The organism is Cellulomonas sp. S1-8 (assembly GCF_026184235.1).
In the GTDB taxonomy this organism is placed as follows: domain Bacteria; phylum Actinomycetota; class Actinomycetes; order Actinomycetales; family Cellulomonadaceae; genus Cellulomonas.
Window position 1 is genome coordinate 3,437,924 of the sequence record NZ_CP110806.1, and the last position, 115,343, is coordinate 3,553,266.

At 74.7% G+C, this 115,343-nt stretch carries 102 protein-coding genes, 1 tRNA gene and 1 pseudogene (2 of these 104 running past the window's edge); 56 read left to right on the forward strand and 48 right to left on the reverse strand.

Annotation, left to right across the window (positions count from 1 at the left end; all coding sequences use genetic code 11):
• The 3 genes from OKX07_RS15530 to OKX07_RS15540 all read left to right on the forward strand — a co-directional run.
• Window positions 1–761, forward strand: partial view of a molybdopterin-dependent oxidoreductase gene (locus tag OKX07_RS15530; RefSeq protein ID WP_265628894.1) — the 3' portion only. The gene continues 2,053 nt to the left of window position 1, outside the view; only the last 761 of its 2,814 coding nucleotides appear in the window; its start codon lies off the left edge, out of view; the stop codon is at window positions 759–761.
• A 197-nt stretch (window positions 762–958) separates the two neighbouring features.
• Complete coding sequence (locus tag OKX07_RS15535) at window positions 959–1,162, forward strand: ribbon-helix-helix protein, CopG family (RefSeq protein ID WP_265628895.1); 204 nt, start codon at window positions 959–961, stop codon at window positions 1,160–1,162.
• On the forward strand, window positions 1,159–1,533 hold the full coding sequence (locus OKX07_RS15540) for a type II toxin-antitoxin system death-on-curing family toxin (RefSeq protein WP_265628896.1): 375 nt from the start codon (window positions 1,159–1,161) through the stop codon (window positions 1,531–1,533). Before OKX07_RS15535 ends, OKX07_RS15540 begins: the two co-directional genes overlap by 4 nt.
• A 61-nt stretch (window positions 1,534–1,594) precedes the next feature.
• Here the strand turns inward: OKX07_RS15540 and OKX07_RS15545 are convergent, their stop codons facing one another.
• From OKX07_RS15545 to OKX07_RS15555, 3 genes are all read right to left on the reverse strand, one after another.
• Window positions 1,595–1,933, reverse strand: a complete 339-nt coding sequence (locus tag OKX07_RS15545) for a DUF86 domain-containing protein (RefSeq protein ID WP_265628897.1) — start codon at window positions 1,931–1,933, stop codon at window positions 1,595–1,597.
• A complete protein-coding gene (locus OKX07_RS15550) occupies window positions 1,923–2,219 on the reverse strand; it encodes a nucleotidyltransferase family protein (RefSeq protein WP_265628898.1) in 297 nt (98 codons plus the stop codon). The genes OKX07_RS15545 and OKX07_RS15550 overlap by 11 nt, the downstream gene beginning before the upstream one ends.
• 220 nt (window positions 2,220–2,439) lie before the next feature.
• A complete protein-coding gene (locus OKX07_RS15555) occupies window positions 2,440–3,270 on the reverse strand; it encodes an alpha/beta fold hydrolase (RefSeq protein WP_265628899.1) in 831 nt (276 codons plus the stop codon).
• A 179-nt stretch (window positions 3,271–3,449) separates the two neighbouring features.
• On the opposite strand from OKX07_RS15555, the gene OKX07_RS15560 reads away from it, so the two are divergent.
• Window positions 3,450–4,082: a GyrI-like domain-containing protein gene (locus OKX07_RS15560; RefSeq protein WP_265628900.1), complete on the forward strand. Its 633-nt coding sequence runs from the start codon at window positions 3,450–3,452 to the stop codon at window positions 4,080–4,082.
• 72 nt (window positions 4,083–4,154) lie between these two features.
• Here OKX07_RS15560 and OKX07_RS15565 read toward each other — a convergent pair whose 3' ends face one another.
• A complete protein-coding gene (locus tag OKX07_RS15565) occupies window positions 4,155–5,093 on the reverse strand; it encodes an XdhC family protein (RefSeq protein WP_265628901.1) in 939 nt (312 codons plus the stop codon).
• Window positions 5,094–5,199: 106 nt separating this feature from the next.
• Here OKX07_RS15565 and OKX07_RS15570 point away from each other — a divergent pair, with 106 nt between their 5' ends.
• The 7 genes from OKX07_RS15570 to OKX07_RS15600 all read left to right on the forward strand — a co-directional run bounded on the left by OKX07_RS15570 (window position 5,200) and on the right by OKX07_RS15600 (window position 11,160).
• Window positions 5,200–5,745 carry a nucleoside deaminase gene (locus OKX07_RS15570; RefSeq protein ID WP_265628902.1) on the forward strand — a complete coding sequence of 182 codons (546 nt, stop codon included), beginning with the start codon at window positions 5,200–5,202 and terminating at the stop codon, window positions 5,743–5,745.
• A 196-nt stretch (window positions 5,746–5,941) separates the two neighbouring features.
• A complete protein-coding gene (locus OKX07_RS15575) occupies window positions 5,942–7,036 on the forward strand; it encodes an ABC transporter substrate-binding protein (RefSeq protein WP_265628903.1) in 1,095 nt (364 codons plus the stop codon).
• Between the two features lie 10 nt (window positions 7,037–7,046).
• Complete coding sequence (locus OKX07_RS15580; protein ID WP_265628904.1) at window positions 7,047–7,898, forward strand: ABC transporter ATP-binding protein; 852 nt, start codon at window positions 7,047–7,049, stop codon at window positions 7,896–7,898.
• Window positions 7,895–8,746: an ABC transporter permease gene (locus tag OKX07_RS15585; RefSeq protein ID WP_265628905.1), complete on the forward strand. Its 852-nt coding sequence runs from the start codon at window positions 7,895–7,897 to the stop codon at window positions 8,744–8,746. Before OKX07_RS15580 ends, OKX07_RS15585 begins: the two co-directional genes overlap by 4 nt.
• Window positions 8,743–9,621 (forward strand): ABC transporter permease, encoded by an 879-nt coding sequence (locus OKX07_RS15590; protein ID WP_265628906.1) that lies wholly within the window; start codon window positions 8,743–8,745, stop codon window positions 9,619–9,621. Before OKX07_RS15585 ends, OKX07_RS15590 begins: the two co-directional genes overlap by 4 nt.
• A complete protein-coding gene (locus OKX07_RS15595; RefSeq protein ID WP_265628907.1) occupies window positions 9,614–10,180 on the forward strand; it encodes a nucleotidyltransferase family protein in 567 nt (188 codons plus the stop codon). The genes OKX07_RS15590 and OKX07_RS15595 overlap by 8 nt, the downstream gene beginning before the upstream one ends.
• 137 nt (window positions 10,181–10,317) lie before the next feature.
• Window positions 10,318–11,160: an HAD family hydrolase gene (locus tag OKX07_RS15600; protein ID WP_265628908.1), complete on the forward strand. Its 843-nt coding sequence runs from the start codon at window positions 10,318–10,320 to the stop codon at window positions 11,158–11,160.
• 230 nt (window positions 11,161–11,390) lie between these two features.
• Here the strand turns inward: OKX07_RS15600 and OKX07_RS15605 are convergent, their stop codons facing one another.
• Together OKX07_RS15605 and OKX07_RS15610 are read right to left on the reverse strand one after the other, a co-directional pair.
• A complete protein-coding gene (locus OKX07_RS15605) occupies window positions 11,391–12,269 on the reverse strand; it encodes a Fic family protein (protein ID WP_265628909.1) in 879 nt (292 codons plus the stop codon).
• A 46-nt stretch (window positions 12,270–12,315) separates the two neighbouring features.
• Window positions 12,316–12,795, reverse strand: a complete 480-nt coding sequence (locus OKX07_RS15610) for an NUDIX hydrolase (RefSeq protein ID WP_265628910.1) — start codon at window positions 12,793–12,795, stop codon at window positions 12,316–12,318.
• A 159-nt stretch (window positions 12,796–12,954) separates the two neighbouring features.
• Between OKX07_RS15610 and OKX07_RS15615 the strand changes: the two genes are divergently transcribed.
• Entirely contained in the window at window positions 12,955–14,406 is a 1,452-nt protein-coding gene (locus OKX07_RS15615) for an NAD-dependent malic enzyme (RefSeq protein WP_265628911.1), read from the forward strand.
• Between the two features lie 105 nt (window positions 14,407–14,511).
• Here OKX07_RS15615 and OKX07_RS15620 read toward each other — a convergent pair whose 3' ends face one another.
• From OKX07_RS15620 to OKX07_RS15630, 3 genes are all read right to left on the reverse strand, one after another.
• Complete coding sequence (locus tag OKX07_RS15620; RefSeq protein ID WP_265631938.1) at window positions 14,512–15,399, reverse strand: carbohydrate ABC transporter permease; 888 nt, start codon at window positions 15,397–15,399, stop codon at window positions 14,512–14,514.
• 41 nt (window positions 15,400–15,440) lie between these two features.
• On the reverse strand, window positions 15,441–16,466 hold the full coding sequence (locus OKX07_RS15625) for an ABC transporter permease (protein WP_265628912.1): 1,026 nt from the start codon (window positions 16,464–16,466) through the stop codon (window positions 15,441–15,443).
• 84 nt (window positions 16,467–16,550) lie between these two features.
• A complete protein-coding gene (locus OKX07_RS15630; protein WP_265628913.1) occupies window positions 16,551–18,230 on the reverse strand; it encodes an extracellular solute-binding protein in 1,680 nt (559 codons plus the stop codon).
• 311 nt (window positions 18,231–18,541) lie between these two features.
• Here OKX07_RS15630 and OKX07_RS15635 point away from each other — a divergent pair, with 311 nt between their 5' ends.
• The 5 genes from OKX07_RS15635 to OKX07_RS15655 all read left to right on the forward strand — a co-directional run bounded on the left by OKX07_RS15635 (window position 18,542) and on the right by OKX07_RS15655 (window position 25,231).
• Window positions 18,542–19,387: a formate/nitrite transporter family protein gene (locus OKX07_RS15635; protein ID WP_265628914.1), complete on the forward strand. Its 846-nt coding sequence runs from the start codon at window positions 18,542–18,544 to the stop codon at window positions 19,385–19,387.
• Between the two features lie 94 nt (window positions 19,388–19,481).
• Complete coding sequence (locus tag OKX07_RS15640) at window positions 19,482–20,285, forward strand: hypothetical protein (RefSeq protein WP_265628915.1); 804 nt, start codon at window positions 19,482–19,484, stop codon at window positions 20,283–20,285.
• Window positions 20,286–20,467: 182 nt separating this feature from the next.
• Entirely contained in the window at window positions 20,468–22,423 is a 1,956-nt protein-coding gene (gene acs, locus OKX07_RS15645) for an acetate--CoA ligase (protein ID WP_265631939.1), read from the forward strand.
• Between the two features lie 179 nt (window positions 22,424–22,602).
• Window positions 22,603–24,066, forward strand: a complete 1,464-nt coding sequence (locus OKX07_RS15650) for a cellulase family glycosylhydrolase (RefSeq protein WP_265628916.1) — start codon at window positions 22,603–22,605, stop codon at window positions 24,064–24,066.
• Window positions 24,067–24,316: 250 nt separating this feature from the next.
• Window positions 24,317–25,231: a hypothetical protein gene (locus OKX07_RS15655; RefSeq protein ID WP_265628917.1), complete on the forward strand. Its 915-nt coding sequence runs from the start codon at window positions 24,317–24,319 to the stop codon at window positions 25,229–25,231.
• A gap of 93 nt (window positions 25,232–25,324) precedes the next feature.
• Here the strand turns inward: OKX07_RS15655 and OKX07_RS15660 are convergent, their stop codons facing one another.
• On the reverse strand, window positions 25,325–26,536 hold the full coding sequence (locus OKX07_RS15660) for an NAD(P)-binding domain-containing protein (protein ID WP_265628918.1): 1,212 nt from the start codon (window positions 26,534–26,536) through the stop codon (window positions 25,325–25,327).
• A 128-nt stretch (window positions 26,537–26,664) separates the two neighbouring features.
• Here OKX07_RS15660 and mshD point away from each other — a divergent pair, with 128 nt between their 5' ends.
• From mshD to OKX07_RS15675, 3 genes are read left to right on the forward strand one after another with little or no spacing between them, the layout of a single operon-like run.
• Window positions 26,665–27,768: a mycothiol synthase gene (gene mshD / locus OKX07_RS15665; RefSeq protein ID WP_265628919.1), complete on the forward strand. Its 1,104-nt coding sequence runs from the start codon at window positions 26,665–26,667 to the stop codon at window positions 27,766–27,768.
• Window positions 27,765–29,999, forward strand: coding sequence for an RNA degradosome polyphosphate kinase (locus tag OKX07_RS15670; protein ID WP_265628920.1), 2,235 nt, complete (start codon window positions 27,765–27,767; stop codon window positions 29,997–29,999). The genes mshD and OKX07_RS15670 overlap by 4 nt, the downstream gene beginning before the upstream one ends.
• A 23-nt stretch (window positions 30,000–30,022) precedes the next feature.
• Window positions 30,023–30,976 carry an NUDIX hydrolase gene (locus OKX07_RS15675; RefSeq protein ID WP_265628921.1) on the forward strand — a complete coding sequence of 318 codons (954 nt, stop codon included), beginning with the start codon at window positions 30,023–30,025 and terminating at the stop codon, window positions 30,974–30,976.
• Window positions 30,977–31,014: 38 nt separating this feature from the next.
• On the opposite strand, the gene OKX07_RS15680 is transcribed toward OKX07_RS15675, so the two are convergent.
• The 3 genes from OKX07_RS15680 to OKX07_RS15690 all read right to left on the reverse strand — a co-directional run bounded on the left by OKX07_RS15680 (window position 31,015) and on the right by OKX07_RS15690 (window position 33,510).
• Complete coding sequence (locus OKX07_RS15680) at window positions 31,015–32,019, reverse strand: inorganic phosphate transporter (RefSeq protein ID WP_265628922.1); 1,005 nt, start codon at window positions 32,017–32,019, stop codon at window positions 31,015–31,017.
• Window positions 32,020–32,025: 6 nt separating this feature from the next.
• Window positions 32,026–32,646, reverse strand: coding sequence for a DUF47 domain-containing protein (locus OKX07_RS15685; RefSeq protein ID WP_265628923.1), 621 nt, complete (start codon window positions 32,644–32,646; stop codon window positions 32,026–32,028).
• 264 nt (window positions 32,647–32,910) lie between these two features.
• Window positions 32,911–33,510 carry a hypothetical protein gene (locus OKX07_RS15690; protein ID WP_265631940.1) on the reverse strand — a complete coding sequence of 200 codons (600 nt, stop codon included), beginning with the start codon at window positions 33,508–33,510 and terminating at the stop codon, window positions 32,911–32,913.
• Between the two features lie 303 nt (window positions 33,511–33,813).
• On the opposite strand from OKX07_RS15690, the gene OKX07_RS15695 reads away from it, so the two are divergent.
• On the forward strand, window positions 33,814–35,430 hold the full coding sequence (locus tag OKX07_RS15695) for an MDR family MFS transporter (protein WP_416220794.1): 1,617 nt from the start codon (window positions 33,814–33,816) through the stop codon (window positions 35,428–35,430).
• On the opposite strand, the gene OKX07_RS15700 is transcribed toward OKX07_RS15695, so the two are convergent.
• The 3 genes from OKX07_RS15700 to msrB form a co-directional block, all read right to left on the reverse strand.
• Window positions 35,407–35,877, reverse strand: coding sequence for a MarR family winged helix-turn-helix transcriptional regulator (locus tag OKX07_RS15700; RefSeq protein ID WP_265628924.1), 471 nt, complete (start codon window positions 35,875–35,877; stop codon window positions 35,407–35,409). The genes OKX07_RS15695 and OKX07_RS15700 overlap by 24 nt on opposite strands.
• Before the next feature lie 36 nt (window positions 35,878–35,913).
• Complete coding sequence (locus tag OKX07_RS15705) at window positions 35,914–36,672, reverse strand: nuclease-related domain-containing protein (protein WP_265628925.1); 759 nt, start codon at window positions 36,670–36,672, stop codon at window positions 35,914–35,916.
• A gap of 127 nt (window positions 36,673–36,799) precedes the next feature.
• Window positions 36,800–37,213, reverse strand: coding sequence for a peptide-methionine (R)-S-oxide reductase MsrB (gene msrB / locus OKX07_RS15710; RefSeq protein WP_265628926.1), 414 nt, complete (start codon window positions 37,211–37,213; stop codon window positions 36,800–36,802).
• 245 nt (window positions 37,214–37,458) lie between these two features.
• On the opposite strand from msrB, the gene OKX07_RS15715 reads away from it, so the two are divergent.
• From OKX07_RS15715 to OKX07_RS15740, 6 genes are all read left to right on the forward strand, one after another.
• Window positions 37,459–39,411 (forward strand): putative bifunctional diguanylate cyclase/phosphodiesterase, encoded by a 1,953-nt coding sequence (locus OKX07_RS15715; protein WP_265628927.1) that lies wholly within the window; start codon window positions 37,459–37,461, stop codon window positions 39,409–39,411.
• Between the two features lie 130 nt (window positions 39,412–39,541).
• Window positions 39,542–40,216, forward strand: coding sequence for a TasA family protein (locus OKX07_RS15720; RefSeq protein ID WP_265628928.1), 675 nt, complete (start codon window positions 39,542–39,544; stop codon window positions 40,214–40,216).
• A 7-nt stretch (window positions 40,217–40,223) separates the two neighbouring features.
• Window positions 40,224–40,937, forward strand: a complete 714-nt coding sequence (locus OKX07_RS15725) for a signal peptidase I (protein WP_265628929.1) — start codon at window positions 40,224–40,226, stop codon at window positions 40,935–40,937.
• Window positions 40,918–41,142 carry a hypothetical protein gene (locus tag OKX07_RS15730; RefSeq protein WP_265628930.1) on the forward strand — a complete coding sequence of 75 codons (225 nt, stop codon included), beginning with the start codon at window positions 40,918–40,920 and terminating at the stop codon, window positions 41,140–41,142. Before OKX07_RS15725 ends, OKX07_RS15730 begins: the two co-directional genes overlap by 20 nt.
• A 97-nt stretch (window positions 41,143–41,239) precedes the next feature.
• Window positions 41,240–42,424 (forward strand): LLM class flavin-dependent oxidoreductase, encoded by a 1,185-nt coding sequence (locus OKX07_RS15735; protein ID WP_265628931.1) that lies wholly within the window; start codon window positions 41,240–41,242, stop codon window positions 42,422–42,424.
• A 96-nt stretch (window positions 42,425–42,520) separates the two neighbouring features.
• Window positions 42,521–43,141 carry an FMN reductase gene (locus OKX07_RS15740; protein ID WP_265628932.1) on the forward strand — a complete coding sequence of 207 codons (621 nt, stop codon included), beginning with the start codon at window positions 42,521–42,523 and terminating at the stop codon, window positions 43,139–43,141.
• A 103-nt stretch (window positions 43,142–43,244) separates the two neighbouring features.
• On the opposite strand, the gene OKX07_RS15745 is transcribed toward OKX07_RS15740, so the two are convergent.
• On the reverse strand, window positions 43,245–43,517 hold the full coding sequence (locus OKX07_RS15745) for an adhesin (RefSeq protein WP_265628933.1): 273 nt from the start codon (window positions 43,515–43,517) through the stop codon (window positions 43,245–43,247).
• A gap of 266 nt (window positions 43,518–43,783) precedes the next feature.
• Complete coding sequence (locus OKX07_RS15750) at window positions 43,784–44,548, reverse strand: endonuclease/exonuclease/phosphatase family protein (RefSeq protein ID WP_265628934.1); 765 nt, start codon at window positions 44,546–44,548, stop codon at window positions 43,784–43,786.
• Between the two features lie 128 nt (window positions 44,549–44,676).
• On the opposite strand from OKX07_RS15750, the gene OKX07_RS15755 reads away from it, so the two are divergent.
• The gene (locus OKX07_RS15755; protein WP_265628935.1) at window positions 44,677–45,363 is read left to right on the forward strand and encodes a nucleotidyltransferase family protein; all 687 of its coding nucleotides are present in this window, start codon (window positions 44,677–44,679) and stop codon (window positions 45,361–45,363) included.
• Window positions 45,364–45,387: 24 nt separating this feature from the next.
• Here the strand turns inward: OKX07_RS15755 and OKX07_RS15760 are convergent, their stop codons facing one another.
• On the reverse strand, window positions 45,388–47,214 hold the full coding sequence (locus OKX07_RS15760; RefSeq protein WP_265628936.1) for an ABC transporter ATP-binding protein: 1,827 nt from the start codon (window positions 47,212–47,214) through the stop codon (window positions 45,388–45,390).
• 74 nt (window positions 47,215–47,288) lie between these two features.
• On the opposite strand from OKX07_RS15760, the gene OKX07_RS15765 reads away from it, so the two are divergent.
• Together OKX07_RS15765 and OKX07_RS15770 are read left to right on the forward strand one after the other, a co-directional pair.
• Window positions 47,289–47,864, forward strand: coding sequence for a TetR/AcrR family transcriptional regulator (locus tag OKX07_RS15765; protein WP_265628937.1), 576 nt, complete (start codon window positions 47,289–47,291; stop codon window positions 47,862–47,864).
• Window positions 47,865–47,935: 71 nt separating this feature from the next.
• Window positions 47,936–48,715 (forward strand): aldo/keto reductase, encoded by a 780-nt coding sequence (locus OKX07_RS15770; protein WP_265628938.1) that lies wholly within the window; start codon window positions 47,936–47,938, stop codon window positions 48,713–48,715.
• Between the two features lie 215 nt (window positions 48,716–48,930).
• Here the strand turns inward: OKX07_RS15770 and OKX07_RS15775 are convergent, their stop codons facing one another.
• Window positions 48,931–49,977 carry a hypothetical protein gene (locus OKX07_RS15775; protein ID WP_265628939.1) on the reverse strand — a complete coding sequence of 349 codons (1,047 nt, stop codon included), beginning with the start codon at window positions 49,975–49,977 and terminating at the stop codon, window positions 48,931–48,933.
• Between the two features lie 390 nt (window positions 49,978–50,367).
• Here OKX07_RS15775 and OKX07_RS15780 point away from each other — a divergent pair, with 390 nt between their 5' ends.
• The 3 genes from OKX07_RS15780 to OKX07_RS15790 all read left to right on the forward strand — a co-directional run bounded on the left by OKX07_RS15780 (window position 50,368) and on the right by OKX07_RS15790 (window position 53,518).
• Window positions 50,368–50,703 (forward strand): lactococcin 972 family bacteriocin, encoded by a 336-nt coding sequence (locus OKX07_RS15780; RefSeq protein WP_265628940.1) that lies wholly within the window; start codon window positions 50,368–50,370, stop codon window positions 50,701–50,703.
• Between the two features lie 76 nt (window positions 50,704–50,779).
• Window positions 50,780–52,825 carry a hypothetical protein gene (locus OKX07_RS15785; RefSeq protein WP_265628941.1) on the forward strand — a complete coding sequence of 682 codons (2,046 nt, stop codon included), beginning with the start codon at window positions 50,780–50,782 and terminating at the stop codon, window positions 52,823–52,825.
• Between the two features lie 51 nt (window positions 52,826–52,876).
• Window positions 52,877–53,518 carry an ABC transporter ATP-binding protein gene (locus tag OKX07_RS15790; RefSeq protein WP_265628942.1) on the forward strand — a complete coding sequence of 214 codons (642 nt, stop codon included), beginning with the start codon at window positions 52,877–52,879 and terminating at the stop codon, window positions 53,516–53,518.
• 86 nt (window positions 53,519–53,604) lie between these two features.
• On the opposite strand, the gene OKX07_RS15795 is transcribed toward OKX07_RS15790, so the two are convergent.
• From OKX07_RS15795 to OKX07_RS15815, 5 genes are all read right to left on the reverse strand, one after another.
• Window positions 53,605–55,278 carry a glycosyl hydrolase family 18 protein gene (locus tag OKX07_RS15795; protein WP_265628943.1) on the reverse strand — a complete coding sequence of 558 codons (1,674 nt, stop codon included), beginning with the start codon at window positions 55,276–55,278 and terminating at the stop codon, window positions 53,605–53,607.
• 231 nt (window positions 55,279–55,509) lie between these two features.
• Window positions 55,510–56,553, reverse strand: a complete 1,044-nt coding sequence (locus tag OKX07_RS15800) for a zinc-dependent alcohol dehydrogenase family protein (protein WP_265628944.1) — start codon at window positions 56,551–56,553, stop codon at window positions 55,510–55,512.
• 19 nt (window positions 56,554–56,572) lie between these two features.
• Window positions 56,573–57,319 (reverse strand): GNAT family N-acetyltransferase, encoded by a 747-nt coding sequence (locus tag OKX07_RS15805; RefSeq protein ID WP_265628945.1) that lies wholly within the window; start codon window positions 57,317–57,319, stop codon window positions 56,573–56,575.
• A gap of 8 nt (window positions 57,320–57,327) precedes the next feature.
• Window positions 57,328–58,761, reverse strand: a complete 1,434-nt coding sequence (locus OKX07_RS15810) for a hypothetical protein (RefSeq protein ID WP_265628946.1) — start codon at window positions 58,759–58,761, stop codon at window positions 57,328–57,330.
• Between the two features lie 288 nt (window positions 58,762–59,049).
• Window positions 59,050–59,880, reverse strand: coding sequence for an alpha/beta fold hydrolase (locus OKX07_RS15815; RefSeq protein ID WP_265628947.1), 831 nt, complete (start codon window positions 59,878–59,880; stop codon window positions 59,050–59,052).
• A gap of 127 nt (window positions 59,881–60,007) precedes the next feature.
• Here OKX07_RS15815 and OKX07_RS15820 point away from each other — a divergent pair, with 127 nt between their 5' ends.
• Window positions 60,008–60,514, forward strand: coding sequence for a MarR family winged helix-turn-helix transcriptional regulator (locus OKX07_RS15820; protein ID WP_265628948.1), 507 nt, complete (start codon window positions 60,008–60,010; stop codon window positions 60,512–60,514).
• 23 nt (window positions 60,515–60,537) lie between these two features.
• Here the strand turns inward: OKX07_RS15820 and OKX07_RS15825 are convergent, their stop codons facing one another.
• The gene (locus OKX07_RS15825) at window positions 60,538–61,950 is read right to left on the reverse strand and encodes a DUF4232 domain-containing protein (RefSeq protein WP_265628949.1); all 1,413 of its coding nucleotides are present in this window, start codon (window positions 61,948–61,950) and stop codon (window positions 60,538–60,540) included.
• A gap of 65 nt (window positions 61,951–62,015) precedes the next feature.
• Here OKX07_RS15825 and OKX07_RS15830 point away from each other — a divergent pair, with 65 nt between their 5' ends.
• Together OKX07_RS15830 and OKX07_RS15835 are read left to right on the forward strand one after the other, a co-directional pair.
• Window positions 62,016–62,915 carry an ATP-grasp domain-containing protein gene (locus tag OKX07_RS15830; RefSeq protein WP_265628950.1) on the forward strand — a complete coding sequence of 300 codons (900 nt, stop codon included), beginning with the start codon at window positions 62,016–62,018 and terminating at the stop codon, window positions 62,913–62,915.
• Window positions 62,916–62,997: 82 nt separating this feature from the next.
• Window positions 62,998–63,333: a PGPGW domain-containing protein gene (locus tag OKX07_RS15835; RefSeq protein ID WP_265628951.1), complete on the forward strand. Its 336-nt coding sequence runs from the start codon at window positions 62,998–63,000 to the stop codon at window positions 63,331–63,333.
• 18 nt (window positions 63,334–63,351) lie between these two features.
• Here OKX07_RS15835 and OKX07_RS15840 read toward each other — a convergent pair whose 3' ends face one another.
• The 5 genes and pseudogenes from OKX07_RS15840 to OKX07_RS15860 all read right to left on the reverse strand — a co-directional run.
• On the reverse strand, window positions 63,352–64,050 hold the full coding sequence (locus tag OKX07_RS15840) for a response regulator (protein WP_265628952.1): 699 nt from the start codon (window positions 64,048–64,050) through the stop codon (window positions 63,352–63,354).
• Complete coding sequence (locus OKX07_RS15845) at window positions 64,047–65,420, reverse strand: sensor histidine kinase (protein ID WP_265628953.1); 1,374 nt, start codon at window positions 65,418–65,420, stop codon at window positions 64,047–64,049. The genes OKX07_RS15840 and OKX07_RS15845 overlap by 4 nt, the downstream gene beginning before the upstream one ends.
• A gap of 124 nt (window positions 65,421–65,544) precedes the next feature.
• Window positions 65,545–66,387, reverse strand: coding sequence for a hypothetical protein (locus OKX07_RS15850; RefSeq protein ID WP_265628954.1), 843 nt, complete (start codon window positions 66,385–66,387; stop codon window positions 65,545–65,547).
• Entirely contained in the window at window positions 66,384–67,268 is an 885-nt protein-coding gene (locus OKX07_RS15855) for an ABC transporter permease subunit (protein ID WP_265628955.1), read from the reverse strand. The genes OKX07_RS15850 and OKX07_RS15855 overlap by 4 nt, the downstream gene beginning before the upstream one ends.
• Window positions 67,269–67,360: 92 nt before the next feature.
• Window positions 67,361–68,005 (reverse strand): annotated as a pseudogene (locus OKX07_RS15860) (ABC transporter ATP-binding protein); the annotation flags it as partial.
• A 277-nt stretch (window positions 68,006–68,282) separates the two neighbouring features.
• Between OKX07_RS15860 and OKX07_RS15865 the strand changes: the two are divergent.
• The 3 genes from OKX07_RS15865 to OKX07_RS15875 all read left to right on the forward strand — a co-directional run bounded on the left by OKX07_RS15865 (window position 68,283) and on the right by OKX07_RS15875 (window position 72,440).
• Entirely contained in the window at window positions 68,283–68,693 is a 411-nt protein-coding gene (locus OKX07_RS15865; RefSeq protein WP_265628957.1) for a TIGR03618 family F420-dependent PPOX class oxidoreductase, read from the forward strand.
• A gap of 108 nt (window positions 68,694–68,801) precedes the next feature.
• Window positions 68,802–70,472: a GAF domain-containing protein gene (locus OKX07_RS15870; RefSeq protein ID WP_265628958.1), complete on the forward strand. Its 1,671-nt coding sequence runs from the start codon at window positions 68,802–68,804 to the stop codon at window positions 70,470–70,472.
• A gap of 378 nt (window positions 70,473–70,850) precedes the next feature.
• On the forward strand, window positions 70,851–72,440 hold the full coding sequence (locus OKX07_RS15875; RefSeq protein ID WP_265628959.1) for a non-reducing end alpha-L-arabinofuranosidase family hydrolase: 1,590 nt from the start codon (window positions 70,851–70,853) through the stop codon (window positions 72,438–72,440).
• Window positions 72,441–72,512: 72 nt separating this feature from the next.
• On the opposite strand, the gene OKX07_RS15880 is transcribed toward OKX07_RS15875, so the two are convergent.
• Both OKX07_RS15880 and OKX07_RS15885 read right to left on the reverse strand, forming a co-directional pair.
• Entirely contained in the window at window positions 72,513–72,992 is a 480-nt protein-coding gene (locus tag OKX07_RS15880) for a hypothetical protein (protein ID WP_265628960.1), read from the reverse strand.
• A gap of 14 nt (window positions 72,993–73,006) precedes the next feature.
• Window positions 73,007–73,591, reverse strand: coding sequence for a hypothetical protein (locus OKX07_RS15885; RefSeq protein WP_265628961.1), 585 nt, complete (start codon window positions 73,589–73,591; stop codon window positions 73,007–73,009).
• Between the two features lie 363 nt (window positions 73,592–73,954).
• On the opposite strand from OKX07_RS15885, the gene OKX07_RS15890 reads away from it, so the two are divergent.
• The gene (locus OKX07_RS15890) at window positions 73,955–74,179 is read left to right on the forward strand and encodes a hypothetical protein (RefSeq protein ID WP_265628962.1); all 225 of its coding nucleotides are present in this window, start codon (window positions 73,955–73,957) and stop codon (window positions 74,177–74,179) included.
• A 117-nt stretch (window positions 74,180–74,296) separates the two neighbouring features.
• Here the strand turns inward: OKX07_RS15890 and OKX07_RS15895 are convergent, their stop codons facing one another.
• The 3 genes from OKX07_RS15895 to OKX07_RS15905 are packed head-to-tail and all read right to left on the reverse strand — an operon-like array spanning window position 74,297 to window position 75,588.
• Window positions 74,297–74,902 (reverse strand): mobile mystery protein B, encoded by a 606-nt coding sequence (locus tag OKX07_RS15895; RefSeq protein WP_265628963.1) that lies wholly within the window; start codon window positions 74,900–74,902, stop codon window positions 74,297–74,299.
• Window positions 74,895–75,353 (reverse strand): mobile mystery protein A, encoded by a 459-nt coding sequence (locus tag OKX07_RS15900; protein ID WP_265628964.1) that lies wholly within the window; start codon window positions 75,351–75,353, stop codon window positions 74,895–74,897. The genes OKX07_RS15895 and OKX07_RS15900 overlap by 8 nt, the downstream gene beginning before the upstream one ends.
• Before the next feature lie 10 nt (window positions 75,354–75,363).
• A complete protein-coding gene (locus tag OKX07_RS15905) occupies window positions 75,364–75,588 on the reverse strand; it encodes a hypothetical protein (RefSeq protein ID WP_265628965.1) in 225 nt (74 codons plus the stop codon).
• A 29-nt stretch (window positions 75,589–75,617) separates the two neighbouring features.
• Here OKX07_RS15905 and OKX07_RS15910 point away from each other — a divergent pair, with 29 nt between their 5' ends.
• Both OKX07_RS15910 and OKX07_RS15915 read left to right on the forward strand, forming a co-directional pair.
• Window positions 75,618–76,094, forward strand: coding sequence for a heme-binding protein (locus OKX07_RS15910; protein ID WP_265628966.1), 477 nt, complete (start codon window positions 75,618–75,620; stop codon window positions 76,092–76,094).
• 107 nt (window positions 76,095–76,201) lie between these two features.
• Window positions 76,202–78,166: an ATP-dependent helicase gene (locus OKX07_RS15915; protein WP_265628967.1), complete on the forward strand. Its 1,965-nt coding sequence runs from the start codon at window positions 76,202–76,204 to the stop codon at window positions 78,164–78,166.
• Window positions 78,167–78,176: 10 nt separating this feature from the next.
• Here the strand turns inward: OKX07_RS15915 and OKX07_RS15920 are convergent, their stop codons facing one another.
• Window positions 78,177–79,148 (reverse strand): RDD family protein, encoded by a 972-nt coding sequence (locus OKX07_RS15920; RefSeq protein ID WP_265628968.1) that lies wholly within the window; start codon window positions 79,146–79,148, stop codon window positions 78,177–78,179.
• Between the two features lie 212 nt (window positions 79,149–79,360).
• Here OKX07_RS15920 and OKX07_RS15925 point away from each other — a divergent pair.
• A tRNA-Lys gene (locus OKX07_RS15925) sits at window positions 79,361–79,433 on the forward strand.
• Window positions 79,434–79,490: 57 nt separating this feature from the next.
• On the opposite strand, the gene OKX07_RS15930 is transcribed toward OKX07_RS15925, so the two are convergent.
• Window positions 79,491–80,207 (reverse strand): nucleotidyl transferase AbiEii/AbiGii toxin family protein, encoded by a 717-nt coding sequence (locus OKX07_RS15930; RefSeq protein WP_265628969.1) that lies wholly within the window; start codon window positions 80,205–80,207, stop codon window positions 79,491–79,493.
• Window positions 80,208–80,265: 58 nt separating this feature from the next.
• Complete coding sequence (locus OKX07_RS15935) at window positions 80,266–80,925, reverse strand: type IV toxin-antitoxin system AbiEi family antitoxin domain-containing protein (RefSeq protein ID WP_265628970.1); 660 nt, start codon at window positions 80,923–80,925, stop codon at window positions 80,266–80,268.
• A 399-nt stretch (window positions 80,926–81,324) separates the two neighbouring features.
• On the opposite strand from OKX07_RS15935, the gene OKX07_RS15940 reads away from it, so the two are divergent.
• The 4 genes from OKX07_RS15940 (at window position 81,325) to OKX07_RS15955 (ending at window position 84,840) form a co-directional block, all read left to right on the forward strand.
• On the forward strand, window positions 81,325–82,740 hold the full coding sequence (locus OKX07_RS15940) for a sugar porter family MFS transporter (protein WP_265628971.1): 1,416 nt from the start codon (window positions 81,325–81,327) through the stop codon (window positions 82,738–82,740).
• 347 nt (window positions 82,741–83,087) lie between these two features.
• Window positions 83,088–83,285 carry a hypothetical protein gene (locus tag OKX07_RS15945; protein WP_265628972.1) on the forward strand — a complete coding sequence of 66 codons (198 nt, stop codon included), beginning with the start codon at window positions 83,088–83,090 and terminating at the stop codon, window positions 83,283–83,285.
• A 114-nt stretch (window positions 83,286–83,399) separates the two neighbouring features.
• Complete coding sequence (locus OKX07_RS15950; protein ID WP_265628973.1) at window positions 83,400–84,494, forward strand: NADH:flavin oxidoreductase/NADH oxidase; 1,095 nt, start codon at window positions 83,400–83,402, stop codon at window positions 84,492–84,494.
• Window positions 84,495–84,654: 160 nt separating this feature from the next.
• On the forward strand, window positions 84,655–84,840 hold the full coding sequence (locus OKX07_RS15955) for a helix-turn-helix domain-containing protein (protein ID WP_265628974.1): 186 nt from the start codon (window positions 84,655–84,657) through the stop codon (window positions 84,838–84,840).
• A 16-nt stretch (window positions 84,841–84,856) separates the two neighbouring features.
• Here OKX07_RS15955 and OKX07_RS15960 read toward each other — a convergent pair whose 3' ends face one another.
• The 3 genes from OKX07_RS15960 to OKX07_RS15970 form a co-directional block, all read right to left on the reverse strand.
• Window positions 84,857–85,465, reverse strand: coding sequence for a hypothetical protein (locus OKX07_RS15960; RefSeq protein WP_265628975.1), 609 nt, complete (start codon window positions 85,463–85,465; stop codon window positions 84,857–84,859).
• Between the two features lie 115 nt (window positions 85,466–85,580).
• Window positions 85,581–86,810, reverse strand: coding sequence for a hypothetical protein (locus OKX07_RS15965; protein WP_265628976.1), 1,230 nt, complete (start codon window positions 86,808–86,810; stop codon window positions 85,581–85,583).
• Window positions 86,807–87,985: a polysaccharide biosynthesis protein gene (locus tag OKX07_RS15970; RefSeq protein WP_265628977.1), complete on the reverse strand. Its 1,179-nt coding sequence runs from the start codon at window positions 87,983–87,985 to the stop codon at window positions 86,807–86,809. The genes OKX07_RS15965 and OKX07_RS15970 overlap by 4 nt, the downstream gene beginning before the upstream one ends.
• Window positions 87,986–88,109: 124 nt before the next feature.
• On the opposite strand from OKX07_RS15970, the gene OKX07_RS15975 reads away from it, so the two are divergent.
• Both OKX07_RS15975 and OKX07_RS15980 read left to right on the forward strand, forming a co-directional pair.
• A complete protein-coding gene (locus OKX07_RS15975) occupies window positions 88,110–88,658 on the forward strand; it encodes an MOSC domain-containing protein (protein WP_265628978.1) in 549 nt (182 codons plus the stop codon).
• Window positions 88,659–88,828: 170 nt separating this feature from the next.
• Window positions 88,829–89,518, forward strand: coding sequence for a YceI family protein (locus tag OKX07_RS15980; RefSeq protein ID WP_265628979.1), 690 nt, complete (start codon window positions 88,829–88,831; stop codon window positions 89,516–89,518).
• Window positions 89,519–89,548: 30 nt separating this feature from the next.
• Here OKX07_RS15980 and OKX07_RS15985 read toward each other — a convergent pair whose 3' ends face one another.
• A complete protein-coding gene (locus OKX07_RS15985; RefSeq protein ID WP_265628980.1) occupies window positions 89,549–91,045 on the reverse strand; it encodes an Hsp70 family protein in 1,497 nt (498 codons plus the stop codon).
• Entirely contained in the window at window positions 91,042–92,460 is a 1,419-nt protein-coding gene (locus OKX07_RS15990) for a hypothetical protein (protein WP_265628981.1), read from the reverse strand. Before OKX07_RS15990 ends, OKX07_RS15985 begins: the two co-directional genes overlap by 4 nt.
• A 208-nt stretch (window positions 92,461–92,668) precedes the next feature.
• On the opposite strand from OKX07_RS15990, the gene OKX07_RS15995 reads away from it, so the two are divergent.
• The 6 genes from OKX07_RS15995 (at window position 92,669) to OKX07_RS16020 (ending at window position 104,173) form a co-directional block, all read left to right on the forward strand.
• Window positions 92,669–93,658, forward strand: a complete 990-nt coding sequence (locus tag OKX07_RS15995) for an AAA family ATPase (protein WP_265628982.1) — start codon at window positions 92,669–92,671, stop codon at window positions 93,656–93,658.
• Between the two features lies 1 nt (window position 93,659).
• Window positions 93,660–94,802: a DUF58 domain-containing protein gene (locus OKX07_RS16000; protein WP_265628983.1), complete on the forward strand. Its 1,143-nt coding sequence runs from the start codon at window positions 93,660–93,662 to the stop codon at window positions 94,800–94,802.
• Between the two features lie 4 nt (window positions 94,803–94,806).
• Window positions 94,807–97,245 carry a transglutaminase-like domain-containing protein gene (locus tag OKX07_RS16005; RefSeq protein WP_265628984.1) on the forward strand — a complete coding sequence of 813 codons (2,439 nt, stop codon included), beginning with the start codon at window positions 94,807–94,809 and terminating at the stop codon, window positions 97,243–97,245.
• Complete coding sequence (locus OKX07_RS16010) at window positions 97,235–98,971, forward strand: hypothetical protein (protein ID WP_265628985.1); 1,737 nt, start codon at window positions 97,235–97,237, stop codon at window positions 98,969–98,971. Before OKX07_RS16005 ends, OKX07_RS16010 begins: the two co-directional genes overlap by 11 nt.
• Window positions 98,968–101,487, forward strand: a complete 2,520-nt coding sequence (locus OKX07_RS16015; RefSeq protein ID WP_265628986.1) for a YncE family protein — start codon at window positions 98,968–98,970, stop codon at window positions 101,485–101,487. The genes OKX07_RS16010 and OKX07_RS16015 overlap by 4 nt, the downstream gene beginning before the upstream one ends.
• A gap of 229 nt (window positions 101,488–101,716) precedes the next feature.
• Entirely contained in the window at window positions 101,717–104,173 is a 2,457-nt protein-coding gene (locus OKX07_RS16020; RefSeq protein ID WP_265628987.1) for a YncE family protein, read from the forward strand.
• A gap of 428 nt (window positions 104,174–104,601) precedes the next feature.
• Here OKX07_RS16020 and OKX07_RS16025 read toward each other — a convergent pair whose 3' ends face one another.
• Window positions 104,602–106,146 (reverse strand): dynamin family protein, encoded by a 1,545-nt coding sequence (locus OKX07_RS16025; RefSeq protein ID WP_265628988.1) that lies wholly within the window; start codon window positions 106,144–106,146, stop codon window positions 104,602–104,604.
• On the reverse strand, window positions 106,143–107,972 hold the full coding sequence (locus OKX07_RS16030) for a dynamin family protein (RefSeq protein WP_265628989.1): 1,830 nt from the start codon (window positions 107,970–107,972) through the stop codon (window positions 106,143–106,145). Before OKX07_RS16030 ends, OKX07_RS16025 begins: the two co-directional genes overlap by 4 nt.
• Window positions 107,973–108,217: 245 nt before the next feature.
• Here OKX07_RS16030 and OKX07_RS16035 point away from each other — a divergent pair, with 245 nt between their 5' ends.
• Window positions 108,218–108,925, forward strand: coding sequence for a helix-turn-helix transcriptional regulator (locus OKX07_RS16035; protein ID WP_265628990.1), 708 nt, complete (start codon window positions 108,218–108,220; stop codon window positions 108,923–108,925).
• 105 nt (window positions 108,926–109,030) lie between these two features.
• Here the strand turns inward: OKX07_RS16035 and OKX07_RS16040 are convergent, their stop codons facing one another.
• Complete coding sequence (locus OKX07_RS16040) at window positions 109,031–113,926, reverse strand: beta strand repeat-containing protein (protein WP_265628991.1); 4,896 nt, start codon at window positions 113,924–113,926, stop codon at window positions 109,031–109,033.
• A gap of 157 nt (window positions 113,927–114,083) precedes the next feature.
• On the reverse strand, window positions 114,084–115,343 hold the 3' portion of the coding sequence (locus OKX07_RS16045) for an NlpC/P60 family protein (RefSeq protein ID WP_265628992.1). 93 nt of this gene lie beyond the right edge of the window; the window shows 1,260 of its 1,353 coding nt (coding positions 94–1,353); the start codon falls outside the window, past its right edge; its stop codon occupies window positions 114,084–114,086.

The window sequence follows — 115,343 nt, forward strand, 5'->3', positions numbered from 1 at the left end:
GGTCCGGGTACGACACGGGCGCGTACGGGTCGACGGGGTCGGTGGTCGCGGGGCGCGCGGTCGCCGCGGCCGCGGCGGCGCTGCGCGATGAGCTGGTCGCGGCGGCGCGGGCGGTGGTGGGGGGTGCGTCGAACGGTGCGATGGGCGGTCCGTCGGTCGGCGCGTCGGTCGACGCGACGGTCGGCGCGTCGGTGGGCGCGGAGACGGCCGGCGACGGCCCGCCCGTCGTCGTCGGACGCGACGGCGTGCGCGTCGGCGACCGGCTCGTGACGTTCGCCGAGCTCGGCCCCCGCACGGCCGAGGGCTCGCACCACGGCAGCCCCCGGTCGGTCGCGTTCAACGTGCACGGCTTCCGCGTCGCCGTCGACACCGCGACCGGCGCCGTCCGCATCCTGCAGTCGGTGCAGGCCGCCGACGCGGGCGTCGTCCTCAACCCCGAGCAGCTGCGCGGTCAGGTCGAGGGCGGCGTCGCGCAGGGCATCGGGTCTGCGCTGCAGGAGGAGACGGTGCTGGACGGCGGCGTCGTGGTGTCACGGGCGTTCCGCAGCTACCGCGTCCCGCAGATGGCCGACGTCCCGCCGACCTGCGTCCTGCTGGCCCGCACCCGCGACGGCCTGGGCCCCCACGGCGCGAAGTCCATGAGCGAGGCCCCGTACAACCCGGTGGCCCCGGCCCTCGCCAACGCGATCCGCGACGCGCTGGGCGTCCGCCCGCACGAGCTCCCGATGACGAAGGACCGCCTCTGGCGCCTCCTCCGCTGACCCACGCACGGAGAGTGGTCACACACGTGACCACTCTCCGCTGCCAGCCCTGCGGATGTGACCACTTCCGGGCCGAGCCGGCCGGCCGAGCCCACGGCCCGCAGCCGAAGGGCCGTTGTGGGCAGGGCGACTGGTTGTCGACCCACCCCTCGATGCACGTGCCGAGGTACTGATACCGCGAGTGATACCGTGCGCCCATGGCGATGACCCTGCGACTCGACTCAGCCGAGACAGAAGCCCTGAGGCGCCGCGCGGAGGTCGAGCACCGCTCGATGCAGGACGTGGCGCGACAGGCCGTGCGGGACTACATCGAGCGCACGTCGCGCGACGACCTCATCAACGCCGTCATGGACAGCGAGCTGCCTCGCTACGCCGAGGCGCTCGAGCGCCTCGGTCGATGATCTACCTCACCGCCGAGGAGCTGCTGGTCGTCGCACGACGCGTCGTAGGTGACCTGGCGGTGCGTGACCTCGGCCTCGTCGAGTCCGCCGCCGCACGGCCGAGGACTCGAATCGGCGCGACCGACACGTACCCCGACCTGCTCACCAAGGCCGCCGCGCTCCTGCACTCGCTGACCTGCCACCACGCTCTCCTGGACGGCAACAAGCGGCTCGCGCTTGCCGGGACGATCGTGTTCCTCGGAGTCAACGGCACCCGACTCACCGCCACGAACGACGAGGCCTACGAGCTCGTCATGGACGTCGCCGCAGGCCGCGTGAACGACGTCGAGAGCATCCGTGCCCGCCTCTCGGACCTCACCGAAGCCTGGTGAGGTCCGGGCACGACCAGGTCTGCCAACGCGATCAGTTGTCGATCCACCCGAACGGACCGGCTCAACGCAGCGAGGCCTGAACCTTGTCGAGCTGCACCAGCAGGTCCGGGATCACACCGTGCGCCGTGGAGACCAGAACGTCCGTGTCGGCCGACCAGTAGCCGTGCACGATCCGGTTGCGCAGCCCGGCGGCGCGACGCCAAGGAACCTCCGGGTGCTGCGCCCGCGTCTCCTGCGACACCTGGGTCGCCGCCTCCCCGAGGACGGTGAAGTTCCACAGCAGAGCCTCACGCACAGTGGCGTCCCGCTCGACGGCGGCCGCGTCGAGGCCCGAGGTGAGCGCAGCGATCCGCCCAGCAGCATCGATCATCTCGACGACGAACAGCAGGTCAGGCCGCATAGAGCGCCCGGGCCTCCGTCTCGATGCGCTCACGCAGCAGCGGGTGCACGGCTCTGCGTGAGACCAGGTCGACCGGACGTCCGAGGATCTCCGACATCTCATCGGCAGCATCGATGATCTCCCAGGTCACGTGCCGCCCGGGGAGAAGGTCGTAGAGCACGTCGATGTCGGAGTCTGTGCGCTCCTCGCCACGCGCCACTGACCCGAAGACCTCGAGCCTGGCGAACCCGTACCTCGCGCACAGCTCGACCAGCGCGCGGTACTGGCGCTCGTCGACATGGATCATGGCGACAGGCTAGCCGTCAGCCGGCCGCGGCGGGAGGTCCATGCACGCAACCCCACCGCGCCGGGCAACGCGACTCCTGTGGCGCCGGTCGCGCCGGCCGATGTCGCCCGTCGGGCGAGCAACTCACCACCCCAGCAGTGCCAGCGGCACCACCGCGACGCCGTCGGCTTCGGCCGGCGTGGCACCGGCCGCGACGACCTCGACCTCATCCGGTCCGGCCCTAGGCGCGGACCCCGGCAAGGAACGGCAGCACCACGGCGAGGGTCTGCTCGGGGTACTGGACGTGCGGGTAGTGCCCGGCGCCGTCGATCATCCTCAGCTGGCCCAGCCCGGCCGGCAGGTCGGCGAGGACCGCCTCACCCTCGGCGCGCGGCGAGCCCCAGTCGGGGTCGAGGCTGCCTTGCACGATCAGCGTCGGGCAGGTGACGTTGCCGAGCTGCGCGCCCGCGTCGGCCGGGGTGGACGTGCCCATCTTCTGCAGCATCTTCATGCGGCCCGGCTCCTGGAGCATCGTCGTGATCTGCTCCAGGCGGACTGCCCAGTCCGCGGGCTTCACGCCCGGGTAGGCGACGTCCAGGTACTTCTCCCACTGCCGGGTGCTGCCCAGCAGGCCCATGCCGAGCAGGTGCGTGGTTCCGCGCCGGTAGGCGGCCACGCGCAGGTCGGCCAGCGAGACCGTCTGCTTGCGGGTGAAGGGTGCGATCTCGACCAGCGCGGTGACCAGCTCCGGGGCCTGGGCCGCGGCGATCGTCACCGCTCCCCCGGCGATGGAGTGCCCGACGAGCGTCGCCGCCCCGCCGAGGTGCCGGACGAGCGCGATCAGGTCGCCGGCGAGGTCGGTGCGGGTGGCGGACGGCCAGCCGACGCTGGACTCGCCGTGGCCGCGCAGGTCGACCGCCGCGACCCGGTACCCGGCCGCCACCAGCGCGGGGGCGAGGAACCGGTAGGCCGCCCGACTGTCGCCCATGCCGTGGGCGAGCACCACCAGCGGGCCGTCACCGGTGACGTCGTAGGCGAGGGTCCCGCCGTCGATCTCGAGGAACTGGGTCATGACTGCCTCCGGAGGGATTCCACGATGCTCGGCTAACTTCCTTAGCCACAAGCTAGTGTCTATAGCCTCTCCCCACAACCCCCGAACCCACTCCCACCGCCGCTCCACGGCCTGGTCCGCATCAGCGCCGATCGCTGTCGCTAGGGTGGAGACGGCCCGCAGCACAGGAGGTGATCGCCATGAAGGTGGACCTCGTCAAGCAGATCGAGAGCTACCGTGCGCCCCGCGACCGGTTCGACGTGGTCGCCGTCCCGCCCCTGCAGTACCTCATGGTCGACGGGCACGGCGACCCCAACACGTCCGAGGCGTACAGCGACGCGCTGTCGTCCCTCTTCCCCCTCGCCTACGCGCTGAAGTTCCTCAGCAAGGGTGAGCTGGGCCGCGACTACGGGGTCCCCCCGCTCGAGGCGCTGTGGTGGGCGGACGACATGGACGCGTTCACGGGCGGCCGCGACGCGTCACGGTGGCACTGGACCCTGCTCAGCCTGGTCCCGGAGTGGGTCACGGCGGACCACGTCGAGACGGCCCGTGGGACGGTCGCGCGCAAGGGCGGCGCCCCCGCCCTCGACGCGATCCGCCTCGAGCCGTTCGACGAGGGCCTTGCCGTCCAGACCCTGCACGCCGGCCCGTACGACGCCGAGGGCCCGGTGCTCGACGCGATGCACCACGACTTCATCCCCACCGAGGGGCTGCGCATGACGGGCAAGCACCACGAGGTCTACCTCAACGACGCCCGGCGCACCGCCCCCGACAAGCTCCGCACGATCCTGCGCCAGCCGGTGACCCGTCTCGACGAGCCGGCCGCGGGCTGACCCTCCGCTGCGAGACCGCGCTGCGGTGGGGCGTGCGGCCCGACGGGCGACCTGAGCCGGGCCGGTTGCGGGTCAGCGCGGGTGGAGTGGCGTCGTCGTCGTCGACATGGGCCGGCCCGTCGTGCCGTGGCGTGCCATGACGACCTCCGCCAGGATCGACAGCGCGACCTCCTGCGGTGTCGAGCCGCCCAGGTCCAGCCCGATGGGCGAGCGCAGCCGCGCGAGGGCCTCGTCCCCCACCCCGGCGGCGCGCAGCGCGTCGACGCGGCGGGCGTGCGTGGCCCGCGACCCCATCGCGCCGACGTAGCGGGCGGGTGAGGCGAGCGCGGCGGTGAGCGTCGGGACGTCGACGCGCTGGTCGTGCGTGAGGACCGCGACCGCGTGCGCGGGGGTCGGGGGGTGCGCCGCGAGCCAGCGGTCCGGCCAGTCGCGGACCACCGCGTACGCGTCGGGGAAGCGTTCCTTGGTCGCGAACAGCGGGCGCTGGTCGAGGACCGTGACCGCGAACCCGCACCCGGCGGCCAGGCGCGTCAGGGCGACCGCGTGCTCCCCGGCTCCGACGACGAGCAGCGGGTGCGCGGCGGGTGTGCGCAGCGTGACGAGCGGGTCGTCGGTGCAGGCCCGCCCGTGCGCGTCGAGCAGCAGGCACGCGTCGAGCCCCTCGGTGGCGCGCCGCACCTGGTGCAGTGCTCCCGCGGGCAGCGCCGAGACGTCGTGCACGAGCACGGTGATCGTGCCGCCGCACGTGAGCCCCGGCTCCCCGAGGTCGTCGCCGACGCCGTACGACACGACATGGGCCGGACCCCCGTCGAGCACCACCCGGCACCGCTCGACGAGGTCCGACTCGACGCACCCGCCCGACACGCTGCCCGCGACGGTGCCGTCCGAGCCGACGACGAACGACGACCCGACCGTCCGCGGTGCGCTCCCCGCCACGCGCACCACGGTCGCCGCCACGACGCGCTGACCGGCGTCGAGGCGGCGGCAGATCTCCGCGGCCTGGTCGAGCATGCCCGTGACGCTACGAAATGATTGTTTCGAGAACCGGCGCGCGGGGGTAACGGTGCCGAAACAGCACGGCCGGACGATCGACGGGAGGACAACGAGAGGACCGGCCATGTCGATCGTCGTGGACCCCGTCGGCGGCGCCGCACCGCAGAGCGCCGCGCCCGCCGGCCTGCCGACCGACGCCGACGTCGACGCCCGCTGGCTGCGGCGCGCCGTCGAGCTCGCGACGGCGAACGTCGCCGAGGGCGGCGGGCCGTTCGGCGCCGTCGTCGTCGCGGACGGCGTCGAGGTCGCCGTCGGCCAGAACCGCGTGACGCGTGACCTGGACCCGACCGCGCACGCCGAGGTGCAGGCGATCCGCGCCGCGTGCCGCGCGGCGGGCACGTTCGCGCTCGACGGCATGACGCTCTACACGTCGTGCGAGCCGTGCCCGCTGTGCCTCGCGGCGTGCCTGTGGGCACGCCTGGACCGCGTCGTGTTCAGCGCCGACCGGCACGACGCGACCCGCGGCGGGTTCGACGACTCCGCGTTCTACGAGCTGTTCGCGCGCGACCACGCGACGTGGGAGCGCACGCGCGTCGCCATGCTGCGCCTGCCGGAGTCCACCGCGCCGTTCGACGCGTGGCTCACGCACACGGCCCGCACCGACTACTGAGGGCGGCGATGGGCGTCGCGCGCGCCTCCTGGACGCATGACCGAGACCGAACCGTGACCCCTCCCGGCGGACGTTTAACGCCCGGGACACAGAGCGCGCCACGCCCCGACACGCCCCGTCCGTAGCGTCACCGCGCGCAACACCTGTTTCACGCACCGCGCGACCCGCTCGCGCCCGTCCCCCAGATGGAGTGCCGATGTCCCTCCCCCAGCACCCCCGCAGCACCCGTCGCACCCGCCTCGCGGGTCTGGCGGCCGCGGGCGTCCTCGCGCTCGTCCTGGGTGCCTGCTCCTCCGGCGCGGACGCCGAGCCGGACGACGACGCGACCGCCGGCGGGTCCGCGGGCGAGACCGCGGACCTCGGTGCGCTGACCGTCCAGCTCTCGTGGATCAAGAACGCCGAGTTCGCGGGCGAGTTCTTCGCGGACAGCAAGGGCTACTACGCCGACGCCGGCTTCAGCTCGGTGACGCTCAACGCCGGCCCGGGCGCCACCGAGTCGATCGTGCTGTCCGGCGGCGCCGACTTCGGCCTGTCGAACGCAGTCTCCGTCGGCCAGGTCGTCGCGGAGGAGGACGCACCGCTGAAGATCGTCGGCACGACGTTCCAGAAGAACCCCTTCACGATCCTCTCCCTCGCCGACGGCGGCGACATCGCGACTCCCGAGGACCTCAAGGGCAAGCGGATCGGTGTGCAGGCCGGGCCCAACGAGGCGCTGTTCGACGCCCTGCTCGCGGTCAACGAGATCGACCCGTCGGAGGTCACGAAGGTCCCCGTCGAGTACGACCCGTCGCCGCTGATCAACGGCGAGGTCGACGGCTTCCTCGCCTACGTCACGAACGAGTCGATCACGGTCGAGGCGGAGGGCCACCCGGTCACCAACCTGCTGTTCGCGGACAACGGCCTGCCGTTCGTCGCCGAGTCCGTCGTCACGACCGACGAGATGATCGCGAACGAGCCGGAGAAGGTGAAGGCGTTCCTCCAGGCGGAGATCCTGGGCTGGAAGGACGCGGTCGCCGACCCCGAGGAGGGTGCGCGCCTGGCCGTCGAGGAGTACGGCGCCGACCTGGAGCTCGAGCTGGACAAGGAGATCCAGCAGGCCACGATCCAGGCCGAGACGCTGATCGTCACCGAGGAGACGCTGGCCAACGGCCTGTTCACCATCTCCGACGACCTCATCGAGCAGAACATGGCGACGCTGGCCGCAGCGGGCATCGACATCGAGGCCGACGACCTCTTCGACCTGTCCCTGCTGACCGAGCTGCTCGAGGAGCAGCCCGAGCTGGCCGAGTGAGCCGCAACCCGTGACGCACGTGCAGCACGACGCCGGTGCCCGGCAGGCTCCCGCCTCTTCAGGAGCCTCGCTGGGCACCGGCGTGCGCCTCGACGGCCTCGGCAAGACGTTCACGACGGGCCGTCGCCACGTCACCGCCCTGCAGGACACGACCCTGTTCACCGACAAGGGCAGCTTCCTGTCGCTGCTCGGCCCGTCGGGGTGCGGCAAGTCGACGATCCTGCGCATCCTCGCGGGGCTCGAGCGGCCCACGACTGGCACGGCGCTCGTCGAGGGCCGCACCCCGGTCGAGCTGCGGGCCGAGCACGCGCTCGGCATCGCGTTCCAGGACTCCGCGCTGCTGCCGTGGCGCAGCGTCGTGGCGAACATCCGCCTGCCCTTCGAGGTCTCCGGCGCCACCCCCGACGACGCGCTCGTCGCCGACCTGGTCCGCCTGGTCGGCCTCGAGGGGTTCGAGAAGGCCAAGCCCGCGCAGCTCTCGGGCGGCATGCGCCAGCGCGTGTCGATCGCGCGCGCCCTGGTCGTCCAGCCGTCGGTGCTGCTGCTCGACGAGCCGTTCGGGGCGCTCGACGACATGACGCGCCAGCGCCTCAACCTCGAGCTGCTGCGCATCTGGACCGAGAAGCCCGCGACCACGCTGATGGTCACGCACGGCATCTCCGAGGCGATCTTCCTGTCCGACCAGGTCGCGGTCATGAGCCCGCGCCCCGGCCGGGTCAAGGAGGTCGTCACGGTCGACCTGCCGCGCCCGCGGACCCCGGAGATGATGCGCACCCCGGAGTTCCACGCGCTGCACGACCACGCCTCCGAGCTGCTGTTCGGCGGCGCGCTCGGGGACGACACCCCGGCGGCGGACGCGTGAGCACCACGACGACGGCGCCGACGACGCCCGACGCACCCCCGCGCACCGGCGGCCTGCGCGGGCTCGTCCGCCGCGGGGCGCCGGGCGCGCTCGGCGTCGTCGGCATCGTCGCCGTGTGGTGGCTCACGGCCGTCACCGTGCTCGCCGGCACGACGATGCCGACCCCGCTGGGCGTCGCCCGGGCGTTCCTCGACGACGGCCTCGCCTTCTACGTCGCGAACCTGTCGGTCACGCTCGAGGAGGCCGCGCGCGGCTTCCTCGTCGGCAACGGCCTGGCGCTGCTCGCGTCGCTGGTGCTGCTGGTGCCGGCGCTCGAGCGGCTCATCATGCAGGTCGCGGTCATCAGCTACTGCCTGCCGCTGGTGGCGATCACGCCGATCCTCTACATCGTCATCGGCCCGCCGCCGTCGGGCGAGCCGTCCGGCACGGCCGTCGTCCTCGCGGCGCTGTCGGTGTTCTTCACGACCGTCGTCGGCGCCGTCCTCGGCTTCCGGTCCGCGGACCCCGCGAGCCTCGACGTGGTCACCGTGTTCGGCGGCGGCCGCTGGCAGCAGCTCGTGCGGGTCCGGCTCGTCGCGGCGCTGCCCGGCATCATCGGCGCCCTGCAGATCGCCGCACCCGCGGCCCTGCTCGGCGCGATCCTCGGCGAGTACATCGGGGGCGTCGACCGCGGCGTGGGGCCCGCGCTGGTCAACGCCGGCCAGTCGCTGAACGCCGAGCGCGCGTGGGGCATCGCGCTGGTGTGCGCGCTGCTGGCGGGCGCCGGGTACGCGCTGTTCGCGGCGCTCGCGCGGCTCGTGACGCCGTGGGCGTCGGGCGGCGCGTCGTCCGACGGCGGTGCGTCGTGAGCGCGCCCGGCACCCCGCTCGTCGCGCCGTCCGCCGCGGTCGCCCCACCCCCGTCCGACGACGCACCGCGGGCACGCACGCACGTCGCGTGGCGGCGCGTCGGGCGGGTGCTGCTCGACGCGGTCACGACGACCGTCGTCGTCCTGGTCGCGTGGACCGTGCTGCTCGCCGCGTTCGACGTCTCCCCGTACGTCGGCAAGGGCCCGGCGCAGGTGTGGGAGTACCTCGTGACCGACGACGACGCGGGCGAGAACCGCACCGAGGTGCTCGCGCTGCTCGGCCAGACGCTCACGGACGCGTCCATCGGCTTCGTCGCGGGCATGGCGGCCGCGCTGGTCCTGGCCGCTGCGATCGTGCTGTCGCGGACCGCAGAGGGCGCGATCATGCCGGTCGCGATGCTGTTCCGCTCGGTCCCGCTGATCGCGCTCGCGCCGATCGTCATCCTGCTGGTCGGCCGGGGCGTGGCGTCGGTCGCCGTGATGAGCGGGATCGTCGTGCTGTTCCCGGCGCTCGTGACGATCGTGCTCGGGCTGCGCTCGGCGTCCGCGCCGATGCGCGACCTCGTCACCGTGCTCGGCGGCGGGCCGCGGACCGTGCTGCGCCTGGTCCAGCTCCCCGCGGCGCTGCCGTCGGTGTTCGCGGCCGTGCGCATCTCGGTGCCCGGGGCGATCACGGGCGCGCTCATCGCCGAGTGGCTCGCGACGGGCGGCGGCATCGGGTACGGGGTCGTGTCGGCCGTCGGCCGCGCGCAGAACACCAAGGTGTGGGCGCTCGTCGTGGTCGTCACGCTCGCGTCGCTCGTGCTGTACACGCTCGCGCAGCTCGTCGAGCAGTGGGTCCTCGCGCGGTTCGGCCCGGCGGCGGGGCGTGCCTGAGGACCTGCTGGGGCTCGTCCTGGCCGCCGGCGCCGGGACGCGCATGGGCCGGCCCAAGGCCCTGTGCACGACGCCCGACGGCGTGCCGTGGTTGCACCGCGCGCACGACGCGCTGCTCGGCGGTGGCTGCGCCCGGGTGCGCGTCGTGCTCGGGGCCGCCGCGGACGAGGCGCGCGCGCTGGTGCCGGACGGTGCCGAGGTCGTCGTCGCCGACGACTGGGGGCTCGGCATGGGGGCGTCGCTGGCGGCAGGGCTGGCCGACCTCGCGGGGCCGGCGCCCCTGGTCGCCGTCGTCGTCACGCTCGTCGACCTGCCGGACCTCGACGCCCGGGCGGTGTCCCGCGTGACGGCGCGGCCCGTCGGCCCCGGCGACCTGCGGCGGGCGACCTTCGGCGGGGTCCCCGGGCACCCCGTCCTGATCGGCCGCGACCACTGGGCACCGCTGCGGGCCCGGCTGCACGGCGACGCGGGGGCACGCGGCTACCTGCGCGACCACCCCCCGCTCGCGCTCGACTGCACCGAGCTGCCGGGCGGGCTCGACCGCGACACACCTGGCTGACGCCCCCCGGCTGACCACACCGGGCCGACGACGTCGCGCTGGCGACACACCGGATCGACGAGCGACCGCGCGCGTGTCGGACCGCGCCGCTACGCTCGCGCAGGTCCCGTCCTCGTCCCCGGACCCTGCGGAGCGTCATGGCCGACCAGCAGCCCGCCGCGGCGGCGCGCGGTGCGCAGCAGCACGCGCGACGCCTGCACGCGGCCGCGTTCTTCGACCTCGACAAGACCATCATCGCGACGTCGTCGGCGACGGCGTTCTCCAAGGGCTTCCTCGCCCAGGGGCTGCTCACGCGCCGCTCGGTCGTCGCGTCCGCGTACGCGCAGCTCGCCTACCTGCTGGGCGGCGCCGACGAGGCGTCCACGGAGCGGCTGCGCGCGGCCCTGGCGCGCACGGTCGTCGGCTGGGACGTCGAGACGGTGTCGACGATCGTGCGCGACACGCTCCACGAGTCGATCGACCCGACCGTGTACGCCGAGGCGGTGGAGCTCATCGCCGCGCACCAGGCGGCCGGGCGCGACGTCGTGGTGGTGTCGGCCTCCGGGTCCGAGGTCGTGGAGCCGATCGCCGCGATGCTCGGCGCCGACGCGTTCGTCGCGACGCGCATGGCCGTGGCCGACGGCCGCTACACGGGGGAGATCGACTTCTACGCGTTCGGCGAGAACAAGGCGGTCGCGATCCGTGAGCTCGCCGCGGCCCGCGGGTACGACCTGGCCGCCAGCTTCGCGTACTCCGACTCCGTGACCGACGCGCCGATGCTGACGGCCGTCGGCCATGGGCACGTCGTCAACCCCGACCGGGCGCTGCGGCGGCTGGCCGCCGAGCACGGCTGGGACGTGCTGACGTTCCGGCGGCCCGTGCCCCTGCGACAGCTCGACACGCAGGTCCGGGTCACGACGGGCGCCGTCCTGGCGGGCGTCGCGGTGGTCGTGGTGCTCGCGTGGTGGTGGCGACGGCGTCGGCGCGGCCGTCCCACCTGACGGTCGGCCGGTCTCACGATGCAGGCGGACGACCCCGCCCACCTGCAACGACGCCACGGACCATTGCCCTGTCGCAGACCCGGGTGTAAGACAGGACCACAACTGAACGACCGAGAGAGCACCCACGCGCAGGATGGCCCACCTATGGGCCGGTCGACCGGGCTGGTCCCGGAGCGACCGCGACGTTGCACGCCTGATCACTCTCCGGCCCTCGGTACGGCGACGGCGTCCTACGAGGCGCCGTCGTTCGTGTCCGGACCCGTCCGGGTCCCGTCGCCGGCCCGCCGGCCCGCCAGCACCTCGTCCGCGACCGTGCGTGCGTGCCCCGCACCCCGCACCACCGCGTCGGCGTACGCGCGGACCCAGTGCGCCACCGCCTCCGGCTCGCCGGTCGCGTACCGCGCGGCCGCCGCCAGGTAGGCCGGTGGCGCGTCCTGCCAGACGACCTCCGGCAGCACCGTCCCCGTCGGGTCGAGCCCCGCGCGGGTCGCCACCAGCCGCGCCGCCGCGCGCGCGACCACGCCGTTGGCACCCGCGAACGGTCGCGCCGTCAGCAGCTCGGCGTGCAGCACGGCCACCACGACGAGCGCAGGCGCCCGGGTCGTCGCGACGTCCCGCAGGATCCCGGCGACGCGGTCCGACGCGTCCCCGGGGGCCGGCGCCACCCCGAGGCCGCGCAGGTCGCCGGGCGGACCGGTGCGGGGGCGGCCGACCTGGTCGTCGGGCAGCACGCCCGCCGCCGCGGCCGCGTGCAGGCGCGCGAGCACCTGGGGCAGCGGCGTCACCGGACCGCCGGCGCGCGCCCCCAGGTCGGGCAGGTGCGTCGCGACCACCGACTGCGCGCGCAGCGCACCCGCGGCGACCGCCTCGGCGCCTCGCCCCGGCGCGGACGTGCCGGTCGCCCACCCGCGCAGCGCCTCGACACCGACGGGCGCTCCGTCCAGCGCCGCGGACGCCGCCACCGCGCGCAGCCCGGACTCGGCCCGCACCTCGCGCCACCGGCGCCGGAACGCCTCGTGCCAGCGCAGCTCCTCGCACGCGGCGCGGGCGGCGTCGACCGCGTCGGCCACCCCGCCCAGCGTGGCGACGGCGGCGAGCGCGTCGCTCACCTCGCGGCCCCGGTGCCCCGGCGTGGGCACGCCGCGACAGGCGGCCTCACGCCGAGAACTCCGCCTCGCCGTGCGCCGGCAGCGCCGCAGCCACCCGCGACGCCATCGACGGCGACATGGCGGGCAGCTCGTCGAGGTCGAACCACCGGGCGTCGGTGTTCTCGCCGTCCGCCGGGAACGGCTCGCCCGAGACCCACCGGCACCGGAACGTGACGTCCAGGTACTGCGACCGGTCGCCGTTCTCGTAGACGACGGGACCGACGACGCTCACCTGGGCGAGGCGTTCCGCCACCACGACGACGTCCGCCTCCTCGAGCGCCTCCCGCACGGCCGCGGCGGCGGGGTCCTCCCCCGGGTCGACGATCCCCGCGACCGGCTCCCACTCGCCGTTGCCGGCGCGGCGCACGAGCAGCAGCAGCGGGCGCGGACCGTCCTCCCGCAGCACGACCGCGGTCGCTCCGGGCAGCCAGAGCAGGTCGTTCCCGATGCGCTCGCGCAGGGCCAGGACGAAGGGCGGGGTGGGCACCCGCCGATGCTACGCGCCGCCTCACGGGCCCCTCAGCACCCCGCCGACCGCAACCTGCCTCCCCTTCCGGGCCTCCGAACGGTGAGCGAGGGTCCGGTCGCGGGAGACGTCGGGGCGTCGGAGGGCGCCCTGGGGCGCTGCAGCCGCCACAATGTCCGTATGGTCTCCGCGCCCTCCGTGTCGTCGTCCATCACCGCCCGGCTGGAGGTGCAGGCCCGGCCCACCGCCGTCTCGGACCTCACCACCGCCATCGAGCGCGCCGGGGGGATCGTCACGGCGCTCGACGTCACCGCGTCGTTCCACGAGACGATGACGGTCGACGTCACGTGCGCGACGCGCGACACCGACCACGCCGCCGACGTCGTCCGCGCCCTGGAGGAGCTCGAGGGCGTCGTCGTCCAGCGCGTCTCCGACCGCACGTTCCTCATGCACCTGGGCGGCAAGCTCTCGATCGAGTCGAAGGTGCCGCTGCGCAACCGCGACGACCTGTCGATGGCGTACACCCCGGGCGTCGCGCGCGTGTGCCAGGCCATCGCCGAGCACCCCGAGGACGCCCGCCGCCTGACCATCAAGCGCAACACGATCGCCGTGGTCACCGACGGCACGGCGGTGCTCGGCATGGGCGACATCGGGCCGCTGGCGGCGCTGCCCGTCATGGAGGGCAAGGCCGTGCTGTTCAAGCGGTTCGCCGACATCGACGCGTTCCCGATCTGCCTCGACACGACCGACGTGGACCGCATCGTCGAGACGGTCGTCGCGATCGCGCCCGTCTTCGCGGGCATCAACCTCGAGGACATCTCCGCGCCGCGGTGCTTCGAGATCGAGCGCCGGCTGCGCGAGGCGCTCGACATCCCCGTCTTCCACGACGACCAGCACGGCACCGCGATCGTCGTCGTCGCCGCGCTGCGCAACGCGCTGCAGGTCGTCGACAAGCGCATCGGTGACGTCCGCGTCGTCATGTCCGGTGCCGGCGCCGCGGGGACGGCGGTGCTCAAGCTGCTGCTCGCCGCGGGGGTGCGCGACGTCGTCGTGGCCGACGTCGCGGGCGTCATCCACCGGGACCGCCCGGGCCTGAGCCCGTCGCTGCGCTGGACGGCCGAGGCGACCAACCACCGCGGTGTCACCGGCACGCTGCGCGACGCGGTCGTCGGCGCCGACGTGTTCATCGGGCTGTCCGCGCCCGACGTGCTCACTGGGCACGACGTGTCGCGCATGGCCCGCGACTCGATCGTCTTCGCGCTCGCCAACCCGCGACCCGAGGTCGACCCGGACGAGGCCGCGCAGCACGCGGCGGTCGTCGGGACGGGCCGCTCGGACTTCGCGAACCAGATCAACAACGTGCTCGCGTTCCCCGGGGTGTTCCGCGGGCTGCTGGACGCGCAGTCGCGCTCCATCACGGAGTCGATGCTGCTGGCTGCGGCGCACGCGCTGGCGTCCGTCGTGCACCCGGACGAGCTCAACCCGACGTATATCGTCCCCAGCGTCTTCAACCCCGAGGCGACGACGGCGGTCGCGGCTGCCGTCCGCGCCGCGGCCGAGGCGGAGGCGGGGCACGTGTCGGCCCGCCCGGAGACGGGTGCGATCGCCACGGTCCGGTACCGCGGGGTCTGACCGCGCCACCCCCGACGCACGCGACCCCGGCGAGGAGTCCTCGCCGGGGTCGCGCCTCGGGTCGTGCCGTGCCGGCGGTCGCCCGCCCGCCCGCGTGCGCCGTGCTCAGCCCTTGACGGAGCCGAGCATGATGCCGGACACGAAGTACCGCTGGACGAACGGGTAGATGCACAGGACGGGGATGATCGTCAGGACCATCGTGACCGCCTGGATGTTCGCCGCGATCTCCGACGTGCTGGACCCGGAGGCCGCCGCGCCCTGGGAGGCCGTCGACGAGGCCCCCGCGATCATGTTGCGCAGGTACAGCGTCACCGGGAACAGCTCCTGCTTGTCGAGGTACAGGAACGCCGCGAACCAGTCGTTCCAGATCGCCACCGAGTAGAACAGGATCATCGTCGCGATGACCGCCTTCGACAGCGGCATGACGATGCGGCGGAAGATCCCCCACCAGCCGAGCCCGTCGATCTGCGCGGCCTCCTCGAGCTCGGAGGGCATGTTCTCGAAGAACGACTTCATGACGAGCAGGTTGAACACCGAGATCGCCCCGGGCAGCACGACCGCCCACATCGTGTTCTTCAGCCCGAGGGTCTGGATGAGCACGTAGTTGGGGATCAGGCCGCCGTTGAAGAACATCGTGAACACGGCGATGCCGATGAGGACGTTCCGACCTCGCAGGGCGCGCCTGGCGAGCACGTAGGCGAGCAGGGTCGTCAGCACCATGGCGATCGTCGTGCCGACGAGCGTGTAGACCACGGTGTTGCGGTACGACGACCAGAAGAGGTCGTTGGCGATGACCACCTGGTAGGTCGTGAGGTTGAAGCCGACGGGCCAGACGTTGACCATGCCGGCCTTCACCGCGCCGGCGCTGCTGAACGACTGCGCGAGCACCGTGACGAACGGGTACAGCATGAACCCGCAGAGCAGGACGAGGAACGTGCCGTTGAACCAGGTGAACGTCTTGTAGCTCTTGGAGTCGCGCGGACCGACGGACATCCCGCCGCCGGAGACCGGCGTCGCCGTGAGTGCGCTCTGGGTCACCACAGGCTTGCTCCTACCACTCGGCGCGACAGGAAGTTCGCGGTGAGGATCATCACGAGGCCGATGATCGCCTGGAACAGTCCGATGGCCGTCGCGTAGCTGAAGTTGTTCGAGACCAGACCCACGCGGTAGAGGTACGTCGAGACGACGTCGGCGGTCTCGTAGGTGAGCGGGTTGTACAGCAGGAGGACCTTCTCGAACCCGACGTTGAGGAACAGGCCGATGTTGAGGATGAGCAGCGTCACCATCGTCGGGCGGATGCCCGGCAGGGTGACGTGCCAGGTCTGGCGCCACCGGTTGGCGCCGTCGATGCGCGCGGCCTCGTAGAGGGACGCGTCGACCGTGGTGAGTGCGGCGAGGTAGAGGATCGTGCCCCACCCGACGGTCTGCCAGATCTCGGACCCGACGTACACCGTGCGGAACCACTCGGCGCGCTGCAGGAACGGGATCGCCTCCCCGCCCACCGCCTCGATGATCTGGTTGACCGTGCCCTGCAGGGACAGCAGCTGCATGAGCATGCCGACGACGATGACGACCGAGAGGAAGTGCGGCAGGTAGGAGATGGACTGCACGACGCGCTTGAACGTGCGGACGCGCACCTCGTTGAGCAGGAGCGCGAGGACGATCGGCAGCGGGAAGCAGAACAGCAGGGTGAGTCCGCCGAGGATCACCGTGTTGGCGAAGACGTTCCAGAAGTTGGGGTCGTTGAGGAAGAGCTCGACATAGCGCATCCCGACCCACTCGTCGCCGAAGATGCTGCCGCCCGGCCGGAAGCGTCGGAACGCGATGATGTTGCCGAACATCGGCACGTACCGGAACAACAGGAGGAAAAGCACGGGGACCAGGGCCATGGCGTAGAGCACCCAGTCGCGGCGCAACGTGTGCCGCCACCCGATCTTGCGTACCGGGGGTCGCGCCTTCTTGCCGGTGTCCTCACGGTCCGCCGCGAGGGGGACCGTTCCCGCGGGTGGCGCCTGGACCGTGGTCGCGAGTGCGTCGCCCGCCGCGTGAGCAGCGCTCATCTCTCACTCCTTCGTGAGCGGATCGGTGGCCCGGTGGGCCGGCCCTGCGAGGGGCCGGCCCACCTGGCCTCGTCGAGCGTGGACTCAGCCGTCGTTCCCTGCGGCGCGCTCAGCGGCGCCGTTGATGAGATCCATGTAGCCCGACAGACCCTGGCCCTCGAGCTGGGTCACGAAGTCGTCCCACTCGGCGAGGTCGCGCTGCCCGAGGATGAACCCGAGCGTCGCCGTGTCCACCGAGTCCTTGAGCGGGGTCCCCAGCAGCGAGGCCTGCTCGAGCTCGACCTCGTCGAGCGGGTGCGGCGGGAACGGGTCCCGCGGCGTGCGCGTCGTCTGCACCGAGTCGATGTACTCGACGAACGCCGGGACGTTGTAGGACTCCTTGAGCGCGCGCGACTCGGTCGACCCGGCGAAGACGTCGTTGGCGAAACCGAGGTCCTTCTTGAGGTCGATCGTGCCGGACGGGTTCAGGTTGAGGCCGGCGAACGTGATGTCGGGCTCCAGCGTGTAGGCGCCATCGGCGTCCTTCGTGTGGTGCTCGCCCTCGACGCCCCACTGGATCAGCTCGCGGGCCTCGGGGTTGTAGTACAGCCAGTCGGTGAACCCGAGCAGGTCGCAGAAGTTCGGGTCGTTCACCGCGTCGGCGGTGAGCATGAACCCGTTCCAGAAGTTGCGCGGCTCGACGAAGTCGCCGGCCGGTCCGGCCGGGGGCGCGATCTGGACGAGCTCGTAGTCCGTGACACCCGCGGCGTCGAGCGCCGTCGAGAACTCCTGGACCGTCCACGAGCCACCCGAGGCCGCGAAGACCTGCTCGGCCGCGAACTTCTCGGTGACCGTGCCGCCGCCGTCGTCGGCCGCCGTGAAGGACTCGGTGTCGAGCAGACCGGCCTCGGTCAGCCCGTTGAAGTACGTGACCATGTCCTTGTAGCCGTCGGTCGTCGCGGCGTAGACGAACTCGCCCGCGTCCTCGTCCCACCAGGCGCCGTCGCCGAAGCCCCAGCCACCGACCGTGCCGAAGGCGTGGGCGGCGTAGTTGATCATCGACTGGCCCTCGAAGCCGTCGGCCAGCGGCGTGCTGTCCGGGTACTTGGCCTTGATGAGCTCCATGCCCTCCTGGAGGTCTTCCCAGGTCTCGGGCGCCGGGGCGCCGACCTCGTCGAAGATGTCCTTGCGGATGATCAGCGTGAAGACGGGGACGGAGACCTCCTGGAGGCCCGGCGTCATGTAGTACTTGCCGTCCTCCTGGCGCAGGTCGTCGACCATGTCGACGAGGTCCCACTCCTCGCTGTACTTCTTGAAGTTCGGCATGTAGTCGGCGTAGTCGCTCAGCGGGACGACCGCACCGGACGCCGCGAACTGGCGCTCCTCACCCGTGTAGACGAGCGGGATGATCTGCGGCGCGTCGCCGGCGCTGATGAGCAGGCTGCGCTTCTCGGTCGCGTCGCTGAACGGGATGTTCGTGAGGTTGAGCTTGACGTTGGTGCGCTCCTCGATCTCGTCGAAGAACTCCCACGTGTCGGTGATCGGGAAGTCGGCCCAGTCCGTCCACAGCAGGGAGAACTCGCGCGGCTCCGCAGCCTTCCAGGGCTCGTCCGCGACCGCCTCGGTCGTGCACTCCAGGTCCGCGGCCTCACCGTCGGCGTTGGTCGTCCCGCCGTCGTCACCGCTGCTGCAGGCGGCGAGCGCGAGCGCACCCACCAACGTCAGCGCACCAGCGGTGCGCGCCGAGCGCATCCGCCGTCCTGCCAGATATCCCGCACGTGCCATCAGGGCTCTCCTCTTCGAGATCCGTCCCAGGCCACGACCCGGGGGGTGTTAGCAGGGCTCGAGCACCGGCGCTGCCGTCGTCGTGCAGCGCCGACTCCGGCCTCCGGAGGGCAACACTGCCACCGGGCGCCAGATTTATCGAGATGCACCAGGATTAACGATACATCTGCTGATGAGCCGGGACGCTATGCGGCCCCCTGGGTGCTGGTCAAGTGTCCTATCCGGTCGTTATCGGATCGACGCCAACCCGAGATCGGGGACGGGCACCTTCGTCCCACGTGCACCGCCTGAGCAGGGGCGACCATGGAGGCGTGCTCACCATCCCCGAGGCTGCTGCCGCGCACGCCGACGCCGCCGTGCACAAGGTCGTCCTGACCCGCACACCCGGGCTGTTCCTGGTCCGGACCATGCTCGCCGGAGCGTACATCGGCATCGGCGTGCTGGTCATGGCCACCGCCGGTGGACCGCTCACGGTCGCGGGCTCCCCCTGGGCGCCCCTGGTCAACGGTGCCGTGTTCGGCATCGCCCTGACCATCGTCCTCGTCGCCGGCGGCGAGCTGGCCACGAGCGCCATGATGATCCTCACGCAGGGCGCGATCCTCGGACGCATCGGCTGGGTCCCGGCAGGGGTCACGCTCCTCGCCTGCCTGGGCGGCAACCTGCTGGGCGCTGCGGCGTTCGCCGGGCTGCTCCACGTCTCCGGGGTGCTCGCGCCCGGGACCGCGGGCGGCGAGGCGGTGGCACGGATGATCGCGCACAAGGCCGAGGCCACCACGCTCGAGCTCGTCGTGCGCGGCGTGCTGTGCAACCTCCTGGTCTGCCTCGCCGTGTGGTGCTGGGCCCGCCTGACCAGCGAGATCGCGGGGATCATGGCGGTCTTCGGCTGCGTGCTCGTGTTCATCACCTCGGGTTTCGAGCACGTCGTCGCCAACATGACGACGCTGTCGCTCGGCCTCTACGGCGGCCTGCCGCACGCCACGGTGGCCGAGTTCGCCCGCAACATCGCCGCCGTGGGGCTCGGCAACACCCTCGGCGGTGCGCTGCTGGTCGGCGCGGCGTACGCCTACGGGGTCCGCCGCGTCGCCCCGGCACCGCTCGTCGCCCGGGTCGACGCGGGACGGTCCGCAGCGGTGCCCGCCGGGGTGCCCGTGCGCTGAGCGAGTCCGCGTGCCGAACGGCGCGCGGGCCGTGCGCGCCCTAGCGTGGCTGCCAGGCGTCGCACGACGCGCCACCGCGACCCGAGGAGCACGCGTGAGCACCACGGACCCGAAGCGTCCCGGCGACGGCCCCGGCACGCGTGACGGGACGACCGGGCCGGCCGGCCCCGACGAGCTGGACACCGGCCGCCACGCCGTGCAGCGTCCGACGCCCACACCGCCCGCCCCGGACCCGGCCCCGTACCCCGCCGCACGGGTCTCGCCGCCGTCCGCCACGGCCGCGCCCGGCACGACGCCCGGGCCGCACCCGGACCGCCCCGGGCCCGGCGCGTCCCACGGTGCCGACGCAGCGCAGGACGCGCGCAGGACCGCGTCGCCCGACGACGGCGACGAGGAGCTCTTCCCCGACCCGCACGCACCCCGCACGCCGCACGCCGGCACGCACGTCCTCGGTGCGCTCGTGGGGCTGGTCCTGGCGCCGTTCGCCGTGGGACTGCTGCTGCTCGGGCAGAGCCGGATCCTCGTGGTCCAGGTGGACGGCTGGGACGCGTCCCTGGAGCTGCTGGGCATCGTGCTCGTCAGCTCGGGCGCCGTGCTGCTCGCGGCGCTGCTCGTGCTCGGGCTGTGGAGCGCGGCGGTGCCGCTCACGGCCGGGCTGCTGGTGGCCGCGCTGGGCGGGCTGCAGCTCTACGCCCCGGGGATCGCCCGCATGACGACGCTCGACGTGGTCGGCACGAGCACGTGGGACCGGGCGGTGACCCAGGCGACCGTCGCCGGCACGTCCGGCACGACGATCGTCGCCGGCGTCATGCTGCTGACCGGCGGGGTGACCATCGCCCTCGCGCGGCGCCACGGTGTGCACCTGGGCGAGTTCCGCGAGCGCAACCGGACGACCTGACACGATCCGGTCACCTCCGCGACGGTGCGCCCGGTCGACGACCAGGACTATGGTCCGTCACGAGGACCGCACTGGTCAGCCCACCGTCGCACCGAAGCTGCTGCGTAGGAGACACCGTGACCGAACCGTCTGCCGCCCCCACGACCGACGCCCCGCAGGCCGGCACCGGCCTGGAGAACCTGATGTCCGAGGAACGCCGCTTCCCTCCGACGCCCGAGTTCGCCGCCCAGGCCAACGCCACCCCCGACGCGTACGCGTGGGCGAACGCGGACCGGCCCGGGTTCTGGGCGGACCAGGCGCGCGACCTGCTCACCTGGTCGACGCCGTTCACCCAGACGCTCGACTGGTCGGACGCCCCGTTCGCGCGGTGGTTCGCCGACGGGCGGCTCAACGCGGCGTACAACGCGGTCGACCGGCACGTCGAGGAGGGCCGCGGCGAGCGCGTCGCGCTGCACTTCGAGGGTGAGGGCGGCGACACCCGCACGCTGACGTACGCCGACCTGCTGCGCGAGGTCTCCAAGGCCGCCAACGCGATGGCGGCGCTCGGCGTCGGCACGGGTGACCGCGTCGCGATCTACCTGCCGCTGATCCCGGAGGCGGTCATCACGATGCTCGCGTGCGCCCGGATCGGCGCGCCGCACTCCGTGGTGTTCGGGGGCTTCTCCGCCGAGGCGCTGGTCTCGCGCATCCTCGACGCGGAGGCCAAGCTCGTCGTCACGGCCGACGGCGGGTTCCGGCGCGGCAAGCCGTCGGCGCTCAAGCCGGCCGTCGACGAGGCCCTGGAGAAGGGCGCGCCGAGCGTCGCGCACGTGCTCGTCGTGCGACGCACCGGGCAGCCCGTCGAGTGGACCGAGGGGCGCGACGTCTGGTGGCACGAGGCGGTGGAGGCCGCGTCGTCGCAGCACACGCCGGTCGACGTCGACGCCGAGCACCCGCTGTTCATCCTCTACACGTCCGGCACGACGGGGAAGCCCAAGGGCATCTTCCACACCACGGGCGGCTACCTGACGCAGGCGGCGTACACCCACCTCAACGTGTTCGACCTCAAGCCCGAGACCGACGTGTACTGGTGCACGGCCGACGTCGGCTGGATCACCGGGCACACGTACGTCGTCTACGGGCCGCTCATCAACGGCGCGACCCAGGTCATCTACGAGGGCACGCCGGACACGCCGCACCGCGGGCGCTGGTGGGAGATCGTCCAGAAGTACGGCGTCACGATCCTGTACACCGCCCCCACGGCCATCCGTACGTGCATGAAGTGGGGCGAGGAGATCCCGAGCAAGTTCGACCTGTCGTCGCTGCGCGTGCTCGGGTCGGTGGGTGAGCCCATCAACCCCGAGGCGTGGATGTGGTACCGCCGCGTCATCGGCGCGGACCGCACCCCCATCGTCGACACCTGGTGGCAGACCGAGACGGGCGCGATCATGATCAGCCCGCTGCCGGGCGTCACGGAGTCGAAGCCGGGGTCGGCGCAGGTCCCGCTGCCCGGCATCGCCGCGGACGTCGTGGACGACGACGCCAAGCCCGTGCCGAACGGCGGCGGCGGCTACCTCGTGCTCACCGAACCGTGGCCGTCGATGCTGCGCGGCATCTGGGGCGACCCCGAGCGGTACAAGGACACGTACTGGTCGCGGTTCCGCGGCATCTACTTCGCCGGGGACGGCGCGAAGAAGGACGACGACGGCGACATCTGGCTGCTGGGCCGGGTCGACGACGTCATGAACGTGTCCGGGCACCGGTTGTCGACCACCGAGATCGAGTCGGCCCTGGTCTCGCACCCGTGGGTCGCGGAGGCGGCCGTCGTGGGCGCCACCGACGAGATGACGGGCCAGGCGGTCGTCGCGTTCGTCATCCTGCGCGGCGACGTGGCCGAGGGCAACGCCGCCGACGCCGCGACCGTCCAGGAGACGCTGCGCACGCACGTCGCCAAGGAGATCGGTCCGATCGCCAAGCCGCGGCAGATCCTCGTGGTCGCCGAGCTGCCCAAGACGCGGTCCGGCAAGATCATGCGGCGCCTGCTGCGCGACGTCGCCGAGCACCGCCAGGTCGGCGACGCGACGACGCTCGCGGACTCCTCCGTGATGGACCTCATCGCGCAGGGACTGGCGAAGCCGACGGCTGCGGCGGAGGACTGAGCCGGGTCGGTGGCGGGCCCGGGCCGGGCCCGCCACCGACCCGCGCGATCCGACGTCGAAACGCTTCACCGATGGAGCCGTCCCAGGCCTGCTGATTGTCTGACCGCCGCCCCCCGACGACGCCGCCCCCGCGGCGACCGGGCAGGCGACCGGACAACTCTCGCGGAACGAGGACGTCGATGAAGAGCACCTCCTTGCGTGCGGCCGCTGCGTGCGGCACCGCGCTCCTGGCCCTCGGCGGGATCACCGCCGTGGCCACCGCCGCCACCGCGGCGGACCCCGTCGGCCTGCACGTCTCCGGCACGCGCCTCGTCGAGCAGGACGGCACGCCGTTCGTCGCGCGGGGCGTCAGCCACGCGCACACCTGGTACGCCACGCAGACGCCCACGGCGCTCCCGGCGATCCGCGCCGCCGGTGCCAACGCCGTACGCGTCGTGCTGTCGGGCGGGCGCTGGACCGCCAACGGCGCGTCCGACGTCGCCGCCGTCATCGCGCTGTGCAAGGCCAACCAGCTGGTCTGCATGCTCGAGAACCACGACACCACCGGCAACGGCGAGCAGGCCGGCGCCGTGACCCTCGACGCGGCCGCCCGCTACTGGGTCGGGCTCGCGCCCGTGCTCCAGGGCACCGAGGACTTCATCCAGATCAACATCGGCAACGAGCCCACGGGCAACAACGAGCCGCAGGTCACGGCCTGGACGGCGGACACCGCCGCCGCCATCGCCACGGTCCGCGCCGCCGGGCTGCGCCACAACATCGTCGTCGACGCCCCGAACTGGGGGCAGGACTGGAAGGGCGTGATGCGCGACACCGCCGCGACCGTCGCCGCCGCCGACCCCGAGCGCAACACCCTGTTCTCGGTCCACATGTACGGCGTGTACGCGCAGGCCTCGACCATCACCGCGTACCTCGACGCGTTTGCTGCCAAGGGCCTGCCGCTCGTCATCGGCGAGTTCGGCATCGACCACTCGGACGGCAACCCCGACGAGGCGACGATCATGCGCGAGGCCGTCGCGCGCGGCATCGGCTACTACGGGTGGTCGTGGTCCGGCAACAGCGGCGGCGTCGAGTACCTCGACATGGTCACCGCCTTCGACCCGACGCGGAAGACCGCGTGGGGCACGCTGATCTTCGACGGCGCGAACGGCATCCGGTCGACGGCGCGGACGGCGACGTACTTCTCGGGCGTCACCCCGACCCCGACGCCCACGCCGACGCCGACGCCGACGTCGACGGTCACGCCGACACCGACCCCGACGGTCACGCCCACGGTCACGCCGACACCGACACCGACACCGACCCCCACGGTCACGGCCACCCCGACGCCCACGCCCACGAGCAACCCGGGTGGCGCGTGCACGGCGCGGCTGACGGTCGCGAACGCGTGGCCGGGCGGGTTCCAGGGCACGGTCGACGTCACGGCCGGCGCGACCGCGCTGACCGGCTGGTCCACGTCGTTCACGCTGCCGGCCGGCGCGTCCGTGGCACAGGGCTGGAGCGCCACGTTCTCCGGCACCGGCGGCTCGGTGACGGCGACGAACGCCGCCTGGAACGGTCGCCTGGGCGCGGGTCAGAGCGTCACCTACGGCTTCATCGGCTCCGGCACGGCCCCGACGACCACGGTCCCGGTCACCTGCCGCTGACCCCCCGAGAACGGGGGCGCACAGACGCGCCCCCCCGTGCGGCCCCGCCCTCCCCCTCCGAGAGCGGGGCCGCACCCACGGTTGTGGTCACACCTGTGACCACAACCGCGGGCTGCCACACGAGAACTGCCCACTTCCGGTATGTCCGCGATCCGGAGCGAGCCGACCACAGGGTCGCCGGTCGGACAGAGGGTCCACAGGTGGGAACTCCTCCCCCCACGGGCGGGGCCGTGCCGGTGAGGCTGGCCCGGTGGAACAGCGCAGCGGGGACGACGTCGAGCGGGCAATCGTCGGGAACAGGGCCGGCCCGGGGTGGGTCCGGGTCGCGCACGGGCTCCACCGGCGGCCGGGCTGCGACGACGTCACCGCCTGGCAGACGCTGCTGCCGACGTCCGCGGCGTTCTCCCACCTCACGGCCGCGCAGCTCCACGGGTGGTGGTCACCCGAGCTGCCGCCGGGGCTGCCGGTCCTCGTCGACCAGCCGCGCGCCGACGCGCGCTCCCGCCGCGCGGGGATCCGGGTCACCAGGACGGCGCTGGCCGTCCCGTGGGTCCTGATCGGCGGTGTCCGGGTCGCGACACCCGCCCACACGCTCCTGGCGTGCGCCCGTGACCTGGCGCTGCTCGACCTCGTGGTGCTCGTCGACGCGGCCCTGCGTGCCGGCTGCACCGCCGACGAGATCGCCACCGCCGCCGCGCACGGGAGCAACGGTGCCCCTCGGCTCCGTCGTGCGCTGGCGATGGCCGACGTCCGCAGCGAGTCGCCCTGGGAGACGCTGCTCCGCGTGCTGCACGTGAGCGTGGGCGCGCCCGTCGTCCCGCAGCACGTCGTGCGCACCGCGGACGGTGCGTTCGTCGCGCGCGGCGACCTGTGGTTGCCCGGCACGCGGGTCCTGCACGAGTACGACGGGGCGGTCCACCGCACCGCGCAGACCCACGCCGCCGACCTGCGCCGCGATCGCGCGCTCACCGCCACGGGCTGGACGCGGCGGGGCTACGTCGCGTCGGACCTGTGCCAGAGCCCGGGCACGGTGCTCCGGGACATCGACGCGACCCTCGGGCGGCGGCACCGCCCCGAGCGCATCCGCCGGTGGCTGGCCCTCCTCGCCGCCTCGACGTACTCACCGTCGGGCCGAGCCCGCCTCCAGGCCCGCCTCACAGCCTGACCGCCTCACCGGCTGACCCGAAGATGGGCACTCCTCGGGTCGCTCCAGCCAGAAGTGGGCGCACATGTGACCACTCTGGGCTGCTGTTGCCGGCTACCAGCCCAGGGTGCGGCGGAGGCGGCGGGCGGCCTCCCGGCCCGCACGGGTGGCGCCGATCGTCGACGCGCTGGGCCCGTAGCCGACGAGCTGGACGCGGGGGTCGGCGACGACCTCGGTGCCGTCCATCACGATGCCGCCGCCGGGGGCGCGCAGACCGAGGGGTGCCAGGTGGTCGAGGGACGCACGGAAGCCGGTGGCCCACAGGATCGTGCGGGCCGCGACCGACGACGGCCCGTCGACCCAGCCCTCGACGCCCGGCGCTCCGCCCTCCCACACCACGCCGTCGGGGACGATGCGCGTGAACGCCGGCCGCGCGCGGAGCACGCCCGCCTCGATGCCGGCGCGGTACGCGGGAGTCAGCGGCAGCCCGGTCACGGACACCACCGAGCCCGGCGGACGCCCGGTACGCACGCGCTCCTCGACGACGGAGACGGCCTCGCGGCCCAGCTCGGGCGTGAACTCCTCGTCGATCCACACGGGTGGTCGGCGGGTCACCCAGGTGGTCGACGTGACCTGCGCGACCTGCAGCAGCAGCTGCACGGCCGACGTGCCGCCGCCGACCACCACGACGTGCCCGTCGGCGAGGTCGGCCGCGGTGCGGAAGTCGCGCGTGTGCAGCTGGCGCCCGCGGAACTGCGCGCGTCCCGGGTAGGCGGGCCAGAACGGCCGGGCCCACGTGCCCGACGCGTTGACGAGTCCCCGCGCGGACCACACGACGGCCTCGTCCGGGTGGTCCACGTGCCGGGTCGTCACGTGGAACCGCGACCCGTCGGCGGCGGCGACCCGCTCGACGCGCGTCACACGCACGGGGCGCTGCACGTTGAGCCCGAAGGCCTCCTCGTACTGCGCGAAGTAGTAGGGCACGGCGTCGGCGGCCGGCTCCGCGGGGTCCGCGATCGTCAGGGGCATGCCCGGCAGGTCGTGGACGCGGTGCGCGTCCGCCATCGTCAGCGAGCGCCACCGGTGCTGCCACGCGCCGCCCGCGCGGGGGTTGTCGTCCAGCACGACGTACGTCCCGCGCGCGGCCTCCCAGCCGGCCGACCCGACGGGCACGAGGCCCGTGCGGTGCAGGTGGTACGCGCTGGACAGCCCGGCCTGGCCGGCCCCCACCACGACCACGTCGACCTCGACCGTGCGCGGGCCGCGCGGGGTCCGCAGGGCGCGTCGACCGCTCGCGGCTGGGGTGGCGACGGGGGGGCGGTCCATGACGCGCCCACGCTACCGGCTGCCACCCGGGACGCGGGCCGGTGCGCGAGGCCCGCCCTCCCGCCCCGGCGACCCGGATCACCCGGCCGTGCGACCCCGACCCCTGGCCCACGTGATGGGATGGACGCATGTCGTCCGACATCGAGGTCCCGACGTCGCTCGCGGCGGTCACCGGGCCGTTGCCCCCCGCGCAGGCCGACGCGGTGCGCTCGCTGCACCACGCGGCCGCGCGCCACGACGGCGTCCCCCCGCTGTCGGAGCAGCCGCTGCTGTGGCTGACCGACGAGGAGGCGCCCGTCGTGCACCTCCTCGCGTACCAGGGGCCCGCCGACGAGCCCGCGGACGAGCACGACGCCACGCCCGCCGACACCCACGGCGATGCGCCGGCCGACGGGCTCGTCGGGTACGCGCAGCTCGACGTGGGCAGCTCGACGACCGTGCGTGCCGAGCTCGTCGTCGCCCCCGCGCACCGCCGTCGGGGCGTCGCGCGGGCTCTGCTGGAGCGTGCCGCGTCCGAGGCGGCGACCGTCCCGGAGCGTCGGCTGCACGTGTGGGCGCACGGCGACCTGCCGGCGGCCCGCGCGGCCGCCGCCACGACGGGCCTGGTCGTCGTGCGCGAGCTGTGGCGCATGGCCGTCGACCTGACGCAGCACCCGCCCGCCGACGCACCGCTGCCGCACGGCGTGCAGGTGCGCACGTTCGTCCCGGGGCAGGACGAGGACGCGTGGCGGCGCGTCAACGCGCGCGCCTTCGCGCACCATCCCGAGCAGGGCCGGATGACGTCGGCGGACCTGCGGGCGCGCGAGTCCGAGCCGTGGTTCGACCCGGCCGGCTTCCTGCTGGCCGAGCGGGACGGCCAGCTCCTCGGCTCGGTGTGGACCAAGGTGCACCCGGCGGGCGACGCCCCGGACGCCGGACCCGACGAGCAGGTCGGCGAGATCTACGTCGTCGGCGTCGACCCGGACGCGCAGGGCCTGGGGATGGGCCGCGCCCTGACGTCGCTCGGGCTGGCGTACCTGCGCGACCGCGGGCTGCGGACCGTGATCCTGTACACGGGCGCGGAGAACACGGTCGCGGTGCACACCTACGAGCGGGCCGGTTTCACCCGCGCCGCCGCCGACGTGATGTACGGCCCGCCGGCCCCCGGCAGCCCCGCCGGGGGCGTCCCCCTCGTCCAGGTGAACGACGACGACACGACGTGTTCATCCGACGATGCCACGATGGGCACATGACCGACGCCACCGCGATCGACCCTGCGCTCGCCGAGCGCATCGCCGAGCACGTGGAGTCCGCCGAGGACCCCACGCGCCCGGCGGACGAAGCCTTGCCGGACGACCGCTTCCTCGACCGTGAGCTCTCCTGGTTGGCCTTCAACCAACGGGTCCTCGAGCTCGCCGAGGACGCCGACCTCCCCCTGCTGGAACGCGTGCGCTTCCTCGCGATCTTCGCGTCCAACCTCGACGAGTTCTTCATGGTGCGCGTCGCGGGCCTCAAGCGGCGCATCGCGACGGGCATCGCGGTCACCGCGGCGTCGGGGCTCTCGCCCCGCAAGGTCCTCGAGGCGATCAGCGAGCGGGCGCGGGCGCTCATGGAGCGCCACGCGCAGGTCCTCGTGGAGGACATCAAGCCGGCGCTCGCGGCCGAGGGCATCACGATCGTCCGCTGGGACGACCTGGGCGACGCCGAGCAGGACCGGCTGCACAAGTACTTCCGCCGCCAGATGTTCCCCGTCCTGACCCCGCTCGCGGTGGACCCGGCGCACCCCTTCCCGTACATCTCGGGGCTGTCGCTGAACCTCGCGGTCAGCGTCGTGAACCCGGTGAGCGGCAAGGAGCACTTCGCGCGCGTCAAGGTGCCGCCGCTGCTGCCGCGGTACATCGCGGTCGACGCCGCGGGACGGCCGTCGGCCCCCGTGCCGCAGACCGCGGCGCCGGACCGCGGCCCGATGTCGTTCGTCCCCGTCGAGGACGTCATCGCCCAGCACCTCGACATGCTGTTCCCCGGCATGGAGGTCCGCGAGTTCCACACGTTCCGCATCACGCGCAACGAGGACGTGGAGGTCGAGGAGGACGACGCCGAGAACCTGCTCAAGGCGATGGAGAAGGAGCTGCTGCGTCGCCGGTTCGGCCCGCCGGTGCGCCTGGAGATCGCCGAGGGTATCAGCCCGCGGGTGCGCAAGCTGCTGATCCGCGAGCTCGGCATGTCCGAGGACGACGTCTACGAGCTCCCGGCCCCGCTGGACCACACCGGCCTGAACCTCATCGCCGACCTGGACCGCTCCGAGCTGCAGTTCCCGCGGTTCGTCCCGGCGACGCACCGGTACCTCTCGGAGGTCGAGTCCGCGACGCCGACGGACGTGTTCGCGGCGATCCGCGCGCACGACATCCTGCTGCACCACCCGTACGACTCGTTCTCGACGTCCGTGCAGACGTTCCTCGAGCAGGCCGCGTCGGACCCGCACGTGCTCGCCATCAAGCAGACGCTGTACCGCACGTCGGGCGACTCCCCCATCGTCGACGCCCTCATCGACGCCGCGCAGGCGGGCAAGCAGGTGCTCGCGCTCGTCGAGATCAAGGCGCGGTTCGACGAGCAGAACAACATCTCGTGGGCGCGCAAGCTCGAGCAGGCGGGCGTGCACGTCGTGTACGGGATCGTCGGGCTCAAGACGCACTGCAAGCTGTCCCTCGTCGTGCGGCAGGAGGCCGACGGGCTGCGCCGCTACAGCCACGTCGGCACGGGCAACTACCACCCGAAGACCGCGCGCCTGTACACCGACCTGGGGCTGCTGACGGCCGACCCGGACGTCGGCCAGGACCTCACGCGGCTGTTCAACCAGCTGTCGGGCTACGCGCCGAAGTCCCGGTTCCACCGCCTGCTCGTCGCGCCGCGGTCGGTGCGCACGGGCCTGCTGGAGCGCATCGAGCGCGAGTCCGCGGCAGCGCGGCGCGGCGAGACGGCGTGGATCCGGATCAAGGTCAACTCGATGGTCGACGAGGCGATCATCGACGCGCTGTACCGCGCGTCCCAGGCGGGCGTGCCGGTCGACATCAACGTGCGCGGCATCTGCGCGTTGCGTCCCGGTGTCCCGGGGCTCTCCGAGACGATCCGGGTGCACTCGATCCTGGGACGTTTCCTCGAGCACTCCCGGGTCTTCGCGTTCGCGCACGCGACCCCGTCCGAGGAGGACACGTTCGACGGGCCGGAGGTGTACATCGGCTCCGCGGACCTCATGCACCGCAACCTGGACCGCCGGGTCGAGGCGCTCGTCCGCGTGGCGGAGCCGGCGCAGGTCACCGAGCTCGTCGGGTACCTCGAGGAGTCGATGGACGACGGCACGTCGTCGTGGCGCCTGCGTCCCGACGGCGAGTGGGTGCGCCACCACGTCGGCCCGGACGGACCGCTCGTGGACCTGCAGGAGGTGCTGATCCACCGTCAGAGGCGTCGGCGGGGCGCCACCCGGTGAAGGCGGCGGCCGTCGAGCCCGTCGTGGCCGCGGGCGCTCTCGTCTGGCGCGTGCGCGCGACGCGCCTGCAGGTGGCGCTCGTGCACCGCCCGCGGTACCGCGACTGGTCGTGGCCCAAGGGCAAGCTCGAGCCGGGTGAGCTCGCGCCCGTCGCGGCCGTGCGGGAGGTCGAGGAGGAGACGGGGATGTCCGTCGTCCTGGGCCTGCCGCTGCCCGGCCTGGAGTACGGGCTGGCGGACGGTCGCGACAAGGTGGTGCACTACTGGGCCGCACGGCAGGCGGGGCGCGGCGACGACGCCCCGTTGCGGGCACGGCCACCGGTGCCGCACGCCGACCGCGCGGAGATCGACCACTGGGAGTGGTTCGACGTGCCGGAGGCCGGACGTCGGCTGACGCGCCGCGCGGACCGCGAACCGCTGGACGCGCTGGCCGAGGCGCACGACAAGGGTCGACTCGACACCCGCGCGGTCGTCGTCGCGCGGCACGGCCAGGCCCGCAAGCGCCACCTGTGGGGCGGCACCGAGGACGACCGGCCCCTGACGGGCCTGGGCCTGCGGCAGGCGGCCGCGATCACCCCGGTGCTGGCCGCCTTCGGCGTCGCGCGCATCGTGACGAGCCGGTGGGAGCGCTGCGCGGCGACCGTCGCGCCGTACGCGGCGGCGGCGGGGCTGGAGCCGGACGTCGCGGACGTCCTGACGGAGTCGCAGCACGAGGAGTCCCCGGGGCGTGTAGCCGCGGCGGTGCGCGCGGTGATGGACACCCGTCAGGACACCGTGCTGTGCACGCACCGTCCCGTCCTGCCGACGGTCCTGGACGTGCTGTCCGCGCACAGTCCCCGCCCGGTCGCGGACTCGCTCCCGGTCGACAACCCGTTCCTGTCGCCGGGCGAGGTGCTCGTCGCGCACGCGGGCGAGACGCCGCGGGGCGTCCGGGTGCTCGCGGTCGAGCGGCACCGGTCGTCCGTGACGGCGGACTGAGACCCACCTCGTCGGCGCGCGCCCACCGACGCGCGTCCTCAGCCCAGGATCGGGTGCAGCACCCAGAACACGACGGCGGCGACCGAGGCGGCGGCGGGGATCGTGAGGATCCACGCACCGGCGATGTTCTTGGCGACGCCCCACCGCACGGCCGACAGCCGCTTGGTCGCGCCGACGCCCATGATCGCGGACGTGATGGTGTGCGTCGTCGAGACCGGCGCGTGCAGCGCGAACGCGTTCACGTACAGGACGACGGCCGACACGGACTCGGCGACGAAGCCCCGCGCGGGGTCGAGCTCGATGATCTTGCGCCCGAGCGTGCGCATGATGCGCCACCCGCCGGCGTAGGTGCCGAGCGAGATCGCGGCGGCGGCGGCGAGCTTGACCCACAGGGGGATGCCGTCGTCCGGGCTGGCCCAGCCCGCGGTGAGCAGCGCCAGGTAGATGACGCCCATGGTCTTCTGCGCGTCCTGCAGGCCGTGGCCCAGCGCCATCGCCGCGGCGGACACGGTCTGCGCGATGCGGAAGCGGCGGTTGACCTTGCTCGGTGCGCGGTTGCGGATGATCCACAGCAGCCCCGCCATGACGAGGAACGCGAGGAGGAACCCGATGAGCGGGGAGAAGATCATCGGCAGGACGACCTTCTCGAGGATCGCCGAGCCGAAGATGCCGAACCCGGCGGCAAGCCCCGCACCGACGAGCCCGCCGATGAGGGCGTGCGTCGACGACGACGGCAGCCCGTACCACCAGGTGATCAGGTTCCAGGTGATCGCCCCGACGAGCGCGCACAGCACGACGACGAGCGCCGAGTGCGGCGGTGCGTCCTGCAGGTTGACGATGGACGTCGCGATGGTCTCGGCGACCTCCGTGCCCAGCAGGGCGCCCGTGAAGTTCATCACCGCGGCCATGATCAGCGCGGCGCGGGGCGTCAGCGCCCGTGTCGAGACGGACGTCGCGATCGCGTTCGCGGCGTCGTGGAAGCCGTTCGTGTAGTCGAACCCGAGGGCGAGCGCGACCACGAAGACGACGAGCACAGGTTCCACGGGCGCTCAGGACTCCTTGAGCGCGATCGTCTCGACCGTGTTGGCCACCTTCTCGAACGCGTCGGCCGCGTCCTCGAGCTTCTCGACGATCTCCTTGAGCTTCATGAGCAGGATCGGGTCGGCGATCTCGTCGAACATCTGCGCGAGCAGCTTGCGGTGCGACTTGTCGGCCTGGTTCTCGAGGCGGTTCACCTCGACCCAGTACTCCTGCAGCGAGTCCATGGAGCGCAGCCGGGGCATGGCCTCGGCGGTGAGCTCGGCGGCGCGCTGGAGCACCTGGATCTGGTCCGAGACCCGCGCCGGGAGCTCGTCGACCTTGTACAGGACGATGAGGTCGGACGCCTCGTCCATGTAGTCCATGCAGTCGTCCAGCGCGGAGGCGAGGTTGTAGATGTCGTCGCGGTCGAACGGGGTGACGAAGGTCTTGTTCAGACGCCGCATGATCGTGTGCGTCGCGTCGTCCGCGTCGTGCTCCGCCGCGGCCATCCGCTTGTTGAGCTCCTTGCGGGTGGCGCGGTCGGCGCCGAGCATCTCGGCCAGCAGGTTCGCGCCGGTCACGAGGTGAGCGGCGGATGCGGCGAAGAGGTCGAAGAACGAGGTGTCGCGCGGTGTGAGGCGCAGGCGCACGGAAGGCTCCGGGTCATCGACTGGTGGCAGCACCTCGGGGGACCGAGGCGCCGCCCAGCCTAACGGCCGGTGAACAGCCGATGTGCCGGACCCACGTCTCATACGCCGCGACGCGGGTCTCATGTGCCGCGACGCACACCGGGCAGCGCTGCGGGTGAGCGACGCCGGGCCGGAGCGCCTGACGGCGCGAGGCCGCTCGAGGCGGCTGATGATGGAGCCCGGGGCTACCGACCCGACGTCGCCCCTTCATTGTACGCGGCGGACCTACTCCAGCCGATCCGCCCGCCACAGCTGGGCGGCGTGCGCGAGGTCCTCGGCCGTGCGGACCAGGGACGCGGCGCCGCGCGTCTGCCGGGCGGCGGCACCGGGGTCGAGGACGTCGAGGTGGTCCGCGTCGAAGGCCGCGCCGGTGGCCAGGACCTGGCAGAACGCCGCGGCACGCTCGAGGGCCACCGCGAGGTCCCCGGTGTACACGCCCGACAGCACGGCGTCCGCGACGGCACGCACGTCGTCCGGTCCCGGGGTGTCGACGACACCGGCGACCACGTCGTGCACGGGTGCCGCCGCGACGCCCTGGCGGTACCGGTCCGCGACCGTCGTCGGGTCGCGGCGCACCCACTCCCGCAGCACGTACAGGCGCCACAGGGCCCCCGGCAACGTGTCCGGCGGGCTGTCCGCCCACATCGCCGCGACCACGTCGAGCCCCTCGGTCTCGACGAGCGCGACGAGCCGCGCGACCACCCCGGGGTCCGCGCTCGCGCGGCCGTGCTGCACGAGCGCGTTGGCGGTCGTGTGCGCGATCTCGTCGCGCACGGTCGGGTCGAGCTCGCCCGGGAGCTCGTCGGCCAGCGCCGGGTCGACCACCAGCGGCCGATGGTGCCGTCGCCTGCCCGACCCGCCGCCCGCACCGGGGTCGCCCCCGCCCGTCCCGCCCGCACCCGTCCCGTCGACGCTCACCGCGGCATGATCCCTCGCCGACGTCCGGACCACCACCCGCAGGCCCCGTCCGGCGGTGGCGGTGGGGGTGGGTGGGTGAAACACGGTTGCCCTGGGTAACGATTCAACGTAGGGTTGCCTTAAGCAACTGTTGGGTCGAGACCGACCCGCTCCGACCGCCGACGACGCCCGGTCGCCCCTTGTCCCCGCGCCCGGAAGCGAGCAGACCACGTGAGCAGCACCCGAACGACCGTCGACGACACCGTCGACGACACCGGCACCCCCAGCCCCACCGCCATGACCCACCGCCAGGTCCTCGAGGCCCTGTCCGGGATCCTGCTGGGCATGTTCGTCTCGATCCTCGCGACGAGCGTCGTCTCGACGTCCCTGCCGCGCATCATCACGGACCTCGGCGGCAGCCAGTCCGCCTTCACGTGGGTCGTCACCGCGACCCTGCTGACCATGACCGTCTCGACACCCGTCTGGGGCAAGCTCGCCGACATCACCGACCGCAAGCGGCTCGTCCAGGTCGCGCTGGTCATCTCCGTGGTGTCGTCCGCGCTGGCCGGCCTGTCGCACAGCACCGAGATGCTCATCGCGATGCGCGCGTTCCAGGGCATCGGCGCCGGCGGCCTGACGGCGCTGGGCACCGTGCTCATCGCCGACATCATCAGCCCCCGCGAGCGCGGCCGGTACATGGGCCTCATGGGCGCCGTGATGGCCGTCGGCATGGTCGGCGGCCCGCTGCTGGGCGGCGTCATCACCGACGCCGCGGGCTGGCGCTGGAACTTCTTCGTCGGCCTGCCGTTCGCCGTCGCCGCGATCGTCGTGCTGCAGCGCACGCTGCACCTGCCCGCCGTCGTGCGCCGCCGCGTGCGCATCGACTGGGCCGGCGCGCTCCTGCTCGCGGCGTCCGTCGCGACGCTGCTGCTGTGGGTGACGTTCGCCGGGACGTCGTTCGCGTGGCTGTCGTGGCAGACCGCGGCCATGGTCGGCGGCTCCGCGCTCGGCGTCGTGGCGCTCGTCCGGGTGGAGTCGCGCGCGGCCGAGCCGATGATCCCCCTGCGCCTGTTCCGCAACCGCACCGTCGTGCTCACCGTGCTCGCGTCGGTCGCCGTCGGCATCGCGCTGTTCGGCACGCAGGTCTTCCTCAGCCAGTACATGCAGCTCGCCCGGGGCAAGACGCCCACCGAGTCCGGCCTGCTGACCATCCCCATGGTCGTCGGCACGTTCCTCGCCTCGACGCTGTCGGGCCGCGCGATCTCCGCGAGCGGACGCTACAAGCGGATCATGGTCGTCGGCGCCGTCCTGCTGACGGGCGGCCTCGGCCTCATGGGCACCATCGACGAGAGCACGAGCTTCACGCTCGTCGGGCTGTACATGCTGGTCGTCGGCTGCGGTGTGGGCATGCTCATGCAGAACCTCGTCCTGGCGACGCAGAACACCCTCCCGATCGCGGACCTGGGGGCCGGCACGGCGACCGTCGCGTTCTTCCGCACGCTCGGGGGCGCCATCGGCGTCTCGGCCCTGGGCGCGCTGCTGTCGAACCGTGTCTCGCACCTGCTCGTCGACGGCCTGACGGGCATCGGCGTCGACCCGGCCGCGCTGGGCGCCGGCGGCACGACGTCCCTGCCGGACCTGGCCACGCTGCCCGCGCCCGTCCGCGGTGTCGTCGAGCACGCGTTCGGCGTCGGTGTCGCGGACCTGTTCCTCGTCGGTGCGCCGATCGCCCTGCTGGCGCTCGTGGCGGTCCTCGCGCTGCGCGAGGTGCCGCTGGGGCGCGCGTCCGGCGTCGAGCAGCGCCTCGCCGCGCAGGCCGAGCGCTCAGAGCCCGTCGCCGCCGCCTGACGTCGGGGGCGCGGCGCGCACGAGGTCCTCGTTGAGGCGCGCGAGCAGGTCGGCGAGCTGTGTCAGCTCGTCGGCCTGCCACGCGTCGAGGGACCGGCGCATGTACTCCTGCCGGCCGGTCCGGGCGTGCGCGAGCCGGCGCTCCCCCTCGCCGGTCAGCGCGAGCGGCTGGCTGCGCGAGTCGCTGGGGTCGGCCGACCGCGCGAGCAGCCCCAGCCGCTCCAGCCGGGCGACCTGCCGCGACATCGTGCCCCGGCCGACACCCAGGAGGTCCGCGAGGTCGCTCGCGCGCGTGCCCGGCGTGCGGGCCACCGTCGCGAGCAGCAGGTACGCGGACGCGTCGAGGTCCGGGTGCACCGTGCGGGCCAGACCCGCCGACGCGGCACGCGCCCGGCGCAGGAAGAGCCCCAGCTCCCGCTCGACGCGCAGCACAGGGTCGTCGCTCATGCGCCCATCCTGGCCCAGCGGCCGCCGCCTCGTCGCTCAGCGCGCCCAGGTGGCGCGGCGCCGCGCGACCTGCGCGATCGCGGAGACGCGGGCGGGGTCGAGCCGCTCGGGCAGCCGGCGGAAGATGTTGGGCACCTCGTGGCGCGCGATGACCAGGGCGTCCTGGACCGGGTGCTGCACGTCCCGCTCGAGGTCACCCGTGACCACGAGGACGGCCCGCACGCCGATGCCGGAGCACCCGGCGGACAGCAGCAGGCCCTGCACGCGCGCCGCCTCGAGGCGCGCGTCGCGCAGGTACGTCACGGCGCGGCCGTCGACGTGCATCGTGCCCGCGGCGGCGCGCACACGGCTGCCGGGATGGCGGCGCTCGGTGACCGTGTAGATGCCGCCGGGGCCGATCAGGAGGTGCTCCACGACGCTCCCCTGCCGGCCGAGCGGCACGTCGTGCACCGCCTGCCAACCCTCCTCGGCGAGGCGGTCCAGGCGCGAGCCGACCGGGCTGCCCCGCTCGCCGCGCGGCTCGTCGTCGTCGCCGAGCCACGCCTCGACGCCCGCACCCTCGAGAGCCTCGATGGACGCGAGCTCGGAGGTGACGGGCAGGACCAGCTCGGGGACGTCGGACCGCAGGTACGCCTGGGCCGCGCGCCGGACCCGGGCCTCCAGGACGGGGTCGTCGGCCACGACCTCGCCGGACTGAAGATCGACGGAACCCACGCGCGCACCCGTCTCGTGCGTCACGTAGAGGCGGTCGGCACCGTAACGCCGCCATCGCCGAACAGTCAGGACCTCGTCCACGTTCGCATTATCGGCACCCGGGGCGTCCGACTTCAGCCCCGTCCACGGCGGATTCGGAGCAATGCGGCGTGTCGCGGCGTGTCGTCACCCGCACGGCCTCCTCCCCGACGAGCGGGTGACCTGCGGATCAGGCGTCCGTCGCGGGCGTCGGCTCGAACGTGAGGCTGACGGAGTTCATGCAGAACCGGTCGCCCGTCGGCGTCTGCGGTGCGTCGTCGAAGACGTGACCCAGGTGGGACCCGCAGCGCGCGCAGCGCACCTCGGTGCGGACCATGCCCAGGGTGCGGTCCGTGATGAGCTCGACGCGGTCGCCGGCCAGCGGGGAGAAGAAGCTCGGCCACCCGCAGTGCGAGTCGAACTTGGTGTCGGAGCGGAACAGCTCGTTGTCGCACGCGCGGCAGCGGTACACGCCCGCGCGGTGCTCGTCGAGCAGCGCGCCGGTCCACGCACGCTCGGTGCCCGCGCGGCGCAGCACCGCGAACTCCTGCGGCTCGAGCTCGAGCGCCCACTGGTCGTCGCTCTTGGTCACGGGGTAGGTCACGGTGGTCCTCCTTGGAGCGCACCGCCCCGGTGGCAGCACGCACCGATCCCAACACGCGACATTCACCCGACGTTCCCGCGCGCACAGGACGGTCGTCCAGCGGGGCGTCTGTGCGTGGCGTGCGTCACGACATACCCTGAACGGGAGGATCCCGTCAGGGTCACCCGAGCCACGAGGTGCACGTGCCAGCTGGTCGCCGTCGTTCGAGCCCCACCCGCCGGTTCGCGGTCGTGAGCCTGGTCGGCATGGCACTGGTCGGTATCGCCCTGGTCCTGGTCACGTCCTCGCAGATGCAGGGCCAGGCCGTGCGCGACGGCACGGGCTCGGCCGCACGGATCGCGGAGTACGCGGCCGGGGTGGTCCCCTCGACCGCCTTCGTCACCGGGGTCCTGTCGAGCGACGAGCGCGCCGCGGTGACGGCGGCCACGGAGGGCTTCGACGACGACCTCGTCGAGCTGCGGCTCTGGAGCCTCGACGGACGCCTCATGTACTCCTCGGCGGCGGCCACGACCGGCCTGCCGCACACCGACCGGCTCGCCCAGGTCATGCAGGAGGGACAGCCCGACGCCGTCGTCCAGCCGGACGTGCGCGCGGGGGGCGACGCCGCCGCCGAGCGCACCGTCCTCGACGTGTACGTCCCGGTGCTGCTCGCGGACACCGCGACGCCCGACGCGCAGGGGGACGTCGCACCCGGTGCGGTGATCGGCGCGGCCGAGGTCATGCTCGACCACACCACGGCGCACCAGACGCTCCGCGCGACGACCCGCACGGTCACGCTCGTCGTCGTCGGCAGCCTCGTGCTGCTGTGGCTGCTGCTCTTCCAGATCGTGCACGCGACGTCACGCCGGCTGCGCGCCACGGCGCTCGACAACGCGCGCCTCGCGTTGCTCGACTCGCTGACCGGGCTGCCCAACCGGCGCCTGCTGGCCGACCAGATGCAGCGCGCCATCGAGCGGGTCGCGGACGACGACACGCGCGTCGGGCTGATCCTGCTGGACATCGACCGGTTCAAGGACATCAACGACACGCTCGGCCACGATCACGGCGACGAGCTGCTGCAGCAGGTCGCCGAGCGCCTGCGCCACGCGCTGCGCGACGACGACGTGGTCGCACGGCTCGGCGGCGACGAGTTCGCGATCCTGCTGCCCGACGTCCGCACGGTCGCGAACGCCGAGCGGCTGGCGCGCCGCGTGCGCGGCCTGTTCGCCCGCCCTTTCGAGCTGAGCGACATCGGGCTGCACGTCGAGACGTCGATCGGCGTCGCCTGCCTGCCGGACCACGCGAGCGACGCGTCCGCGCTGATGCGCACCGCCGACATCGCGATGTACGCCGCGAAGCACCACCGCGCGGGTGTCAGCGTGTACTCCCCCGACGCGGACGACTCCTCGCCGGCCCGCCTCGTGCTGCTGGGCGAGCTGCACCGGGCGCTCGAGGCGCGCAGCGACCCGGACTCGGTGCCGCAGCTCGAGATGCACTACCAGCCGAAGATCGACCTGTCGTCGCAGCGCGTCGTCGGGCTCGAGGCCCTGATCCGGTGGCGGCACCCGACGCGCGGGCTCCTGGCACCGGGCACGTTCGTGCCGCTCGCCGAGCAGTCGGGCCTGATCCACCGCGTCACGGCGTTCGCGCTCGAGGAGTCGGTGCGCCAGCTCGCGCGGTGGCGCGCGCAGGGTGCGGCCGTGCCGGTGGCGGTGAACCTGTCGGCGCACGACGTCGCGAGCCCCGCCGTCGTCGACATGATCGAGCAGCTGCTCGCCGAGCACGGCGTCGAGGCGTCCCTCCTCGAGGTCGAGATCACGGAGACCGCGCTGGTCGCGGACCGTTCCCGCGTCGTCCCGGTGCTCGAGCGCCTCGGTGCGCTGGGCATCCGCGTGGCGATCGACGACTTCGGCACCGGGACCACGTCGATCTCGCAGCTGCGCGACCTGCCGGTGGCGGAGCTGAAGATCGACCGGGTGTTCGTCGCTGACCTGGGCGAGGGCGGGCGCGCCGGGTCGGAGCTCGTCGTGCAGGCGATGGTGGACCTGGCGCACTCGTTCGGGCTGGGGGTGGTCGCCGAGGGCGTCGAGGACGAGGAGACCGCGCTGACGCTCGCGCGCCTCGGGGTCGACCGGGCGCAGGGGTTCCTGTGGGCGCGGCCCGCGCCGGCGGACGCACTTCACCCGCCGGGCAGCCAGTCGCTCCACCCGATCGGATGAACACTGACGTGACGTCTCAAGTCCGCTGGGGAACGTGCCGAGAGGTACCGAAGAGGCCGCACTGGGCCCGCGACCGCGGGCCTACGACCAGGGCACGCGCGAGCGCGCCCGACAGGAAGGACCGACGCGCATGATGGACGAGCTGCTCGAGGAGATGATCGACCCCGAGCCCTCGCGGCAGGACGCCGCTCGGCGCCGTCGCGCCTGGGCCACCGGCTCGATCCTCGTCCTCGCCGCGATCGGTGTGACCTCGCTGACGACGTCCGCGCTGTTCACCGACCAGGACTCCCTGACGGGCACCATCAGCACGGGCACGATCGTGCTCACCGCGGACGGCGCGCAGTTCACGATGCCCGTCGGCGGGCTCGCCCCCGGTGGGACCGTCGTCGCCCCGGTGACGCTGAGCAACGTCGGCTCGCTGGAGCTGCGGTACGCCGTGAGCCTGTCCGCGGCGACCACGACACCGGGTGCCGGCACGGCCGGTACCGGTGACCTGCGCGACCAGCTGCGCGCACGCGTGCTCGCCGACGCGACGTGCACGCTCACGAGCGCCGAGACGGCTCCCGTGCTGGGTGACACGCAGACGCTCGTCGGCACCGAGTTCGGCCAGCCGGCGACGATGACGCCGATCGTCGGCGACCCCGCGACGGGCAACCAGACGGGCGACCGCGTCCTGGCGGGCGTCACGGGCGCCGAGACGTTGTGCGTGCGGGTCGACATGTCCCGCGACGCGGACAACACCTACCAGAACACCGCTGCCGAGCTGACCTTCCAGTTCGACTCCGAGCAGACGGTGAACAACTGAGACGACCTTGACCACGGCGCAGCGGGCACCTGAGCCCTTCGTCGACCGCCGCGCCACTCGGCCGGCGGTCCGGCGGCGCACGCCGTGGTGGCGTCGGGCGACGAGCGCGGCGCTGTGGGGCATCGTGGTCGTCGGCGTCCTGGCGTACCTGACGTCGCTCGCGGTGCCCCTGTGGTTCCAGTCGCAGGGGCAGCGCCTGCTCATCGTGACGTCGGGGTCGATGGCGCCCCAGTTCGTCGCCGGGGACGTCGTCGTGCTGCGCGCGGTCACCGACGCGTCCGAGCTCAAGCCGGGTCTGGTCGTGACGTTCCAGCCGGTCGGCGCGACGGGGCTGGTGACGCACCGCATCGTCTCGCTGCACAGCCTGCCCGCGATGCAGGACGTCGGCGACGGCTCGGGCCGCATGGAGCCCGTGCTGGACGACGCCGGCGAGCCCGTGATGCAGCCGTACATCCGCACGCAGGGCGACGCGAACCGTCGGCCGGACGCGAACGCGACGCCGGTCGAGCGGGTGCGCGGCGTGCTGCTGAGCGAGCACCACGGCTGGGGGTCGGTGCTGACGTGGGCGACGTCCCCGCAGGGCCGCGCTGTCATGCTGGTGCCTCCGCTGCTGGCGCTGGCCGCGCTCGAGGTGGTCTCCGTGGTGGAGGCGCGCCGCCGCGCGCGGGCGTCCCGCCGACCGCTGGACGACAGGAGGGTCGATGCGCTCCTCCTCGACTGACGTGTGGTGGCGCCGCGCCCCCGAGGACCGCGGCACGTGGGTGCGGCTGGGGGTGCTGGTGCTGCTCGTCGTCCTGCTGCTGCTCGCCCCCGCGCCCGCCCGGACCGGAGCGCTGCTGACGGGCACGACGCAGGCGACGACCACCGTGTCCACGCTGCCGGACTTCTCCGCCCCGGTGGACGACGCGACGCCCGCCGCGGGCTGAGACGCGGCGCGCTCCCCCGGCGGAATACCGGCGGCGGGGCGACGGTTGAGGCGCCTGATCGATGCAAACGCATCAACATTGACGAGCGAGGTGCACCATGCAGTTCGGGATCTTCTCCGTCGGCGACGTGACGACCGACCCCACCACCGGCCGGACCCCCGACGACACCGAGCGCGTGCGCGCCATGCTGACGATCGCCGAGCACGCCGACGCCGCCGGGCTCGACGTCTTCGCCACCGGCGAGCACCACAACCCGCCGTTCGTCACCTCGTCGCCCACCACGATGCTCGGCTACCTCGCGGGCCGCACGAAGAACATCCTGCTGTCGACCGCGACCACCCTCGTCACCACCAACGACCCGGTCCGCCTGGCCGAGGAGTACGCGATGCTCCAGGTCATCGCGGACGGGCGCATGGACCTCATGATGGGCCGCGGCAACACCGGACCCGTGTACCCCTGGTTCGGCAAGGACATCCGCCAGGCCCTGCCGCTCGCGATCGAGAACTACGCGCTCGTGCGCCGGCTGTGGGACGAGGACGTCGTGGACTGGAGCGGCAAGTTCCGCACCCCGCTCCAGGGCTTCACGTCCACGCCCCGTCCGCTCGACGGCGTCGCGCCCTTCGTGTGGCACGGGTCGATCCGCACCCCCGAGATCGCCGAGCAGGCCGCGTTCTACGGCGACGGCTTCCTGCACAACGCGATCTTCTGGCCCATGGAGCACACCGCGCAGATGGTGAACTTCTACCGTCGGCGCTACGAGCACCACGGGCACGGCCGCGCCGACCAGGCCATCGTGGGGCTGGGCGGACAGGTGTTCATGCGCAAGAACAGCCAGGCCGCGTGGGACGAGTTCCGCCCCTACTTCGACGAGGCGCCCGTCTACGGGCACGGGCCGACCATGGAGGACTTCACGCGCGAGACGCCGCTGACCGTCGGCAGCCCGCAGCAGGTCATCGACCGCTACGGCGCCTTCTGGGAGCAGGTCGGCCACTACCAGCGCCAGCTGTTCCTCATCGACCACGCGGGTCTGCCTCTCAAGACCGTCCTGGAGCAGATCGACATCCTCGCGCAGGACGTCGTGCCGGTGCTCCGCAAGGAGGCCGAGGCGCGTCGTCCCGCGGACGTCCCGGCGAACCCGCCGTCGCACGCCGAGCGCGTCGCCGCGGCCCGCGCCGCAGGCCGCACGCACGCCCAGCAGGCCGCCCCGGCGGACCACTGGACGGGCAAGGCGGCCGAGGACGACCTCGAGGCCGCCCAGGCCGCGGGCGCCACCACCCGCTGAGCCGTGCCGGATCGCCCCCTCACCGCGAGAGGGCGATCCGGCCCCCGCACACCCCCGCCCGTGACCGGGCGATCCAGCCCCACCCAGGAGGACCCCGTGCCGTCCCGTTCGATCGTCGTCGTGTCCGGCGGGCTCTCGCAGCCGTCGTCGACGCGGCTGCTGGCCGACCGCCTCACCCAGGCGGTCGTCGCGGACCTCACCGCCCGCGGCGTCGACACCGTCGTCGAGGTCGTGGAGCTGCGCAGCCTCGCGCACGACGTCGTCGACATGACCCTCACCGGCTACGCCCGCCCCGACCTCGCCGCTGCGCAGAGCGCGCTGGCGGGCGCCGACGGCGTCATCGCCGTCACGCCCGTCTTCGCGGCCTCGTACGCCGGGCTCTTCAAGTCGTTCGTCGACGTGCTCGACCCCGACACCCTGCAGGGCACACCCGTGCTGCTCGGCGCGACCGGCGGCACCGCGCGCCACTCCCTCGCGCTCGAGCACGCGATGCGCCCGCTGTTCGCGTACCTGCACGCCGACGTCGTCCCGACGTCCGTGTTCGCCGCGACCGACGACTGGGCCGACGCGGGCACCGAGCACGTCCGGCCCCTGCCCGCGCGCATCACCCGCGCCGCGGCCGAGCTCGCGCAGCGCGTCGCGACGCGCGAGCGGGTCGCCCCCGCCGACCCGTACGACGCGGTGCCGTCGTTCGAGGACCTGCTCGGGGGCCAGTGAGCGCGAGGTGACGGCGGCGCGACCCGCCGCACGACGACGAGGGGCCGACCACCGGACGGTGGTCGGCCCCTCGTCACGCACGGCCGGGCTTACCGGCCTGCCGTCACTGGCGCGTCAGCGTGAACGTGGCGCCGGAGTCGGTCGCCTCGACGTCGAGCTGCTGCTCCGCGAGCGTCTGCGACGTGCGCGGGTCGACGTAGACGCGGGCGTCGCCCTGCGCCACCACGTCGTCGTCGGGATCGGGACCGGCCACGAGCGCGAGCTCGAAGCCACCGGTCTCCTGCTCGGCGATCCGCAGACCGCCGTCCTGCGGCAGGCCGGCACGGCTCGTCAGGGTCTCGACGGCGGTACGGGCGTTGTCGGTCAGGGTGAGCACGGGTGCTCCTCTCCACGGAACGGGAGACGTCGGCCGGGACGCGCGGCCCCGCTCCGGCGGGACGCGCCATGCGGGCCCGCGGGCGGGACGACGGGCCCCGGTCCGACGCCGTCGGACCACTCCACCGTCACCCGCAGGCCGCACCGAGGCAACCGCTCGTCCGCTCCGCGAGACAGGTCCGCACGGCAACCACCCCCGCCGACCGCAACACCAGTACTGGTTGGGGGCGTGATTCGGGGAGCCGGGTTCCGGTGGGCGGGTGGTGGTCAGCGGGTGATGTCGACGACGAGGGCGCGGTGGTCCGAGAGGCCCAGGTCGAGGGACTCGCCCGGGCCGGCCGCGTGCACGCCCGGGCCCGCGAGGACGTGGTCGAGCTGGCGCACCGGGTCCGTCACCGGGAACGTCGCCGCGCGGACGAGGGGGCGCAGACCCGTCAGCCGCGCGGGCTGCTCGCCCGCCAGGTTGAGGTCGCCCATGACCACGGTCGGCCCCGGCATGGTGCGGGTCACGCGCACCAGGTGCCGCAGCTGGCGCACGTTCCAGCCGGGGATGAACGTCAGGTGGGTCCCGACGACCGTGAGCGCTCCCCCGTCGTCGCCGTCGACGACCGCGGCGAGGGCCGTGCGGGGCTCGTCGCGCACGAGCGCCGGCCAGCGGGCACCGGGGAACCGGACGGGCGCGCGGCGGCGCAGGGTCGGCAGCGTCAGGACGTGCCAGGCGCGCACCGGCCGCCGCGACAGCAGCGCGATGCCGTACGCGGCCGTGTCGGGCTGCTCCTCGCCCGTGCCGGCGACCCAGAGGCCCGGCTCGCCGTGCAGCGTCGCGACGAACCGGTGGTGGGGTGCACCCATCGCCGCGGCCGCGACGGCCGTGAGGTCGGCGCCGTGCGAGCGGGTCTGCGCGCGGTCGACCTCCTGCAGGGCCAGGACGTCGGCGTCGAGGCGGCGCACCGCGGCGGCGAAGCGGTCGAGGTCGACCCGCCCGTCCACGAGCGACCGCCCGTGCAGGATGTTGAAGGTCGCGAGCCGCACCGTGCGATTCTCGCCGCACGGCCCCCACCTCGCACGGCAGCCCGTCCGCTCCCACCGACCCGCGGTCGTCCGCAAGGGCGTGGGCGGCTCGGCGCGCGGGCACGCGCGACGCGGTGTAGACACCGTGCATGCACTCGACCCCGCCCCTGACGACGACACCGCTCACCGGCGCCGCGCCGCCGCCGCTGCCCGTCCCGACCGGCGCTGCGACCCCGGACGACCGCGCGGCGCTGCAGGACGGCCTGCGGCGCACCGCCGTCGCGCTCATCGACGCGCAGATCCCGTTCGCGCTGGTCGGCGGGTACGCCGCGTGGGCGCGCGGCGCACCGGAGCCCAGCCACGACGCCGACTTCGCGGTCGCGCAGGACGACGTCGACGCCGCGCGTGCGGCGCTCGCCGCGGCGGGCCTGGACGTGCAGCAGCCCGCCGAGAACTGGCTGTTCAAGGCGTACCACCACGGGCAGCTCGTCGACGTGATCTTCCGGATGGTCGGCGAGCCGGTGACCCGCGAGCAGCTCGCCCGCGCCGACGAGCTCGAGGTGCTGGCCGTGCGGATGCCGGTGCTGCCCGCGACCGACATCATCTCGGCCAAGATGCGGGTGCTCGGCGAGCACTACTGCGACCTCACGTGGCTGCTGCCGATGGCCCGGGCGCTGCGCGAGCAGATCGACTGGGACCGCGTCCGCGCCGAGGTCGCGGACCAGCCCTACGCGCGTGCGTTCCTGTTCCTCGCCGACGAGCTGGGCCTGACGGGCCACCCGACGGACCGGATGACCTCCGCCCTCGGACGCACCGGCCCCGGCTCGGACGACTGAGGCCGGGGCCGGCGACGGCTGCGCTCAGACCTGCTCGACCGGCACGGGTGCGTCGGCGATCCGCAGCGCCTCGACGAGCTCGCGGTACAGCTCGTCGGCGGCGAGCAGCTCGGCGTGCGTGCCGCGCGCCCGGACCCCGCCGTCCTCGAGCACGAGGATCGTGTCGGCGTCGACCACCGTGGACAACCGGTGCGCGACCGTCACGACGGCGCCCGTGGTGGCCAGCACCCGGATCGCGTCGTGCACGGCCGCCTCGGTCAGGCCGTCGACCTGCGCGGTCGCCTCGTCGAGGAGCATGACCTGCGGCCGGCACAGCAGCGCGCGCGCCAGTGCGATGCGCTGGCGCTGCCCGCCGGACACCGACGTCTCCGACAGGCGGGTGTCAAGGCCCTCGGGCAGCGCGTCGAACGCGCCGTCGAGCCGGACGGCGGCGAGCGCGGCGGCCAGCTCCGCGTCGGTCGCGTCGGGGTTGCTGAAGAGCAGGTTGTCGCGGATGGAGCCGGGCACGACCGGCGTCTCCTGCTCGACGTACGCGAAGCGGGAGCGCACGTCGGCGTGGCTCCAGGTGGAGTAGGGGCGGCCGTCGAGCAGCAGCTCGCCCTCCTGCGGCTCGAGGAAGCGCAGCAGCAGGGAGAAGACCGTGGTCTTGCCGGCGCCGGACGGCCCGACCATCGCCGTGTGGCCGCGCCGCGGCACGGTCAGCGACAGGTCGCGCACCGCCGCGGGGAGCCCCGGGCCGTAGCCGGCGGTGACGCCGCGCAGCTCCAGCACGGGGACGCCGGGACCGGGGTCGGCGCCGCCGGGCGTCGTCGTGAGCGCGTCGTCGGGCTCGACGTCCATCGCCTCGACCTCGCCGATGCGCGCGGCCGCCGCGATGCCGGACTGCAGCTGCGTCAGCGCCTGCGTGAGCTCGGTGATGGGGCCGACGATGTTGAAGGCGTAGAGCAGGAACGCGACGAGGCTCGAGACCGCGAGCTCGCCCTGGCCGACGCGCCAGGCGCCGAGCCCGAGGATCACGATGATCGCGAGCTGGATGCCGCCCCACGAGACGGTCCACGCCAGCGCGGTGGTCCGCACCGCGCGCACGGCGTGGTCGCGGGCCTCGCGCGCCGCCCCGAGGACCGTGGCGCCCTGGCGCTGCTCCGCGCGGCTCGACTTGACGGTCCGCACGGCGCGCAGCGACCCCTCGAGGGTGCCGCCGAGCCGCCCGAGGGCCTCCTGGGACGCGCGTTCCGCGGCGCCGATGCCGGGCAGGAGCACGGCCATGACCGCACAGACGATCAGGAGCGCGACGACCGTGGTGCCCAGCAGCACCCGGTCGAGGACCCCCATGAGCACCAGCGTGCCGATCAGGGCGACGACGCCGTTGACGAGGCCCACGAGGCTCGAGGACGTCGCCTCCCGCAGCAGGACGGTGTCGGAGGTGACGCGCGTGACCAGCTCACCGGTGGGCCGGCCGGTGACGGCCGCGACCGTCGCGCGCAGGTACCGGCCCACGAGCGACTCGCGGGCGTCGAGCACGATCCGCTCGGCCAGGGTGCCGAGGACGATCCACTGCAGGTACCCGACGACCGACCCGACGACGAAGAGGCCGAGGAGCCAGGCGACGGGCTGCGCGAGCGACTCCCCGGTCCCCAACGTGTCGAGCACCCACTTGGTGACCATGGGGGTCGCGAGCCCCAGGGCGGTGCCGCCGAGGCCGAGCGCGAGCCCGATGCCGAGCGTGCGCCGGTGGGGCCGGACGAGGCTGAGCAGGAGGAGGAGACGCCGACGACTCTCGCCCGGTGCGGCGGGCGGGTCGGTCACGGGGTCGGTCGGGGCGGGGTCGGTCGGGGCGGACGGCGAGGCCATGCGTCCATGGAACACCTGTGTTTCATTTCGGTCAACCATGTTTCCTCAGAGCGGACGGGTGTACCGTCCAGGACGTGGCACGTACCGCAGCACCCCCGGAGACGGGCGCCCGCGCGCGCACCCGCCAGGCGATCCTCGACGCCGCGGTCCGCGCGCTGGCCGACGACCCCACCGCGTCCCTGGGCCGCGTCGCCGACCTCGCCGACGTCGGCCGGACCACCCTGCACCGCTACTTCCCCGAGCGCGAGGACCTGCTCGCCGCGGTCGGCGCGCACGCCGTCGCGGGCATCGCCGCCGCGCACGCCCGCGCCCGCACGGACGACGGCACGGCGCTGGCCGCGCTGCTGCGCGTCGCGCAGGAGTACCTGGAGCTGGGCGACCTGCTGACCGTCCTGTTCACGGGCGTCGTCGACGAGGACTGCTGGGCCGAGGACGGCGGGAACAGCGCCGTGCTGAGCGCGCTCCACGCGCGCGGGCTGCGCGACGGCACGCTCGACCCGCGGATGTCCGCCGAGTGGGCCCTGGGCATCGTCTGGTCGGGGCTCTACCTCGCGTGGTCGACGGTACGGACGGGGGCCGAGGACCGGCACGCCGTCGTCGGGCGCCTGCTGCTGACCCTGGAGAAGGCGCTGGCCGCGCCTGCGCCCTGACTCGACCAGGCCCGACCTGACCCGACGGGCCCGACCTGCGGGCGGACTCCCCCTCGGTGAGGATGGGGAGCATGCCTGACACCACCACCCCCACCCTGACCCTGCCCGGCGGCGAGATCCCGCTGCTGGGCCTCGGCACCTGGCAGTCGGAGGGCTCGGACGCCGAGCTCGCCGTGAGCGCCGCGCTGCAGCTCGGCTACCGGCACGTCGACACCGCCACCGGCTACGGCAACGAGGCGCAGGTCGGCCGCGCGCTGGCGACCCGCGGCATCGACCGCGACGACGTCTTCCTCACGACCAAGCTGCCGCCGGACCACACCGACCGCGTCCGCCAGACGCTCATGGAGTCCCTCGCGGCGCTCGGCACCGACCATCTCGACCTGTGGCTGATCCACTGGCCGCCGAACCGGCAGGCCAGCCCCGCGGTCTGGCAGGAGCTGCGGCAGGCGCGCGACGAGGGCTTCGCCCGCTCGATCGGTGTGTCCAACTACTCGATCGCCCAGATCGACGAGCTGATCGCCGCGACCGGCGAGGCGCCGGCCGTCAACCAGATCCCGTACTCGCCCGTCGACCACGACGCGGCCCTGCTCGCCGCCCACCGTGAGCGCGGCGTCGTCGTCGAGGGGTACAGCCCGCTCAAGCGCACCGACCTGGACGCCGAGCCGATCGTGGCCGCGGCGCGGGCCCACGGGGTGACACCGGCGCAGGTGGTGCTGCGCTGGCACCTCGAGCACGACGTGGTGGTGATCCCCAAGTCCGTGCGTCGCGAGCGCCTCGAGGAGAACCTCGGGGTCCTGGGCTTCTCGCTCACGGCGGACGAGGTCGCGGCCATCGACGTGCTGGGGCGCTGAGGACGGACCGCGGTCCGTCCGACGGGCGGATCCCGGGGTGTGGTTGCGCTCCCATACCGCACGTGCTCGCCGCCGTCGCGAAGCGACCGGCGAGCACGTCGGGCCTCGGCCTACCGAGGAACCGGACCCGTGTCCTGCGTTCGGCGTCACGCCGTTGTGCCGCCGCGCCAAGGTCTACCGGACAACCGACGTGACGTCAACCACACGGGCGACGGTCAGCCCGGCCGCACCACCGCGACGACGCCCGGGACGCGCCCGGGCGTCGCCCGCAGGCGCCACTCCGCACCGTCGCGCTCGAGCATGCCGACCGCGTCCACACGGGTCCCGAACGGCAGCACGTGCAGGCGCCGGCCCGCGGTCGTGCCGTCGACGACCGTCGGGTCGGCGTGCTGGCCGAGCCGGTCGACCTCGAGCGCCGCGTGCGTGTCGTCATGCCCCAGGACCTCGACCTCGCCCACGTCGACGGTCACGGGCACCCCGCCGCACACGACGACGAACGGTGCGACCTGGGACGCGACGACGTGCCGCCCGAGCAGCCGGGCCACCGCGCCGACGCGGCGCAGCTCCGCGGTCGACGGGTGCGCCGCGCCGGGGTCCCGGTGCCGGCCCGCGGGCGGGGACGGGGGCGGGCACGGCGCGGGGCCCGCGTCGGGCGCGCCGACCACGTACCAGGCGGCGACCTGCGCCCCCGTCACGGGGTGACGCACCTCGACCGCGCTGCGGTGGGGCACGACGACACCGCGGACCGACCGCAGGCCGGGCGACGTGAGCGGGCGCGCGAGGACGTCGCGCAGCAGCAGCTCACGCAGGACGCCCCGGACGAGCATCGTCAGGACGACCACGGCTGCGACACCCCACTGCGTGAGCACGACGACCGACCACGGCCCCGCCCCGCGCTCCCGGTCCTGGGGCGAGGGCTCGCCCGCCCCCGACAGGCTCGCGGCCAGGGCCGTGACGACGAGGCACGTGATGACCAGGCCGACCGCGGCCGTCGCGACCCTCCCGGACGGCTCCCCGCGCGCCGCGTCGAGCTCGCGGTGCCACTGCCGCACGACCGGCAGCGCCCGCCACACCCCGCCCGCCGCACCCAGCAGCGCGACGACCGCGGCCGCGACCCACACCGCGGGCGGGGGCGCAGGCCAGACGGTCGCCAGCGCGCGCTGCCCGTCGGTCAGCGCGGCGCGGCCCGCCAGCGAGAGCACGGCGAGCAGCACCACGGGACGCACGACGGGCACCAGGGACGAGGCGGGGCGGGGACGCATCGCGGCTCCGGGGAGTCGACGGGGAGAGCGCCGGGTGCTCGAAGGATGCCCGCCGCACACCGACATGGGCAAGGGTCCAGGTCGGATTCGTGCGCGGGCGGTTCGTCCCACCGCACGCGACGGGAGTGAACCCACCCTTTGACCGCGTGCCAGGGCTGGCCTACCTTGGCCGAGGCGGGTCCATCGGTGCGTTGTTGGTCGGATCCCGTCGCACCGTCACGGGGGGCGTGACAGGAGCCGGGGGCTGCGCATCGTGGCGCAGCGTCCTCACCTGCCGTGCGGTCCTGCGCCGGTCGGCGGTCGTCCACCGGCACCGGGCGTCCGCCGTCCGGGACCGCCTGGTCCCGGGGTCGGATGCCGGTCACGACCGGCATGTCATTGGGGGGCACCATGGCAGCACACGGCACGGCGCGCGGCCCGTCGCGCATCCGCAAGGCAGTCCTGACGACGACTCTCGCCCTGAGCATCGCGGTCACCGGAGCGACTGCGGCGTACGCGGCCGTCGTCCAGGCGGGGGGCGGCACCTGGAGCTACGGGGGACCGAGCTTCTTCCCGAGCAACAACTGGTCGAACTACCTCCACCCCACCCGCTCGCACGCCGCGTCGGTGACCGGTGACGTCGGACTCGTCCGCTCCTGGTGCCGCGCACCCGGGGTCTGGGCCAAGGCGACCGCGTGGGACAGCAACCCGTTCCGCATGGACCAGGCGCGCTGGCACCACTGCTGACCGCACGGGAGAGCACCACGTCGGGGCCGGCCACCACGGTGGCCGGCCCCGACCCGGGCGATCGGAAGGAACGGCCATGACGCACCGGGGAACGCGCCTGGCCTACGTCCTCGTGCTCCTGTACGCCGCCGCCACGGCGTTCCTCGTCGTGCGCGGCCTCGAGGAGTCGGGCGTCCTGGGCGCCGACCACCTGGTGCACGTCTCCGGAGATGCCGGCCCCGGTGCCGCACGGACCGTCGCCGTCGTCGAGGACGTCGCGCGCACGCACCGCGTCGACGTCGGCCGGCTCGTCGACGACCTGCTCGCGCCGGGCGAGCGACGCCACCTCTACCTCGCGGTGGGCCGCCCCGACGCCGGCCCGGCGGACTGGCTCGTCCACGGCTACCCGGCGTTCGGCCCGCAGGGACGCACGGACGTGCACGACATCGCGGACCTGGGCCAGGTCGACCCGCGCGGGTACTACGTCGTCTTCGGTGGCACCGACGGGCGTGACGCGCTCGACGCGGCGCTGCGCGACCTCGGGTACGACGTCGAGTCGCGCGCCTACTACGCGCCGGGGGCGATCGCCCAGTGGGTCTGGGCGCAGCCGCTGGGCACGGGGCTGCTGGTCATGACGCTGCTGGTCGTCGTGGTGGTCGCGGCCGGGGTGCTGAGCAGCGTGAAGTCGTACGCCGTGCAGCGCCTGCACGGCGCGTCCGGAGCCACGCTCGTCGCGCGCGACCTGCGCGACGTCGGCCGCGTCGTCCTGGTGGCCTGCGGGGTGCTCGCGGTACTGGTCGGAGCAGCGCTGTGGGCGTGGAACGGCCTGCACCAGTGGGTGGCGTACGCGGCGGTCGCCGGTGCGACCGCGGGCGCCCTGCTGCTCGTCGTGCTGCTCGCCCACGTCACAGCGATCTGGCTGACCGGACGTGTCCCGGTCCTCGACGCGCTCAAGGGGCGGCTGCCGGCGCACGGCACGACCGCGGCGGTCTACCTGGTCCGTGGGCCGGCGCTGGTGCTGGCCGTGGCCGCGTCGGTGACGGCGACGGTCGCGGTCGCCGACGTCGTCGAGCGGCGCGACGCGCTCGAGGCCTGGAGCACGGTGGGGGACGCCGCCTCCCTGACCTTCACGGCGGCGTTCTCGCCGGCCGAGACCGACCGCCTCGCCGGGACGACGGGCGAGTGGCTCGTCGCCGAGGAGGCGGCGGGCCGCATGGTCCTCGCCGCCCAGGACCGGCTCGAGCTCATGGCACCGGGCGCGCAGGGTGACGTGCTGCTCGTCAACAGCACCTACCTCACGCAGCAGGACGTCCGGACCGCCGACGGCGCCCGCCTGACCGGGACCCCGCCGGGGACGGTCACCGTCCTCGTGCCCCAGGACCGCGCGGCCGAGCACGACGCCATCGTCGGGACGATCACCACCTGGGCGGACAGCGGACCCGCCACGACGGCACCGGCGGTCGAGTCCGCGCTGCTCCCGGCCGGCACCGAGCTGTTCACCTACGGCGCGCAGCGCGGCACGCAGGAGCGCCCGGTGCTCACGGACGCCGTCGTGGTCGTCGTCGACGCCACGTCCGGCACCGTGCGGCCCGCCGACTACATGGCGCTGGCGAGCCAGGGCCACGTGCTCGTCCTCGACCCCGAGCGTGCGCTCCAGGGCGCGCAGGACGCCGGCCTCACCGGCTTCGTCACGAGCTTCCGACCCGCGCAGCAGGAGGCCGTCGACGTGTACGCCGACGTGCTGCGCGACCTGCGGCTGCACCTGGCCAACGTCGCCGTCGCGCTGCTGGTGCTGCTCGCCACCGCGGTCGGGCTCGGGCAGGTGTACACGCGCAGCCACGCGCAGCGGCTGTTCGTCTCCTACGTGCACGGCTGGTCGTTCGTGCGGACGCACCCGCGCCTCCTCGCGGTCGAGGCGGCGCTGCTCATCGCCGTCGCGGGCGCGTCGGTGTGGGCGACGGGGGCCCTGCTCGCCGCGCGCCCCGGCGTCGGTCCGGACGGCGGCCCCGGGTCGGCGTACGCGCTGGGCGGGCTGCAGCCCGTGCTGACGTCGTCGTGGGCGCTGCTGAACGCGGGGTTCGTCGTCGTCACGCTCGTCGTGCTCACCCGACGCCTCGTCCGCACCCGGTCCGCGGAGGCCTGAACGGTGCCCTCGTCGACCCCGCCCGACGTCCCGACCCCCGGAGGTCCGCCCGTGCTCGTCGTCGACCGGCTCACCAAGTCCTTCGGCCAGCGCACGCTGTGGCGCGACCTGTCGTTCACCGCGTCGGCGGGCGACCTGGTCGCGCTCACCGGGGCCAGCGGGTCCGGCAAGTCGACCCTGCTCAACTGCCTCGGGCTGCTCGAGGCCGCGACGTCGGGGCGCATCGAGGTGGAGGGCCGCGACATCACCCGGCTGCGCGCCGGCGGGGCTCGCAGGTTCCGCCGCGACAGCGTGGGGTACCTGTTCCAGAGCTACGCGCTGGTGGAGAACGCGTCCGTGCGCGCGAACCTCGAGATCGCCGTGGGCGGGCGGCGGCGCGCGTCGCGCCCCGCGCTGGAGGAGGCCCTGGACCAGGTGGGGCTCGGCGGGCGCGGCCGTGAGCCGGTGTACCGGCTGAGCGGTGGTGAGCAGCAGCGCGTCGCTCTGGCGCGGCTCCTCGTGCGGCAGCCGCGCGTCGTGCTCGCCGACGAGCCGACCGGGTCGCTCGACGCGGACAACGGCCGCATGGTCGTCGAGTCGCTGCGCGACCTGGCCAAGGGCGGTTGCGCGGTCGTCGTGGCGACGCACGACGCCGAGGTCGCGGCCGCGTGCACGACGGTCGTCGTGCTCGACCCGGTCCCCCTGCACGCCTGACACGGGCGACGGCGCGCCCCGACCGGTGTGGCCGGGGCGCGCCGTCGTCAGGTGCGGGTCGTCAGGTGCGGGCCGTCAGGCGCGCGTCACCACCCGTTGGCGACGGCGCGCACGAGGTCGCCGTTCGCCGTGTCGCCGGACAGCTCCCAGAAGAAGGCGCCGCCCAGGCCCTTGTCCCGTGCCCACGTCATCTTCGACGCGAGGGTCGCGGGGGTGTCGTAGCTCCACCACTGGTCACCGCAGCGCGCGTACGCCGTGCCGCCGACGGTCCCGGTGGCCGGGCAGCGCGTCGCGAGGACCTTGTAGTCCTCGATGCCCTGCTCGTACGTGCCGGGCGCGGCGCCGGTGGCCGTGCCGCCGGGTGCGGTCTGCGTGACGCCCGACCAGCCGCGGCCGTAGAAGCCCACGCCGAGCAGGATCTTGCTCGCCGGGATCCCCTTGCCGAGGAGCTTGTCCACCGCGGCCTGCGAGTTGAAGCCCTGCTGCGGGATGCCCGGGTAGGACGTCAGCGGGGAGTGCGGCGCCGTCGGTCCCTGGGGCGCGAAGGCGCCGAAGTAGTCGTACGTCATCGGCATGATCCAGTCGAGCTTGGTCGCGGCCGTCGCGTAGTCGGCGGCGTCGATCTTGCCCCCCGACGAGCCGTCGGCCGTGATGGCCGCCGTGACCAGGTTGGACGACCCGAACTTCGCGCGCAGCGCGGTGACGACGCGGTCGAACGCCTGAGGACCGGAGGAGTCGCACGTCAGGCCGCACGCGTTGGGGTACTCCCAGTCGACGTCGATGCCGTCGAAGACGTCGGCCCAGCGCGGGTCCTCGACGAGGTCGTAGCAGGACTGCGCGAACGCCTCGGGGTTCGCGGCGGCCTGCGTGAAGCCGCCGGACCAGGTCCAGCCGCCGAACGACCAGATGACCTTGAGGTCCGGGTGCATGGCCTTGAGCTTGCGCAGCTGGTTGAAGCTGCCGCGCAGCGGCTGGTCCCAGGTGTCGGCGACGCCGTCGACCGAGTCGGCGGCGGTGTAGGCCTTCTCGTGGTCGGCGTAGGAGTCGCCGATGGAGCAGCGTCCGCCGGTGGTGTTGCCGAAGGCGTAGAGGATGTGGGTCATGCGGTCCGCCGCGCCCGACGTGTGGATGTTCTTCACGTGGTAGTTGCGGGCGTAGACGCCCCACTCGGCGAAGTAGCCGACGACCTTGCCGCCGCCGGGGGGCGGGGTCGTGGGCGTGGGCGTCGGTGTGGGCGTGGCGGTGGGGGTCGGGGTGGTCGTCGGGGTGGGGGTGGTGGTGGGGGTCGGGGTGGGCGTGCTGCCGCCGCCGGTGCAGGACGCGCCGTTGACGCTGCACCCGGTGGGGGCGCCGTAGGGGCCGGAGGCGACGTAGCCCCAGCTCTGCGAGGCGCCGGGCGCGAGGGGTCCGGCCCAGCCCTTCTTGACGGCGCGGTAGTCCTGGCCGTTGCGGGTGACGTCGGCGTCCCACGCGCTGGTGACGGCGACCCCGGTGGGGAGCCGGAAGTCGATCGACCACGTCGGCACGCTGGTCGCGCCGGTGTTGGTGACGGTGACGGCGACCTGGTGGCCGGTCCCCCAGTCGCCCTGGGACGTGAAGGTCACCGTGACGCCGCCGGCGGCGCTGGCCACCGGGGCGGTCAGCAGGCCGGTCATGGCGACGGCGAGCGCGGCGACCGACGCGACGAGGGCTCGGCGGCGGGTGGGGTGGTGGGTGGGTGACGCGTGCTGCGGCGCGTCCTGCGTCCTGCTGCGTGACATCTCGACTCCCGTTCGTCGAATATGTAAGGACTATGTACTAATGCGACGAGTACGACGCTAGCCCCGGAGGATTCGGGCGGTCAATCATGTGATGACCTCCGACAACGGTCTCCATCACCCTGGAGCGGCCTCGGCGCGCCGCATCTGCCCAGGTCAGCGCACTGCGGCGACACGTTCAGGTGAATGCCGACCGCCAGGGCCCCGACCGGCGTGGGCGCGGCACTGGGCCGGTCAGGGGACGACGACCGTGATCCCCGCCGTCGTCGGCGCCGTCAGGGCGGCCAGAGCCGTGGCCGCGTCGTCGAGGCCGACGGTGCGACCCACGAGGGCCGCCGGCGCCAGCCCGCCGCTCGCGATCGCCGCGAGCATCGCCGGGTACTCGTGCGCGGCCATGCCGTGGCTGCCGTGCACCGACAGCTCCCACGCGACGACCCGGTCCATCGGCAGCGCCGTCCACGCGTCGTCACCCAGCAGCAGCCCCACCTGCACGTGCCGGCCACGACGGCGCAGCGCGAGGACCCCCGCCTGCGCGGTGGCCGGGCTGCCGAGCGCGTCGAGCGTCGCGTGCGCCCCTCCCCCGGTGGCGTCCACGAGCCGCACCGCGAGCGCCGCCGGCAGGTCGGCCCGGGGGTCCAGCGCCACGTGCGCGCCGACGTCGCGGGCCGCGGCGCGCGCGGCGGGCGACGGGTCGACGGCGACGACGTGCGCACCGGCCGCCGTCGCGACCATCACCGCGGAGAGCCCCGCGCCCCCGCAGCCCAGCACCACGACCTCGTCGCCCGCGCGCACGGCGGCGTGCACGGTGACGGCGCGGTACGCCGTCGCGAACCGGCAGCCCAGGGCCGCGGCCACGACCGGCGACATGCCCGACGGCACCCGGACGAGGTTGGTGTCGGCGCGCTCGAGGGCGACCCGCTCGGCGAACGAGCCCCACCGCGTGAAGCCCGGCTGCGACTGCTGCGGGCACACCTGCTGGTCGCCCGCCCGGCACGTCGCGCACGTCCCGCAGGCGAGGACGAACGGCACGGTCACGACGTCGCCGACCACCCAGCCGCGCACGTCCGGTCCGACCTCGACGACCGTCCCCGCGAGCTCGTGCCCGGGCACGTGCGGCAGCGTGACGTCGTCGTCGTGCCCCTGCCACGCGTGCCAGTCGCTGCGGCACACCCCGGTCGCCGCGACGCGCACGACCACGCCGTCGGCGGGGCACGCGGGGTCGGGGACCTCACGGACCTGCGGGAGGACACCGAACTCGTCGATCACCAGGGCACGCACGCGCCCATCCTCCCGCGCGTCAGTCCGCCGGCTCCAGCTGGCGGTGCGGCACCCCGACGCGGTCCGCCGCGGGCGTCATCGGCGGAGCCAGCCGGGTCAGCGCCGCGACGCGGCCGACCCCGAAGCGCAGCCGGCGCGCCGCCGCCTCGCCGAGCGCCGTGCGGACGCCACCGGCCCACAGCCGGGGCCACCCGCGCGCCGCCGCGGCCCCCTCGGCGGTGAGCAGCAGGACCGTGGCCACCCCCTGCCGGCGCTGCGCGGGTGCGACGTAGATCTCTCGCAGCTCACCGGTCGCGGCACGCCACCGCACGGCACCGACCTGCGCGACCGTCGAGAGCCCCAGCCGCGCGGCGTCGGCCTGCGTCACGACCGCCCCGGGCGCCACCGCGGACCCCAGCGCGACCGCGCGCTGCGCGACGTCCGCGTGCGCGAAGGCCACCAGCTCGGCCTCGACGGGGTCCGCGTCGCGCTGCACGCGCTCCACCAGGACCAGCGGGGGCGCGGACGCCACCGCCTCCCCCAGCGGCTCGGTCCGGACCAGCTGGAGCGTGTCGGCGCGCATCGCGACACGGGCGAGCCGACCCTCGGTCAGCGCGCGTCCGGGTGGCAGGTCCGTGACGTCGACGACCGCGCGGTCGGGCTGCTCGTCCGTGGCGATCGCGTGCACGACGACCAGGTCGACGCCCGCGTCCGCCCCGCCGGCGCCCGGGGCGCCGGCGGGGAGCACGGACCGCGCCCACCACACCGGGACGCGGCCGCGCCGCACGGACGTCCTCACACCTGACGCCCGGACCGCTGCCGGGCGACGAGGGCACCGCTGCCGAGCAGGACCAGGGCGGCGGCGACGCCGACCATGCCGGCCGGGTCCGACCCCGTCGCGGCGAGGGTGCCCGCGCGTGCGGCGCGGACGGCAGGGGCGACCGGTGCCGCGACGGGCGCGGCGGGTGCGACGGCCACCGGAGCGGCGACGGGTGCGGCGACCGGCGCGGGGACCTGGGGCGCGGGGGTCTCCGGGACGGGGGTCACCGGCGCGGGCTCGGGCTCGGGGTCCACGGGCGTGGGCGCCGGGACCGCGCGGAGCACGAGGGATCCCCCGGCCGGGACGTCGGCCTCGGCGGTCGTGCCCACCTCGGCCAGGGTCACCGGAACGAGGGCCTCCGGCTGGACGAAGCCGGTGGGGACGCCCGTGACGCGCAGCTGGTACTCGGCGGGCACGACGCGACCGAAGTCGACCCGGCCCGTCGCGTCGGACGTGGCGGTGCCGAGCAGCTCCAGCCCGTCGGGCTCCGGCGCGACGCGGAAGGCCTCCAGCTCGAGCTCCGGCTCCTCCGGCTCGGGGGCGGGGGCGGGGGTGCCCGTACCGGCCGCGCCCCACAGCTCGACGGTCACGCCGTCGACAGCGGCACCGGCCTCGTCGACGGCCGTCATCTCCAGCACTCGGTACGCGCGCACGATCTCCGGTGAGAAGTCGTAGGCGCACCAGGGCATCGGGGACTCCCCGGCCACGCACGGCCCGACGGTCGTCGAGGCGGGGCCGGCGAGCATCGTCCCGGCGGGGATCGAGACCACGCTGATCGTGGCGGAGACACCCTCGGGCAGGCTCCACGAGCCGCTCATCGACCCCGACTCGTCGAGCGTGACGGTCTCCTCCGGCTCGGGCCCGGTGCCGACGTGGTCCAGCTCGACGACGGTGCCCGCGACCGATGCGCCGTCCGGCGAGGACGCGGAGACATACACCTTGCCGGTGCCGTAGCAGCCGAAGATGTCGACGGTGCAGTCCACCTCGTCCGCGAGCGGGACGACGTCACCCTCGGGCGCGACCACGACGTCGGCCGGCGGCGCTGCGGCGGCGGCCGGCTCCGTGGCGGGGACGTCGGCGACGCGAGCCGTGACGGCGGCCTCGGCGTCGTCGACGGGGACCTCGGTCGCGTCCTCGACGACCGGGGACGCGGTCGCGTCGTCGACCACCGGAACCTCGGGTGCGGCGACCTCGGCGGCGGGCACGACCTGGTCGACCTGCTCCTGCGCTGGCAGGACGATCGGGTCGACGGTCGGCTGCTCCGCGTCGGCGGCGGGGGCGACGTCGGACGCGACGGCGAGGGCGGGCGCGCCCCCGACGAGGGCGACGGTGCCGAGCACGACGAGGGCGGTGCCACGGCGGCCGCGGGCGGACGCGCGGGCAGCAGTCAGGGGGCGGAGCGGACGCACGGGGGACCTCGATGGTTCTCGTGTGCCCCGACGGCAACGGCCGGGACAGCGCGGGGTGGCAGCGAGTCCGCCGCACGCCGATCATCGGTTCAGGTGACGCCCCTGTCCGTGCGGACGCCACGGTTCGCTCGTCCGGGGCCGTCGGTCACCCGTTCGCGCCCGCACCGTCCGGCGGGGTTGTGCAGGCCGCGCACGCCGGCGCCCGCATCCCGACGGGCTGGATCGCCCTCTCACCAGAAGGCGATCCAGCCCCACCCCTCCGCGCGAGAGAGCGATCCAGCCCTGCCGTCAGGCCGTGACGAAGTCCAGGAGCGCGGTGGTGACCTCGTCGGCGTGCGTCCACAGCAGGCCGTGGGGCGCGCCCTCGACCTCGACGTACGTCGCCGCGGGGAGCAGGGCGTGGAACGCGCGGCCCGTCGCGTCGATCGGGAGGATGCGGTCGGCCGTGCCGTGCAGGATCAGCGTGGGCACGTCGATCCTGGCGATGTCGGCGCGGAAGTCGGTGTACCACGTCGGGACGACGGCCCACGCGGACCACGGCGCGGCCCCGACCGCGACGTTCCACGACGCGCGCACCGCGGCCTCGCTGATGCGGGTGCCCAGGTTCTCGTCGAGGTTGTAGAAGTTCGTGTAGAACGCGTCGTACCAGGCGAAGCGGTCCGCGCGCGCGGCCGCCTCGATCTCGTCGAACCCGCTCTTCGGCATCCCGCCCGGGTTGTCGTCGGTCTGCAGCAGGAACGGCTCGAGCGACGCGAGGAACGCGGCCTTGGCGACGCGCCCCGAACCGCGGGTACCGAGGTAGCGGCCGACCTCGCCGGTCCCCATGGAGAACCCGACGAGCACGACGTCGCTCAGGTCGAGCGTCGTCAGGACGGCGTCGAGGTCACCCGCGAAGGCGTCGTAGTCGTAACCCTGGGTGGCCTTGGTCGAGCGGCCGAAGCCGCGACGGTCGTAGGTGATGACGCGGTAGCCGGCGTCGAGCAGCGCCACGGTCTGCTTCTCCCACGAGTGCCCGTCGAGCGGGTACCCGTGGATGAGGACGACCGGCTGCCCGGAGCCGTGGTCCTCGTAGTAGAGCTCGACGGTCTGGTCGGTCACGGTGCTGGTGATGTACGGCATGCCCCTGCCCTCTCCTCGATGCCCGGGCGGTGACCCGGTGCGCCTCGCGCCCTCGATGCTGTTCATCGGGAGCAATTGCATCGTGCACGATCTACTTGCCCACGTCAACACCGCGTACGATGAACGCATGACGACCACCGGGACGCCCCCGCCCGACGGCATCGCGCTCGAGACGATGCTGTGCTTCGACCTGTACGCGGCGTCGCGGGCGCTGACGTCGGTGTACCGGGGCCTGCTGGAGCCGCTCGACCTCACGTACCCGCAGTACCTCGTGCTGGTCGTGCTGTGGACCCGCGGCGAGCAGACCGTGCGGCAGGTCATCGACCGCCTGCAGCTCGACTACGGGACCGTGTCGCCGCTGCTCAAGCGCCTGGAGGTGCGCGGACTCCTCGAGCGTCGGCGACGCGTCGACGACGAGCGCTCCGTGACCGTGAGCCTCACCGACGCCGGCCTCGCGCTGCGGGACCGCTGCGCGCACCTGCCCGGGCACGTCGGCGCCGCCTTCGGCCTGACCCCCCAGGAGATGACGACGTTCGCCCAGCTCCTGTCGACCGTGCGCCGCACCGCCGCAGGACACGCGGGAGGGGACGCCGACGCCCGGGCGCCGCGCCCGGCGACGGCCGCTCACGCCTGACGAGGGCCGTCAGGCGCGCCGCCTCAGCCCGCCGCGCCCGGGATCCAGGGCCCGACCCGGACGGTCGCGCCCGCGAGCACGTCGAGCGGGTCCGACAGCTCCAGGTCGACCGTCGGCCCCCCGGCCACCGCCCGCACCGTGACGCCGACCGCCACGTCCGGGTCCTGCGACGTCGACATCGCGCGCCACCGGACCTGGGAGGCGACCGAGTCCCCCGGCGCCAGGACCGTCGCGGCGGGCTCGCCCGGTGCCTCGACGTCCGGGAGCTGGGTGAGGTCCGGCGTCCGCGTGCCCGACAGCCGCGTGAACGCCAGCCCCGGGACGCCTGCGACGACGCACGGCGCCGCGCCGGTGTGCGTCGCGCGCAGGAACAGGAACCGCGCGCCGAGGGCGGCGTCGGTGCCGACGACCTCGACGCGCAGCTCGTCGCCCGTGCACGCGGGGACGCCGTCGACGCCGCCGACGGGCCCCCCGGCCCCGACACCCTCCCCCGAGCCCGCCTCGGACGCGGCGGCCGTCCGCCCGACCACCCCGCTGACCGCCTCCTGCTGCGCGCTCACGTGGTACCCGACCGGCGGCCCGGTGTGCACGGTCGCCGCGAGGCGGGACGCGACGTGCGCGCGGTGGGCGTCGTCGTCCGCCTCGACCGACAGGCTCGGCGACGCGGGTGCGCCGCCGCTCAGCACGACGCGCCACACGCCCTCCCAGGCGGCCACGTCGACGGCGAGGGCGACCGCGGCGTCGTCGGGCCAGGTGCCGGTCTGCCCCTGCTGCACCTCGAGCCAGTCGGCGCGCGCCTCGACGGTCGTGACGGGCAGGTCCCGCCCCGCGGTCGCGGCCAGCAGGGGCGCGACGTCGGCGCCCGTGGCGACCGCGACCCTGCCGCTGTCGGGCCCGAACCACACCTCCGCGACGCCCGGCTCGCCGCGCAGCGCGACGGCGTCGTCGACGAGGTCCGTGCCGCCGCCGGGCGTCAGGACGACGGCGGCGGTCCGTGCGGCGTCGTGCACGTCGAGACGCCACGCGAACGGGACCGCAGGCGTCGCGGCGGCGAGCACGGCAGCGGCGGTCGCGGGCAGCGCGGCGACGTCGGCGGCCTCGGCGTCGACGCCGACGGCCCAGCCGGCGGGGTCGTCCGCCGGGTCGGGGAGGCCCGGCGCGGGCTCCGCGGTGTCGGCCAGGCTGCACGTGGTCGTCACCGACGCCTCCGCCGCGACCTCGTCGCGCACCCGGGCCGCCGCGTCGGCCACCACGGCGGGCGGACGCACGTCCCGGTCCCCCGCCAGGACCGTGCACCCCGCGGGCGCCAGGGCGTCACCGAGGGGAGTCAGGCGCAGCACCAGCGCACCGGCCACCGCGAGCGCCAGGAGGACGAGCGCGGCCACCACGCGCCCGCGCCGGGTGGCCGGGGGGACGACGGGCGGTGCGGTGCTCACGACTCGCGACCCTACCGAGGCAGCCCCGCGCGACGGGCGCCCGGGCACGGCATAGGGTCCGGCGGGTGACCTCGTCCCCCCGTGTCGGCGTCGTCGTGACCGACGACTACCCCGCCGACGACCTCGACCACGACACCGCCCCCCTCGTCGCCGCGCTGCGCGCCCGCGGGGTCGACGCCGAGCCCGTCGTCTGGCACGACCCCGCCGTCGACTGCGCCGCGTACGACCTGCTGCTGCTGCGCAGCCCGTGGGACTACCCGGAGCGGCTGGACGAGTTCCTCGCGTGGCTCACCGACGCCGAGGCGGCGACGCGTGTGCTCAACCCGCCCGCGCTGGTGCGCTGGAACCTCGACAAGCGGTACCTCGCCGAGCTCGCCGAGCGGGGCGTCGGGGTCGTCCCGACGACCTACCGCACGTCCCTCGACGACGTGCGCGCCGACCTCACGGCGGCCGGACCCGACGCGCACGTCGTGCTCAAGCCCACCGTGTCGGCCGGTGCCCGCGACACCGGCCTGTACCGCGCGGACGACCCGGCGGCGCTCGCGCTGGCGGACCGGATCCTCACCGGTGGCGGCGTCGTCATGGTGCAGCCCGAGGTGCCCGAGCTGTCGCAGGGGCGTGAGAAGGCGCTCTACGTGATCGACGGGCGGCTCACGCACGCGATCGCCAAGGGGGCGCTGCTGGCGCCGGGCGGCGGGTTCGTCGGCGGGGTGTACGTCGAGCACCCGGAGCGGGTCGACGTCACCGACGCCGAGACGGTGTTCGCGCGGCGCGTCGTCGAGGCCGTCGACGCGGCCACCGGGCTGGGCGTCCCGCTGTACGCGCGCATCGACACCGTGGACAGCGCCGCGCACGGGCTCGTGCTGCTCGAGGCGGAGCTGTTCGAGCCCGCGCTCAACCTGCACGTCGTCCCCGAGGCCGCCGACGTGGTCGCCGCGGCCGTGCAGGCGCGTGTCGCAGACTGAGGACCACGGGCACCGATCCGGGGGCCCCTTCGTTGGGCAGTCCAGCACGGGCGGGCGCACAGGCGACGGACAGAGGTGGACCATGGCGGGTTGGGCGGACCGGTGGGCCGGCGTGCGAGCGCGCATCGCGGCGCTGCCGCGACCGGTGCGGGTCGTGGCGGTGTCCGTCGTCGGCTGGACCCTGATCCTGGCGGGCGTGGCGATGCTCGTCCTGCCCGGTCAGGGCGTGCTGACGATCATCGCCGGGCTCGCGCTGCTGGCCACCGAGTTCGCGTGGGCGCACCGCATGCTCGCGCGCGTCAAGGCGGCGAGCAGGGCCGGCGTCGACCGGGGACGGGCGGCGTGGGGCCGGCGACGCGGCACCCCCGCGGTGCGCACGGTCGTCGTCGACGAGACCCCGCTGCAGGACGGGCACTGACGCCCGCGTCGGACCGGCTCACCCGCCCCTGACCGACGCTCCCCCGCCCCGCGCCACGAGCCCGCACTCGTAGGCGATGATCACGGCCTGCACGCGGTCGCGGGCGCCCAGCTTGGCGAAGACGTTGCCGACGTGCGTCTTGACCGTCGTCTCGGACACGAACAGCGCGGCAGCGATCTCGGGGTTCGTCGCGCCGTCCGCGACGAGGCGCAGGACGTCGAGCTCGCGCGGGGTCAGCCCTCGCAGCCGCGGGTCACGGTCGGGTGCCGCCGACACCGGCTCGTCGCCGTCCGGGAGGTGCGGCGCGAACAGGTCGAGCATGCGCCGCAGCACCCGGGGCGCGACGACGGCGGTGCCTGCGGCGACGGTGCGGACCGCGTCGACGAGCTCGTCGGGGCGCGCCGACTTCAGCAGGAACCCGCTGGCACCGGCCCGCAGCGCGGCGAACGCGAGGTCGTCGACGTCGAACGTGGTGAGCACGAGCACGCGGGAGGCCGGGTGCTCGGCGACCACGCGGCGCGTCGCCTCGATGCCGTCCATCCCGGGCATGCGGATGTCCATGAGGACGACGTCGGGCGCCAGCGCCGCGACCTGCTCGAGCGCGACCCTCCCGTCCGCGGCCTCGCCCACCACCTCGAGGTCCGGCTCGGACTCGAGGACGAGCCGGAACCCGACGCGCAGCAGCGTCTGGTCGTCCACCAGGAGCACCGTCGTCATCGTCGTCCCTCGTCGTCATCGGCCCACGGCAGCTCCGCGCGCACCTGCCACCCGCCGCCCGGACGGGGGCCCGCCTCGACGTGCCCGCCGAGCAGCGCCGCGCGCTCGCGCATGCCGACGATCCCGCGCCCGGTCCCGGGACCGTCACCGGCACGGGTTCCGCCGCCGTCGACGACCTCGACCTCGACGCCTCCCGGCGTGCGGCGCACCGCGACCTCGACCGACGACGCCCCGGGCGCGTGCCGCAGGACGTTGGTCAGCGCCTCGCCGAGGATGCGCGTGACGGCGAGGCGCACCGACGTGTCGTCCGGGAGCGCGGTGTCGAGGCCCGTCGCGGTCACGGGCATCCCGGCGGCCCCGAAGCGTTCGACGACGGTGGACAGGTCGACCTCCGTGGGGGTGATGCGGCGGTCGTCGTCGCCGGTGCCGAGCGCGCCGAGGACGCGCTGCATGTCGGCCAGCGCGGACCGGCCGGTACGCGCGACCTGCCGCACGGCGTCGCGCGAGCGTTCCGGGGCGCGCGCGAAGGCGGCGTCGGCGCCGTCGGCCAGCGCGACCATCACGGACAGGCTGTGCGCGACGATGTCGTGCATCTCGCGGGCGATGTGGGCGCGCTCGGCCGCGCGCGCGAGCTCGGCGCTCTGGTCCCGCTCGCGGGCGAGCGCCCGATAGCGCTCGACCAGCTCGAGCGCGTGCAGCCGGCGCGCCCGTGCTGCGGAGCCGACCGTGACGCCGAGCAGCAGCAGCGCGAGGAGCAGCAGGACCGAGCCCATGCGGCGACCAGGCGAGAAGAGCGGCTCCTCCAGGTAGGTGGGCGGTTCCCACCCCGCCCCGACGCCGGCGCTGGACCACGAGATGATCTCGATGAGCCCGAGGTCCTGCCACCACCACAGCGCGAGGGTCAGGGAAGTCAGCACGACGCCGAAGACGAGCCAGGTCGTGCGCGTGCTCCGGGTCGCCGCGACGCCGTAGAGGGCGCACGCCACGCATGCCCCGAGCACACCGAGCACACCGGCGACGAGCAGGGACACCACGGACGCGACGGTCAGGAGCGTCGTGACGGTGAGCGGCGCCTTGCGGCGCACGGCCAGCAGCGCGGCACCGACGGCCGTGCCGACCAGCCACGTGGAGGCGACCAGACCCGCCACGTCGGCGTCCCGCGGGTACAGGCCGAGGGCCTGTGCCCCCTGCGCGGTCCCCAGGCCGAACATCGCGCCGACGAGCCCGACCAGCAGCATCACGACCGCGACGGTGACGTCCATGACCCAGGGCCGGGCGGCGACGAGGCGACCCACCGGGCTCCCGCCACGGACCTGCTCCTCGGTGAGCAGGTCCACGTCGACGCGAGCGGGCGCGCCGGCTCGCTCCACGACCGCACGTCGGTTCACCACCGGGCCACTCTCGCATCCCGGGGTGTCGACGCGGCCGTGGTCCCGGGCCGCGTCCGGACCGTCGTCCCCGGCGGCAGGCACCACCGACCGGGCGCGCGCCGGCTCAGCGGACGTCATGCCGCACCAGCCGGTACGCCGCCGCAGCGAGCACCACGACGACCCACGCGCCGACCACCGCACCGCCGCCCCACGCGCCGAGCTGCGGCCCCTGCGTCGCGGCGTCGAACGCCGCCACCGCCGTGTCGTCCTGCATCAGCCGGTTGCCCGCCCCGGGCAGCAGGGCCCGCAACGTGTCGGTGACGCGCCCCGGCCGCACCGACAGCAGGTGGTCGGCGAGGACCACGAGCACGAAGCCGGTGACGATCGCGTCGGCCGGGCGGCGCAGCAGGACCCCCAGAGCCAGCCCGAGCAGCGTGACTGCCGTGGCGAGCAGCACGAACCCGAGCAGCGCGCGGGTCGTGCCGGGGACCGACAGGTCGAGGTCCGGGGCGTCGCCCGCGCGCGGACCCGCCGTCGCCAGGTACGACGCCCCGAGGGCCACGGCGGCGGTGACCGCGGCGGCGACGGTCGTGACGACGACCTGCCCGACGAGCACCGGCAGGCGGCGCGGCACCGCGGCGTACGTCGTGCGCGCCGTCCCGGTGGTGTGGTCCGACGTGCCGACGAGCGCCCCGAGGACGAGGAAGCCGATCTGGGCGAGGACCATGCCGGAGGTCACGACCCAGGCCCCCGAGCGCCCGTCCTGCGGCCGCACGAACAGCCCGAGCCCGTACGCCGTGCCCGCCGCGGCGCCGACGACGCCGAGCGCGAGCCACAGGTTCGCGGGCACGCTCACGAGCTTGGTCCACTCGGCCGCGAGCACACGCGCGTGCGTGACCCCGCGCCGGGGCGGCGCCCCGCGCGGGTCCCGCGCGGGCGCCACCTCCGTCCGGCCGAGGGTCGTCATCGCACGTCCCGCGTCCGCAGCCGCACCGCCGCAGCGCCGAGCAGCACGAGGATCCAGGCACCCAGGACGAGGCCACCGCCGCCCGGCCCGAGGTCGGGTGCGCCCGGCACCGGACCGCTCCCGGCGGTCGTCGTCATGAGCTGGCCGGCGGTGCCGGGCGTGAGGACGCCGAGGGTGCCGGCCACCGTGACCACCGGTGCCGCGTCGTCGGCCACGCCGGGTTCGGGTGCACCGCCGACCGCGGGGTCACCCACCATCATCAGCACGATCGGCAGGACCAGGACGAGGGTCAGGGCCGCCACCAGGGCGGGCGTGGTGCTGCGCAGCAGCGCGCCGATCGCGAGCCCCAGCAGCGTGAGGCCGGCGACCAGGAGCACCGTGCCGAGCAGCACGCCGGGGGTTCCGTCGGTGGTGAGATCGACGGGGATACCGCGCCCCGCGGCCGCGGGCAGGACCGCGAGGACGCACGCGAGGGCCGTCAGCACTCCGAGAGCCAGGCCGAAGGCGGCCGTCACGACCGCCTGCGCGGCGATCACCGGTGTCCGCGTCGGGACGGTCGTGAACGTCGAGCGGAACGAGCCGCTGCGGAACTCCCCCGCCCCGACCAGGACGCCCAGCACGAGCGGTCCGACCTGGGCGAGCAGCAGGCCGACGGTCACGTCGGCCAGCGGGCGGAAACCGGGGTCCGTCGACGACGCGGTCGCGGCGAGGTACGTCAGCACCCCGGCGACGGCGACCGTGACGGCGGCGATCCACCAGGTGGAGCGCAGGCTCGTGAGCTTGGTCCACTCGCCGGCGACGACGCCGGCGAACGTCGGTCCCCGACGGGCCGGGGCGGCGGGCGTGGCCGACCGGGCGGTGGACGTGGCGGCGGCGCTCATCGCGCACCCCCCGGCGCGACCGTGCCGCGGTACTCGACCGCATCGGCCGTCAGGCGCAGGTAGGCGTCCTCGAGCGACCCGCCCTCGTCCCCGACGAGCTCGGCGACCGGTGCGTCGGCGAGCAGCCGCCCGCGGCCGATGACGACCACACGGTCCGCGCACAGCGCGAGCTCGTGCATGAGGTGCGACGACAGCAGGACCGTGCGCCCCTCCGCCGCGAGGTCCCGCACCAGGCGGCGCACCCACAGCACGCCGTCGGGGTCGAGCCCGTTGACCGGCTCGTCGAGGATCAGCGTCTCGGGGTCGCCCAGCAGCGCACCGGCGATCCCGAGCCGCTGGCCCATGCCCAGCGAGAACGTGCCCGCACGACGCTTCGCGACGGACTCCAGGCCCGTCATCTCGATGACCTCGTGCACGCGCGAGCGCCCGATGCCGTGCGTCTGCGCGAGGGCCAGCAGGTGCCGGAACGCCGAGCGCCCGGGGTGCACCGAGCGGGCGTCGAGCATGACGCCCACCGCGTGCAGGGGGGCGGGCAGGTCGGCGTACCGGCGCCCGTCGACCGTCGCGGTGCCGGAGGTCGGGCGCTCGAGCCCGACGACGACCCGCATGGTCGTCGACTTGCCCGCACCGTTGGGCCCGAGGAACCCGGTCACGGTGCCGGGCCGCGCGGCGAACGTCAGCCCGTCCACCGCCGTCGTGCTGCCGTAGCGCTTCGTCAGCGCCTCCACCTCGATCATCGCGTCTCCTCGTCGTCGGGTCGGCCCTCCTCAGGGCGTCCGTCGGCGACGCTACGGAGAGCGGGTGGGGGCGCAGCACCTGCCGGTGGAGGAGACGTGACGAGGTGCGGTCTCCTCCCGGGGGAGGAGGCCGCGCGCCCACGGGGGGACCGGCTCGACGACCGTGTCCGACGACCGTGACAGGTGGCCGCCCGGCGGATCACGTCCGCGTGCGTCGGGTCGTCGTCCGTCGTCGTCGGGGCCATGCTGGTCGCTGACCCCGACGAGAGGACCCACCATGCCCAAGCCGCCGCTGCCCGCCGACGTCGCCGCGCTGCTCGCCCGTCCCAACCCCGCGGTCATGGCGACCATCCACCCGGACGGTCACCCCGTCACCGTCGCCACCTGGTACCTCCTCGAGGACGACGGCCGCGTGCTGCTCAACCTCGACGCGTCCCGCGCACGCCTCAAGCACCTGCGCACCAACCCGCTGGTCTCCCTCACGGCCCTCGCCGAGGACAACTGGTACACGCACGTCAGCGTCCAGGGGAGCGTCGTCGAGTGGCGTGACGACGTCGACCTCGTCGACATCGACCGGCTCTCGACGCACTACGGCGGCAACCCCTACCCGGTGCGCGACCGCGCGCGGGTGAGCGTGCTGGTCGAGATCGCCCACTGGCACGGGTGGGGTGCGGCGAAGCAGGACTGAGGGGGCCCGCGTCGCGCGACAGCGGCGGGTGGGCCGACGGTTGTGGGCGGGCGTGGGGTCCCCTGCGGACCGGATATCGTCGGTGCGTCCGAGCAGCAGGAGGCCTCCGTGACGCAGACGGGCACCCGTCCCCGGCAGCCGCAGGACGTCGCGTCCGCGCTGCTGTCCGCGATCCTCGACATGGCGGGCGACCTGGACACCCGGAGCCTGCTGGAGCGGTTCGTCGCGGCGAGCACGAGCCTGACCGGTGCCCGTTACGGGGCGATCAACATCGTCGACGAGGACGGCGCGTCCGTCGAGTTCGTCCAGAGCGGCGTCGCGGACTCCGTCGTCGCTGCCCTGGGGCACCCCCCGCACGCCTGGGGCGTGCTCGGGGCGATCCCCGACCAGGGCGTCCTGCGTCTGGAGGACCTGACCCACCACCCCGACTTCGGGGGCCTGCCGCCCGGGCACCCGCCGATGGGCTCGTTCCTGGGCGCCGCGGTGCGGGTGCGCGGCGAACGCTTCGGCACCCTGTACCTCTCGGAGAAGCGCGGGGGTTTCGACGAGGACGACGAGGCGGTCGTGCTGTCCCTGGCCGCTGCCGCCGCCGTCGCGGTGCTGAACTCCCAGTCCTACGCGCTGGAGGTCCGCCGCCAGCAGTGGCTGTCCGCCGCCCAGGAGATCTCCACGATGCTGCTGGAGGGCGCCGACGCCGAGGACGTCCTCGAGCGCGTCGCCGCCGCCGCCGCGCAGGTCGGCGACGCCGACGTCGCCGCGATCGTCCTGCCCGGGCCCGGTGACGAGCTGCTCGTCGAGATCGTCACGCCCGCGGGAAGGGCGTTGCTGGGTGCGGACATGAGCGGCGAGCCGCGCGTCCGCGCCGTGTTCGACGAGGGCACCGGGTCCCTGCACACGGACGCCGGCGCCGACGGCGTCGCCGTGCTGCCCGGCTACGGACCGGCGCTGCTCGCACCGATGCACGCCACCGGGCACGTCGGTGTGCTGCTGCTGCTGCGTCACGTCGGCGGTGCACCCTTCACCGCCGAGGACCTGGGGCTGGCCCAGTCGTTCGCCCGGCAGGCGGCGCTGGCGTTCGTGCTGGGCGAGGCCCAGCGCCTGCGCGGTCACGCCGCCGTGCACGACGAGCGGACCCGGATCGCGCGCGACCTGCACGACCTGGCGATCCAGCAGCTGTTCGCCGCCGGCCTGCAGGTCGAGTCCCTGCGAGCGGACCCCGGGGAGCAGGTGTCCCCGCGGGCGACGCGCGTCCTGGAGCAGGTGGTCGAGCACGTCGACGCGAGCATCCGGCAGATCCGGGTCATCGTGAGGACGCTCGACGACCCCGGTGCGACGATCCCGCTGGTCCAGCGGGTCGTCGCCGAGGTCGAGCTCGCGCACTCCTCGCTCGGGTTCGCCCCGCACCTCGTGGTGCAGCTGGACGGCCGGCCCGTGGATCTCGTCGCCGGCGACCGCGTCCTGGCGTCCGCGATCGACGAGCTCGTCGCCCCGGGCCGCGCGAACAACGTCGTCGCGGTCGTGCGCGAGGGCCTGTCGAACGTGGCCCGGCACGCGCGCTCGCACGCGGTGTCGGTGCGGCTGACGGTGACGACCGGCGTACCCGCGCTCGTCGTCGTCGAGGTCGAGGACGACGGGGTCGGGGTGCCGCCCGCGCCCACGCGCGCGTCCGGGACGCGGAACCTGGCCCAGCGCGCCGAGGAGTCCGGCGGCTCGTTCTCGCTGCTGCGGCCGGCCTCGGGACGCGGGGCCCTGCTGCGGTGGTCGGCGCCGCTGGACTGAGCGCGCCGCTGGAGTGAGCGTGCCGCTGGAGTGAGCGCGCCGCTGGAGTGAGCGCGCCGCTGGAGTGAGCGTGCCGCTCTGAGCGCGGTGTCCTGAGCCTCAGGGGTCGACGACCGGCGCGGCGCTACTACCGGGCTCCGACCGACGCCCGCCGCGCGGTGCAGCGCAGGGCGGGGCGCACGCAGGCGCGTCGACGGCCGACTCGCCAGATGAATCGATTAATCCCTCGAACGAACTCTTCATCAGGGCATGTCGGGCATGGCAATGTGAAGGTTCACATCGCGGTCAACGCCGACCCGCAAGCGTTTGCGCGGCGTCGACCGCGCCCGTTCCACCTCGCAGCGCCCCCGAACACCTGATGACTCGAAGGAGAGCAGCATGAGACCAGCACGTGCACCCGGGGCCCTGAGCCCGGTGCGAGGACGTCGGAACCGCTGGGCGTCGGCGCTCGTGGCGGCTGCCGTCGCCGTGTCCGGAGGCGCCCTCGCGGTCGCCGCCGCACCGGCGGCATCGGCGGCGACCGTCGACCCGAACGCGTCGTACGTGCTGCTCAACCGCGGGAGCGGCAAGGCGCTCGACGTCTACAACCTCTCGACGGCCGACGGCGCCCGCATCACGCAGTGGACCCGCAACAACGGCTCGCAGCAGCAGTGGCAGTTCGTCGACTCGGGCAACGGCAACTACCGCATCAAGTCGCGGCTGTCGAGCAAGGTCCTCGACGTCTACAACTACTCCACCGCAGACGGCGGGGCGATCGTGCAGTACACCGATCGCAACCAGGAGAACCAGCAGTTCCGGATGCAGGACGTCGCCGGCGGCTACGTGATCTTCATCGGCCGCCAGTCCGGCAAGGCCATCGAGGTCCAGGGCGGGTCGACGGCCGACGGCGCCAACATCGTCCAGTACTCGAACTGGGGCGGCACCAACCAGCAGTGGCAGCTCGTGCAGGTCGGCGGGACCACCCCGACGGCCCAGCCCACGTCGAACCCGACGGCCAACCCCACGTCGAACCCGACGACGCAGCCCACGAGCAACCCGACCACGCCGCCCCCGTCGGGCAACTGCACCCTCCCGTCGTCGTACCGCTGGCGTGACTCGGGCGTCCTGGCGCAGCCGCGATCGGGCTGGGCCTCGCTCAAGGACTTCACCGTCGCCCCGTACAACGGGCAGCAGCTCGTCTACGCCACGACGCACGACAACGGCGAGTCGTGGGGCTCGATGAAGTTCGGGCTGTTCTCGAACTACAACCAGATGGGCTCCGCGAGCCAGACCGCGATGCCGTTCACGGCCGTCGCACCGTCGATGTTCTACTTCGCCCCGAAGAACATCTGGGTGATGGCCTACCAGTGGGGTGGCCCGTCGTTCTCCTACCGGACCTCGACCAACCCCGACAACATCAACGGCTGGGGCGCGCACCAGACGCTCTTCACCGGCACGATCTCGAACTCGGGGACCGGTCCGATCGACCAGGCGCTCATCGGTGACGACCAGAACATGTACCTGTTCTTCGCCGGCGACAACGGCCGCATCTACCGGGCCTCGATGCCGATCGGGAACTTCCCGGGCAGCTTCGGGTCGTCCTACCAGACCATCATGACCGACACGACGAACAACCTGTTCGAGGCCGTGCAGGTCTACAAGCTGGCCGGCCAGCAGCGGTACCTCATGATCGTCGAGGCCATCGGCGCGAACGGCCGGTACTTCCGGTCCTTCACCGCCACCAGCCTCGGCGGCACGTGGACGCCGAACGCCACGTCGGAGAGCAACCCCTTCGCCGGCAAGGCCAACAGCGGCGCCACCTGGACCAACGACATCAGCCACGGTGAGCTGCTGCGCACGAACGCCGACCAGACCATGACGGTCGACCCGTGCAACCTGCAGCTGCTCTACCAGGGCCGCAGCCCGAGCTCGGGTGGCGACTACGGCCGCCTGCCGTACCGACCCGGCCTGCTGACGCTCCAGCGCTAGTCCGCACCAGGCGCACGCCCCCCACGCACCGTCCCGGACGGCGCGTGGGGGGCGTCGTCGTGCGACGGGAGTTCAGCGCGCAGCGGCGGCGGCACGCGGCCGGCGCGCGACCACGTCGTCCCGGCGGCGGACGACGAGCACCACCGCTGCGCATGCCACGACGGCGAGCACGTCGCCGGGGTCCGGCTGGATGAGCACCGCCACCGGCGCGCCCGCCCCGGCGACGACCGCGTCAACGGGGTAGCGCAGCACGCCCACGACCCCGGCATAGATGTCACGCGCCGCCCCCGAGAGCTTGACCGCCGCGAACACGGCCGCCGTCAGCACGGCCGTGACGCACGCCGACCGGGGCGTGGGCGCACGTCGCAGCACCACCTCCCGGGCCGCCAGGAGCAGGAACGGGAAGAACGCCAGGCCCGCGACGTCCGACAGCTTGCCCGTGACGGGACCCGGTGCTGCCGCCTTCAGCAGGTGGTCGTTGAGCAGGAGGACCGCGAGGCCCACGAGGGCGACCGGGTGCAGCACGAGGTCGCCGCGCACCCGCGCGGCCACCCCGCCGTCCCGGGTCACGTCGTGCCCGGCCTCGGCTCGGACTCGTCGAGCGAGAGCGCCTCGACGGTCTCGCCGCGCAGCTCGCCCAGGTGCAGGGTCACGGGCGCGACCAGGTCGACCGGCAGCAGGAACTCGAGCCGGGCGTACGCCGGCTCCGGGTTCCCACCCTGCGACCTCGGCGGCAGCCACGCGCGGGAGTCGACCTCCTCGGGGGACCAGGTGCGTCCCCGTCCGTCGCTCACGGACAGGGTGCGCAGCGTCTCCTCGGGCACCGCAGCCATGTACTCGCCACCGATCCGGAAAAAGATGCCCACCGACGCCTCGGTGCTGTCCGCGCTCAGGCAGCCGGGCGCACGGACGTCGACCCGGACGACGTCGATACCACCGACGACGAACGCGCTCGGGGTCGCGAAGCGCGCCATTCCGCCCACGTAGTCCTGCGGGCCGTAGAAGTCGCTGATGACGCCGTCGGCCGGGGGGTCGGGGCACTTCTCCGTCGGCGGCGTCGTCGCGAGGGTCGCACCCGCGCCCACGAGCAGCACGATCGCGACGGCGGCGGTGCGCGCCCGGGTCCGCCACCCGGTCCTGGTCATCGGCATGGTCGCACCGTAGGGCTGCGACCGCCTCCAGGTCCGGTGCGTTGCCGTTCCGTCACCCCGTTGGTGCCGCTTCGACGCCAGCACCCGGACGAACCCCCCAAGCTCGACTCCCCCCTGACCCCCGGGTGCCTCGCACCCCACGAAAGTGGGCACGTCTGTGACCACTCCCGTTCTCGAGCCGTGCCGGAGTGACCACTGTGCGCGCCGGCGTCCCCGGGCGGGTGAACTCCGCGCCGTCCGGTTCACCGCTGGGCGAACACGCATCCGGAATGGTCCACCCGTAGCCGATGGTTCAGGTGAGCAGAACGTGCGGTGCCGTCACGGACGAGCATTGCTCCCTCCAGCGAGACGAGGAGTCCGCCCATGAACGCCACCACCGTCGACGCCCGCACGACCACCGCCGAGCTCACCCTGCGCGACCGCTGCGACCGCTGCGGAGCGCGGGCGTACGTCCGCGCGACCCTGGGCCAGGCCGGGGGCGCGGAGCTGCTGTTCTGCGGCCACCACTTCCGTGCCCACGAGATGAAGCTGGTCGCCGCGGGCGCCACCATCCTCGACGAGCGCCACCGCATCGACGAGCAGGCCTGACGAGTTGCTCCGTGCTGCGGGGAGTGGTCACACGTGTGACCACTCCCCGCAGCCGTGTCCGCATCCGTGACCACTTCCTGGCGGCGACGGTGCGCTTGCGCGCCGGCGGTTCCGGGCTCACGACCTCGCGAAGGCGAGCAGGGCGTCGAGCTCGTCGGGGTCGCGGTCGGCCGCGCGCAGCGCAGCGAGGTACGCGGCCCGGTCCGGCCCGTCCGCGTCGAGGTCCGCTGCGCCCCACGTGAAGACCGGCAGGCCGAGCGCCCGGCCGAGGACGTCGGTGAGCAGTCGCGCGTGCCGTCCGTTGCCGTTCGGGAACGGGTGGAGGGCGACCATCTGGTGGTGGACCCGCACGACCGCACGTTCCGGGGTGATCCAGGCCGTCCCCGGTGCGACCCAGAACCGGGCGTCCCCGACCAGGTCGCGCACCCCTGTCGCGACCCGGGTCGGATCGACGCCGATGTTGCGCTCGGTCGTGCGGTACTGCCCCGCCCAGCGCCACACCTGACCGAACATGCGGCGGTGCAGCTCACGGACGAACGCGTCGTCGAGCACGACGTCCGGTGTCCGCGGCGCCCGCCCCAGCGCCCACCGGCGACCCGATGCGATGTTCGCCTGCTCGACGAGGTTCAGGTCGGAGCGGGTGGCGACGAACGACGGGATGAGGCCCGCGGTCTCGTCCGGGGTCAGAGGCGTGGCACCGTCCGGGTCGAACGCGTCAGCCACCGACGCGCCACAGGCCGCGGGTGTCGACGAGCTCCGCCGCCCGGTCGTCCAGCAGCTGCCGGGCCTGCCCGGCATCGAGGCTCTGGGCCTCCAGCGCCATGGTCGTCGCGACGGGACCGAGCTCGGCCCGGGCGACCTTCTCGGCCTGGCGGCGTACCTGGTCGTCCAGCGGCACCCGGGGAACCAGGGCGTAGACGAGGTCGCAGCCGAGCGCGTCGGCGGCCCTGGCCAGGGTGTCCAGGCCGATGGTGCCGGCACGTTCGCTCGCCTCGAGCTTGGTCACGGCCGTCGGGGACACGCCGAGGCGCGTGGCCAGGTCACGGCCGCTCATCCCCACCGCGTCGCGGACCGCCCGGACCCATCCTCCGGCAGGGCGCGCGAAGGCCTCCGTCGGCAGCGCACGGAGCGCCGCCGTCCGGCGATCGAGCTGTCGGCGGGCCGCCACCCTCATGTGCACACCCTCAGGTTATCGTAGACCGCCATTTTGTACACGTGTAGGTTTTGATATGTGCGCCCAACGCCCACTTGTAGGTGATCAGGACCGTCGCCTCATACGTGGCGACGACGCGTGCGGAACGGCACCTCGTGGCGACGTGGGCCGCCGCACGCTCGACCGGGAACGACACCCACCCGTCGCCCAGCGACACCTCGTGGTCGACGGGCGCGCCGTCGGCCGTCGTGGGCACGAGGAGCAGGCCTGCGTCAGGATGAGCACGTGAGCGAGCTCCCCACCTTCACCGTCGCCGACCTCGAGGCCGAGCCGCGGCTCGACCTCCCGGCGTTCACGCAGGACGACGCCGTGGACCTCGGCCTGCTGGCCGTCGCCGTGGTCCGCGAGCGCGGCGCGAACCTCGCGGTGCGCGTCGAGCTGGGCGGCGAGACGGTGTTCCTGGCCATGACCGGCTCGACGGGCGCCGGCAACGTGCCCTGGCTCGAGGGCAAGGCGCGTGCCGTGCACCTGTTCGGTGAGCCCTCGCTGCTGGTGCGCCGGCGCCACGAGGCAGCCGGCACGCCGTTCGACCAGCGCACCGACGTGGATCACGACCTGCTCAAGGCGCACGGCGGGTCGGTGCCGCTGCGCGTCGACGGCGAGGTCGTGGGCACGCTGACGACGTCGGGCGAGCCTGACGTCGTCGACCACGCCGTGGCGGCGCAGGCCGTACGCCGCTACCTGGCGACACGCACCGACTGACGTGTGCGGTACGACGTCCAGCAGGCCGGCGGGCAGACGATCGGCTGGCCGGCCCCGCACGCGGCACGATGTGTCCTCGACCGACGACCGGGGTGGGAGGACGCGTGGTGGGCGACGCGGCGGTGGACCGGGTGCTCGCGGGTCTCGACGAGCAGCAGACCGCTGCCGTCCTGGCGCCGCCGGGGCCCGTCCGGGTCATGGCCGGTGCCGGGACCGGTAAGACCCGCACGGTCACGCACCGCATCGCGTACCAGCACCTGACCGGGGCGGTGCCGACCGACGTCGTCCTCGCGCTGACGCACTCGACGAAGGCCGCGGGCGAGATGCGTGACCGCCTGGGCCGACTGGGGGCCGGCAGCGTCCAGGCCCGCACCTTCCACGCGGCCGCGCTGCGTCAGCTGCGGTACTTCTGGCGTGCGACAGGCCTGCCCGGCGACGGGCCGGTGCTGCTCGACACCGACGGACGGGGCGCGTTCTACCGGTACCTGCGGACCGCCCTGGGCGCCGTGCTGCGGACACCGGGCAGGGACGTGGACGCCGCCCTGGTCACCGACCTGGCGACCGAGCTGACGTGGGCCGCCGCGCGGGACCTGACGGCCGACGAGTACGCGGAGCAGGCGACGGCTGCCGGGCGACGGCCCGGCATGCCGATCCCCGCCGTCGCCGGGGCGATGCGCCGGTACACGGCCGCCAAGCGTGAGGCCGGCGTGCTGGACTTCGCGGACCTGCTGACCTTCTGCGCGCGGCTGGTCGAGCAGGACGACGACGTCGCGACCACGGTCCGCCGCCAGTACGCGGCGTTCGTCGTCGACGAGTACCAGGACACCGACCCGGCGCAGCAGCGGCTGCTCGACGCGTGGCTGGGAGGCCGTGACCACCTGGCCGTCGTCGGCGACGCCCGGCAGGCGGTCTACGCGTTCAAGGGCGCGGACACCTCCTTGCTCCGGGACTTCACGGTGCGGTTCCCGCACGCGGTCACGGTCGACCTGGTGCGGGACTACCGGTCGACCACGCAGGTGGTCGACGCCGCGAACCGGCTGATGGCGGGTCGGCCGGAGGCCGCCGGACCACCGCTGGTCGGCATGCTCGGCGACGGCCCCGCCCCGGTCGTCGTGCGGTGCGACAACGAGGACGACGAGGACGCGCAGATCGTCACGACCGTGCGGACGTGGCTGCGCGCGGGGGTGCCCGCGCAGGAGATCGCGGTCCTGCACCGCTTCAACGTGCAGGCCGTCCCGATCATCGCGGCGCTGCGCGACGCCGGCATCACGGTGGTCGCCGGCGACGGGTCCGCGTACTTCGACCGGCGCGAGATCGTGCAGGTGCTCGCGCGGTTGCGCGGACGGGCGTCCGAGGCGCCGGACGACGACCCGGTCGCGGCGCTCGACGACGCGCTGACCCAGGCGGGGTACGACCCCGACGACCCGCCGGACGGCACCGGTGCCGCCCGCGAGCGCTGGGACGCCCTCGACGCGCTGCGCGCCCTGGTGGCCTCCCTGCCGGTGCACCTGACCCGCACGCTGCGCACCCTCTCGGCCGACCTCGACCGGCGCGCGGCGGAGGACCACGCGCCTCCCGGCCGCGGCGCCGTGACGGTCACGACGATCCACAGGGCCAAGGGGCTCGAGTGGGACGCGTGCCTCGTCGCGCGGGCGACCGACGGCTCCCTGCCCTCGGTGTACGCGACGACGTCCGCGGAGCTCGCCGAGGAGCGTCGTCTCGCCTACGTCGCGACGACGCGCGCGCGACGGCACCTGGTCGCGACGTGGGCCGCCGGGCGGCGCGGCGGCCGGCCGGCTCGGCGTTCGCCGTACCTCGACGCGCTCGTGCCGGCGCCCGTGCGGCCGGTGGGCACGGGGTCGGCGCCGTGGTCACCGTCGGGGTCGCCGTCGTCGGACCGCGGGGCCGGGACCGCTGCCGCGGCGGCGCGGTTCACCACCGGGCAGCGGGTCACCCACGACCGCCACGGCCTGGGCCGGGTCGTCGACGTCCGTGCCGGGAAGGTGACCGTCGACTTCGGGTCGGACGGTCGGCGGACGCTGACGCCGGACAGCAGGCTCGTCGCGCTGTGAGGACGTCGCCTCAGCCCGTGACGGGCTGCGGCGCGGTGCACGACGTCAGCGACCGGTCGTCCAGCCGGACGTCGACGTCGACGGCTCCCGTGCCGGCACGCTCGACCGGGAACGACACCCACCCGTGGCCCAGCACCACCTCGTTGTCGACGGACGCACCGCCGGCCGTCGTGCGCACGAGGAGGAAGCCGTCGGGGTCGGCGTCCTCGGTCAGCTCCCAGGACGCCTCGAGAGACAGCCGCTCCCGGTCCGTGCGCCGCTCGCCGTCGACCCACGGCCACAGGCGCGTCATCCGGGTCCACTCGGTCTCGCGGACGAGCACCACGTCCAGTACGCGGACCGGAGCGCCCGGGGTCTGCTCGCCGAGCTCGCACGTGCTCGACCCACGACGGTCCACCCCGGTCGACTCCCCCACCGTCACCCCGAACGCGAGGCCCACGACGACGACCACCCAGGCGGTGACCGTCGCGACGACCGCCCCCCGGTCACCGCGCGGCGCGGGCGGGCGGTGCGCGACGACCGTCCCGACGATGCTGTCGGCGACCGTGCGCCGCTCGGCGTGCCACAGCGGCCGCAGGTAGCCGATGAAGACGATCGCGTCGAGCAGGTGCGCGCACCACCGCAGCACCGAACGCACCACGCCGGGCGGGCCGCCCACCGGTCCGTCGACGGGTGCGCGCACCACCTCGATGCCCAGGACGCGGCGCCCGGGCGTCTGACCGGTCAGCCCCTGCAGCACGAGCAGCGCCAGCCACGCCCCGACGAGCACGCCGGACGACGTCCACGGCAGCGTGGCGTCGGGACCTGCGCTGTCGAACGTCGGCTGCAACGACGGCGCAGCGACCTCGTCCCCGACGGCGAACCACGCGACCGCACCCAGCACCGCTGAGTCGAGCAGGGCGGCGACCACGCGGCGTCCCCAGCTCGCGAGCTGCGGCATCACGACATCGGTCGTCGCGGGCAGCGGCAGCGTCGTCGTCACGCGGGACATCGTGGCAGCGAGCGGGCCGCAGGACCAGGTCCGGACGGCGGACCGTGCGCCAGCCCCTGGTCGCGCCGCCCGAAACCGCTTCCTGAGGGGTCTCTCCGGGTCATCGCCGTCCGCGTACCCTGGGTCCTCGGACGCGCACCGCTGACCTGGGGTTCTCTCGTAGGTTCTCTCTCGCCAAGTTTCAGTGAATGTCTGCTCGTCCCGGGCCTCTAGCTCAACTGGCAGAGCAGCGGACTTTTAATCCGCGGGTTGTGGGTTCGATCCCCACGGGGCCCACCCCTGTGATCGGCGCGAAGTCGCGCTTGCTGACGAGCTCGCGCCGTGCTGCCGTCATCACGGCAAGCCCGCGGTGAGGATTCGCAGCGCCGCCTGCCCGTTCCGGGCGCGATCTCGGTCGAGCAGCCGCCAGACCGGCGAGTCGTCCGGCAGGTTGCGGCCCAGCAGGCCCAGACGTGCCCTGTCCGAGCCCTTGAACTCCTCACGTGCGGCATACGGGTCGTCCAGGCACGCCAGCAGCACGCAGGCGTCCACGAGATGGCGTTGTGGGTCACGCGAGTCCGTCTGGTACGCAGCAGCCTTGAGGACGAGCGCACCGAGCACCGACGGCACGCTGACGGTCGTCGTGTGCCCGTCCGCGATGACCAACGTCGCATTCATCGTCCTACCCAGCGCCTGCGTGCCGCCCTCGATCGCGACCATGTCCCGACCGCACAGCTTCCGCATCACCCTCGGGGCCGGATGATCGGCGACGAGGACGTCGACGACGTCGTCCTCGGACGCCACCAGGTCGACCGAGTGCCTGCCGCGCCGGAACCGGTGCGCCGTGTTCTCCCGTGGGTCGATCGACTCCAACAGCGCGTACCCCAGAGACTCCAATGCGGTGGCTGCCGCACTCGGGGCACCGGGAGTCGTCTCGATGTGCAGCACCATGTCGATGTCGTCCGTCGGGCGCGCCGAGTCGATCCCGTGAGCCGCGGCGTGGAGCTGGGTCATCAGTCCACCGACGAGCGTCCAGCACTGGTGCGGGAGGGCTTGTTCGATCTCGACCACGTTCGGCCACGGCGATCCCCATCCTCCCGGTGGCGTGGGCACCGCGACGGTGAGCCGGTCAGTCACGCAGACCCTCCAGTGCGCGTCCGAGAGCGTCCGCACCCGCTCGCTGCTCACGCGGGTCGAGCGAGCCGGCCAGGTCGAGTGCTGCGAGGACCTGTCGCTCCGCCAGCGCCCTGACGACCACCTGAGCCATCGTGGTGGCGCGCAGGGTGATGCGTCCGGCACTGTCGGGCTTCAGTCCGTGACCGACGACGTACGACGCAGCCACCGATGACGGCACGTAACCGTCGAGCACCCCCGGCGCCCGGGAGGCCAGCCCCAGCCCGCCCGCATCAGGCTCGACGAGGTGCGGGCGCAGGTGCTCGACGGTGGCCGGGTGCCCGGCATAACGGGTGACGGTCGCACGGGCGCGGGCGCGCTCGACGAGCTCGGTCGGTTGAATGTCGCGCAGTCGACCGCGCAGCCTGGACCGCTGCGCCGCGCCCATCCACGGTGCGTCTTCGCCGGACAGCATCGCGATCGCACCCCACGCGGTCTCGGTCGACCACGGTGCGCGCCGGTGCCTGGCCACGGCGAGGTACTGGTCGACGGAGGTGGCATCGAGGACGCCACGGGCGAGCTGGACGAGCTGTCCGTCGCGGGCGAGGCGCTGGACCTGACGTGGCGTGACGTCCAGGAGCGCGGCGACATCCTGCGTGGTCACCATGCCGCTCATGACGACTAGTGTCGCTATGGCGACATGATCCGTCAATCACGGCGGGGTCCCGCCCTACCCCGGCAACGACGGACACGTCCCGCCACCCGCACACCGCCGGATGACTCACGCGCGACCCGCTACGAACGCGTCGATGCCTCGCTCGTCGCCTCACCAGCCGCTGCACCCACCGACACCTCGCCCGCCCGCCGCATCAGCTCGGCCGGCATCCACGGGTACGGGTCCTCCAGGGGCTCCGACGGGCCGATCGTGCGCCGCGCTCTCACCCCGCGCGCGGCTCGTGACACCGGCAGACACGCTCCTGCCACCCCAGGCGGTCGCTCCGCACCGGCTCCCATCTCCTGCCGACAACCCGACAGCGTGATACATATCACAGGACCGCTGAGCAGAGGAGACACGATGGCTGACAGCGCACCGACGGTCGAGCGGTACCACGCCGGCCGGGTGATCATGCTCGCGGCCGTCGCCGCGCTCGGTGGATTCCTCTTCGGTTTCGACACCGCGGTGGTCAACGGCACGGTCGTGGCCGTCCGCGCGGAGTTCGGGATGGGAGCGGGGCTCACGGGATTCGTGGTCTCGTCCGCCCTGCTCGGCTGCATCGCGGGCGCCTACCTCGCCGGCCGGCTGGCGGACCGTCAGGGCCGCATCCGGGTCATGGTGCTCGCCGCCGTGCTCTTCATGATCAGCGCCATCGGTTCGGGCCTGGCGATCGGCCCGATCGACCTCATCGTCTGGCGGGTGGTCGGAGGAATCGGGGTGGGCGCCGCTTCCGTCATCGCCCCCGCGTACATCGCGGAGATCTCCCCCGCCGCCGTCCGTGGTCGCCTCGGCTCGCTCCAGCAGCTGGCGATCGTCACCGGGATCTTCGTCGCCCTCCTCTCCGACGCCCTCCTCGCCAACATCGCAGGTGGCGCCGCCGAGGAGCTGTGGCTGGGTCTGGACGCCTGGCGGTGGATGTTCCTGGTCGAGGTGATCCCCGCGCTCGCCTACGGGATCCTCGCCCTGCAGATCCCGGAGTCCCCGCGCTACCTCGTCGCCAAGGGCGAGCTGGACCGCGCCCATTCCGTGCTCGGTCAGGTGCTCATCACGGGGGTGAAGGAGCGGATCGAGGAGATCCGCAAGACCGTCAAGCAGGACGCCAGGACCTCGTTCGCCGACCTGCGCAAGCCGTCCGGCGGCCTGCTGCCGATCGTCTGGATCGGCATCGCCCTGTCGGTGTTCCAGCAGTTCGTGGGGATCAACGTCATCTTCTACTACTCCTCGACGCTGTGGCAGTCGGTGGGGTTCACCGAGGCAGACGCCCTCACCCAGACGGTCATCACCTCGGTGACCAACATCGTCGTGACGATCGTGGCGATCTCCTTGATCGACAAGATCGGCCGCCGCAAGCTGCTTCTCATCGGGTCCGCCGGCATGTTCGTCATGCTCGGCGCCCTGGCGGTGGTCTTCGGCACCGCGAGCCTGGTCGAGAACGCCGAGGGCATCCTCGAGCCGACACTCGGGGACACGCAGGGTGTGATCGCGCTGATCGCGGCCAACGGGTTCGTCGTCTTCTTCGGGATGTCCTGGGGCCCGGCCGTGTGGGTCCTGCTCGGTGAGATGTTCAACAACCGCATCCGGGGCACGGCGCTGGGACTGGCCGCCGCCGCGCAGTGGCTGGCGAACTTCCTCATCTCGACGACGTTCCCCGCCATGGCCGAGATCGGGCTGTCGTTCGCGTACGGCTTCTACACGTTCTTCGCGCTGCTCTCGCTGTTCTTCGTGGCCAGGTTCGTGCCCGAGACCAAGGGCCGCCAGCTGGAGGACATGGCGTGATCAGGGCGTCGGGGCACGCCGCCGTCCGCAACGTGCTGCGTGACGTCTGACGGAGAGCCGAGGACGCGCAGCGGTGAACGTCGCCGCCCGGGCGCACCGGTACGCCGAGGTGATCCCCGGTGCGATGCGAGCTGCCGCTGTCGGCGTGAGGCAGGTCCGCCGAGCTCGTCCTTCGGCGGGTCTCCGTACCCCAGAGGCCGCCGAAGGACGAGCTCGGCGCCGATCGGCCGCGTAGAGGACGGCCCGGGTGAAGTGAGTGAATCTGTTCAACCCGCGACCGCCTGGTCCCGATAAACACACAAGGACAGGAAGACGGGCGTACGTAGCCCCGGGTGAGGGGACTCATGATGAGCATGACGATCGTCAGCGACACCCGTCGCGAGAGCAGCCCCCCGCTCGCCGTGTCCCTCGGGCTCGTGCGCAGCACCCCGCCGCCCGTCCGGCTCCCGTCGCTCGCGCAGCAGATCGTCCCCGGGCTCTCGCCGCTGGAGGCGTCGGGCTGGGCCGAGGTCGTCGACACCGGCTACCCGGTCGCACGTCGCTAGACCCTCCCGGGCGGTCGCATCCGGACGTGCTGTGAGCGACGCCCCCCTCGGGGGTACGTCACCGGCGGCGGCGATGCGGGATCGTGGGTCCGACCCGCGTCCCGGAAGGACCCCATGCCCGCCTCCGCCCTGTTCTCCCCGTTCACCCTGCGCGGCACGACGTTCGCGCACCGCGTGTGGATGGCGCCGATGTGCCAGTACTCCGCCCTGCCCGACGGCCCGGATGCCGGCGCGCCCACGGACTGGCACGTGCAGCACTACGGGTCGCGCGCGGCGGGCGGGGCGGCGCTCGTGATCGTCGAGGCGACGGCGGTGGTTCCCGAGGGGCGGATCAGCCCGTTCGACCTGGGGATCTGGGACGACGGGCAGGTCCCCGCGCACCGCCGGGTCGTCGACCTGCTCCACGCGCAGGGCGTGCCCGCGGGCATCCAGCTGGCGCACGCCGGGCGCAAGGCGAGCACGGACGCTCCGTGGCACGGCGGCGGCCCCGTGGGTCCGGACGCGGGCGGGTGGCCGGTGGTCGGGCCGAGCGCGGTGCCGTTCGCCGACGGGCACCCGACGCCGGCCGCGCTGACGACGGAGCAGGTCGCGGACGTCGTCGAGGCGTTCGCGGCAGCCGCGCGCCGGGCCGTCACCGCGGGGTACGACGTGGTCGAGGTGCACGCCGCGCACGGCTACCTGCTGCACCAGTTCTGCTCGCCGGACTCCAACGTGCGCGACGACGTGTACGGCGGGTCGTTCGAGCACCGCACGCGCCTGGTGCGGGAGGTGACGTCGGCGGTGCGCGCGGCCGTGCCGGACGCGATGCCGGTGCTGGTGCGGGTCTCGGCGACCGACTGGGTCGAGCCCGCGGGCTGGACCGCCGACGACACCGTGCGCCTGGCCCGGGACCTCGCGCCGCTGGGCGCGGACATGGTGCACGTGTCGACGGGCGGCAACCTGCCGCGCGTACGCATCCCCGTCGAGCCGGGCTACCAGGTGCCGTTCGCGGCCCGGGTGCGTGCCGAGGCAGGCGTGCCGACGGTCGCGGTGGGCGCCATCACCGACCCGGCGCAGGCGGAGCGGGTGATCGCCGACGGGTCCGCCGACGCGGTCGCGCTCGCCCGTCCGCTGCTCGTCGACCCGTTCTGGCCGCGGCGCGCGGCGCTGGCGCTGGGCGTCGAGGTGCCCCTGCCGCCGCAGTACGAGCGGGCCCGTGAGCTGCTCTGACCACGAGCCGCCCTGATCGCGAGCCCCGTCCGCGGACGGGGCCCGCGTCTGGGGCGGCGACACCATTGCCGCGGCGCCTGCATGCGGCAATAGTGACGCCATGGAACACCTTCCCGAGACCACTTCGTCCACGTCATCACGCCCTCGGTCACCCAGCGACGTGGGGGCTTTCCTGCGCCAGGCCCGCCAGCGGGAGAACCTCTCGCAGGACGCCCTCGCCGACGAGCTCGGCATCGACAGGCGCGTGCTGCAGCGCATCGAGTCCGGTGCGGGCACCCTCTACGCCCGTCGGCTGTTCATGCTGATGGCGCGTCTCGGCGTCGAGATGGAGCTGCGCGCGAGGTGACGTGCCGCCCGGCGGGTCAGCCCGCTCGATCCTCCGCCGGCCGTCGCTCGTCGTCGCGCCGCCCCGCGGTCAGCAGCACCCCCGCGACCAGCGAGCCGACGCCCCCGGCGAACAGGTCGCCGACCGTGTCGGAGTAGCCCACGTAGATCGCCGGGTCCACGTACGTGTTCCCCAGGTACTCCCCGACCTCCCACATCACGCTCAGCGCGAGTCCCAGCGAGGCCGTCACGAGGGCGGATCCGGTGCGCTGGGCGCGCCCGGCGGTCAGGGTCGGGTCGACGACGGCGCCCGTGCGCCGGGCCAGCAGCAGGTGCGCGACGGCCGCGACCAGCCCGGTGACCACGAGGTGCATGACGACGTCCAGCCACGCGACGGCCTGGTAGAGGCCGAGCGCACCGGACCACGCGGCGGCGATCAGCCCGATCCCGTACGCGGCGTCGAGCCCGCGGGGTGCACCCGCGGCCACGGGCGCGACCAGGCCGGCGATCACCAGCCCGAACAGCGCCGTGTCGACCGGCCCGCGGGTGAGGGCCACGAGCAGGCAGACCACGCCGACGACGCGCACCGCGCCGCCGGGTCCGCCGAACAGGGCCCGCACCGCCTGCGTCCGCGTCGCGACCGTCACGCCGACCCCCGTCCCGCGCCGGACCACCCCGGCACCCGCCGAGACGGTACGACGACGCCGCGCACGGCGCACGGCGGACGACCGCACGGTGGACGACCGCACGGCGAACAGCCGCTCACCGCGCCGTCCACCAGTCCGTCGCGCGCGCGGGCCCCGGGCCGGGCAGCCGCTTGACGACGGGGGCACCCTCGGGCTCCGGCCGCCACCACGCGTCGTGCGGGCGGACGACGCCGGCGTTGCCGGACCGCCACGCCAGGACGACGTACGCGACGCACCCGACGGGCAGCAGGAGCAGCGAGCGCAGCACCGCGCGCACGGGCGACAGGCACCACGCGCGCAGACGCAGGTCACCCCGGCCCCCCTCACCCAGGTCCCGGGTCAGCACGGCCGTCAGCACCCCGTGCCCGACGACGGCCAGTGCGAGCACCCACCCGGCCGGCACGGCGCTCCACACCAGCAGCGGCGGCACCGCGAGCACCGCCAGCGCGGCCGGCAGCGCCGGCCGACGCACCCCGACGGGCAGGTTGACGACCAGCAGCCGGAACGCCCCGGCGGCCGCGGCGGTGCCCTCGCGCCACCGGGCGCGCGCCGTGGCGGGCGCGGGGACGACGACGGGCACGTCGAGGTGCCCCACGCGGTAGCCGCGCGCGACGGCCAGCAGGCCGGTCTCGACGTCGTCGCCGGGGCCGAACCGGCTGTGCCGCCGCAGCAGGTCGGCGTGCACGGTGCGGCGCGCGACGTGGCCGCCGCCGCGCACGAGCCACGGCACGCGGCGGTGCAGGCGCGCCGCGACCGCGTGCTCGAGGTACCGCAGCCGCGCGGGCACGTCGACCGGCAGGACGGCCAGGGGCAGCGTCCCCACGTCGAGCCGGGCCGCCGCGAGCGCGCCGACCACCTGCTCGAGCGGCCGCGTCACGACCGCCCCGGGTGCCACGCACACGACGTACTCGCTGGTCAGCACGGCGTGCGCATCGCGCAGCAGGGCGCTGCGCACTGCCCCCGGCCCCGTTGCGCCCGCGACGTGCACCCGGTACCCGTGCTCACCGGCGAGACTCCACAGCCGCTGGTACGCCGCGGGCGTCCCGGCTCCCGTCGTCACCAGCAGGACGCGTTCACGGTAGGTGCGCAGCCACGTCATCCGCTCGACGTCGCCCAGGTCGCCGGCCACGGTCACGACGACCGTGAGGTCGGTGACGGGCCGGACGCCGTCGGCGACCGTCACCACCCCGGGGCGGGGGCGGGCACCGTGACCGGTGCGCCGGCGCGCGTCGAGGTCCGCGAGCAGCGCGAGCGCAGGCACGGCGAGCAGCGTGAGCAGCAGCGCGACCTGCGCGAGGGCGGTCATGCCGGTACGGGTCCCAGCACGCGCAGCGCCCGCCCGCGGTCTGCGGGTGCGCGGTCCACGCGGTCCTCGGGGACGCCGTCGTCGCGCTGCTCGTCGTCGGCCGCCCCCGCGTCGTCGACGCCCCTGCCGAGCCCCGCGAACTGCTCGGCGAGCAGCCTGCGCACCCGGGGTGCGTCGGCGTCGTCGGCCGCGGCGTACAGGTGCGCGAGCACCCGCTCGAAGCCGGGGGGACGCGTCACGAACGGGCAGCGCAGGACCCGCTCGACGCCCGTGGGGCGGTGCCGCTCGTGCTCGCCGGCGAGCGTCTCGTGCAGCTTCTCGCCGGGCACGAGCCCGGTCACGGTCACGGGCGGTGCGGGCAGGCCCGCGAGCTCCGCGTACCGGTGGACCAGGTCGAGCACCCGCACGCGCTCGCCCGCGTCGAGCAGGTACGTCTCCCCGCCCTGCACGAGCGCCGCGGCCTCGACCACGAGCGCGGCGGCCTCGTCGAGCGTGAGCAGGGACCGGGTGGCGTCGGGGTCGGTGACCGTCACGGGCAGACCGGCAGCGGTCTGGTGCACGAGCGTGTCCCAGAAGGAGCCGCGGCTGCCCAGCGCGGTGCCGAAGCGCACGGACGCCGCCCGCAGGCCGTCGCCGCCGCGCACCACGAGCTCGGCCAGGCGCTGCGTGGCGCCCAGCACCGACGTCGGGTCGGCGGCCTTGTCGCTGGAGACGTGGACGAGGCGCTGCGCGCCGTGCTGCCGGGCCGCGCGCACGACGTTCTCGGTGCCCCACACGTTCGTCGTGACGGCGGCGCAGCTGAACCGCTCGAGCAGCGCGACGTGCTTGAGGGCCGCGGCGTGCAGGACGAGGTCCGGCTGCGCCTCGGTGAACGCGGCGTCGAGCGCGCGCGCGTCCCGCACGTCGGCGAGCAGCACGCCCGAGCCGTCCGCGAAGCCGCGTCCGGTGAGCTCGAGCTCCAGGGCGTGCAGGCGCCCCTCGTCGACGTCGAGCAGGTGCAGCGCGGCGGGCCGCAGGGTGACGAGGCGGCGCACCAGCGCGGACCCGACGGACCCGGCCGCGCCGGTGACCAGGACGCGGCGGCCCCCGACGAGGTCGCGTGCGGCGGTGCTGCCGGCGCGCGGGCGCGACGACGGCAGCAGGTCCTCGGGGCGGGGCGTGCGGTGGTGTGTCATGGCAGGGTCGAGCGTATTGCCGGGTATGTCCGATTCGGAATCCCCCCGGCGCCGGGCCACCCGTTCGGTCGCGGCGTGCCAGCCGTCCGGCGGCCACCCGTCCGCGGCGCCCTACGCTGTGCCGGTGCCCTCGATCCTCGCCGTGTGCGTCGTGCACGCCCTGCGCCCGGACCCGGGCGTGGTCGGGGTCACGGCGATCGACAAGCGCCCCGTGACGGGGCCGGTGCGCGTCGGGCCATACGGGTTCCGGGCGGACGTGCAGGCGGACCGCCGGTACCACGGGGGCGCGGACCAGGCCGTCTACGCCTACGGCCAGGACGACGCCGACCACTGGGCGCGGGAGCTGGGCCGCGACCTGCCGCCCGGCTGGTTCGGCGAGAACCTGCGGGTGGCGGGGCTCGACCCGAACGCGGCGCGGATCGGCGAGGTGTGGCGGGTGGGCGACGAGGTCGTCCTCCAGGTCACGGCGCCGCGCACGCCGTGCCCGACGTTCGCGCGGTGGGTCGGTGGCGACGACGAGCGCGGCTGGGTCCGGCGCTTCGGTGACGAGGGTCGCGTCGGGGCGTACCTGCGGGTCGTGCGGCGCGGTGCGGTGCAGGCGGGCGACGCGGTGGTCGTCGAGGCCGCCGACGCGGGTGCGCCCACGGTGCTCGAGGTCCTGCGCGACCGGTGACGCGACAGGTCACGACACCCCATCGGCTGAAACGTTTCCGCCACGAGCCAACCGCCCAAAAAGGGTGGTTGAATCTTCTTTGAACTGCGCCCCCCGTCGTTCGCGTCGTCACGCCGAGCCACCGGGGGCCGACGGGGCCCGACCGTGACAGACGACGTGGGGACGACGACATGAGCGAGCCGCTGCAGGCCACGGACCGGCCCGTCCGCCAGTGGAAGGGCCTGACGATCCCCGAGCCGGGGACCTACGAGCTCGACGAGGCGCACAAGCGCGTCGGCTTCGTCGCCCAGCACATGATGGTCAGCCCGGTGCGCGGCGAGTTCTCGCGCGCCGCCGCGACGATCGTCGTCGGGGAGGACCCGTTGCAGTCGTCCGTGCGGGCGATCATCGCGACCGAGAGCCTCAACACCCACCACGAGGACCGCGACACGCACCTGCGCAGCCCCGACTTCCTCGACGTCGCGCAGTTCCCCGCCATCGAGTTCCGCAGCACCGGGGTGCAGTGGCACGGCGAGAAGGACGCGATCCTGCAGTGGGCGCGCCTGCGCAACCACAACGCCGACCGCCGCCGCGTGTCGTCCGACACCATCGAGCGCGCCGAGCTCAACCGCGCCAAGTTCGACGTCACGGGCGACCTGCGGATCAAGGACGTCACGCGGTCCGTGGTCCTGCGCATGGACTTCGGCGGCGCGAACCGCGACCCCTACGGCCGCGACATCTTCGGCTTCCACGCGACCACCGACATCGACCGCGAGGACTTCGGCCTGGTCTGGAACGTCGCGCTCGAGGCCGGCGGCTGGCTCGTCGGCAAGAAGGTCCGCATCGAGATCGCGGGCGAGGCCGTCCACCAGGCCGCCTGAGCACCCGGTCAACGCCCGAGCGACGCCCGGTCAGCGCCCGAGCGACGCCACCAGCAGCAGCACCCCCACCACCGACGCGACCGCGGCCAGCACCCCGAGCGCGAGCAGCGCCCCGCGGCGGCTGTCCCCCCGCCACGTCACCTCGACCTCGTCGCGCTCCGCCAGGTGCCGCAGCGCCCCGCGCACCTCGCGCGTGCGCACCGCCCGGTCGACCGGCACGACGACGCCCGCCTCCTGCGGCGTCGCAGCCAGCACCACCCCCTGCGGCTCCGGCGCGGCGAGCAGGTGCCGCTCCTCCCCGGCCGGCACGGCGGCCGCGGCGTCCTCACCCAGCAGACGCACCGACCCCGCGGCGTCCGACGGCCCGACCGCGGCGAACGGGCTGGGGACGGCGTCCGTCGCGCGGCCGCCCCCCGACGCGGGAGCGGGCCGCGGCGCGGGCACGACGCCTGCGGCGGGCAGGATCCGGCCCGCCGCGCTCAGCGCCGCACCCAGGCACACGGCGTACTTCGGGTGCGCGTCGACGACGACGGGCGCGCCGATCTCTGCGGCGATGAGCTCGGACACCAGCGGGATGCGGCTCGAGCCGCCCGTGAGCAGCACCGCGTGCAGGTCCGTGGGCCGCACGCCCGCCGACGCGACCGTGCGCGCGAGCGTGTCGACCGTGCGCAGCACGTCGATCCGGATCGCCGTCTCCAGCTCGCCGCGCGTGATCCGCACCTGGCGCGTCACGCCGGGCAGGATCACGGGCACGACGGCCTCGACGTCGCTGGACAGCGCCTCCTTGGCCAGCACGGACTGCTCGCGCACGGCCGCGAGCGCCGCCAGCACCGCGGGGTCGTCGGTGTCGAGCGACGTCCACGCCCGCCCGAGCGCGGCGACGACGTGCCGCAGCACGGCCTCGTCGACGTCCTCCCCGCCGATGTGCTCGTCGCCGCCCGGCTCGCCGCGCAGCTCGTAGCCGTCGGCGGTGCGGACCACGACGGTGGCGTCGAACGTGCCGCCCCCCAGGTCGTAGACCGCGACGACCGCGCCGACGGGCAGCCGGTCCAGCGCCGCGTAGTGCACGGCCGCGGCGACGGGCTCGGCGAGCAGCCCGACGTCCGCGAGCCGGGCGTGGCCCGCGGCCTCGACGAGCAGGTCCCGGCGCAGCGCCCCCCACGTCGCGGGGTGGGTCAGGGTCACGTGGTCGGGCTCGGCGCCCTCGCGCGCCCGCACCGCGTCGACGACGTGCCGCAGGACGGCGCCCGTCAGCTCGACGGGGTCGAGCACGTCGTCACCGAGCAGCAGGCCCGTCGGGTCGCCCATGCGGCGCTTGAAGCCGCGGGCCAGCCGCTCGGGCTCCAGGACGCCGCGGCGCACGGCCGCGTCGCCGACGAGCAGCGCGCCGTCGGTGCGCAGCAGCACCGCCGACGGGATCGTGTCGGCGCGGTCGCCGAGGTTGACGGTCGTCGCGCGCCCGTCGCGCCACACGGCCGCCGCGGTGCGCGACGTGCCGACGTCGACGCCGAGCGTGTAGCCGCTCACGGCGTGGCCGCCGTCGATGCCGGGGCCGCGGGGGGCCGGGCGATGCAGAAGCCGGCGACCGCCTTGAACGCGGCGCACTCGGCGAGCGCGTCCGCCTCGGCGGCGAACCCGTCCTTGAGCACGACGACCATGCCGGTGTCCCCCGGCCCGTCGGACACGGCGACCGACCCGCGGGAGTCCTCCATGCGCACGCCGGTCGCGCCGGCCGCCTGCAGCTGCGCGAGCAGCTCCTGCGGTGCGGTCGCCGACGCCGCGTCCGCGAGGGGGAAGGCGTTGTAGACGACGTACCAGCCGACGGGCTCCCAGGGCAGGCCGCCGGACCCCGCCGACGGCGCGGTCGGCTCGGGCGTCGCGGTCGGGACCACCTCGACCTCGCTGACCTCGACGCACCGCTGCGGGCTGGCGGGCCCGGTGATCTCGCCGGCGAGGGCGGCGACGTCGTAGCAGTGGGTGCCCGGCTCGCGCTCGGGCCACGTGAACGACGTCTGGTCCTGCGCGTCGACGGACTCGACCCCGGTGCCCTCGCCCGACTCGGTGCGCTCGCGCACCACGTACCCCGTGGCGTACGCGCTGCGCTCCCACACCAGCCGCACCTGGCGCTGCCCCGGCTCGACGGCCGTGAGCACGACCGGCGGCGGCGACCCCGCCTCGAGGTCCACGGCGCCGCCCTGGCCGCGCAGCCACAGCCAGCCCAGGACGACCGCGACGACCAGCAGCGCACCGACGACCAGCCACCACGTGCGCACGACCGCGCGCTGCTCCCACGTGCCCGCGATCTCGCCGCCGTGCACCGACGCGGCCTCCGCGTACGTGAGCGTGAACGGGTGCGGCACGGGTGGTCCGAGCAGCCGCGGCGCGCGGGCCCCCACGGCGAGCAGCGCGACGACCGTGGTGCCGGGCGGGACGGTCGCCGTGCGCGGTGCGAGCGCGCAGCGCAGCAGGCCCGCGGCGTCGGTGACCTGCAGGCTCACGTCCAGGGCCGTCGTCCCGACGTTCTGCAGCTCGACGCGGAACCTGCCCGCGCGCGCACCGCCGGGGCCGTCGGGCCGCAGGCGGACGTCGAGCCCCTGCACGGGCGAGACGACCAGGTCGCCCTCGACGACGGCCGCGACGTCGCGGTGCTCGAGAGACACGCACCGCACCCCGAAGGGCACGTCGCCGACGGGTGCGGCGGGCGGTGCCGGGGGCCGGAACAGCACCTCGACCGTGACGCCCTGCTCCTCGCCCGGCAGCACCGAGACCAGGTGCGGCGTGACGGTCGACCAGCGGGCCGCGTCGCCCAGCACCTCGACGCGGTACTGCGCGACGACGTCCCCGGTGTGGTGCACGGTCACGCGGGTGCGCGCCTGGCCACCGGGGTCGACCGCGAGCACCCGGTCCGCCAGCTCGAGCACCGGGTCGGTGACGACGTCCATGACCGCACCCTTCCCCCGTCGGCGCCCGGCGACCCGACCCCGACCGGTGCCGCTGCCCCAACGGGCACGAATCCTGCCCGCCCGACGTATCTGCCGGCCCCACGTGCGGTCCTACCTTGCAGGTACCGCGCACGGGTCCGGTGATACGTCTGCCGCGACCGGGCGGTCCGCACCCCGTCCGTCGGGGTCGACCGGGGGGAGGACAGGCGTGAACGACGACTTCGCCGACGCGTCGGCCCAGGGCCGCACCGCGTGGTTCGCCGAGCAGTTCGACGCACTGGCAGCCAACATCGAGTCGTTCATCCGGGGCAAGTCCGACGTGGTGCGCATGGCGCTGGTCTGCATGCTCGCCGAGGGCCACCTGCTGCTGGAGGACGTGCCGGGCACCGGCAAGACGTCGCTGGCCAAGGCCATGTCCCAGTCGATCGACGGGTCGATGCGCCGCATCCAGTTCACGCCCGACCTGCTGCCGTCCGACGTCACGGGCGTGCAGGTGTACGACGCGGGCAAGCGCGAGTTCGTGTTCCACCCCGGCGCCGTGTTCGCGAACATCGTGCTGGGCGACGAGATCAACCGCGCATCGCCCAAGACGCAGTCCGCGCTGCTCGAGGTCATGGCCGAGCGGCAGGTCACGGTCGACTCGATCCCGTACCTGGTGCCGCGGCCGTTCGTCGTGATCGCGACGCAGAACCCCGTCGAGCAGAGCGGCACGTACGACCTCCCCGAGGCCGAGCTCGACCGGTTCATGATGCGCGCGACGCTCGGCTACCCGGACCACGCAGCCGAGGTCGAGGTCGTCACGCAGGTCACCGCCGGGCACAGCACCGACGACCTGCCCGCCGTGCTCAGCACCGCGGACCTCGAGCAGATGAACCAGATCGCCTCCCAGGTGCACCTCGCGCCCGCGGTGCTCGCCTACCTGGTGACCGTCACCGCGGCCACGCGCACCATGCCCGAGCTGCGCCTGGGCGTCAGCCCGCGCGGCACGATCGCCACCGCCAAGGCCGCGCAGGCCCTGGCCGCCACGCAGGGGCGCTCGTTCGTCACGGCCGACGACCTCAAGGTCGTCGCGCCGTACGTCCTGCCGCACCGCATGGTGCTGCGCCCCGAGGCCGAGCTGCAGGGCCGCACCGCCGCGGACCTGCTCGACCAGGTGCTCTCCAGCGTGCCGGTGCCGCAGCAGCGCGCCGGGGTGTGACGTGCTCACCCGCTCGGGGCAGGGCGTCGCGGTCGCGGGCGTGCTGCTGCCGCTGGCCGGGTGGCTGGCCGACTGGCCGGAGCTCGTCCTGGTCGGGCTCGCGTGCCTGCTCGCCCTGGCCGCCGCGGCGCTGTGGATGGTCTACCGGCCGTCCGTCACGGTGCGCCGGGAGATCCAGCCGCTGCGCGTCGCCGAGGGCGAGACGGCCCGCGGCCTGCTGACCGTGACCAACACCGCGGGTCGCCGCAGCCCGCCCGTGCTCGCGACCGAGCGCGTCGGGACGCGGACCGTCACGCTGCCGCTGCCGAGCCTGGGACCGCACGCGTCGCACGTCGCCGCGTACCCCCTGCCGACCGCGCGGCGCGGTGTGTACCCCGTGGGCCCGCTCGCGATCGGCCACTCCGACCCGCTGCGGCTCATGCGGATCGCGTCGGACCACGCCTCGACCGGACGGCTGACGGTGCACCCGCGCATCCACCACGTCGCGTCCGTGCCGTCGGGCCAGTCGCAGGACGCCGAGGGCCCCACGTCGTCGAGCGCGCCGCGCGGCGGCATCGCGTTCCACTCGCTGCGCGAGTACGAGCCGGGCGACGACCACCGGCTCATCCACGCCAAGGCCAGCGCCCGCACCGGCGTGCTGATGGTCCGGCACAACGTCGTGCCGTTCGAGCCGCGGCTCATGGTCGTGCTCGACACGCGCGCCGTGTCCTACCCCGGGGACTCGTTCGAGGACGCGTGCCGCATCGCCGCGTCGCTGGCCATCGCCGCGGTCGACGGACGGTTCCCGCTGCAGCTGTCGACGACGGCCGGCGACACCGTCGTCGTCGACCGCACGCGCGACCGCAGCGAGGTCCTGGACCTGCTGGCCGCCGCGCGCGCCACGGTGGACGACCCCGGGCTGCCGGCGCTCGCGTCGATGATCCCGCGCGAGGACGGCGTCTCGCTCGGCGTGGTCACCGGTCAGCCACCCGCCGCGGAGCGTGCCGTCGTGTCGCGCGTGCGCGGCCGGTTCCAGATGGTCTCGCTCGTGCAGGTCGGGCAGGCACGCGGACGGCGGGCGGCGGCGCTCGACGGCGCGCTGGTCGTCGGGGTGGCGTCCGACGAGGACTTCCCGGCCGTGTGGAACGCGATGGTGCGGGGGTGACGACGTGACGACGCACGCACCCGCCACACCGGCCGCCGCAACGCCCGAGGCCACCCGCAGCGGCCCCGCACCCGCGGCGCCGCGCCGGCCCCGGCGTCGCTGGGGGCCCACCGTGGCGCGCGCCGCGGAACCGGTGCTCGCGGTCCTCGCGGTGCTGGCCGCCGCGGCGGCGCTCACCCCGTTCTTCGCCGGGCGGGGCTGGGCGCTGCCCGTCGGCCTGGCCGCCGTCGCCGGGGGTGCGCTCGCGTGGCTCGTGACCTGGCGGCGCGTGCCCGCGTGGGCGCTGGCACCCGTGGGGCTCGTCGCGCTCGTCGTGGGCCAGCTCTACGGCCTGCACGCCGGCGACACGCTGTACGGCCTGCCGCGCACCGACGCGCTGCGTGCCACCGCCGAGGGGCTGCTGTCCGGGTGGGCGCGCATGCTCACGGTCACGCTGCCGGCCGACCCGAGCCCCGACCTGCTCGCGCTGCCCGTCGCGCTGACCTTCGCCGCCGCGTACGTCGCCGTGCTGCTCGTGCTGCGCACGCGCCTGGTCGTCACGGTCGCGCTGCCCGCGCTCGTCGTGCTCGTCGCGTGCCTGGCGCTGACCGCCGGACGCGACACGTGGGCGCTCGTCGCGACCGTCGGGATGCTCGCCGCCGCGCTGCTGCTCGTCCTCGTGCGCGCCAACCGTGCGTCGACCGACGACGGCGCGAGCCTCGCCGACGCCCGCGCGGTCGGCGTCGACCTGGCCGCCGAGCGCCGCCACTCGACCGCCGGCCGCGTGCTCATCGGCCTGCCCGGCGCCGCCCTCGTGGTCGCGCTCGCGGTCCTGGGCACCACCGCCCTGCCGCTCGCCGACGGCAGCGGGCGCGCGGACCCGCGCACCGCCTACTCGCCCCCCGTGCAGGTCGACCAGGGCCTGAGCCCGCTCGTCCAGGTGCGCCCGCAGCTCACCGACCCCGAGGTCACGCTGTACCGCGTGCGGGTGCGGACCGACGGCGACCCGGCGGACGTGACGCACGTGCGCCTCACCGCGCTCGACCGGTTCGACGGCGCGCTGTGGACGCAGGGCGGCCGGTTCGTGCTCGCGGGCAGCGCGCTGCCCCACAGCACCACGTACGCCGCCGGCGCCGACACCGTGCACCTCGACGTCGAGGTGCTCACCGGGAGCAGCATCTTCCTGCCCGTCGTCGGCGAGCCCGTCGCGCTCGCCGGCGTCCCCGCGGCGCTCGACGCCGCGGGCGGCACGCTCGTGCGCGCCGACGACGCGGCCGAGCGGTCCGGCGCCACGTCGTACACCGTCAGCGGGCTGGTCGCGCACCTCGACGGCGTCGAGGAGGCCGGCCCCCCGCCGGGTGACGCCGGCCTGCTCGCGCTGCCCGACGTGCCCGAGTGGGTCGGTGAGCGCGCCGACGCCGCGCGCGCCGCGGGCGTCACCCCGTGGGCGCAGCTCGACGCCCTCGCGACGTCCCTCGCGGCCCTGGACTACGACCCGCTGGGCCTGCCCGGGCACTCCTACGGCGCGCTCGAGCGCCTGCTGCGCACCGACGACCCCGAGCCGGGGTACGCCGAGCAGCACGCGTCGGCGTTCGCGGTCGTCGCGCGGGCGCTCGGCTACCCCACCCGGGTGGCGGTCGGCTACCGGCTCGACCCGACGCGGGCCGTCGACGGGGTCGTCGAGGTCCGCAGCACCGACGTGCACGCCTGGCCCGAGGTCCTGCTCGACGGGTACGGGTGGGTCGCGTTCGAACCCACCGACATCACCAACACGGTCGACTCCCCACGGCTCGACGAGCCGGAGGTGCCGCAGGTCGCACCCGACGACACCGTCGCGCAGCCGACCCAGGCCGACGACGCCGCCGACCAGGCCGGGTCCGAGGTCGCCGGGGGCCTCCTGGGGCGCGTCGCCCGCACGGGCGCGTTCGTCGTCGCCGGCATCGTCCTGGCCCTGCTGCTCGTCGCCGGGGGCGTGGCCCTCGCCAAGCACCTGCGGCGCACCCGCCGACGCACCACCGGTACCCCCGCCCGACGCGTCGCGGCCGCGTGGCGCGAGACGTGCGACGTGCTGCGGGAGCACGGCGTGCCCGTCGCCCTGGCGCGGACCCCGCTGGAGGTCGCCGCGACCGTGCGCGGCACCACCGGGGCCGCCGGCGCCGCCGCCGAGGCGGTGAGCGAGCTCGCGATGCTCGTGACCGCCGCCGTCTGCGGACCCGCCGAGCCGTCCGACGCGACCGCGCGCCGCGCCTGGACCCTCGCGGCCGACGCCCGACGCCGCGCCGCCGCACGCACCCCGCTGCCGCGGCGCGTGCTCGCGGCCGTCGACCCGCGGACCCTGCGCGGCCCGCGGACGCGCGCCGGTGCGTCGGACCGGGCGACACCCCCCGAGACCGGGGGCGACGCGACGCCGGTCCCGGTGCCGGTGGCCGCGGGCGCGCGGGACGGAGCGGGGCGTGGCAGGTGAGCGACGCCGCGGACGCACGGTGGGGACCACGCTGGGGGTGCTCCTCGCCGTGGTCCCGCTCGTCCTGGCGGGGCTGTGGGGCACCGGGCACGCCGCCCACGTCGTGGACCTCGTGGGCGGGGGCGCGTGGCTCGTCTCCCCTGCGCGGGGCCTCGTCTCGCTGGTCGACGGTCCGTCCGCGCAGGTCGCCGTGACGCTGCGACTGCCGGTGGCCGATGCCGCGACGACGGTCGTGCAGGGCACCGACGACGCCTGGGTGGTGCGCGACGGGACCGTCTCCCGGCTGGACGCCGCGACGTGGAGCGTCGGCCGGGCCGTCGCGTTCGCCGCCGCGGACGGCCCCCTGCGGGTGCTGCCGGGCCGCGCGACGCCGGGCCGGGACGGGGCGCTGTGGGTGCTCGACGGCCGCACGGTCCGCCAGGTCGACCCGCGCACGCTCGACGTGCGCGCGACCGCGGACCTGTCGCTGGGCGACGCGCTGCGGGCCGTCGTCGACGACGGCGGGGACCTGTGGGCCGCGGACGACGACCGCGCCGTGCGCGTCCGGGCCACCGACGGCGGGCTGCGGGTCACGGCGGCGAACGACGCCGGCGGGGACCTCGTGCTCGTGCAGGGCCGGCCCGTGCTCGTCGACGTCGCGGCGGGCGCCCTGCACCCGCTCGACGGCGGCCGCCCCAGCGCGTGCCCCGGGACCCCCGCGCCGGCGTCCGGTGCGCGCGTCGTCGGATCCGCGACGACGCCCGAGGTGTTCACCGCCGCCGCGGGGACGCTGCGGGTCGCCGCGACGGGCGGCGGCGGGTGCGGGACGGTCGCGCGGGTCGGCGCCCGGGACGCGGACCTCGGCCCGCTCGTGCAGGTCGGCCGGTACGTCGTCGCACCCGACCTGAGCAGCGGCGTGACCAGCGTCGTCGACCCCACGACGGGGTCCGTCCAGACGTTCGCGCTGACCGACCCCGGCCACCGCGTCGAGCTGGTCGTGCGGGGGTCCACCGTGCTGTGGAACGACCTGGACGGGCACGGCTCCGGGCTGCTCGAGCTCGCCGACGGCACGTGGCGCAGCACCCCGGTCGACAAGTACGACCCCGCGACGGGCGCGGGCACGCAGGTGGTGCGCACGGGCGAGCCGGGCACGGTGGCCGACCCGGTGGTGCCGGCGACGTTCCGGGTCGAGACCCTGACCCCCGACCGCGCGATGTACCCCCTGGGTGGCCGGGTGCTGGTGGAGGCCGAGGTGACGGGCGTGACGACCCCCGACGAGACGTGGCAGTGGCAGGTCGAGAACCTCACGTCGGGGGAGGTCGACGCGTGGCCGCCGACGACTCCGGGTCCGCTGGACATCGCGGTCCTGCCGATCGTCGGCGAGTACGTCGTGACGCTCGTCGTCGCGCGCGACGGGGCGACCGCGCGCGCCACGACGACGCTGAGCGCGGTCGAGTGGTGCCCGCTCCTCGTCTCGACGTCGCTGGTGGACCTCGCGGTCGACGCCACGGTCGTCGTCGCGGTCGACCCGGCGTGCCCGGTCGCGCAGCAGCTCGTCGTCGAGCACGAGCCGTGGCTGCACCCGACGCCCGGCGGGGACTTCGGCCCCGCGTCGCCCGTCACCCTCACGGTCGAGCAGGTCGGGCAGCCGCCCACGCCGGGCGCCGGGGCGGGCGCGCTGCGGGTCTCGGTGGAGGGGCGGCCGGAGTCCCTGGTCCGCGTCGACGTCGCGGTGGGGGCACCGTGAGGCTGTCCGCGCCGCCGCGCGGCGCCGTCGCGGGCGGCACGGCGTTCGCCGTCGCGCTGCCGCTCGCGCTCGCCGCCGTGGTGGGGGCGGGTCACGCGTCGCAGGTCCTCGACCAGCGCTCCGGCGGCGCGTGGGTCGTCAGCGCCGCGCAGGGCCTGCTGTCCCTCGTCGACGGGCCGACCGAGGAGATCGCCGCGACGATCGCCGTGCCCGGGGCGGGGCACGCGCTGTCCGTCGCGCAGACCGACCGCGGCACCTACCTCGTGGACGGCGACGAGGGCACGGTCGCCCGCGTCGACACCGGGGCCTGGGTCGTGCGGACCCCCGTGCGGCTGGGCACGCCCGGGGCTGCGCTCACGGTCCTGCAGAACGAGCCGGGCCCGGACGGTCCGGCGCACGTCGTGCACGTCGTCGACGCGGGTGCCCGCACCGTCACCCAGGTGGACCCAGTGACCCTCGACGTCCGCGACGAGACGGCCCTGTCGGCTCAGCCGGGGCCCGGGCAGGCGGCCGTCGCCGATGACGGGGACCTGTGGGTCGTCGACGCGGGCGCCGGGAACGTCACGCGCGTCGCGGTGGGCCCCGGCGGCGCCACGCCCGTGAAGTCCGTGCACCGCACGGCGCTGGCGACCGGGACCGCGCAGGTGCTGCTCGTGCAGGGCCGGCCCGTGCTCGCCGACCCCGCCACGGGCACGCTCGCGGCGCTCGGGGGGACGCCGCGGGCGTCCGGGTGCCTCGACACGCGGCCCACGGACACCGTGCAGCTGCTCGGCTCGCGCACGACGCGCGAGGTGTACGCGGCCGTCGCGGGCGCGCTGCTCGTCGCGGCCGTCGACCGGCAGGACTGCGCGCGCACGGTCGCGGTGGGCGACCCCACGACGTCGCGGTTCGGGCCGCTCGCGCAGTCCGGCCGCTACGTGTTCGTGCCCGACCTGTCCACCGGCGCGACCACCGTCGTCGACACGGAGGACGGCACGAGCGTCGCCTTCGACCTCGCCGACCCCGGCAACCGCGTCGTCCTGGAGGCCAAGGACGGCCTGGTGTTCTACGACGACCTCGACGGCCACCGGACCGGGGTGCTCACGCTGCGCGGCGACGTGTGGCACCACACGGCGCTCGACAAGTACGACCCCGCCACGGGCGAGGGCACCCACGTGGTCGTGCCGCAGGACGAGGGTCAGGCACCGACGCCCCGCGACCCGGGACAGGACGAGCAGGATCAGGAGCAGCCCGCAGCCGAGGAGCCGGACGACCCGCAGGCCCCGCGCGACCAGCAGACGCCGGGCGCGCAGGTGCCACCGCGCGCCGGCGTCCCGCCCGGCGCGAACCCGTCGCCGAGCCCCCCGCCGAGCCCGGCGCCGGGTCCGATCGCGACCCCGGCCGGGCCGCAGATCACCGCGCTGGCGGTCGAGCCCGCCTCCGTCGTCCTCGGCGAGCCGGCGACGTTCACCGCCACGACGACCGGCACCGACGGTGCGACGTGGGCGTGGACGCTCACCGGCCCGGGCGGCGGGGCCGTGACCACGTCGGACGCCGCGACCTCCTTCTCGCACACGCTGCCGGACGACGCCGACGAGGGCACGTACCAGCTGCGGCTGACCGTCACCGTGGGCACGTCGAGCGCGACCCGCACCCTCGCCGTGGAGGTGCGGCCGCCGGGGGTCAGCATCGTCTCGCTGGCCGCGACCGAGCCGCAGTACTCGCAGACCTCGTCCGCGGTCGTCGTCGCCGAGGTCGCCGACGCGGCCCCCGGCGCGACGTGGACGTGGACGGCCGTCAACGACGCGTCGGGCGAGGTCCCGTTCACGCCGCCGGCCCCCGGCGACCCGCTCGAGCTCGGTCACGTCGGAGGCGTCGGCACGCTCACCGTCACGCTCACGGTGGTGTCCGGCGGCTCGCAGGACTCGCGCTCGATCGACGTGCCCGTCGTGTACGTGTGCGACCTGTCCGTGCAGACCGTCGAGCTGGACCTGCCCGCGATCGGGTCGACGGACGAGGTCGTCGTCGGGATCCCCGGCTGCTACGAGGAGCAGGTGACGCTCGTCGTCCCCTCGTGGCTCAGCGGCGGCGGCACGTACACGCTGTCGCCGTCGGACTCGTCCTGGCTCACGGTGACGCGCACCGGCGACCCACCGGTCGACGGGCGCAACACCGCCGCCGTCACCGTGCGGCTGGAGCTGGACACGCCGCAGGAGGAAGGACTCGACGTCCTGGCGAACGTGCCGCCGGCCATCATCCCCAGCGACGACCTCCCGGACGGGTACGCCTTCTGCCTCGTCAGCGGAGGCATGGTGCAGTTCTGGGCGACGTACGACGACGGGGACCTGTCGAACCTCGACGTGCGGCTCACCGTCAACGGCGACACCCACCCAATGACGAACAGCTCGAAGGCACCCAAGCTGTTCTGGATCGAGCTCGACCCTGCCCTCGTCGGCGGCGCCGGGTGGAGCGTCCGCGCGACCGACTCGTCGGGCGCGTCATCCCCCGTCACCAACGCCGCCGACGACTGCTGGTGACCCGGCACCGCGCCTGCAGCACGCCCCGCGGAAGTGGTCAGATCCAACTCGCGGAGCGCGAGAAGTGAGCGGATGTCCGACCACTCCCGCACCGGCCGAGCCGTGAACCTGCTGGCGCGCGGGATCGACCTCGTCGCGCCCGACGTATCAGGACGACCGTCCACGCCCCCTCCCAGGTGGACGGGCGGACGCCGGTGGAGGGCCGGCGTCCGCCCGCGAGGGGGAAGCGATGGCGGGCGACGGGTCCGGGACGAACGCCCGGGTGGCGGGACTCCTGGCCCGCGTCCGCCCTCGCGCACGCATGGCGCTGACCTGCGGCACCGCGCTCGCCGTGGCCGCGCCCCTCGCGCTGGCCGCGACGTTCGGCAGCGGGCACGCCGCGCACCTCCTCGACCAGACGGCGGGCACGGCGTGGGTCGTCTCCCCGGAGCTGGGCCTGGCCACGTTGCTCGACGGGGCGTCCGAGGACGTCGTCGCGGGCGTGGGCGTCCCGGGCGCCGGGCACGCGCTGCGCGTCGCCCAGGGTGACGGTGGCGCGTACCTCGTCGACGACGACGCCGGCACGGTCGCACGCCTCGACGACGCCACGTTCGCCGTCGGCACCCCCGTCGCGCTCGGGACGGCCGGCGGCTCGCTCGACGTCCTGCAGAACGACTCCGGACCCGGCGACGCGCACGTCGTCCGCGTCCTGGACGCCGGCGCCCGCACCGCGGCCCGCGTCGACCCGCGGACCCTCGCGGTGCGCGACGAGGTGACGCTGACCGCGCAGCCCGGCCCCGGGCAGGCCGTCGTCGACGACGCGGGTGACCTGTGGGCGCTGGACACCCCCGCGGGCACCCTCACGCGCGTGACCACCGGCGATGACACCCGCACGGTCCGGCGCACCGACGCCGCGACCGCCACCGCGCGCCTGGTCCTGGTCCGCGGCGCCGCCGTGCTCGTCGACCCCACGCACGGCGCCGTGCACACCGTCGGCGACGACGCGCGCCCCGGCCCCGCCCGCTGCCTGGACACCCGGCCCGCCGACGACGTCCAGGTCCTCGGCTCGACCACCCGTGACGAGGTGTACGTCGCCGTCGCCCAGGCGCGCGCGCTGCTCGTCACCGCCACCACCACCGACGACTGCACCCGCACGGTCGACCTCACGCAGGCCGGCGACCAGCCCGACTACGGGGCCCTCGCGCAGTCCGGGCGGTACGTGTTCGTCCCCGACCACACCACCGGCACGACCGCCGTCGTCGACACCGACGCCGGCACCGTCCTCGACCACGTCGCGCTCGCCGAGCCGGGCCACCGCGTGGAGCTGCACGCCCGGGACGGGTTCGTCTTCTTCAACGACCTCGACGGCGCGGACGCCGGCGTGCTCACGCTCAGCGGGGGCCGCTGGACGGCGCACGCGGTGCAGAAGTACGACCCGGAGACCGGCGAGGGCGCCGAGGTCGTGACGCCGGAGGGCGCGACGCCCGAGGGCGCCCCCGAGGCGCAGGACTCCCCCGACGCCGACCAGCCCGCCGAGGCCGACGACCCCGACGCACCCGTCCCGCCCGCCGACCGGCCCGACGCGGGACGCCGACCGCCCGGGTCGTCCGACCGGCCCGGCACGCCCGGCGGACCCGCGGCACCCGGCGCTCCCGGCCCCGGGTCCCGGCCCGGACCGGGACGGGGCGACGGCACGCCCGCTCCCTCGCCCACCGCGAGCCCCACGCCGACCACGTCGCCGACCCCGACGACCCCCGCACCCACCGTCTCGCTCGTGCTCGACCCGCACCAGGCGGGGCAGCCCGAGGTCCAGCCCTACACCACGGCCACGGTCGTCCCGACGGTTACCGGCGCGTCGCCGGGTGCGTCGTGGGTGTGGCACGTCTCGACCCCGTCCGGGGCCCCGCCGCCGGCGTGGACCCCGCCCGCACCCGGTGACCCGCTCGTGCTGGAGGTCCAGGACGCCGACGTCACCGTCTCGCTGACCGTGACGGACCGGGGCACCCCGGTCACGGCGAGCATGGAGATCTGGGTCAAGTACGTGTGCCACATGACGATCAACGGCTCGGGTAGCGGCGACGACCACTCGGTCGACCTGCGGACCCTGCCCACCGGGACGTTCACCGCCGAGGCACGCCAGTGCCGCACGACGCAGACCGCGTCGCTCACGCTGCCCGGGTGGCTCTCCGGCCCGTCGACCGTCTCCCTGGACCCCAGCGGCGCACCGACGACCGTGGAGCTGCAGCTGGTGGGTGCGCCCCCGGGCGACGGGCCCCAGTCCGGCGTCACGATCCGGTTGGAGGCCGCCGAGCCGCAGGAGCCGTACGCCATCACCGTGCACACCGACGCGCCGGCCGAGGTGCTCAGCGCGGAGTCCTGCCAGGTCTCGATGAACTACACCGCCGACGGCGTGGCCCGGTCCCGGTGGATCACGAGGGTCATCGTCGAGGTACGCGACGCCACCGTCGGCGGGTCCGACCGGCACACCGTCACCGGGGCCGGGGGCCTGACGATCCCGGCCGTCGACACGACCGGCACCGACCGCACCTACGAGTACTCCTCGGACGTCGACCAGCTCGCGAGCGACACCCCTCCCCCCTCGCCGCCGGAGACCGTCACCGTCGTCGACGGCCTCGATCGGTCGACCGGGCCGGTCGCGGTGTTCCACCACCCCTCGACCCCGTCGCCGTGCTTCGGAGGGGGCTGACGCTCCCGTCCGGCCCCGATGCCCCCGCAGAAGTGGTCAGGACCCGGCTCGCCCGGCGTGAGAGGTGGGCAGGATCCCGCCCCTTCTGCTGCCACGACACGAGCGGGGCGACGTGGTGCACATGCGCGGCAGGCGCAGGGACGACCCGGGGCCCGCGTCAGGGAACCGTGCCGCGAGGGACGATCGACATCTGCAGGAACTCCGGCTCGACCGACGCGAGGTGCTCGTAGTCGGCGTCGTAGTGCACGACGGTCGCCTGGTGGATGCGCGCGATCCCGGCGATCAGGAGGTCCGTCGGACGACCGCGCGGAGCTTGCCGGCCTGCAGGGGCGACTCCTGCAGGTCGCGCGCCGTCTGGTCGCTCCCCGCCGACGCCGGCAGAGCCGTGAGCTCTGCCGGGACCGGTCACCAGCCCTCGTCGACCCTGCTCACCGCGAATCCGTCGCCAACCCCTCGCACGTGCGCCGCAGCACCTCGGCGACGCGCCGCACGTCGGGCCCGGCGAAGGGGTGCGCAGCCCGCCGTTGCCAGCTGCGCAGGGCGGAGACGGCGGCCGCCCGCACCTCGGGGTCGACGGCGGACCGCCCGGAAGTGGTCACATCCGGCTCCGCGGGTGCGAGAAGTGGTCGGATGCCTGACCCTTCCGGCGCCTCCGACTCCGGGGCCGCCGGCGGGAGGTTCAGGCGGGTGCGCGGGTCGTCGCCCTCCGCACCCAGCAGACGCTCCGCCTCGTCGCGGGACGCGTCGTCGCCCAGGTCGAGCTCGCCGGTGCGCAGGTCGGCCAGCAGGCGCAGCTCCACCAGGTCGTGCGCACCGGCGACGACCTCCTCGCACCGCCGCGCCAGCCGGTCGGCGCCCGCGACCGGGTCCCGGGCGACGAGCGTCTCGACGGCCCGCAGCGCCCGTTGCGCCTGCAGCGCCCCCGACCGAGCGACGAACCGGCGCAGCAGCAGGTCGCGCACGTCGTCGAGACCGCTGGCGACGCGCAGCACCGTCGCGAGGGCGGAGGCGTCCGGGGCCGTCCCGTCGCGCACGGCACCCACCGCGAGCCGCACCCCGAACAGCCCGAGGTCGTCGAGCAGGACGGCGCGCGCGTCCGACGGCACCGAGCCGCTTGCCCGCAGGAACCGGTCCGCGGACAGCAGCACGTGCGCCGGCTCGCCCGCGAGCGCCTCGACGTGCGCGTACCGGGCCTGCGTGAGCTCGACGGACGCCAGCCCGAGCAGCCCGCACACGGGCACCACCGTCTGCACGAGCGCCCGCACGCGCGCGTCGGCCCGGTACCGCGCGGCGATGCGCTCCGCGACGGCGAGCGCGTCCTCGCGGCCGCCGCCCGTCTCGTCCGCGCGTGACAGCACGCCCACGGCGTTGACGGGCGTGACGGCCCACGTGTCGTCCTCGGCGTGGAACGCGCGCAGGAAGTCGACGTCCGCCTCGTGCACCTGGCGCAGCAGGTAGAGCACGGCGTCGGCGCTGTCCGCGCCCTCGTCGTCGCCGAGCAGGAAGTCCTCGGTGCGGGCCGACACCTCGGCGCGCGCGGACGCCAGCCCGGGGGTGTCGACGAGCGTGAGGCGCTCCAGGCGGGAGGACGGGTACTCCACGACGAGCCGGTGGACGTCGTCGAGCGCCAGCGCCCCCAGGTCCACGCGGGTCTGCCCAGCCTCCCGCACGAACGCGACCTGCTGCCGACCGCCCGCCCGCAGCACCGCCCAGGCGCGCGCGGCCGGCCCGTCGACGTACGTCGTGACCAGGCGCGTGCACTCGGTGGCGTCGGTCGCGGCGAGCCGCTGCCCGACGAGCGCGTTGAGCAGCGTCGACTTGCCCGCCTTCACCCGGCCGGCGAAGGCCACGCGCAACGGGCCGTCCAGGCGCTCCGCCGCGGCGGTCAGCGCGGGCGCGTGCGGCGTGCCCGCGTAGGCGTCGACCGCGTCGCGCAGCAGACCCCGGACCGCGTCGGCGGTGGACGTGCTCACGTCGTGCCCTGCGGGACCGGGATCGTCGCCTGCCGCGCCGCCAGGAGGGGTGCGAGCAGGCCCTGCGTCCGGGCGGCGAGGTCGCGCAGCCGGTCGAGCTCGGCGTCGACGCGCGCCGTGCGGGCCATGCGCGCGGTGTCGTCCTCGGCGATGGCCGTCGACAGCTGCTCGACGGCCGTCGTCGCGGTCGCGAGCAGCTCCGCGGCGCGCGCCGCGTACGTCTCGCGCAGCAACCGCTGCAGGCCCCGGACGGCCGCGCGGCTCTGCTTGCGGGCCGCGGTGTCGACCTCCTCGAGGTACGCGCCGACGGCCCGCTCGGTCTCGGCGCGCAGCGCCCGCAGCTGGCCCGCGCGGGCCGCGTGCCACGACCGGCCCGCGAGCACCGCGGACAGCACGACCGCGACCGGCAGCACCACGGGCAGCGCCAGCCCCAGCACCAGGCCGGCGCCGTGGCTGATCATCGCGCCGGCCGACCCCCCGCGCAGCGCGACCAGCCCCAGGTCCAGGCGCGACGCGCGCGTCCCCGGCGCGGCGACGAACGCGACGTCCACCCCACCGGCGCCGTCGCCGCCCGTCGCGACGCCCTGCCGCAGCTCCCACGCCGCGGAGCCGAACTGCTCGGCCACCGCGTCGGCCACCTGGTCCGCGAGCGTGCGCACCAGCGCCTGGTGGTCGAGCAGCGCGGTGGTCGTGCGCTGCTGCAGCCACGGCCCGAGGTCCGCCTCCAGGCGCGTGGCCGGTAGCTCCGCGATGTGCGCGACGGCGTCGCGGCGCAGCGCCCGCAGCCGCACCGTCAGGTCCGACTCGACCTCGGAGGCCAGGTCCGACGTGCGGTCGAACAGCACCTGCTGCCAGCGGGCGCCCGCACCGCGCAGGTCCGCCGCGCGCGCCCGCGCCTGCTCCCAGGCGGTCCTGCGCTCGCGCGCCGTCGCGTCGTCCGCGAGCCCCTCGCGTTCCGCCGTCAGCGCCGTGAGCAGCTGCCCGAGCGTGCTCGCCGCGACCGCCGCCGCCGCGGCCTCCCCCGTGCCCGCGGCCCGCACCCGCTCGTCGAGGAGCCGCGCCGCGAGCGCCGGGTACCCGGACTCCGCCAGCAGGTCGCGGTCCTGCGCGCGCAGGCCCGCGTGCCGCAGCGGTGCGGACAGCGGGAAGACGTCGGCGCGGACGCCCGCGACGCGCAGGTGGTGCACGTCGGCGTCGCGGATGCGCCGCCAGTGCGCGAACAGGTCCGTCCGCGTCAGGCCCACCAGCACGACGGGGCACAGCGCAGCCGCCTGGCGCAGCAGCTCGATCTCCGCGGCGCCGAGCTCGGAGCCCGCGTCCGTGACGAACAGCAGGGCATCGGCGACCGCGAGGCTGCGCAGCGCGACCCCCGCGTGCGACGACGCCAGGCCCCCGCTGATGCCCGGGGTGTCGACCAGCACGAGCCCGCCACGCAGCAGCTCCCGCGGCAGCCGGATCTCCACGGCCCGCCCGGTCGCCCCCGCGCCGCCGGTCGAGGCCGTGGGGACGTCGGCCGGGGCGACGTCACGCAGGCCCGCCGCGTCGGGCTGCTCCTCGGCCAGGACCCGCGCCGCGACCCGCTCGCCCCACCGCACGTACGTGGGCACGGCCGTCGCGACGTCGGCGTCCGTGGCACACACCCGCGCGCCGAGCAGCGCGTTCACCAGCGAGCTCTTGCCCTTCTTGAACTCCCCGCACACGACGACGCGGAACGCCGGGTCGTCCAGCCGCACCCGCGCCACCCGCACGCGCTGCACCAGGTCGTCCCGCTGCGCCCGCACGGCAGCGTCGCCCACCGCGTCGAGCAGCCGCTCCACGTCCCCCATCCCCGCATGCTCCCACCGCCACCGTCCCCCGCCACCCCACCCCCGCCCCGATGCCCCAACAGGCACCACCCACCCCCACCGGGTCACCCCGCCGACCGGAACACCGGTCCCCTCCCGGGGTCCCGACGGTGAGCCAGGTTCCGGTCGGCGGGGTGGGGGCGGTGGGGTGGGTGAAGTCGGGGGTGTTGAGCGGGTGTTGAGCGGCTGTGGAGGGCTCGTTGAGCAGCTCCCGCGACGCTGCGGCCATGACCACCGCGACCGTGCACCCGCTGCGTCCGCTCGAGTCCGTCCGCACCGCGGGGATCGCCCTGCGGCTGCGCGTCGCCGTCCAGGGGGGCGACGCGCTGACGCGAGCCGGCCTGCGGTCGGTCATGGACGCGCTCGTCGACGTGCAGGTCGAGCACGTCGACGTCGAGCAACCCGCCGACCTGGCGCAGGCCGACGTCGTCGTCGTCGTCCTCGAGACGGTCACGGCGCGAGCGGTCGACGCGGTCCGCCGCCTCGCGTCGCACCCCGGCTGCCGGCCCGTGCTGGTGGTCGGCGAGGTGAGCACCGAGGCCGTCGCGCTCGTCGTGCAGGCCGGTGCGGTCGGGGTGGTGCGTCGTCGCGAGGTCTCGCCCGAGGGTGTGGGGGCGATGCTGCACGCCGTCGCGTCCGGCGAGGCCGTGGTCCCCGTCGACCTGCTCGCCGCGCTCCTGCCGCGCACCGCCACGGAGCACACCGCGACGCCGTCACGCGCGACGGCCCAGGTCCTGGCGCTCACCGGGGTCAACGACCGCGAGCGCGACGTGCTGCGCCTGCTGGGCGAGGGCGCGGACACGCGGGAGATCGCGCGGCGGCTGTCGTACTCCGAGCGCACGGTGAAGGTCGTCGTGCAGGACCTCACGCGGCGCTTCGGCCTGCGCAACCGCACGCACGCGGTGGCGTACGCGGTCCGTCACGGCCTCATCTGACCCACGCCCACCCGGGTCGCGCACCGACGGACCGCAGACGCCGCAGGCCGGCCACCCCCGTGGGGATGACCGGCCTGCGACCCGACGCGCCCGGAGGCGCCGTCGTCAGGCCCGCCGACGTCGCGCCGTGGCGACCAGCGCCGCGCCGGCCAGCAGGAGCAGCGCCACGCCCGCCAGCAGCGCGCCGGGCTCCGTGCCCGTCACGGCGAGCGCCGCTGCCGCCGCCGCGGGCGGGGCGGCCGGGGCCGCCTCGACCGTCGCGGCGTAGGTCGACGTCACCGTCTGGCCGTACGCGTCCGTCACGCGGTAGAAGGCCGGCGTCGCCGTGCCCGAGAAGCCCGCGACCGGGGTGAACGTCAGCGCACCCGTGGCCGGGTCCAGCGTGTAGGTGCCCTGCCCGGGGACCACGACCGACGTGGTCGCCCGACCGTCCGCGTCCAGCAGCGTCACCGACCCGCCCGGCGGGACGACGACCGTCGTCGCCGGGTGCTGCGCGGTGCCCTGCGGGCCCGACGACGTCTGCGGGGCCGCCGTCGGCGGCGCCGGCAGGACGACCGTCGGGGTGGAGGTCGCCGTCGCGGTCTGGCCGTAGGCGTCGGTCAGGACGACCGTCACCGGGGTGGCCGTACCGGCGAACCCGAGGACCGGGGCGAAGGTCACCACACCCGTCGTGGGGTCCAGCACGTAGGTGCCCTGTCCGTCGATCGTGACGGTCGTGACCGCGGCGCCGCCGGCACCCCGCAGCGCGATGGTCACACCCTCGCGGACCGGGAACGTCGTCGTCTGCACCGCGGTGCCGACGCCCGTCGTGGTGGCGGACGTCGCCGTCGGCGGGGCGGGCGGGACGACGGTCGGGGTGTAGGTCGCCTCGGCTGCCTGGCCGTAGGCGTCCGTGACCCTGAAGGTCACCGGCGTCGCGACCCCGGAGAACCCCCGGGCCGGGGTGAAGGTGACGACGCCCGTGCCGGGGTCCAGCACGTAGGTGCCCTGACCGGCCACGGTCACCGAGCCGACCGCGTCGCCGTCGGCGTCCAGCAGCGTGACGGAGCCACCGGCCGGGGCCGTGACCGTCGTGCTCTGAGGTGTGGCAGCGGGGCCGGACGACGTCCGGTCGCTCGCCGCCGGTGCGGACGGCGGCAGGACCGTCGGCGTGTACGTGCCGTCGTCGCTCTGGCCGTACGCGTCGGTGAGGCGGAACGTCGCGCCGCCGGCCTCACCCTCGAAGCCCAGGACGGGCGTGAAGGTGATGACGCCCGTGCCCGGGTCGAGGACGTACTCGCCCTCGCCCGCGACGTCCACCCGGACGACGAGCTGCGCACCGTCGACGAGCCGCACCGTCGTGCCGGCCGGGACCGGGACGGTGGTGGTCTGCGGCGTCGTGCCGACGCCCGTCGTCGTCGCGTCGGTCGCGGCGGGGCCGGCAGGGGCGAGGACGAGCGGCGCGTACCGCGCGTCGTCGCTCTGGCCGTAGGCGTCCGTCACGCGGACCGTCACCCCACCGGTCTGACCGGCGTACCCGCGCTCCGGGGTGAAGACGATCTCGCCCGTCGCCGGGTCCAGGACGTAGGTGCCCTCACCGGGGACGACGAGCGTGTCGACCAGGTCGCCGTCCTCGTCCACGAGGGCTGCCGAGCCGCCCTCGGGGACGGGCACGCCGACGGTCTGGGTCTGCTCGGCGGGGCCCGACGACGTCGGGTCGCTCACCTGCGGCGGCGCGGGCGCCGTGACCGTCGGGGTGTACGTCGCGGTGCCGGTCTGCCCGTAGGCGTCCGTCACCTGGACCGTCACCGGCGGCGCGGTGCCCTGGAAGCCGAGCTCCGGGGCGAACGTCACCACGCCCTCGGGCGTGACGGTGTAGGTGCCCACGCCGTCGACGACGAGCGCGGCGACGACGTCACCGTCGGCGTCGAGGAAGCCGACGGAGCCGTCCGCGGGGACGGTCACCGACGTGGTGGGGCCCTGCGGCTCCTCGCCGGTGCCGGACGACGTCAGGGGCGTCGGCGCGGGGGCCGGCGGGGCCTCGACGGTCGGGGTGTAGACGGCGTCCGCCGACTGGCCGTACGCGTCGGTCACCTCGTAGGTGACGCCGTCCGCGTCGCCCTCGAAGCCCAGCTCGGGCGCGAAGGTGATGACGCCGGTGGCCGGGTCGAGCGTGTAGACGCCCTGGCCGTCGACGGCGACGCGGGTCGGCGACTCGCCGCCGAGGAGCGCCACCGAGCCCGACTCCGGGATCGTGACGGTCGTCGACTGCGCGGCGGTACCCACGCCCTCGGTCGCCGCCGGCAACGGCTGCGGCGCGGGCGGTGCGGTGACCGTCGGCGTCCAGGAGCCGGTGTCCGACTGGCCGTAGGCGTCGGTCACGACGACCGCGACGCCGGCGGACTCGCCCGAGAAGCCCAGGACGGGTGTGAACGTGATCGTCCCCGTCGCCGGGTCGAGCTCGTAGGTGCCCTCGTCGTCGACCACGACGCTGGTCGGCGAGCCACCGCCCGACAGCGCGACGGCGCCACCGGCGGGGACGGTGACCGTGAGGTCCTGCGGCGTCACGGCCGGGCCCGTCGACGTGGCCTCGGGGGCCACGGGCGGCGCCGGCGGCGTCACCGTCGGGGTGTAGGTCGCTTCGGACGGCTGGCCGTACGCGTCGGTGACCTCGAAGGTCACCGCCGCGGCGGCGCCCTGGAAGCCGAGCTCCGGCGTGAACGTGATCGCGCCCGTGCTCGGGTCGAGGGTGTAGACGCCCTCGTCGTCGACGACGACGCGGGTCGACGACTCGCCACCGAGCAGGACGATGGCGCCCTGGGTCGGGACGGTGACCGTCGTGCCCTGCGGCGCCGTGCCGACGCCCGTGCTGGTGCGGTCCGTGACGACGGGTGCGTCGGGCGCGGTGACCGTGGCGGTGTAGGTGCTCTGGGCGGTCTGGCCGTAGGCGTCCGTCACACGGTAGGTCGCCGACGCGGCGGTGCCCTCGTAGCCCAGGACGGGCGCGAACGACAGCCGGCCCGTCGTGGTGTCGATCGAGTACGTGCCCTCGCCGGCGACGGTGACCGAGGTGACCGCTGCGCCGCCCGACACGAGGCGGACCGAGCCGCCGACCGGGATCGGCACCGTCGTGGCCGGATGCTGGACCGTGGTCCCCACACCGGTGGAGGTGTACGGGGAGGCGGACGGACCCGCGGGTGCGGTGACCGTCGGGACGTACCGGGCCTGCCCCGTCTGGCCGTACGCGTCGGTGACGCGGAACGGCGCGGCGGGGGCCTCACCGACGAACAGCGGGTCGGGGGTGAAGGTGATGACGCCCGTGGCGGTCGCCAGGGCGTAGGAGCCGCCGGTGACCGTGAGGGTCGTGGTGGGGTTGCCGCTGCCGTCGAGCAGCCGGACGGAGCCCGACGGCGGGATCGTGACCGTCGCCGTCTGGGTGGCCGGCGACGAGCCGGAGGTGAGCAGGTCGCCCGGCGCGGGCGCTGCGGGCCGGGTGACGGTGGCGACGTAGGTGCCGGTGCCCGTCTCGGCACCGAGCGTGACGCGGAACGAAGCCGCGGGGGCCTGGCCCACGAACCCGAGCTCCGGTGTGAACGTGAGGTTCGTGCCGGAGACGGCGTAGGTGCCGACGTCGGCGACCACGAGGCTGTCGACCGGCGTCGAGCCGACCAGGAGCTTCAGCGTGCCGCCCGTGGGGACGGTGACCGCGTGCTGCTGCACCGCGGTGCCGACACCCGTCGTCGTGAGGGCCTGGGCCTGCGGCGCGACGACGAGCGTGTCCGTGTTGTCGTCGAGGTCCTGCTCGTTGCCGATGATGGTGACGGTCGAGCTCGTCGAGACGGGCTGGGACGCCGGTGCGGTGCCGGTGAAGGTGTACGTGTCGCTCGCCGCGGGCGCGAGCTGCCCGACGACGCACTGCACGACACCGGACGTGAGCGTGCAGCCGGTGTCGAGGCCGGCGTCGGTGAGACCCACGCCCGTCGGGACCGGGAAGTTGAACGTCGCCCCGGAGGACCCCGCGTCACCGGAGTTCGTGACCACGACGGTCCAGGTGATGGGCGCGCTCGGCGCTGCCGGCGCCGGGGACGTCACGTCGACCGTGAGGTCCGTCGGGCTGGACGGCGACGTCGCGCCGTCGTTCTGGCTGGTGGGCGGACCGGCGATGGTCGAGACCAGCGCCGCGGTGGGCAGCGTCGCGCTCGGGTTCGTCACCCGGAGCTGCGTGATGTTGCCCGTGTTGTTGTAGCTGAAGGCCAGGTTGCCGTTGCCGTAGACCCAGGCGGCGCCGTAGCCCGTGCCGAGACCCCCCGTGGAGTCGTCGGTGTCCGGGAACAGGTTCGTGACGTCGATCGAGGTGACCTGACCGGTCGTGCTGATCCGCTTCAGCGTCCGGATCGGGATGGTCCCAGGACCGGCAGCGACCTCCACGCCCCACAGGTAGCCCTGCCAGAACGTGAAGTCGTTCATGGTGACCGCTTCCGAGAGCGTCACCGCGGTCGAGGTCCGGGCGACCACGTCGACCGCCCGCATCGACGTCGAGCTCCCCGTCGGCCGCACGTAGAGCGTGTTCGCGGCACCGAAGGCCCCGGAGTACTGGCCGGTGGACACGCCCGCGATCGTCCCGAGCTGGGTCGCCGTGCCGTCGTGCTGGATCCGCACGAGCTGGCCGTTCGAGGCGACCCCGTACAGGTAGTTGTCCGACGGGCGGTAGTCCACCGCGTTGTAGAGGAACCCTGCGCGGCTGCCGAGCGAGGCGATGGTGACGCCGCCGCGACCGGCGTTGGCCAGGCGGGACTGCACGATGGTGCGCATCGTGGTCGTGCTGTCACCCGAGACGAGCTGGGAGATGAAGACCGTCGGGTAGGTCAGGGTGAACGGGGCGGCCACGGCCGGCAGTCCCGACGCGACCAGCGCCGTCGCCGCGACGAGCGCGACGCCTGCGCCGCGACGGGTGCGGTGCGTCGCCAGGGTGGTGGTGCGGGACCTGGGCGCGCGCGCAGACCTCGGGGAGAACAGGGGCACGGACGCTCCTCAGAAGGACGTGACGTCGGCGCAGGGCATGGCGCGCTCGACTCAGGGCTTCTGAGGTCATCGGAATGTTGGACAGACGTCCTGAACGATCGCCCAGTTCTCAGGAGTGAACGACGGGCGCGGACGGGTGACGTGCTCCGCCGACGGGCTAGAGAGAGGCGTCGTCCACGGCGACGGACGCGAGCGGGTTGCTCACCGCGTCGAGCGGGTCGAAGCCCGCGGACTGCTCGGCGCCGTCGACGAAGCCGTCGTGGTCCGTGTCGGCGGCGAAGGGGTCGGTGCGCATGATCTGCTCGAGCGCGTCGGACAGCCCGTCCGCGTCGGTGTCCGGGCCGCCGGCGCCGCCGTCGAGCGCGCCGTCGCCGTCCGTGTCCGCCCGCAGCGGGTCGGTACCCAGCAGCTGCTCCTGCCCGTCGGACACGCCGTCGCCGTCGGAGTCCGCCGCCTCGGCCTTCGTGCCCAGCACGAGCATCTCGTACCCGTCGGACGACCCGTCGAGGTCGGTGTCCGCGAGGTAGGCGTCGAGACCGAGGCGCTGCTCCAGGACGTCGGTGATGCCGTCGCCGTCGGAGTCCAGGCCCGGGTCGACGCCCACGGGACCGGCAGGGCCGACCGTGCCGTCCGTCAGCCCCGGGACGAACCCGGCGAAGTTGAAGCGCCCCTCGGCCTCGCCGAAGATCACGCCCTTGCGGGGGTTCGCGGCCTCGATGGTGCGGCCGTCGCCCAGGCTGATCGCGACGTGCGCGCTCGACGGGCGCCCCTGCCCGGGCTGCGGCTCGGACGGGAACGAGAACAGCAGTGCGCCGGGGGTGTTGATCGCCTCCTCGACGGACATCGTCGCGCCGTCGGACTTGAGGTCCAGGTACTGCAGCCACGTCCCGTCGGGCACGTCGACACCCTGACGTCCCGCCGCCCACTTCACCAGCTCGGAGCAGTCGAACGTGTCCGGGTCCGCGTCGTCGATGCTCGCCGTCGCGCCGAACACGTAGCTGTCGCCCGCCTGGGCCGTCGCCGCGTCGAGGAAGGCTTGCAGCAGGCTGCCCCCGGCCGGGGCCCCGCCGGCCGCGACCTCCGCCAGCGGGTCGCCCCCGCCGCCCGCCCCGACGACGTGCCCGTAGCCGTCCGTCCCGGACCACACGCCGCCGGCGGGGTCGCCCGCGAGCTGTGCGGCCGTCTGCGCCTCGTCCCGGAACTGCAGGTAGCGCGCGTCGCCGCCACCGTGCGTGACGGTCCACGGCGAGATGTTGTCGCCCTGCCCCGACACCCGGTACGCGGCCCGCGCGTTCTCCAGCGGGTCCGACAGGTCGACGCCCGCGAGGTCCTGGTGCGCGGCCACGTTGATCTGCCAGAGGCCGCGCGAGTCCTCACCGACGGGGTTGTGCGCGCCGGTGTTCCCCCCAGACTCGGC

Excerpts from the sequence above, each read along its gene's own strand:
- OKX07_RS15775 (WP_265628939.1), bottom strand. The coding sequence starts at position 49,977 with ATGCGTCCCCGCCCCGCCTCGTCCCTGGTGCCCGTCGTGCGTCCCGTG.
- OKX07_RS15815 (WP_265628947.1), bottom strand. The coding sequence starts at position 59,880 with ATGCCGTACATCACCAGCACCGTGACCGACCAGACCGTCGAGCTCTAC.
- OKX07_RS15600 (WP_265628908.1), top strand. The coding sequence starts at position 10,318 with ATGGCCGACCAGCAGCCCGCCGCGGCGGCGCGCGGTGCGCAGCAGCAC.
- OKX07_RS15820 (WP_265628948.1), top strand. The coding sequence starts at position 60,008 with ATGACGACCACCGGGACGCCCCCGCCCGACGGCATCGCGCTCGAGACG.
- OKX07_RS15755 (WP_265628935.1), top strand. The coding sequence starts at position 44,677 with ATGCACTCGACCCCGCCCCTGACGACGACACCGCTCACCGGCGCCGCG.
- OKX07_RS15555 (WP_265628899.1), bottom strand. The coding sequence starts at position 3,270 with ATGACCCAGTTCCTCGAGATCGACGGCGGGACCCTCGCCTACGACGTC.
- OKX07_RS15900 (WP_265628964.1), bottom strand. The coding sequence starts at position 75,353 with ATGAGGGTGGCGGCCCGCCGACAGCTCGATCGCCGGACGGCGGCGCTC.
- OKX07_RS15980 (WP_265628979.1), top strand. The coding sequence starts at position 88,829 with ATGAGCGAGCCGCTGCAGGCCACGGACCGGCCCGTCCGCCAGTGGAAG.
- OKX07_RS15950 (WP_265628973.1), top strand. The coding sequence starts at position 83,400 with ATGCCCGCCTCCGCCCTGTTCTCCCCGTTCACCCTGCGCGGCACGACG.
- OKX07_RS15850 (WP_265628954.1), bottom strand. The coding sequence starts at position 66,387 with ATGACGACCCTCGGCCGGACGGAGGTGGCGCCCGCGCGGGACCCGCGC.
- OKX07_RS15945 (WP_265628972.1), top strand. The coding sequence starts at position 83,088 with ATGAGCATGACGATCGTCAGCGACACCCGTCGCGAGAGCAGCCCCCCG.
- OKX07_RS16035 (WP_265628990.1), top strand. The coding sequence starts at position 108,218 with ATGACCACCGCGACCGTGCACCCGCTGCGTCCGCTCGAGTCCGTCCGC.
- OKX07_RS15575 (WP_265628903.1), top strand. The coding sequence starts at position 5,942 with ATGTCCCTCCCCCAGCACCCCCGCAGCACCCGTCGCACCCGCCTCGCG.
- OKX07_RS16030 (WP_265628989.1), bottom strand. The coding sequence starts at position 107,972 with ATGGGGGACGTGGAGCGGCTGCTCGACGCGGTGGGCGACGCTGCCGTG.
- OKX07_RS15570 (WP_265628902.1), top strand. The coding sequence starts at position 5,200 with ATGTCGATCGTCGTGGACCCCGTCGGCGGCGCCGCACCGCAGAGCGCC.
- OKX07_RS15730 (WP_265628930.1), top strand. The coding sequence starts at position 40,918 with ATGCGCTCCTCCTCGACTGACGTGTGGTGGCGCCGCGCCCCCGAGGAC.
- OKX07_RS15875 (WP_265628959.1), top strand. The coding sequence starts at position 70,851 with ATGAGACCAGCACGTGCACCCGGGGCCCTGAGCCCGGTGCGAGGACGT.
- OKX07_RS15625 (WP_265628912.1), bottom strand. The coding sequence starts at position 16,466 with ATGAGCGCTGCTCACGCGGCGGGCGACGCACTCGCGACCACGGTCCAG.
- OKX07_RS15890 (WP_265628962.1), top strand. The coding sequence starts at position 73,955 with ATGAACGCCACCACCGTCGACGCCCGCACGACCACCGCCGAGCTCACC.
- acs (WP_265631939.1), top strand. The coding sequence starts at position 20,468 with ATGTCCGAGGAACGCCGCTTCCCTCCGACGCCCGAGTTCGCCGCCCAG.
- OKX07_RS15795 (WP_265628943.1), bottom strand. The coding sequence starts at position 55,278 with ATGTCACGCAGCAGGACGCAGGACGCGCCGCAGCACGCGTCACCCACC.
- OKX07_RS16020 (WP_265628987.1), top strand. The coding sequence starts at position 101,717 with ATGGCGGGCGACGGGTCCGGGACGAACGCCCGGGTGGCGGGACTCCTG.
- OKX07_RS15970 (WP_265628977.1), bottom strand. The coding sequence starts at position 87,985 with ATGACACACCACCGCACGCCCCGCCCCGAGGACCTGCTGCCGTCGTCG.
- OKX07_RS15565 (WP_265628901.1), bottom strand. The coding sequence starts at position 5,093 with ATGCTCGACCAGGCCGCGGAGATCTGCCGCCGCCTCGACGCCGGTCAG.
- OKX07_RS15735 (WP_265628931.1), top strand. The coding sequence starts at position 41,240 with ATGCAGTTCGGGATCTTCTCCGTCGGCGACGTGACGACCGACCCCACC.
- OKX07_RS15770 (WP_265628938.1), top strand. The coding sequence starts at position 47,936 with ATGCCTGACACCACCACCCCCACCCTGACCCTGCCCGGCGGCGAGATC.
- mshD (WP_265628919.1), top strand. The coding sequence starts at position 26,665 with ATGTCGTCCGACATCGAGGTCCCGACGTCGCTCGCGGCGGTCACCGGG.
- OKX07_RS15965 (WP_265628976.1), bottom strand. The coding sequence starts at position 86,810 with ATGACCGCCCTCGCGCAGGTCGCGCTGCTGCTCACGCTGCTCGCCGTG.
- OKX07_RS15865 (WP_265628957.1), top strand. The coding sequence starts at position 68,283 with ATGCCCAAGCCGCCGCTGCCCGCCGACGTCGCCGCGCTGCTCGCCCGT.
- OKX07_RS15670 (WP_265628920.1), top strand. The coding sequence starts at position 27,765 with ATGACCGACGCCACCGCGATCGACCCTGCGCTCGCCGAGCGCATCGCC.
- OKX07_RS15780 (WP_265628940.1), top strand. The coding sequence starts at position 50,368 with ATGGCAGCACACGGCACGGCGCGCGGCCCGTCGCGCATCCGCAAGGCA.
- OKX07_RS15940 (WP_265628971.1), top strand. The coding sequence starts at position 81,325 with ATGGCTGACAGCGCACCGACGGTCGAGCGGTACCACGCCGGCCGGGTG.
- OKX07_RS15835 (WP_265628951.1), top strand. The coding sequence starts at position 62,998 with ATGGCGGGTTGGGCGGACCGGTGGGCCGGCGTGCGAGCGCGCATCGCG.
- OKX07_RS15760 (WP_265628936.1), bottom strand. The coding sequence starts at position 47,214 with ATGGCCTCGCCGTCCGCCCCGACCGACCCCGCCCCGACCGACCCCGTG.
- OKX07_RS15560 (WP_265628900.1), top strand. The coding sequence starts at position 3,450 with ATGAAGGTGGACCTCGTCAAGCAGATCGAGAGCTACCGTGCGCCCCGC.
- OKX07_RS15550 (WP_265628898.1), bottom strand. The coding sequence starts at position 2,219 with ATGATCCATGTCGACGAGCGCCAGTACCGCGCGCTGGTCGAGCTGTGC.
- OKX07_RS15720 (WP_265628928.1), top strand. The coding sequence starts at position 39,542 with ATGATGGACGAGCTGCTCGAGGAGATGATCGACCCCGAGCCCTCGCGG.
- OKX07_RS15990 (WP_265628981.1), bottom strand. The coding sequence starts at position 92,460 with ATGGACGTCGTCACCGACCCGGTGCTCGAGCTGGCGGACCGGGTGCTC.
- OKX07_RS15855 (WP_265628955.1), bottom strand. The coding sequence starts at position 67,268 with ATGAGCGCCGCCGCCACGTCCACCGCCCGGTCGGCCACGCCCGCCGCC.
- OKX07_RS15660 (WP_265628918.1), bottom strand. The coding sequence starts at position 26,536 with ATGGACCGCCCCCCCGTCGCCACCCCAGCCGCGAGCGGTCGACGCGCC.
- OKX07_RS15935 (WP_265628970.1), bottom strand. The coding sequence starts at position 80,925 with ATGAGCGGCATGGTGACCACGCAGGATGTCGCCGCGCTCCTGGACGTC.
- OKX07_RS15545 (WP_265628897.1), bottom strand. The coding sequence starts at position 1,933 with ATGCGGCCTGACCTGCTGTTCGTCGTCGAGATGATCGATGCTGCTGGG.
- OKX07_RS15840 (WP_265628952.1), bottom strand. The coding sequence starts at position 64,050 with ATGACGACGGTGCTCCTGGTGGACGACCAGACGCTGCTGCGCGTCGGG.
- OKX07_RS15785 (WP_265628941.1), top strand. The coding sequence starts at position 50,780 with ATGACGCACCGGGGAACGCGCCTGGCCTACGTCCTCGTGCTCCTGTAC.
- OKX07_RS15540 (WP_265628896.1), top strand. The coding sequence starts at position 1,159 with ATGATCTACCTCACCGCCGAGGAGCTGCTGGTCGTCGCACGACGCGTC.
- OKX07_RS15650 (WP_265628916.1), top strand. The coding sequence starts at position 22,603 with ATGAAGAGCACCTCCTTGCGTGCGGCCGCTGCGTGCGGCACCGCGCTC.
- OKX07_RS15615 (WP_265628911.1), top strand. The coding sequence starts at position 12,955 with ATGGTCTCCGCGCCCTCCGTGTCGTCGTCCATCACCGCCCGGCTGGAG.
- OKX07_RS15535 (WP_265628895.1), top strand. The coding sequence starts at position 959 with ATGGCGATGACCCTGCGACTCGACTCAGCCGAGACAGAAGCCCTGAGG.
- OKX07_RS15630 (WP_265628913.1), bottom strand. The coding sequence starts at position 18,230 with ATGGCACGTGCGGGATATCTGGCAGGACGGCGGATGCGCTCGGCGCGC.
- OKX07_RS15715 (WP_265628927.1), top strand. The coding sequence starts at position 37,459 with ATGGCACTGGTCGGTATCGCCCTGGTCCTGGTCACGTCCTCGCAGATG.
- OKX07_RS15620 (WP_265631938.1), bottom strand. The coding sequence starts at position 15,399 with ATGTCCGTCGGTCCGCGCGACTCCAAGAGCTACAAGACGTTCACCTGG.
- OKX07_RS15885 (WP_265628961.1), bottom strand. The coding sequence starts at position 73,591 with ATGCCGATGACCAGGACCGGGTGGCGGACCCGGGCGCGCACCGCCGCC.
- OKX07_RS15700 (WP_265628924.1), bottom strand. The coding sequence starts at position 35,877 with ATGAGCGACGACCCTGTGCTGCGCGTCGAGCGGGAGCTGGGGCTCTTC.